This window comes from Hymenobacter terricola (assembly GCF_017921975.2).
GTDB lineage: Bacteria > Bacteroidota > Bacteroidia > Cytophagales > Hymenobacteraceae > Hymenobacter > Hymenobacter terricola.
This window is the reverse complement of the sequence record NZ_JAGEMO020000027.1, coordinates 1-101,954: the sequence shown is the minus strand read 5'-3', so window position 1 is coordinate 101,954 and position 101,954 is coordinate 1. Positions and strand designations below refer to the sequence as shown.

The 101,954-nt window shown below is 60.7% G+C and carries 68 protein-coding genes and 1 tRNA gene; 20 read left to right on the top strand and 49 right to left on the bottom strand.

Annotated features, from left to right (window positions below):
- From J4G38_RS18090 to J4G38_RS18045, 10 genes are all read right to left on the bottom strand, one after another.
- The coding region (locus tag J4G38_RS18090) for an N-acetylneuraminate synthase family protein (protein ID WP_226163535.1) at window positions 1-307 on the bottom strand (307 nt) is incomplete at its 3' end.
- Between the two features lie 141 nt (window positions 308-448).
- On the bottom strand, window positions 449-1,255 hold the full coding sequence (locus J4G38_RS18085) for an SDR family oxidoreductase (protein ID WP_226163534.1): 807 nt from the start codon (window positions 1,253-1,255) through the stop codon (window positions 449-451).
- Between the two features lie 76 nt (window positions 1,256-1,331).
- Window positions 1,332-2,666, bottom strand: a complete 1,335-nt coding sequence (locus tag J4G38_RS18080; protein WP_210520351.1) for an aminotransferase class III-fold pyridoxal phosphate-dependent enzyme — start codon at window positions 2,664-2,666, stop codon at window positions 1,332-1,334.
- A gap of 30 nt (window positions 2,667-2,696) precedes the next feature.
- Window positions 2,697-3,077 (bottom strand): hypothetical protein, encoded by a 381-nt coding sequence (locus J4G38_RS18075; RefSeq protein WP_210520353.1) that lies wholly within the window; start codon window positions 3,075-3,077, stop codon window positions 2,697-2,699.
- Window positions 3,078-3,142: 65 nt separating this feature from the next.
- On the bottom strand, window positions 3,143-4,096 hold the full coding sequence (locus tag J4G38_RS18070; protein WP_210520356.1) for a transketolase family protein: 954 nt from the start codon (window positions 4,094-4,096) through the stop codon (window positions 3,143-3,145).
- A 74-nt stretch (window positions 4,097-4,170) separates the two neighbouring features.
- Entirely contained in the window at window positions 4,171-5,028 is an 858-nt protein-coding gene (locus J4G38_RS18065; protein WP_210520358.1) for a transketolase, read from the bottom strand.
- 92 nt (window positions 5,029-5,120) lie between these two features.
- On the bottom strand, window positions 5,121-5,927 hold the full coding sequence (locus J4G38_RS18060; RefSeq protein ID WP_210520360.1) for a cytidylyltransferase domain-containing protein: 807 nt from the start codon (window positions 5,925-5,927) through the stop codon (window positions 5,121-5,123).
- 129 nt (window positions 5,928-6,056) lie between these two features.
- On the bottom strand, window positions 6,057-7,133 hold the full coding sequence (locus J4G38_RS18055) for a glycosyltransferase family protein (protein WP_210520361.1): 1,077 nt from the start codon (window positions 7,131-7,133) through the stop codon (window positions 6,057-6,059).
- A 291-nt stretch (window positions 7,134-7,424) separates the two neighbouring features.
- Window positions 7,425-7,736, bottom strand: a complete 312-nt coding sequence (locus tag J4G38_RS18050; RefSeq protein WP_210520363.1) for a hypothetical protein — start codon at window positions 7,734-7,736, stop codon at window positions 7,425-7,427.
- A gap of 208 nt (window positions 7,737-7,944) precedes the next feature.
- On the bottom strand, window positions 7,945-9,426 hold the full coding sequence (locus tag J4G38_RS18045; RefSeq protein ID WP_210520365.1) for an OmpA family protein: 1,482 nt from the start codon (window positions 9,424-9,426) through the stop codon (window positions 7,945-7,947).
- 445 nt (window positions 9,427-9,871) lie between these two features.
- Between J4G38_RS18045 and J4G38_RS18040 the strand changes: the two genes are divergently transcribed.
- Both J4G38_RS18040 and J4G38_RS18035 read left to right on the top strand, forming a co-directional pair.
- Window positions 9,872-11,446 carry a hypothetical protein gene (locus tag J4G38_RS18040; protein ID WP_210520367.1) on the top strand — a complete coding sequence of 525 codons (1,575 nt, stop codon included), beginning with the start codon at window positions 9,872-9,874 and terminating at the stop codon, window positions 11,444-11,446.
- Window positions 11,447-12,012: 566 nt separating this feature from the next.
- On the top strand, window positions 12,013-15,606 hold the full coding sequence (locus tag J4G38_RS18035; protein ID WP_210520369.1) for a PA14 domain-containing protein: 3,594 nt from the start codon (window positions 12,013-12,015) through the stop codon (window positions 15,604-15,606).
- A gap of 430 nt (window positions 15,607-16,036) precedes the next feature.
- On the opposite strand, the gene J4G38_RS18030 is transcribed toward J4G38_RS18035, so the two are convergent.
- The 12 genes from J4G38_RS18030 to J4G38_RS17975 form a co-directional block, all read right to left on the bottom strand.
- Complete coding sequence (locus J4G38_RS18030) at window positions 16,037-17,389, bottom strand: lipopolysaccharide biosynthesis protein (protein WP_210520370.1); 1,353 nt, start codon at window positions 17,387-17,389, stop codon at window positions 16,037-16,039.
- Complete coding sequence (locus J4G38_RS18025) at window positions 17,386-18,669, bottom strand: glycosyltransferase (RefSeq protein WP_210520371.1); 1,284 nt, start codon at window positions 18,667-18,669, stop codon at window positions 17,386-17,388. Before J4G38_RS18025 ends, J4G38_RS18030 begins: the two co-directional genes overlap by 4 nt.
- Before the next feature lie 2 nt (window positions 18,670-18,671).
- Window positions 18,672-19,547, bottom strand: a complete 876-nt coding sequence (locus tag J4G38_RS18020) for a beta-1,6-N-acetylglucosaminyltransferase (RefSeq protein WP_226163537.1) — start codon at window positions 19,545-19,547, stop codon at window positions 18,672-18,674.
- Between the two features lie 36 nt (window positions 19,548-19,583).
- A complete protein-coding gene (locus J4G38_RS18015; RefSeq protein WP_317198213.1) occupies window positions 19,584-20,765 on the bottom strand; it encodes a glycosyltransferase family 2 protein in 1,182 nt (393 codons plus the stop codon).
- Between the two features lie 167 nt (window positions 20,766-20,932).
- Window positions 20,933-22,255: a glycosyltransferase gene (locus tag J4G38_RS18010; RefSeq protein ID WP_210520373.1), complete on the bottom strand. Its 1,323-nt coding sequence runs from the start codon at window positions 22,253-22,255 to the stop codon at window positions 20,933-20,935.
- Window positions 22,189-23,079 carry a glycosyltransferase family 2 protein gene (locus J4G38_RS18005; protein ID WP_210520374.1) on the bottom strand — a complete coding sequence of 297 codons (891 nt, stop codon included), beginning with the start codon at window positions 23,077-23,079 and terminating at the stop codon, window positions 22,189-22,191. Before J4G38_RS18005 ends, J4G38_RS18010 begins: the two co-directional genes overlap by 67 nt.
- A 12-nt stretch (window positions 23,080-23,091) precedes the next feature.
- Window positions 23,092-24,522 carry an O-antigen ligase family protein gene (locus J4G38_RS18000; RefSeq protein ID WP_210520375.1) on the bottom strand — a complete coding sequence of 477 codons (1,431 nt, stop codon included), beginning with the start codon at window positions 24,520-24,522 and terminating at the stop codon, window positions 23,092-23,094.
- Between the two features lie 51 nt (window positions 24,523-24,573).
- A complete protein-coding gene (locus tag J4G38_RS17995) occupies window positions 24,574-26,814 on the bottom strand; it encodes a GumC family protein (protein ID WP_210520376.1) in 2,241 nt (746 codons plus the stop codon).
- A complete protein-coding gene (locus J4G38_RS17990; RefSeq protein WP_210520378.1) occupies window positions 26,811-27,572 on the bottom strand; it encodes a TolC family protein in 762 nt (253 codons plus the stop codon). Before J4G38_RS17990 ends, J4G38_RS17995 begins: the two co-directional genes overlap by 4 nt.
- Complete coding sequence (locus tag J4G38_RS17985; RefSeq protein ID WP_210520380.1) at window positions 27,572-28,444, bottom strand: sugar transferase; 873 nt, start codon at window positions 28,442-28,444, stop codon at window positions 27,572-27,574. Before J4G38_RS17985 ends, J4G38_RS17990 begins: the two co-directional genes overlap by 1 nt.
- 45 nt (window positions 28,445-28,489) lie before the next feature.
- Window positions 28,490-28,867 carry a response regulator transcription factor gene (locus J4G38_RS17980; RefSeq protein ID WP_210520382.1) on the bottom strand — a complete coding sequence of 126 codons (378 nt, stop codon included), beginning with the start codon at window positions 28,865-28,867 and terminating at the stop codon, window positions 28,490-28,492.
- 572 nt (window positions 28,868-29,439) lie between these two features.
- Window positions 29,440-32,247 (bottom strand): ATP-binding protein, encoded by a 2,808-nt coding sequence (locus J4G38_RS17975; RefSeq protein ID WP_210520383.1) that lies wholly within the window; start codon window positions 32,245-32,247, stop codon window positions 29,440-29,442.
- A gap of 945 nt (window positions 32,248-33,192) precedes the next feature.
- On the opposite strand from J4G38_RS17975, the gene J4G38_RS17970 reads away from it, so the two are divergent.
- Entirely contained in the window at window positions 33,193-33,807 is a 615-nt protein-coding gene (locus J4G38_RS17970; RefSeq protein WP_210520385.1) for a sce7726 family protein, read from the top strand.
- A 150-nt stretch (window positions 33,808-33,957) separates the two neighbouring features.
- On the opposite strand, the gene J4G38_RS17965 is transcribed toward J4G38_RS17970, so the two are convergent.
- The 11 genes from J4G38_RS17965 to J4G38_RS17915 form a co-directional block, all read right to left on the bottom strand.
- Complete coding sequence (locus J4G38_RS17965; protein ID WP_210520387.1) at window positions 33,958-34,719, bottom strand: GDSL-type esterase/lipase family protein; 762 nt, start codon at window positions 34,717-34,719, stop codon at window positions 33,958-33,960.
- 89 nt (window positions 34,720-34,808) lie between these two features.
- Complete coding sequence (locus J4G38_RS17960) at window positions 34,809-36,278, bottom strand: glycoside hydrolase family 30 protein (RefSeq protein WP_210520390.1); 1,470 nt, start codon at window positions 36,276-36,278, stop codon at window positions 34,809-34,811.
- A gap of 56 nt (window positions 36,279-36,334) precedes the next feature.
- Window positions 36,335-38,440 carry an RICIN domain-containing protein gene (locus J4G38_RS17955; RefSeq protein WP_210520391.1) on the bottom strand — a complete coding sequence of 702 codons (2,106 nt, stop codon included), beginning with the start codon at window positions 38,438-38,440 and terminating at the stop codon, window positions 36,335-36,337.
- 95 nt (window positions 38,441-38,535) lie between these two features.
- Window positions 38,536-40,656, bottom strand: coding sequence for an RICIN domain-containing protein (locus tag J4G38_RS17950; protein WP_210520393.1), 2,121 nt, complete (start codon window positions 40,654-40,656; stop codon window positions 38,536-38,538).
- A gap of 366 nt (window positions 40,657-41,022) precedes the next feature.
- Entirely contained in the window at window positions 41,023-42,483 is a 1,461-nt protein-coding gene (locus J4G38_RS17945) for a glycoside hydrolase family 30 protein (protein WP_226163533.1), read from the bottom strand.
- 118 nt (window positions 42,484-42,601) lie between these two features.
- Complete coding sequence (locus J4G38_RS17940) at window positions 42,602-44,038, bottom strand: glycoside hydrolase family 30 protein (protein WP_226163532.1); 1,437 nt, start codon at window positions 44,036-44,038, stop codon at window positions 42,602-42,604.
- A gap of 165 nt (window positions 44,039-44,203) precedes the next feature.
- Complete coding sequence (locus J4G38_RS17935; RefSeq protein WP_210520395.1) at window positions 44,204-45,652, bottom strand: RagB/SusD family nutrient uptake outer membrane protein; 1,449 nt, start codon at window positions 45,650-45,652, stop codon at window positions 44,204-44,206.
- Between the two features lie 22 nt (window positions 45,653-45,674).
- On the bottom strand, window positions 45,675-49,151 hold the full coding sequence (locus tag J4G38_RS17930) for a SusC/RagA family TonB-linked outer membrane protein (protein ID WP_210520397.1): 3,477 nt from the start codon (window positions 49,149-49,151) through the stop codon (window positions 45,675-45,677).
- Window positions 49,144-50,193, bottom strand: coding sequence for a FecR family protein (locus J4G38_RS17925; protein ID WP_210520399.1), 1,050 nt, complete (start codon window positions 50,191-50,193; stop codon window positions 49,144-49,146). Before J4G38_RS17925 ends, J4G38_RS17930 begins: the two co-directional genes overlap by 8 nt.
- A 171-nt stretch (window positions 50,194-50,364) precedes the next feature.
- Window positions 50,365-50,955, bottom strand: a complete 591-nt coding sequence (locus J4G38_RS17920) for an RNA polymerase sigma-70 factor (RefSeq protein WP_210520401.1) — start codon at window positions 50,953-50,955, stop codon at window positions 50,365-50,367.
- Window positions 50,956-51,190: 235 nt separating this feature from the next.
- A tRNA-Asp gene (locus J4G38_RS17915) sits at window positions 51,191-51,266 on the bottom strand.
- A 502-nt stretch (window positions 51,267-51,768) separates the two neighbouring features.
- Here J4G38_RS17915 and dinB point away from each other — a divergent pair.
- The 3 genes from dinB to J4G38_RS17900 all read left to right on the top strand — a co-directional run bounded on the left by dinB (window position 51,769) and on the right by J4G38_RS17900 (window position 58,383).
- Window positions 51,769-52,809 (top strand): DNA polymerase IV, encoded by a 1,041-nt coding sequence (gene dinB, locus J4G38_RS17910; RefSeq protein ID WP_394371051.1) that lies wholly within the window; start codon window positions 51,769-51,771, stop codon window positions 52,807-52,809.
- A 162-nt stretch (window positions 52,810-52,971) separates the two neighbouring features.
- Window positions 52,972-55,101, top strand: coding sequence for a carboxy terminal-processing peptidase (locus J4G38_RS17905; RefSeq protein ID WP_210520405.1), 2,130 nt, complete (start codon window positions 52,972-52,974; stop codon window positions 55,099-55,101).
- A 228-nt stretch (window positions 55,102-55,329) separates the two neighbouring features.
- Complete coding sequence (locus J4G38_RS17900) at window positions 55,330-58,383, top strand: PAS domain-containing sensor histidine kinase (RefSeq protein WP_210520407.1); 3,054 nt, start codon at window positions 55,330-55,332, stop codon at window positions 58,381-58,383.
- Window positions 58,384-58,483: 100 nt separating this feature from the next.
- Here J4G38_RS17900 and J4G38_RS17895 read toward each other — a convergent pair whose 3' ends face one another.
- Window positions 58,484-58,669 (bottom strand): hypothetical protein, encoded by a 186-nt coding sequence (locus tag J4G38_RS17895; protein WP_210520410.1) that lies wholly within the window; start codon window positions 58,667-58,669, stop codon window positions 58,484-58,486.
- Between the two features lie 175 nt (window positions 58,670-58,844).
- On the opposite strand from J4G38_RS17895, the gene J4G38_RS17890 reads away from it, so the two are divergent.
- Complete coding sequence (locus tag J4G38_RS17890; protein ID WP_210520412.1) at window positions 58,845-59,495, top strand: HAD family hydrolase; 651 nt, start codon at window positions 58,845-58,847, stop codon at window positions 59,493-59,495.
- A gap of 21 nt (window positions 59,496-59,516) precedes the next feature.
- On the opposite strand, the gene J4G38_RS17885 is transcribed toward J4G38_RS17890, so the two are convergent.
- From J4G38_RS17885 to J4G38_RS17850, 8 genes are all read right to left on the bottom strand, one after another.
- Window positions 59,517-60,137: a hypothetical protein gene (locus J4G38_RS17885; protein WP_226163531.1), complete on the bottom strand. Its 621-nt coding sequence runs from the start codon at window positions 60,135-60,137 to the stop codon at window positions 59,517-59,519.
- Window positions 60,138-60,173: 36 nt separating this feature from the next.
- Window positions 60,174-62,102, bottom strand: coding sequence for a CocE/NonD family hydrolase (locus J4G38_RS17880; RefSeq protein WP_210520415.1), 1,929 nt, complete (start codon window positions 62,100-62,102; stop codon window positions 60,174-60,176).
- A gap of 116 nt (window positions 62,103-62,218) precedes the next feature.
- The gene (locus tag J4G38_RS17875) at window positions 62,219-65,521 is read right to left on the bottom strand and encodes an AsmA-like C-terminal region-containing protein (RefSeq protein WP_210520416.1); all 3,303 of its coding nucleotides are present in this window, start codon (window positions 65,519-65,521) and stop codon (window positions 62,219-62,221) included.
- 127 nt (window positions 65,522-65,648) lie between these two features.
- Window positions 65,649-66,359, bottom strand: coding sequence for a hypothetical protein (locus tag J4G38_RS17870; protein WP_210520417.1), 711 nt, complete (start codon window positions 66,357-66,359; stop codon window positions 65,649-65,651).
- A 169-nt stretch (window positions 66,360-66,528) separates the two neighbouring features.
- A complete protein-coding gene (locus J4G38_RS17865) occupies window positions 66,529-67,977 on the bottom strand; it encodes a sensor histidine kinase (protein ID WP_210520418.1) in 1,449 nt (482 codons plus the stop codon).
- 329 nt (window positions 67,978-68,306) lie between these two features.
- Window positions 68,307-69,668, bottom strand: coding sequence for a sigma-54-dependent transcriptional regulator (locus tag J4G38_RS17860; protein ID WP_210520419.1), 1,362 nt, complete (start codon window positions 69,666-69,668; stop codon window positions 68,307-68,309).
- A gap of 22 nt (window positions 69,669-69,690) precedes the next feature.
- Complete coding sequence (locus J4G38_RS17855) at window positions 69,691-71,082, bottom strand: AlbA family DNA-binding domain-containing protein (RefSeq protein WP_210520421.1); 1,392 nt, start codon at window positions 71,080-71,082, stop codon at window positions 69,691-69,693.
- A gap of 60 nt (window positions 71,083-71,142) precedes the next feature.
- Window positions 71,143-71,973 carry an ATP-binding cassette domain-containing protein gene (locus tag J4G38_RS17850; protein ID WP_210520422.1) on the bottom strand — a complete coding sequence of 277 codons (831 nt, stop codon included), beginning with the start codon at window positions 71,971-71,973 and terminating at the stop codon, window positions 71,143-71,145.
- A gap of 104 nt (window positions 71,974-72,077) precedes the next feature.
- On the opposite strand from J4G38_RS17850, the gene J4G38_RS17845 reads away from it, so the two are divergent.
- Window positions 72,078-72,689 carry an REP-associated tyrosine transposase gene (locus J4G38_RS17845; RefSeq protein WP_210520424.1) on the top strand — a complete coding sequence of 204 codons (612 nt, stop codon included), beginning with the start codon at window positions 72,078-72,080 and terminating at the stop codon, window positions 72,687-72,689.
- 43 nt (window positions 72,690-72,732) lie between these two features.
- Here J4G38_RS17845 and J4G38_RS17840 read toward each other — a convergent pair whose 3' ends face one another.
- From J4G38_RS17840 to J4G38_RS17815, 6 genes are all read right to left on the bottom strand, one after another.
- Complete coding sequence (locus J4G38_RS17840) at window positions 72,733-73,509, bottom strand: ABC transporter permease (protein ID WP_226163530.1); 777 nt, start codon at window positions 73,507-73,509, stop codon at window positions 72,733-72,735.
- Between the two features lie 147 nt (window positions 73,510-73,656).
- Window positions 73,657-75,435 (bottom strand): OmpA family protein, encoded by a 1,779-nt coding sequence (locus J4G38_RS17835; protein ID WP_210521803.1) that lies wholly within the window; start codon window positions 75,433-75,435, stop codon window positions 73,657-73,659.
- A gap of 98 nt (window positions 75,436-75,533) precedes the next feature.
- Window positions 75,534-75,719, bottom strand: a complete 186-nt coding sequence (locus J4G38_RS17830) for a hypothetical protein (RefSeq protein ID WP_210521804.1) — start codon at window positions 75,717-75,719, stop codon at window positions 75,534-75,536.
- The gene (locus tag J4G38_RS17825) at window positions 75,712-76,701 is read right to left on the bottom strand and encodes a hypothetical protein (protein WP_210521805.1); all 990 of its coding nucleotides are present in this window, start codon (window positions 76,699-76,701) and stop codon (window positions 75,712-75,714) included. Before J4G38_RS17825 ends, J4G38_RS17830 begins: the two co-directional genes overlap by 8 nt.
- 21 nt (window positions 76,702-76,722) lie before the next feature.
- On the bottom strand, window positions 76,723-77,406 hold the full coding sequence (locus J4G38_RS17820) for a hypothetical protein (protein ID WP_210521806.1): 684 nt from the start codon (window positions 77,404-77,406) through the stop codon (window positions 76,723-76,725).
- Between the two features lie 534 nt (window positions 77,407-77,940).
- Window positions 77,941-79,119, bottom strand: coding sequence for a LacI family DNA-binding transcriptional regulator (locus J4G38_RS17815; protein WP_210521807.1), 1,179 nt, complete (start codon window positions 79,117-79,119; stop codon window positions 77,941-77,943).
- A 324-nt stretch (window positions 79,120-79,443) separates the two neighbouring features.
- On the opposite strand from J4G38_RS17815, the gene uxuA reads away from it, so the two are divergent.
- From uxuA to J4G38_RS17755, 12 genes are all read left to right on the top strand, one after another.
- A complete protein-coding gene (gene uxuA / locus J4G38_RS17810; RefSeq protein WP_226163529.1) occupies window positions 79,444-80,688 on the top strand; it encodes a mannonate dehydratase in 1,245 nt (414 codons plus the stop codon).
- Between the two features lie 35 nt (window positions 80,689-80,723).
- The gene (locus tag J4G38_RS17805) at window positions 80,724-82,844 is read left to right on the top strand and encodes an alpha-glucuronidase family glycosyl hydrolase (protein WP_210521808.1); all 2,121 of its coding nucleotides are present in this window, start codon (window positions 80,724-80,726) and stop codon (window positions 82,842-82,844) included.
- A 23-nt stretch (window positions 82,845-82,867) separates the two neighbouring features.
- On the top strand, window positions 82,868-83,713 hold the full coding sequence (locus tag J4G38_RS17800; RefSeq protein ID WP_210521809.1) for an SDR family NAD(P)-dependent oxidoreductase: 846 nt from the start codon (window positions 82,868-82,870) through the stop codon (window positions 83,711-83,713).
- 59 nt (window positions 83,714-83,772) lie between these two features.
- Window positions 83,773-86,919: a SusC/RagA family TonB-linked outer membrane protein gene (locus J4G38_RS17795; RefSeq protein WP_210521810.1), complete on the top strand. Its 3,147-nt coding sequence runs from the start codon at window positions 83,773-83,775 to the stop codon at window positions 86,917-86,919.
- A 125-nt stretch (window positions 86,920-87,044) separates the two neighbouring features.
- Window positions 87,045-88,814 carry a RagB/SusD family nutrient uptake outer membrane protein gene (locus J4G38_RS17790; protein WP_210521811.1) on the top strand — a complete coding sequence of 590 codons (1,770 nt, stop codon included), beginning with the start codon at window positions 87,045-87,047 and terminating at the stop codon, window positions 88,812-88,814.
- A gap of 164 nt (window positions 88,815-88,978) precedes the next feature.
- Window positions 88,979-90,598 carry a GH35 family beta-galactosidase gene (locus J4G38_RS17785; RefSeq protein ID WP_226163527.1) on the top strand — a complete coding sequence of 540 codons (1,620 nt, stop codon included), beginning with the start codon at window positions 88,979-88,981 and terminating at the stop codon, window positions 90,596-90,598.
- 82 nt (window positions 90,599-90,680) lie between these two features.
- A complete protein-coding gene (locus J4G38_RS17780; RefSeq protein WP_210521812.1) occupies window positions 90,681-92,651 on the top strand; it encodes a sialate O-acetylesterase in 1,971 nt (656 codons plus the stop codon).
- A 118-nt stretch (window positions 92,652-92,769) separates the two neighbouring features.
- Complete coding sequence (locus tag J4G38_RS17775; RefSeq protein WP_226163525.1) at window positions 92,770-94,947, top strand: glycoside hydrolase family 3 N-terminal domain-containing protein; 2,178 nt, start codon at window positions 92,770-92,772, stop codon at window positions 94,945-94,947.
- 189 nt (window positions 94,948-95,136) lie between these two features.
- Complete coding sequence (locus J4G38_RS17770) at window positions 95,137-96,636, top strand: xylulokinase (RefSeq protein WP_210521814.1); 1,500 nt, start codon at window positions 95,137-95,139, stop codon at window positions 96,634-96,636.
- A 96-nt stretch (window positions 96,637-96,732) separates the two neighbouring features.
- A complete protein-coding gene (xylA, locus tag J4G38_RS17765; RefSeq protein WP_210521815.1) occupies window positions 96,733-98,064 on the top strand; it encodes a xylose isomerase in 1,332 nt (443 codons plus the stop codon).
- Between the two features lie 178 nt (window positions 98,065-98,242).
- A complete protein-coding gene (tkt, locus tag J4G38_RS17760; protein ID WP_210521816.1) occupies window positions 98,243-100,312 on the top strand; it encodes a transketolase in 2,070 nt (689 codons plus the stop codon).
- Window positions 100,313-100,624: 312 nt separating this feature from the next.
- The gene (locus tag J4G38_RS17755; protein WP_226163523.1) at window positions 100,625-101,764 is read left to right on the top strand and encodes an endo-1,4-beta-xylanase; all 1,140 of its coding nucleotides are present in this window, start codon (window positions 100,625-100,627) and stop codon (window positions 101,762-101,764) included.
- A 13-nt stretch (window positions 101,765-101,777) separates the two neighbouring features.
- Here J4G38_RS17755 and J4G38_RS17750 read toward each other — a convergent pair whose 3' ends face one another.
- Window positions 101,778-101,936, bottom strand: a complete 159-nt coding sequence (locus J4G38_RS17750; protein ID WP_226163232.1) for a transposase — start codon at window positions 101,934-101,936, stop codon at window positions 101,778-101,780.
- Window positions 101,937-101,954 lie beyond the last annotated feature (18 nt).

Here is a 101,954-nt window from a genome sequence, read left to right as displayed (position 1 = left end):
GGGCGCGGCAATAATCGTCGATGGCCGTGTATTCAGCCTGGCCGAACTCAGTTTTGCGCTTGTAGTCGATGTAGCTCATGCGGCCCCAGGGAGTGTCGCGCTGCTTTTCCCACTGGTCTTTGGGCACGCACAGCTCGGGGGTGCGCTTCTGGAATTTTACGGCATCGCAGCCGGCCCGGGCCGCTTCCGAAATAAGCTGTTTGGCCAGGTCCAGCGAGCCGTTGTGGTTGATGCCGATTTCGGCGATGATGTAGGCGGGGTGACCCGCGCCGATGGACCGGTTTTTACTGATTTCAACAGCATTCATAAAGCGAAAAATTAGCTGGTTGGGAATGAGTGAGAAGTCTGGGGAAATAAGGCTGCCGAAAATCGGTTGTGCCTACTGTTGTGTTGCTTATGATGCCACTCGCCAGGTACGAAATTGGCCGGGTAACCAGTTGTTAAAAAATCAAATAGCCGTCCAGCCGCCATCCACGACAAGGTTGGCCCCGGTCATGTAAGCAGAAGCATCCGAAGCCAGAAATACCACGGCCCCCTGGTAATCGGTAGCCGTCGCCATGCGGCCCAGCGGCGTTTTGGCGCTGTATTGCTTCACGAAAAATTCGTCCTGGCTATTCTCCACGCCACCGGGCGAGAGGGTGTTGACGCGCACGCCGGCCTGGCCCCAGTAGGCAGCCAGGTAGCGCGTGAAATTCACCACCGCGCCTTTGGTCATGGGGTAGGAAGGTGATTTGTAGAAGGTTTGCTCGCCGGCTTCGTTGCGGTAGATGCTCTGGTCGGGCCCCACAATGCCGTAGGTGCTGGCCACGTTGATGATGCTGCCGCTGCCCTGCTGCGCCATCGGCGTGCCGAATACCTGCGCCGCCAGGAATACGCCCGTCACGTTCACCTCCAGCACCTGCTGGAAAGTGGCGAGCGGGAAGTTTTCGAATTTGCTCAAGTCGGCCGCCAGCGCGGGGTTCTCGAACATGTCGTTGATGGCGGCATTGTTCACCAGCACATCGATGTGGCCGAAGCGGGCCAGAATCTGGTCACGCGCGGCAGCCAGCGATTCCGGGCTGGTCACGTTCACTGAAACCGGCAGGTGCGGGCCGCCGGGCAGCTCGGCCACCACAGCTGCACAGGCTTCCGCGTTGAGGTCGGCCACTACCACATTGGCCCCGGCTGCGGCCAGCGCCGCGCAGTGCTGCCGGCCGATAAGCCCGCAGGCGCCGGTGACGATGGCCGTTTTGTTGGCGAGAGAGAACAGGTCCAAGTAGAGTAAGAAGTTGGGTGAATTATTGAACGTCATGCTTCGGTTGCGCGGACGCCAGATAAGCATGACGTTCTTTTTATTTGGCTTTCACCGGCGCAGCATTCGTCACCTTGCGGAACACGGCTTCCACCGGCTCGCCCAGCAGGCGCGAGGCCACGTCTTTTGCTTCAATGGCTTCTTTCAGCAGCGGCAGCACCTCGCGGTAGGCCGAGAGCGTGTAGGCCACGTCTTCATCCGAGTGCGAGAAGCACATGTTGTGGAAGCCGCCCCACATGATGCCGCGCTTGAATAGCTCCTGCTGCATAAAGGCCTTGATTTCCATCGGATTACCGGCCGAGGCGTCGAAAGTTACTATCGTGCGGCAGTCGTAGCCATAGCATTTCGTGAAGGCGGTCAGGCCCAGCTCGGCGGCAATGTCGTTGTAGCCGTCCTTGAGCTTTTTGCCTTGCTCGGCGAGGCGGGCGGGCACGTTCTGCTCGCGCATTTCGGCGATGGTGGCCATGGCCGCGGCCATGCTCAGCGCCTCGCCGCCGAAGGTGGTGAAGAAGAAAACGTCCTGCTCGAACAGCTCCATCACATCGCGGCGGCCGGTGAGCAGGGCAATGGGCATCCCGTTGGCAAAGGCCTTGGAATACACCGCCAAATCGGGCGTGATGCCGAAATATTCCTGCGCGCCGCCCACGGCCACGCGGAAGCCGGTCCACATCTCATCGAAAATCAGCAGCGTGCCGTTTTCCTTGCACAGCCGGGCCACTTCGTGCAGGAAGTTGTCCTTGGGCGCGTCGAAAATAAAGGGCTCCAGAATCACGCAGGCCACATTCTCATCGAGCAAAGCTTTCAGCGAATCGATGTTGTTGTACTCAAAAGCGGCGGTCAACTCCTTGGTGGCCGTAGGAATGCCTTTGTCGCGGCTGGTGGTGCCGATGTACCAGTCGTGCCAGCCGTGGTAACCGCAGCACAGCACCTTGTCGCGCCCGGTGAAGGCGCGCGAAACCCGCACCGCCGCCGAGCACACGTCCGCGCCGGTTTTGCTGATGCGGATGCTCTCCGCGTTGGGAATAATCTCGTGAATCAGCTCCGAAAGCTCCACTTCCAGCTCATGCATCATCGAAAACGTGATGCCGTCTTCCAACTGGGCGCGAATGGCATCGTCTACCCGCGGGTAAGCATAGCCCAGCGAAATGGGGCCAATACCCATCTGGAAATCAAGGTATTCGTTGCCGTCCGCGTCCCAGATGTGGGAGCCTTTGGCGCGCTTCACGTACTTGGGGCTCACGCCTTTGGTGTACTGGCCGGGGCCTTTGGCGAGGGTCTGGGTCACGGGCGTCATGATTTTCTGAGCGCGGGCGTAAAGCTCATCCGACTTCGTGATGTCGGGGTAATTCTCGTTGGAGGAAACGGTGTTGGGCATGGGGGAAATTGGCAAAGCAAGCGTGAAAACTTAAACGCGACTCATGTCATATTTCTTTTCGAAATAAGCAAAAAGAAAAGCGGCAATTGCTGAAGAAATGACCATTCCAACAGCAAGGTAGAGGTCATTATAAAACAGGTTCCAGGCAAAAATTCCGCCTGCTATTAAGGATACGAAAATGAATAGACCAACTTGCGTTGCTACAAAGTGAGCAATGGGCTTATTGGGAAGCGATAAAAAACGATAAGCAATCCAATAAGGAAGTAAATGAAATACTGCTTTGATTGAAGCATATACAAGCAAGCTTCCCCATAGGAGTTCTAGGAAAAAAGTTGAATTGTATTTAGAGAAATAGCCCCATGTTGCACCAGCAATAGAATTGAAGAAGGTTTCAATAGTCCAAATAATCAATACCCTTCTAGTGAACTTTAGGAACGTTCTTTCGGACGCTGTTACAATCATGCTAATAGCCGCAGTTATTCCGCAAACTGGTTCTCCAGCACGGCCGGACCCGGTGTAATAGCCGCTCCCGACTCGCCCAAGTGCTCAGCGATGCGGCGGGCAATGTGGCGGCCGGTGAAGCCTTCGTACTCCAGCACCGCGCTGAGGCGGCCGGGGCGGTACCACCGCTCCTCCAGCGCTAGTGGCAACACGCGGGCCGTGAGCTGGTTGCGCAGCAGCACCTCGGCCAGAATGGAAAAGAGGCCGCCGGTGACGAAATGGTCTTCCACCGTCACGATGAGCGAACCACGCCGCACCACGTCGAGCAGGGCCGCTTCGTCAATTGGCTTGAGGCTGCGCAGGTTGACGAGGCCGACGGATTTGCCCTGGGCTTGCAGCAGCTCGCGGGCCACCATTGTTTGCTCGAAGAGCATGCCGTAGGTGAGGATGGTGATGTCGGTTCCCTCAGCCACTATTTCAGCCTTGCCTATCTCAAACGGAGCGTGCTCGTAAGTAGCCGGGCGGGTGTTGACACGCACATAAGCCGGTGATGGCGAGGCCCAGATGGCCGGCAGCATGGCGAGCATATCGGCCTCATCAGCGGGCGCGAAAACGGTCATGCCGGGGATGCCGCGCATCAGGCTCACGTCCTCGATGGCCTGGTGGGTGGGGCCGTTGCCGTCGGAGAGGAAGCCGGGCACAAAGCCGCTCAGCTTCACCGGCAGCTGGCCGATGCCCACGTCGGTGCGGATGAATTCGAAGGCCCGCAGCGTGAGAAAAGTGGCCAGCGCGTGCAGAATCGGCACGCGCCCGCGCAGGGCCAGGCCGGCCGCCGCGCCGATGAGCGTTTGCTCCGTGATGCCGGTATCGATGAAGCGCGGGCCGAGCACGGCCGGCAGGTTGCGGATGAGGGCGCGGTTTTCGGCCGTCATCACCACGATGCGCTCATCGGCGAGGGCGGTTTCTTTGATTAGTTCTTCGTAGGTCATGGGATGTAGCGCGGACTTTGTAGTCCGCGGATGAATCGTTTACTCGCGGACTACAAAGTCCGCGCTACTTAATTCTACCGTACCGTCAGCGTTTCGCTGGTGAGTTTGGTGGCTTCCTGGCTATGTAGCTCCTTCAGCAGCTCGGTTACTTCATCAGCCGAGAAGTTGCAGAACCAGCGGTCGGCCCGCGCTTCGATGCTGGGCAGGCCGCGCCCGCGCACCGTGTCGCAGATGATGACCGACGGCTTCGTATCGGAGAAGGGCAGGGCCGAAAAGGCTTCTTCCAGCTGCGCGAAGTCGTGCCCATCAATCCGGCGCACTTCGCAGCCGAAGGCCTCAAACTTGGGGGCCAGCGGCTCCAGCGGAATCAGGTCTTCGGTGGCCACGTTGGCCTGGAAATGGTTGCGGTCGACTACCAGCGTGAGGTTGTTGACCTGGTGGGCGCTGGCTACCAACAGGCTTTCCCAGACGGTGCCCTCGTTCAACTCGCCGTCGCCGGTGATGACGATGACCTTGTTGTCCTGGCCGCGCATCCGGCAATCCATCGCCACGCCGAGGGCCACGCCGGGCAGGTGGCCGAGCGAGCCGGAGTGGAATTCCACGCCCGGCACGTTGCGGTTGGGGTGCCAGTAAATGTGGTCGTCGGTGCTCAGGTGGTGGTCGAGGCGGGCTTTATCAATAAAGCCCAGCTCCACGAACGTGCCGTAGAGGGCCGGCACGTCGTGGCCTTTGGAAAGGAACAAGTAATCCCGCGTCGGGTCCGTGAGATTATCCGGCCGCACATTGAGGAAGTCGGAATAGAGGTACACCAGCAGGTCGGCGCAGCTCAGGGAGGCACCGGTGAAGCAGCCGCCGTTGGTGCTGAGGCGCACGATGTGCTCGCGCACCTTCAGGGCCCGGTCGGACAGCTCTTGGCGTTTGGTATTGGTCATAGGGTATATAGTTGTCAGTTGTTTGTTGTCAGTTGTCAGTTTTTAGGTCGTTCGCCAGTCGCATCAAAAAACTGACAACGAACAACTGACAACTAGATTTTGCGGGTTTGCGACGGGTCCACGGTTTTGAGCTCGTCGAGGTGGTTACGGTACCAGTTCACGCCCGTCAGGTGGGCGTTGAGCTGGGCAATGTCGGGGCGCCGGTTCAGCAATTGCAGAATGTCATCGAGGCCAAAATCCGGCCTGGTTGGATGCAAAGCAGCGTAAACGGCGCTGATGAATGCATAGTCTTCCGGGTAGTCGATGGTCCAGCGGTGGCTCATTGAAAAGTCCTTCCCCGAGTCCCAGGTCACATTAGCCAAGCGAAACCGGCCGGGGTTTTCCCAGAAAAAAGGGGTGGTATGCTCGCGTTCCAGTGGCCGCTTGGCTTCGCGCCAGGCCGTTTCCAGGGCTTCGATGGGCATTACTTCCACGTCGTTGCCATCGGGAAAGGTGGCGGGGTGCAGGTTGCTCACGAAGTCGTAGCGGTCGGCGAAGTGCAGGTAAAAACCCACCACTTCATCAATGATGGCCGGGTCGATGAGCGGGCAGTCAGACGGAATTTTCAGCACCACGTCGGCCCCGTAGTAGCGGGCGGCCTGGTAGTGGCGGTCGAGCAAGTCCAGGGCATCGCCCCGGAAGCATTCCAGGCCGTGGGCGGCGCAGCAGGCGGCCACGGCATCATCGGCGGCCTCGGTGGTGGTGGCCACTACCACGGCGCCGGCCAGGTGGGCGCCCTGCACCCGCTCCACCATACGCACCAGCAGGGGCTGGCCGGCCAGCGGCAGCAATACCTTGCCCGGCAGGCGCGACGAGCCCATGCGGGCCTGCACAACGGTTAAGATTCGGGGGATGGGCATGAATAAGCAGTCGGTACGGGGTAGTCGGAAATCAAACTGAAATACGCTAAAAAAATGCCCGAAAACTCGATTATTATGAATAATTCCCTGTTTCCTAATTGATTAAAATGCGGCCCGAAACCAGCGGCCCTAATGCACTGCCAAGGTCTCATCGGCCCGCTCCGACGCGGCAAAGTCCTCGGGTTGGTACTGGCGCAGGAAGGCCGGCCCGCTGCCCTCGAAGCGGCTGAAGGCCCGGCAAATGGCCGCAATGCGCCGCGACGACGTGCCGCCGTTCTGCCACGGGAGTTTGCGTTTCAGGTCGTCTACATCGAAATAGGAATGGACCGGCTTGCCCAACGCCAGGCCCACGTATACCACCGTCGAATATTGGGTGATGAGCTCCACGCAGTTGGCAATCATGTGGTCGGTGTTGCCTTCCGTATAAATAAGGGTGCCGGGCGGGGCGTGCTGCCTGATTTCGTCCACGGCGCGGGGCAGCGTCTCGTTGGGGTGCAGCTTGAAAATGAGGGGCCGGCCGGCCGCAATGCGGGCGCACTCCCGGATGAATTTGGGCCGGTTTTCGGGGGTGTAGGTTTCGCGCAGGTCGGAGGTGGCCACCAGCACGTAGCCGTGATGCGGAAAGTCATTGTGCCGCACCTGCTCGATGTTATCGAAGTTCGGGATGCCCGTCACGATGAGCTTGTTGCGGTCGACGCCCACGTAGTTGAAGTGCTTCCTGTAGCCTTCCGAGGCCACGCAGTAGATGTCGCAGCAGTTGGCCAGGCCGTTCAGGGCCGTGCCGATGGCCAGAATGGGCATCCAGTTGAGCTTGCGGATGAGGCGGCCCCACAGGTTGAGGGGGTCGGTCATGCCTTCCTGCACAAACACCGTTTTGGTGGCGCGCACCAGCGGCCAGGGCACAATCACGTCGGAGCAACACACGATGAGGTCGTAGGTGTTGCCAAACTGCCGGCCCTCAAAGTCGTTGTTCAGGCCATGCTCGGCCAGGTACTTATCGGCCTTGGCCTTGATTTTGCCGGTGACGATGGTGGGGTTCAGGCCACCCGTCCGGAGCAGGAATTTGTAGAAGCCGCGCATCCAGCCGTCGTAGTAAAGCTGGCTGAAATAGGGCTCGAATTCGTCTTCCAGCAGCTGCGCAATCTGGTGCATCTGCGTGGTCTGATTGGGTGAACCGATGAGAAACAGAACCTTTTTTCGGGACATGCAAGAAGAAAAGATGAAGTAACCGGGCCACAATTTTGCCGCCTTAGCGCCCCCACAACCCGCCAAGGCCGCCGCTGGTTTTGCAGCGGCCTTGGCGGGTTGTGGGGGCAGCAGGGCTCGCGGCCAAGTTACTTAACAGCCGACGAAGTAACGAGGCCAGGATGATGATGAGGATAAGCCCAGGTTAGCTAATTGCGAAGGCACTCACGTCATTACCCGGCCATATAAAAAGTGACCAAAAATCGTGGAATGGTCTTGTTGCGCCCGTTACCGCCGCCGGCCGATAGTTGGCTACAGGTCCTCATCGGGCAGCGCCAGCCAATAGGCCAGCACCGTGGGCGCCAGCCGGGACGCCATAAAATCAACCAGTCGGTGGCCCCGGGCTTCCAGCAAAAACCGTTTAAAGTCCGGCACCAGCCGGGCCGCCGCCGGGCCCCGGGCTTCGGCGCGGGCGCGGGCGGCGGCCGGCAACGACGCCAGCCAGGCCGAAAAATCGGCGGCGGTGGCGGCCACGTTGCGGGCTTGCCGATAGTACAGGTAAGTCACAAACGCGACGTCGCCGAGGGACCCGGCAGGCAGGGAAAACGTTGAATTTGAGTTCATGCTGGAACAAGAAAACGGTGGCTAAGCCGGGACTCTCAGCCCGGCGGCATTGCGCCCATGCAGAGGTATTGTAAAGTTCTGTCGCGTTTTTACGCGGTTTATCCTGATAAATACGGGTTGTTAATGAGGAACTTACTGAAAATGGGTTCCGCATAAATCGCGCGGCATCTTCCCCGGCCGGCTCAGACCATGCCGCTGCATCCGGCCGCTACTTTTTCAGCACGCGAATGCTGACCCGGCGATTGAGCGACCGGGTAGCCGGCGTCGTATTCGGCGATACGAAGTATTTGGCACCGTAGCCCTTGGCTTGCAGTCGGTCGAGGTCGATGCCCATATTGGCCAGGGCCAGCATGGCCGCGCGGGCCCGCGCTTCGCTCAGCTCCAGGTTGCTCAGCGCCACGCCGGTGCTGTCGGTGTAGCCCCCGATTTTCACCACCGATTTCGGGAAGGTTTTGAGAATGCTGGCGATGTTGCGCAGCTGCGGCATCGATTCGGACGTGAGGGTGGCCGAACCGGGCTCGAAATACACACGGTCAAAATTTATCCAGCCCTTGGTGCGGTTCACGGAATCGACCTGCACGGCGGCCGTCGCCAAAAAGGTGTACAAGCGGTTTTCTGAAGAGTTGGCCCCTACTTTCTGGTGGCTGCCGTCGGCCAGAGTCAGCAGGATGGGCCGGCCGGTGTCGTAGATGTAGGTATCGCGGTTGATGTCGTAGCGGCCCCCGGCTGGCTCGGGCCGGGGCGTGGGAGCGGGGCGGCTGGCGGCGGGGCGGGCCACCGCTACCGGGGCCGTTGTGGCAGTGGCCGCCGGGGCTGGAGCTGGGGCCGCCGCCGTAGCCACTGGTGGCGTTTCGTTGGCAGCAGGAGGCGCGGTCGTAATCGGGTCAGCAGGTTCGGAGGCAATAACTTCTGCATCAGGGGTAGCGGTAGTGGCCGTGCGTTCCAGTGGCCGGTTGGCCCGCCCGAAGTAGTCGCTCCCGAAGAAATAACCCAGCCCCACGGCCAGCAGCAGCAGCACCACGCCCCACTGCCAGCTCAGCAGCTTGCCGATGCCCTGAGGCCCGGCCGCAGGGGCGTACGCGGGCTCTTCGCGGGCCATGCGCACGGGGGCCGTCATGCGGGGCGGCACCGCCGCGGGTTGCCGCAGCGCGGCGGCCTGGCTGGGCTGTGTAACCAGCGCGCTGCTCCCAAAAGCCGGCAGCATGGCTGCGCTGATGGCATCTTTCTGCGATTGCAGCCATAGAATAAACTCCGAGGGCGTGAGGTCATTTTCGGCGGCAAATTTGCCCAGCACGCCCAGCACGGCCGTGGCTGCCACCTGCAGCAGCGTCCCGCTCGCCGTGGGCCGGATGCTGGCGTCAACGGCAATCTGGTTTACGGTGCTGCGGTACGTATCGCTCAGCAGGTCAAGTAGTAAGTTGGTGCCGCGCTCGTGCCAGTCCGCGCGGGCTTCCGATAGCTGCGTCAGCACTTCGGCGGCGTCGGCTTCCCGCACCATGTTGAGCAGGGCCGCGGGGGCCACGCCGCGCTCTACCTGGCTCAGCATCCCGTTGAGAACCAGCGGCACCGATTTACTCAGGGCCCGCTCAACTCCCGGCTCGGTTTCGTCGACCAACATGCTGAGCTGGCTGATAACCTTGCTAGTGAAGCAAAACTTTACTTTTTCTACCAAGTCGCTTTTCATTTCCATAATGATTGGTTGGTTGATAACTAATTGGTTTTCAATTGAAAAATCCTTATCAGCCCCCTTGGGTGATACAAGTGGAAGCGGCGGGCCTGAACGATATCCCGACGTGCTACTGGCTCAGGAAATGCTTCCTTCCATAGAGCACTGTGAATCTCATATACCGCTGCTTGGTGCAAATAATTCACTTTATAAGAATAAATATTGGTAAAGATGCATGATTTTGCTTGAATTATACCTTTTAAGTACGACCTTTTGGCGAAAATTATTTGACCAGCCAAATGCTCCAGTTCCGGCATGAGCTGGGTATCCCCGCGCTGAAGCATCCTTATACCGCAATGCATTGATTAAAATGGGCAAGCTCAGCCGCGCCGGAACGTGCGCATTGTTTTCCGGGCCCCGGCTGCGCTGTCCCGGGAAATACCGGGCCGTACCGGCCCTGCTAACGGGTTTGCTAGCCGGTGGCGCCGGCTTCGTGGCCTGCACCGAAGGCCCGCCACACGCGGCTCCCCCGGCGCCCCACTCGGCCCAGAGCTACGTGCGGCCCTACCCGGCGCCGTTTGGCTACGGGAGCAACCTGGGCTACTACGGCACCGCCTGGGCCGATGAGCAGCTGGCCGCCGCCGTGCGCGCGGCCGGCGGCACCACCATCCGCGTGTCCCTGCCCGAGGCGTTTCTGGAAAAGTGGGGCCCCAATGCCCGGCGCAAAGCCTTCGCCTACTACGCCGATTCGCTGGGCCTGCGCGACCTGGTGTGCTTTGTGGGTGAGCCCGCGCCCGCTCACCGCGACCCCGCGGCGTACCCCGGCTGCCCCGAGCCCTCCCGCCTGTTTGCCAACCTCTACGAGCCCATCTGGAACCCCGACAGCACCGTCAATCCCAACAATTACTACGCCCGCTACATCTACCAGCTCACCCAGCAGTACGGGGCCAATATCCGGGTATGGGAGGTGGTGAACGAGCCCGACTACATCACCGGCACCCAGAATAAGGAGTGGCTGAAGCGCGCCCCTGAGCCCGCCGAAACGCCCAACACCCTGGCGCCCATCTACTGCTACATCCGCACGCTGCGCATCACCTGGGAAGTGGTGAAGAAGTACCGGCCCGCGGCCTACGTCACGCCCGGCGGCCTGGGCTACCCGCAGTACCTCGACGCCCTGCTGCGCTACACTGACAACCCGCACGAAGGCACCGCCACCGCCGAATTTCCGGCTACCGGCGGGGCCTATTTTGATGTGCTCGACTACCACGTGTACCCGTCGTACTACCTGCGGCGGCGCGATTGGCGGCGGGCCGGCCGCTTCGCCTACACCCGCAATTCGGATTATGCCGCTGCGCAGGTTATCGAGCACCGCAATGGCATGGCCGCCGTGCTGCGCCGCCACGGCTACGACGGCCGCACGTACCCAGGCAAGCATTTCATCGTTACCGAAACCAACATCAGCCGCCGCCCGGCCGACTGGCGCGCCGGCTCCGACGAGATGCAGCGCAACTTCGGCATCAAGGCCCTGGTGCTGGCTCAGAAATACGGCCTCCGGCAGCTGCATTTCTACAGCCTGGCCGAAGCCACCGATGCCCCGCCGCCCGCCACGCCGGTTTCGGGCCCCGACGAATTCAAGCTGATGGGCCTCTACGAGAACCTGAACCGCGACGCTCCCGGCCACGAGAAAATGACCCAGCTCGGGCAGGCCTTCCGTGCCACGGCCCGGCTGCTGCAGGGCCTGCGCTACAGCGATGCCTCCACCGTTGCGCTGCACCTGCCCGTCGGCGTCGAAGGCGTGGCGTTTGCCGGTGCCGGCCGCACCGTATTTGTGCTGTGGGCCAAAACCCAGACCGACCAAAGCGAGGTTGCGGCGGCCACCTATGGTTTCCCTACTGCCTTGCACCTGGCCCACTTGGTCCAATACCCGTGGAACTATGCTGCCGCTGGCACCGTCGCCGTGCCAGACCCGCAGCGGGTGGCCCTGTCCGGCACGCCGGCTTTTTTTGTTGCGGAGCCGCCCGCTACCGTCGTGCTCACCAAATAGGCCGGTCTGGAACAATCAGCGCAATTAGTGTAATTCGTAATTCCTGCCACTGATGCAATCACCAGTAGCTGCTTTATTATTTATTTCTGTTGCTTGCCTGTCCGTCAGGCCACGCCAACTATTTACCCCGCGCCGCAACTCATATCATTAGCTCCGGCCTATTTTAAAGTAGTTTGCTGACTATAATATATTTATTATAAATTGTAAATAATAGCGTTGTTGGAATAGAAATTGGGCAAACGATACTAATGCTGAAATTGGATACCAAGGAGTTGATGTTCAATTTTTCGTCATTTCCGGATTTCGTTCGGAATTGTACTGCCGGGTTTGTAACTTGAGTAAATATTCCCACCTCGCGCAAGTATACCGTTACGTAAAAGGCAGTTTTTTTAAATTTATCGTGGGTTGCCTTTTACCCAAAGTCTATTCTGCCGACAAATGCAAAGCCGCGGCGCCTGTTGGCTGTCCCTTTGCACTCATCCTACTTAGTGGGCCATTCAAAAAATCAGCGTGCTGATGACGGGAAACCCACGTCCAATTCCTACTCACCTCAATTTTACTTGTGTATGATTAAGTACCTGACAAACAAAATCTTACTGACATTTATTCTGGGTTGTTCTCTAGCCTCTTCGGCTATTGGTCAGGTTACACCCGGTGCAGGCGAGCAAGCAGTTGCAATTAGCACCATTACGCCCAGCATTAATACCGGCCAGGATTATTCGCCCTGGCTCGATGACGACCTCAACAACCTGGTGCAGAATAACTGGAACCCCCTCAACTTCCAGTACATCGACGTGACGCTCCAGCTGCAGAGTCCCACGGTGCTCAGCCGGCTGTCGCTGTACGATTACCAAGGCGTATTTACGGCGCTACCGGCCACCATTTACGCCCAGAATGGCAGCCAGCGCACCCTGATTGGCACCTTTACCGGTGACCAATTCAACCAGTATGTAAGCTTGGTTGTGGCCGGTTCCGTGACGGCCGATGCCATTGTTATTCACAAATACTGCAACAACATTCCGGTTAAGGTCAAGGTATTCGGGCGAACCGGTACCACGCCTGCTACACCTACCACGCCCAACACGCCCCAGCCCGTGGCGGCCGTGCTCACCTTTGCGGCCCTGCCACCGCGCACGGCGGGCGACTCGCCATTTGCCCTGACGGCCAGCAGCACCAACACCGCTACGCCCATCACCTTCGCCTCATCGAACCCGGGCGTGGTGAGTGTTTCTGCGGTTTCGGGGCAGTGGCAGGCCACGGTAGTGGGAGCGGGCAGCGCCGTTATCACGGCCAGCCAGGCCGCCAGCTCCACCTGGCTGGCGGCAACCGCCAGCCAGGCGCAACTGGTGCAGGCGGCTCCGGTCACACCGCCGGGGGGCACCCCAACGGCGGGCCGAATCCCGTTGGATGCCTCGCGCTGGTACAGCCTGAATAATGCTTCAAACAACATTCAGGGCCTGTTTGATGGTTCGACCAGTACGGGAGTGGCGATGGGCTGGGGCAAGATACTTGACACCTACGACGCCTATTACACGCTGCTGCCGGGCGAGGCCATCAGCCTGGAAAGCATCCGGCTGTATGATTCGGGCAGTGGCAATCCCAGCCAACCCATGACGCTGTCGGTACTCACCAATTCCTGGCAGCGCGTGGCGGTGGCCACCTTCACCGGCGGCCACAACGGCCAATGGGTGGGCCCCGACCCCAGCCAGCCGGGCAATTTCCGCCTGAGCTCGCCCTTCAGCAACATCCGCGCGCTGGTCCTGACGGCCTCGTGGGCTTACCCCAACGAAATCGAGCTGTACGGCTCTTACGTGACCGGCACCCCCTTGCCCACCGCCGACCCCATGGCCCTGGCCGTGCAGAGACAAATAAAGCTGCGCCAGGAAATGGGCATCAACGCCTTCGAATGGGACCTGGAAGACCCCAACGTGCCCTATCAGATTGACGAGGCCCGGCTGGCGGCCGTCAAGAACTTCACCGGCATTCGGCACTACATGGACTGGGAAAAGCTGGAATCCAGCCAGGGCAATTACACTTTCAACCCCGTGCATAGCGGCGGCTGGAACTACGACGCCCTCTACCAGCGCTGCAAAGCCGAGGGCATTGAGGTGCTGGCCTGCCTGAAAACCCTGCCCAACTGGCTGCTCAACTCGTACCCCGGCGGCGAGCGCGACATGGAAAACGTGCCCGTGCGCTACGGGGCCGATTTCACCGACCCCAATTCCTACGGCGAGCAGGCCAAAGTGGCCTTCCAGTACATTGCCCGCTACGGCTACAACACCGGCGTGAACCCCAGCCTGGTGCACGTGGACGCCAGCACCCGCTGGCCCGGCGATGGCGTGAACCAGGTGCGCATTGGCCTGGGCTACATCAAATACATTGAGTGCGACAACGAGCGCGACAAGTGGTGGAAAGGCCGCAAAGCCTACCAAACCGGCCGCGAGTACGCCGCGAATCTGTCGGCTTTTTACGATGGCAACAAGAACACCATGGGGCCGGGCGTGGGCGTGAAAAATGCCGACCCCAGCGTGCAGGTGGTGATGGCGGGCCTGGCGTCGCCCAACACCGACTACGTGCGCGGCATGATAGACTGGTGCCGCCAGTACCGCGGCACCCGGGCCGATGGCTCGGTGGATTTGTGCTGGGACGTCATCAACTACCATTTGTATTCGAACGATGCCCGCACGTCGCAGGGTGGCAACGCTACCAGGGGCGCGGCCCCCGAGGTGTCGGAAGCCGGGCAGGTAGCCCAGGATTTTGTGCGTCTGGCCCACCAATACGCCCGCGACATGCCCGTGTGGGTGACCGAAACCGGCTATGATACCAACCAGGGCAGCCCGTTCAAAGCCATTGCCATCGGCAACAAGTCGGTGCTGCAAACGCAGGCCGACTGGATATTGCGTACCGCGCTGCTCTACGCCCGCTGGGGCGTGGAACGCATGTTCTTCTACCAGCTGGCCGACGAAGACCCGAATAACCCCACGCAGTTCAGCTCCATGGGCCTCATCAATACCGACCACACCCCCAAGCCCGCCGCTGATTTCCTGCGCCAGGCCACCCAGCTGCTGGGTAATTTTACCTACAAAGGCACCATCAATCGCGACCCGCTCGTGGACCGCTACGAGGCCAGCGGCCGCACCGCTTTTGCCCTGGTGGTGCCCGATGAGCGCGCCCGCACGGCCACTTACACCCTCGACCTGAGCGGCGCCGACTCGGCCTACGTCTACCATCCCGTCAGCGGCCAGCGCAACATGAGCCTGACCCGCGTGCGCACCCAAAACGGCCAGCTGCCCCTCACCGTGACCGAAACGCCCACCTTTGTAGTGGCCGGCGCCACCACCACCACGCCGCCCACCACTGGTTGTGCCGGCACCGGCTCTATTCAGTGGGAGCAGTGGACCAACATCGGCGGTACCGCGATACCCGCTATACCCACCAATACGCCCCCCAACAACACGCTCACTCTGACGCAGTTTGAGAGCGGCCAGAACGTCGGGGACAACTACGGCTCCCGTATTCGGGGCTACCTCTGTCCGCCGCAGGACGGCAACTACCAGTTCCGTATTTCGGGCGACGACGACTGTGAGTTGTGGCTAAGTACCGACGACAACCCGGCCAATAAAGTCCAGATTGCGGGCTTTTCGGGCTGGACCAATTACCACGAATGGGCCAAGTACAGCGGCCAGCAGTCGGCGGCCATTGCGCTGCTGGCGGGCCACCGCTACTACGTGGAGACGCTGCAAAAGGAGGGCGGCGGCGGCGACAACGTTTCCGTGGCCTGGACGCTCCCCAGCGGGCAGCAGGAAACGCCCATTCCGGGCCTGCGGCTGATACCTTTTGCCGCGCCGGCCGCCCGCACCGCCAAGGTGCTGGCCACTACCTCCGGCCAGCCGGGCCAGGCGCCCGAGCTGACGGTATACCCCAACCCGTTCACGAGCCAAACCACCATCGAGTTCAGCCTGCCCAGCGCCGGAACAGCCACCCTGGCCGTTTTCGATGCCCAAAACCGACTGGTGCAGCGCCTGTTCAGCGGGGCGGCCGAAGCCGGGGGGCGGCGGCATTTCACGCTTTCGGGCCTGGGGCTGGCGCAGGGTATCTACATCGTGCAGCTCATCACGCCAACTAAAGTGGTTACGCAAAAGCTGGTGCGCGCCGACTGATACAGTAATTAGCCGAGTGCTGCCACAATCAACAAGCCGGTCGTCTGGAAATCAGGCGACCGGCTTGTTGATTGTGACATTTCTCAACGACCGACCGAAAATTATCTGACAATTAAGCACCGCGGATGCACCGGCGTCAATCACTCAAACAGGTGTTACTTGTCAAAGTGCGGAGTGATAAACTTAGACAAAGCCTTGTCCAACAGTATTTTTTGCTGGTTTCCCCAGTGATGGAATACGGATTTATTACTTGGTAGCATCCGGCTTTGGGTTTGCATTCTTGCCAGTGGACCAAACCCAGAAACGCAAGATGGCAAATAGGACTCTTGGGTATTCAGTTTCCCGGCCGTAGGCGAGAATAAGGAGGCTTGTCATCCTCGCGCAACCTGAATAGTTGGAAATTACAGGTTCGATAAAATTGAATTTGGCTTTATTGATTATGGAATTGCTGGTTTCGTAATAATTTGGCTTTATGAGAAAGGAAGGCAGCACTTTCTCTCAGCTCAAAAACGGCCAAATCAATTGTTCCACGAAAGGTGATTGGGAGATACCTGTGTAGCGTAACGTAGCCATATATCGTGCTGGCCATTAAGGTAAATACAGAGGCTACCGCCGCCCCGTAGATATTGCCCATAACTTTGATACAAATAATATCAGCCAATACGTTTACCGTCAGGGCCAGAATGACTTTTATCAAATTCAGCTGCGGTTTATTAATGATATCGAGCGTAACACCCAAAAATCTTTCCAAAGGATAGAGCAGGGAGCACAGTAGGGCAATGCGGTAAATATTAGCTGCTTCAGTACTTACATATTTTCCCCCGCCAACCAGGCCCACAATTACGTCGGCAAAAACAAACATGGTGATGATAATGGGCACGAAGAGCAACGTGAGTAACACCGTGTATTTCTTCAGAATGTAGACGACTTCGGCCTCCCTGCGTTGGTTTACGGCGGTCGACATGCTCGGCATTGCCGTGGCTAAGCCGCTCCGCAAGGGTATTTCGATGATTTCCAGCAAGCGTTGCGGCAAATTATAAACCGCCAACGCCGCCGGCCCAATCATGAATTTGACGATAAACGCGTCGGAGCTACGCAGCAGGTTGGCGCATAGAAACGTGCCGAAACTGAACTTGCCGAAATGAAATATTTCCCGAACCGTCGCCTGAGTTCGGTGCCGGATGCTCGTGAGGCGGGCCCATCCGCCGGCTACTGCAACAAAACTGGTTAAAAAGGCACCAAAAATGAATGAATAAATAACTCCTTGCAAGTCGACAGCATGAAACAAATACAGGCTAAAAATCAGTATAATAAAAGAGCCCTGGTTAAGCAGGCGGATGTATAATATCCGGTCAAACCGCTGTTCAGCCTGCAAAATCCAGATGCTGACGTTGTAGGGAAGCGTAACGGCGAGGCTAATTCCAAACCATTTCATTACTACCAGAACCCCGGCGTCCGAAATCAACCCGATAAAAACGAATGCAATTATATTGATGACGATAAATATGCTGGTCACCATCAGGCCGATATACCAGGATGAGCCTGCTACGTCGCGTTTGCGGGTTTCGTCCGCGCCGGAATAAAATTTAATCAGGGCAGTTTGCAAAAGTCCCGTTCGAAAAGTATCCAACAGCAAGAATGCAAACTGAAAAAAAACCCAGTTGCCCATATCCGTTTCGGAAAGAAACCGGTAGAGGATAATATACGATAACATGCTGAAAACGGCCATTACGCCGTTGCCGGTCAACGACAAAAAGTGCCGATTTGTGAGGAGGGTTTTCATTCGGCCGCCGGTTGAGGGTGCTTGGCATTGCGCTTGGCGGCACTTGGGGCCTGATGAGGATGGGCAGGAGAGCCAAGGTGGTGAACTTCGTAATCGGCAATGGCGCGGTAGATTTTCGTCACGCTATTCTGCCAGGTGTGGGTGGCCGCAAAAGCGCGCCGTTTTTGCTGTTCAACCGGCCGGTCCTCTCGCAATGCCTGAGCAATTAGGGTGATGTAATCATCCTTTTTATCAGCTAGATAGGTGTGATTTTCGAATAACCCCATGGCCTCCGTGCGCGTAGCTACGACAGGCTTGCCTTGCGCCAGGTACTCGTCTACTTTGCGTGGGTAATTACCAATTGTCATCTCATTCACGAGCTGCGGATTTAAACACACATCAAAATGCTGGATGTAAGCCGGCAAAGCAGTTGGGGATTTCGCACCCAGAAAATAGACGTTTGGCAGGCCGTGCAAATCGCTGAATTTGAAAGTGTCATCCTCGGGACCAATGAGCACCAGGCTCCAAATCGGCTGCTGTTGACTGATATAGCGCAACGTTTCTATCGAAAGCCGCGAACTGACCAGGGCCCCGACGTAGCCAATAACAGGCCGGGGAATGGACTGCATATCCGCGGGTTGGGAAGCTTGCAGCTGCGAGCTTGGGTCAATATCACAGCCCTGCCCAATATCGAACGAAGCTGGATTATACTGTTTGCAATAGGCTGCAAGGTAGCTGGAATTGGCCACGCAGATGTCGCTTTTGGCAATAAGCTGGGGCTCCAGGCGCAGGCCGTGAGTCTTCCAGTAATCAACGGAAACCATGAAGTCACGCGAGTAATAAATACTAATCGCCGGACTCAGTAATTCTTTTAAGTAATAGCTGCGGAAAATATCGTTGTCGTTGAAAAGAATGAAATCCTTAAACGAGAGCTCGTCAATAGTCCTGAGAATTGACCTGGCAAAGCGACGATTATTTAGTTTATTGAAGAAGGTGTGAATGGCTCCCCCAGGCAGCCAATTTATGGATTCAAGCACCTCATTTGGGTATAATACCCACAGATTTTCAGCCACTAATTCCAGACCATTTTCCTTACCCCGTATCACGCGCAGCCTTTTCTGTATGGCAGGGGCTTTGCGGTCCTTAATGAGCGTGTTGCGGTCCAGAGGCGAATTGACGTATAATACGCGGTTATGCTTGCTGAATTCCAGGGCAATGTCCTTGCAGTTGCTGCCAATCTGCGTGTCCCAGGGCTGTTGGCCCACCACGATAATGTCCCGGTTATGAGTAATATTTGCCATGTTCAAGCGGAAACCCTGGTTCGGGAAGAGAGAAGTGAGTCGTCAATCACATTCAGGATTTCATCGTCATAATCTGTATCGAACTTTCGTGCAAATAGCTTCTGCGTTTGCCTAAGTTTGGGAGCATCGGTAATCGTTAGGGTTTTGGGATTTGCGCCGCCTTCCGACCAATCGATGTACCGGTAATTGTTATTTACGATGCGGTCTTTCAGGGGAGAATTCATGAGAATTGTGGCAATCAGGAATTCATCGGAGCCCCAGGTGAACTGGCTGAATCGATGCAGTTTGGTGTGCTTGTCGATAAAGTCAATTAAATAGGTCGCGCAGTCGGTTCCCATGGTCCACCACGACCCATTGGGCCCGCCATATAACGTGTAGGGCAGGGGGAATTTGCGCTTGGGCAAGAGGCCGTTGATGATGGCCTGTAGCTTGTATTGGCCCTTGAAATCGAAATAAGTAGTATGATATTTTTCGACCCGTTGGATGGCATGGCTCCACCAGTTTGACCCTTCGCGCTCAAAAGACAGAAAAGAAAAACCGACGTGCCGGGCAAAAAAATTATAGATGTCCCCAACCGGTTTAATGGGGTAATCTTGGCCGCTGAGCAGATTGATGAAGTCATACTCTCTTGGAGTCGTTAAAATTTCCCGAACGCCCTGCATAATTGCCTCGGTAAACCGGTAGGATGCCCACCGAACCCAAAACCTTTTTTTAATAAAATATACCCGAGGTAGTGCTGCCAGATGTACAAAATCACTCATTTCTGCCTTTGCATCAATATGCAGATAAAAATCAAAATCCTCGTGCGACAACGCTCTAATCATGCGTTCCACCTGGTCTGGGTTCTTATGAACCATTATAAGATGAGCTATTTTCATCACAGGATAGTGTTGAATAAATAATCAGACTAAATCTTAATCCAAAGCCAGCGCTTCGCGGTGCGTTCGGGTTGCTTTTTCCCATGCGGCTGGTTGAGCCTTTTTGATAAAACGCCAGAAACCAGCAAATACCGCCACGTTCATCATGCAGAAGTAGAGGGGCACCACCAGGGCTTTGCTGGCCGTGCTTTCGGTGCGCCAGCCCTGCCACGCGGCCAAATAAAATGCTGCCTGCAACGCAAAAAACAGCCAGTAAAAGCCGCCCTCCAGCCAAGCCAGCCCCGCGCTAAGCGGCAGGAGCAGGGCCAGCGCCACGGGCGCAACACTCCAGCGCAATACCCGGTGCGAGATGTACAGAAACGTGGCCAATGGCTGGTTAAAGGGGTTTAGCAAGCCTTTGAGGCGGCTCATGGCTTGCCAGCCGCCCGCGCAAATCCGCACCTTGCGCTCCATTTCTTCGGCCAGCGACGCCGAGGGCTCTTCGGTGGCAAAGGCCTCGGGCTCGTAGACGACCGTGTAGCCCTGCTCCACAATGCGCAACGACTGCACGAAATCGTCGAGAATAGTATCCGGCTCCAACGGCCGAAATAAATCCGAACGGAACGACACCAATTCGCCAGCGGCGCCCATTAGGCTGTGTACGGCGGAGTCGCACCTTTTGAGGAAGGATTCGTATTTCCAATACAGGCCTTCGCCGGCACCTGGTTTGGTCGTGTCCGCGCGCACTTTTTTCTCTCCCGATACTGCACCTACTTGCGGGTTCTGGTAATGCTTTACCAACTCGCGGATGGCCTGCGGATTAAGGTGGGTGTTGCAGTCAGTAAATACCACATAAGGCGTTGTAACAAACTCCATTGCCCGGTTTTCAGCCATGGATTTGCCACCCCTGATGGGTGAATGCAAATGCTGGATTGACGGGTAGCGCGCCAGAATCTGCCCGGAATTATCCTTGGAGCCGTCCGTAATAAACAGCATTTTGAATTTGTCGGCGGGGTAATCCAACGCCAGGCAATTTGTTATTTTAGCTTCTATAATTGCGGCCTCATTATAAGCCGGCACTATCAGGGTTACGGCTGGCGCGAAGGGTTGGAATGCGCTGCTTTTTTTGCGGAAATTAATCAGCCGGGCTAATGCCCAGACCACCAATCCATAACCAAGGTAGGTGTAAACTACTACGCCAAACGCAATGCAGAACAGAATGTAGAGAGTCGTCATCATACAGTAAAGGAGGTATTGGCAATTGCTCGTGTTTTTACCTATTGCCGGTTTTTGAGCACGTTATTCGGCTGCTTCAGCTTTTTGTGCGCTTTCATTCCGCTGATAACCCCGAGGATTAAGCATACAATCGCGGGCAGGGCAAATATTTCGAATGGCATAGCTTATTTCTATTTAAAATTGGTGCTATGAACCCGGGCTTTGTGTGGCGTTGCCAGGAAAGAAGTCTTTGTGCGGTTTATTCGGAATAAGGCCAGACACATGCAAAAAATAGCGTAGGGTAGCCGCACGATTGCACTGAACAACTGCCAGTTATACAAACGGCCGGGCAGGGCCAGCAACAGCGTTGCAGCCAGCAGCAGCAGCAGTCCCGCCCAAAAGCCTGGGGTGGGCCCGATGGGAATTATAAGCGCCTGAAGAAAAAAGATTCCAAGAATGCCAATCAGTAATGTCCTGGGTACCAAAAAAGTCTGAACTGACTTGTTGAAAAACTCAACATTTCGAAATTTGACCAGCTGAGTAATTCCCTCGCCAGCGTATTTCTTCAGAAATTCTAATTGGGAAGCCAGCCAACGGGTGCGCTGCCGGGTAAATACCTGCGCATCTTCAATTTTTTCGTCATAGACGTACGTATTGTCTAAATAGCAAACTTTGACCTGGTCACGGGCGATGCGAAAGTCCATTTCTTTATCCTCGCCCACTGTTTCGCCGATGCCGGCCAGCAGCTGTTTCAGGTAAGCGTAATCGAAGGCCATTCCGGAGCCAATCAGGGCGGAGGACAGACCAATTGAGAAGGGGCCTTTGCGGTAGATGTGGTTGTTGATTTCTTCGTTGCAGGAATCCAGAAGGGCGAAAGCGGTGTCGTTATTGAGGGCCGTTCGATGGGTTTGGACCACCCGGTAGCCTGCCGAAAACGCGCTATTTATGTGGTTCAGGCAATCTTTCCCCATAATGTTGTCGGCGTCGAGTACCAGGGCGATGTCGTAGGCGTGCGGCGGCAGCACGCTGAGGGCCTGCAGGAGGGACTTGCCCTTGGTGCTTCTTTCAAAAGCCACTTCAACCACTTGGGCGCCTTGCCATTGCAAAAGCTGCACCGTGCCGGGCCGCAGCCCGTCGGCAATCACCACTACCTGAAATACCCCTTCGTATTGGTGCCGCAGGGCCACTTTGGTGGTTTCCAGTATTACGTCATCGGCGCGGTAGGCGGGAATGAGCACGCCGATGCTGCGCAGGCGGGCGGGCGGGCCGGTAGGGCCGGGCGCCCGCCGCGGCTGCGGCCGACGGAGCCCCGCAACGGTGAAAAACAGCAAATAGAGACAATTGAGCAATAAAAATGCTCCCATCAGGTACAGGAAATAATTCAGAACGGATTCAAGAGTCAGCATCGGAAGTTGCTTCAGTTTGGGAGGGGAGATACGGGCCGGCGCTACAGGCCGCCGGGGTGCTGCAGGTGCCAGCTCAGGCCCCGGCCCAGGGCTTTCAGGTGGGTCCATTCGCGGTGTAGGGAGTGGGCAAAGGCCTTTTTGGGCAGCGCGGCCGCCAGGAAAACGAATGTGCTGGTCCAGCGGGCCCAGCCGTTAAAATTCCGGCGGATGAACAGCAGCCGGTTGCGGTTCATGTAGTAGGTTTTTAGCACCGAAGCCTTGCCGACGGAAGTGGATTCTTTGTGGTAAATGGCCGATTCGGCTACGTAGTGGCACGAATAGCCCGCCCGCTTGATGGATTCGCACCAATCCAGCTCTTCGTAATAGAGGAAATACACTTCCGGCATGGGGCCGACGGCTTCGATTACCCGGCGGGGCACCATCATGGCGGCGCCATCGGCGAGCTGGGTGGGGCGGGAGCGGTTGTGCTGGCCCCGGTCGGGCTCCAGCTGGCCGATGGTGATGCTGCGGCCGGTCCAGGTGTTAATGCCTTGTGAGCCAGCATATTGAATCAGGTTGTCGGTGCCGTAGTAGAGGATTTTGGGCGAGGCAATGCCCGCCGTGGGGTTGCGCTCAAACAGCTGCACCAACGGCTCGATAAAGCCGGGGTCAACTTCGGTGTCATTGTTCAGAAACAGTATATACTCGCCTTTGGCAACCGCCAGGCCAAGGTTATTGCCCCCGGCAAATCCTAAATTCTGGCCCGATTGAATGAATTTAACCTGCGGAAATTGCCGCGTAATTAGCTGCGATTCGTCGTTGGGCGAGGCATTGTCCACCACAATTATTTCGATGTTCGGGTAGGTCACTCGCAATAACGACGCGACCATTGCGCAGGTGACCTGGGCCTGGTTGTAGTTGATGGAAATGACGGAAACCAGGGGAGTGACCACGGGCTGAAGAAGTTAGGATTTGGAGAGAGCGGCATCGAACCGGGGACTCAGAAACACAAAGGCCCAGGAGATGTACACGACGAGGGCCGAGGGCATGAAATTGATGACCTCGTTGCCGTAGCTGCACAGCAGGCTGCCAGCCACCCCGGCCGTGAGCGCAATGAGCTTGGTTTTGAGGCGCTGGTCCCGCGTGCTCCAGGCTATGCCGCAGCATTTGCCCAGAATGTAGAGCTGGATGCTCAGCCAGATAACGAACCCGACGATGCCGTACATGGCCCACACCTTCACCCAGTAGCTATCGGGCGGAATGGTAGACAACATCTTGTCGGAGTTGTACTTAATGCCCGAATTGCCAATGACGCCCACGCCGCCGCCCAGCGGATGGCCGGCGAGGTAGGTGCGCAGGCGGAGCTGATTTTTGAGCCGGACGTTGAACGAGGCGTCGTTCGGGTCCAGCGCCGTGCGCATGCGGTAGATGTTGTAGTTGCTGTCGCCAATTTTGGTGTATTTGACCACGTAAAAGCACCCAAGCGCAATGGCCGACCCCAGCACAAAGGCCTTGATGTTCTTGCTGATAAGCAGCGCCACCCCGATGCCGCTGCCCAAGGCAAACATGGCCCCGCGCGTGCCCGAAATGAGCATGCCCACCACCAGAACCAGCGCGGCCGCCGCCAGCAGCGCCCTTTTCCACTTTGCGAACGGCCCGAAGGCCAGGATGAGGGCCACCAAAGCGATGTGGGCTTGCGAGGCGCCGAACTGGCCCGCGTCGCTGTAGAAGGAAAAAACCCGCAGCTTGCCCCAAAGCAGGTGAGTTTTGGCGTTTTCATTGAGGTAAATCTGCTCGCCCGGCGACAGGCCGATGTAAAGCTGCTTCAACCCATTGAGCGCGCCCAGCACGGACAGCGAAATAATCAGAATCAGAAACAGGTCCAAATCCTTCCGCGTGTTGAAAATGAGCATGCTCAACGGCACGCACAAAAACCAGTAGAGCGAGGCGCTTCTAAATTCCAGGAACCAGCCCGCCACGCTTACCCCGGCGGGGTTGCCCAATTCCAGGATATTCAGCACGAACCAGAACAAGCTCAGCTTGCACAGGTCGTTGTTGATGTTGGACCACTGAAATTGGGTGTGGTTGAACGCCACCGCCACCCAGGTCACCACCAGCAGGCCATCCACGGCCATGCCGTAGGGAACGGTGCCGCCCACTTCACGGGCAATGATGAAGAACAGGAAACAGTAGCCAATGAGCGCGATAATTCCCCGCCTGGGGTTGTAAAACAGCGCGATAAGAAAAGGCACCACCACGGCCACCGTTATCAGCAGGCCCGGCACCAGCAGCCCCATCCGCGCCGTGAGCCACCCGATGACGATGGCCAGCACGATGCCCACGGGCACGTACAGCGCTTTCAGGCGGGGGAGGACGGACGGGGAGAGGGGGTACACGGAGGACGGTTTTGGGGAACGGAAAGCGGTTTTGGCAGCCCGCCGGGGCCGTTAGTTGAGCAGGGCCTGCGGCGGATAGGGAGGCAGCGCCGGGGCGTAGGCCGGGCTGGTGCCGCGGGTGCGCGCCCCAATGAATTCGATGACGTATTCCGGCAGCACGCCATTGAGAATGATTTCGATGGGGGCCTTGGTGACGGTGCGGATGCTCTGGAAAACGGCCTTATCGGCCTGGGTCCAGGTGCGTTCGGCGCGCACGGCCACCAGTATCAGGTCGAGGCCCTGCAGCAGCGAGGCCGGGTAGGTGGTTTCGAGCAGCGCCGGAAATTCGATGATGATAACCGAGTCGCTGTGCACGGCTTTGCCCGCGATGTCGGCCACGGTTACGCCTTTCGCCAGGCCCTGCAGAGGGGAGTAAAACTGGGTGTCGTCGTTCGGAATAACTTGCAGCGCGTGGTCGTTCGGAAACAAACTCAGCGTCTTGATGCCCATGTCGTTCAGGTTGGCGGCCAGGCTGCAGCATATTTCGGTTTTGCCCTCGGTGAACTGGGTGCTCAACACCCCGATGATGTAGGGCTTTTCGATGTTGACTTTGCGCTGAAATTTGAGCAGCAGGTGCCGGGCCAGGTGGTCCTCGGCGCGCTTGGCGTGGTCGTTCGGCGTGGGCTTGGGGCCGGTGGGCTTGGGGATGATGCCGGCCACCGGAAAGGTGGTGACGGCCGCCGCGTGGGCCGGGTTTTGCAGCGAGTTATCCAGCATACCAACCGTCACCACGCCGGCCCCCGTCAACAGAAAAGCCCCAAGGAAGCCACCAATCAGCAGCATCATCAGCTTGGAGCCGGTGCTGGTGAGGGGCAGGTACGGCGGGTCAACCACCCGCAGCTGCGAGGCCAGCACGCCATTTTGCTGCGACAGCTTGCTTTGCTTCAGGCCTTCCATTTGGGAGAGGTACTCCTTCTCGGCCACCTCCACTTCGCGGCGAATCTTGCGGATTTCGGCCCCCAGCGGCACCAGAGCGTTGTATTGGCCAGCCGAGGCCTGCTTTTGCTGGCGCATCAGGTTCAGCTGACTTTTCAGGTCTTCCACCTGCAGGGTGTTCTTGCTGTAGTCGCTCAGCAGCTCTTTCACGTTCACGCCGCGCACCGAGTGGGTGTCGGCATATTCGCCGTTCACGGCGTCGCTCATCCGGGTGGTGAGCTGGTCGGCCTGTTGCTTGAGGCGGGCCAGGCGGGCCGGGGCGCCCGGCACGGCGTTGCCCACCAGCTCCAGCTCCGAAATCTGTTTGTTGAGCCCCGAAAGCTGGCTGCGCAGCCGAATGATTTCCTGGCTTTTCAGGTTGGACCCCCCCCGGTGGCCCAGGGTATTCTCCACCGATTTGAGTGTGGAGAACGCGCCGGCGTACTGCATTTCCAACAGGTTGTACTTGTCAGCGGCCAGCTGCCGCTCATCCGTCGAAGCAGAAATCTGCTTTTCATAGTCCACGATGTTGTGCTTCTGGTGGAAAGCCAGCAGCCGCTGCTCGGCTTCCTGCAGCCGCTTGTAAGCCTTCTGCGCCGATTGGTCGAAATAGTTGACCACCGTCTCGTTCTGCCCCGTAAACAGCTCCTTGTGCTTGCGAATGGACACATCGATGAGAATTTCCAGGGTTTTCTGGCAGATTATCGGGTCCGTGGTGGTGTACTCAATCTGCACCAGGTCGCTGTCTTTTACCCGCGCCGCCGTGATGGCCCACAGCGCCTCTTCCGAATAAAACGCCACCTTGGAATTGACCAGCCGGTACACCGGGTTGCGCGGCCCCGCCTGAAAGGCCGTCCGTACCCGGGCCGTGGTTTCTTCCAGGGTGGCCCCCAGCAGGCGGGCACGCACGGGCGCCGGCAGCAGCTGGTCGGGGGCGCTTTTGGTGCCGAACAGCCGGTGCAGCAAGCCGCCCGGCGCCCGGCTCGCCGTGGCCCCGGCGGCGGGCGCTCCGGGCTGGGGCATGTAGCCGGTGGGGTCGGTCATGAGGTGCCAGGCCAGCAGGCGCAGGCACACTTCGTCCCGCGTGTCCCGCGAATTGATGAGCGAGAGCAGGTTGTCGAATCCGGTGCTGGTGGCGCTCCAGCCGCCGCCGCCGTCGTTGTTGCCGCCCTCAATTTTGTAGCCTGACGCAATGCCGGTGTAAATGACCGTATCCGACTTGTATTTCTTTTCCTGAAACCGCGAGAAGAAAAAAATGGAAACAGCCGTGGTCACGGGCACCAGCACCAGCAGCAGCCAGTGCCGCCGCATGAGTCGTAAGAATTCTCTTGCTGTCATTGTCCTTGCATTAAGGTGTTGATGGACATGCCAATCAGGTCTTCCATCAAAAGCACCGCAGTTTGATATTTGCTCTTCGCCTCTGCATCCGCCAGCACTGCCCGGTTGTAGAAATCAATGGCCGTAATCTGCTCATCGACCTGAATTTCGCCTTCCTTGAATTTCTTGTCGGCTATTTTCTTATTGATGCCCGCCGACTGCAGCGCGTCCTGATAATGCTGCATTTCGACGCGGGCCAGCACCAGGCCCTGGTATTGGGTGATGACGTACTGCCGGATTTTGCTTTCCATACCGCTGCGCTCCGCCTCGGCCTCGTTGAGTATCAGCTCCTGGCGGCGCACCGTGCTGCGGCGGCCGCTCAGCACATCCAGTGGCACCACCGCGTTCACGCCCACCGAATACACCGCCCGCAGGCCCTGCGAAAAGGGGTTGACGATGTACGCGGGGCGCGTGCTGGCATCGGCCGTGGCGAAGTAGGGCAGCGAACCGTAGTTGTAGCTCGAAGCCAGCGAAAACATATTCAGCATCTTTTTCCGCGCCAGCACCACGTCTTCGCTGGCTACTCCTTTGGCCGCATCCAGGCGCGCTATTTCGGCCGAGTGCTTGATGGCCGCGTCGTACAGGCGGGGCAGCGCCAGCCCGGGCGAGCTGAAGAAAGCCACCGCGCCCGCCGGGCTCGCCTCGCTTTTGGCCGGGACGGTCTGGGCCCGCCCAGTGCCCACGAAACCCAATAACAGAAGAACAAGCAGATTTTTCATTACACGTTTTCTTGCTGAAACAGAGCGGGAAAAGTGCGGAGCAGGATGAACAAATCGCCCTTGAGGGAATGATTGCGGGCGTATTCCAGGTCCAGGGCTTTGCGCTCCTCTTCCGACATGCCGTCCTTGCCGCGCTTGCTCACCTGCCACAGCCCCGTGATGCCCGCCGGGGCCATGAAACGAGCCGCAAACTGGTCAGTCGTCAGCTTTTCGGCCTCGTAGACGGGCAGGGGCCGGTTGCCGATAATCGACATATCGCCCCGCAACACGTTGAACAGCTGCGGCAGCTCATCAATGCTGGTATTGCGCAGAAGGGTGCCCACGCGGGTAATGCGCGGGTCATCCACGATTTTGATGAAGGCCGGCACGCTGCTGTTTTTCTGCTGGGCGCGGTACTGCTTTTCGCACACCACCCGGCCTTGTTTGTCGATGAGCTGGGCCTGGCATACATCGCCGCAGGCGCAGGCACCCTGCGCCGCCGGGGCGTTGGTAGCTTCCAGGCTGGCAGCGCCCTGGTACTGGTTCAGCCCTTTCATCGAGCTCAGCAGCTGGTCCGCATCCTGGCGCATGGAGCGGAATTTCCAGAACCGAAAAATCCGGTAGCCGGTCCCCACGCGGTACGAGTAGTAAAATATTGGCCCGCGCGATTCGAGCTTGATAAGTAGCGCCACCACCGCAAACAGCGGCAGCAGGCACAGCAGGCAGATAAGGGCAAAGGCCACGTCGAACACCCGCTTGCTCGTGGAAGTAGCCACCGTGAACGGCACCGCCGGCTTGGGAGCGGGGCGGGGCTGCGTCCGAATGCGCCAGTTGGGGAGTAGGCGCGCCGCCGGGGGCTTGGCCGAATAGTCGTTTTTTAGAAGTGCTTCCATAAAAATTCAGGAATTCAGGAGGGTACTCACCACGGGCCAGCCGCGCTAAGCGCTGACCCGGCTCGTGACTTTTTTGATTCGGATTTCCAGCTCTTCCGGGTTGAACGGCTTGACCAGGTAGTCGTCGGCGCCGGCTTTCAGGCACAGGATTTTCTTGCTGGTTTCGTCCGTGCCCGAGAGCATGAGCAGGGGCGTGTTTTCGTAGGCGGCCGAGGCTCGCAGCTCGCGAATGAAGTCCAGGCCGTTCATGATGGGCATTTCGTAGTCGGCCACAATCACGTCGGCCGGCCTTCCCTGGCGCAGCCAGGCCATGGCGTCCCGCCCGTTGGCCGTGAGCACCACATCGTACTCACTCGAGAAGAAGTGCTCCAGAATTAGTTGGATGGCGGGCTCGTCGTCGATAACTAGTAGGGTCTTTTTCATATGCGGAAGCTTGGTGGTGTGGTGAGGCCCGAAGACCAGCGTGGATGATTGGAGAGGTTCCGTTGTTAGTCTATTAATAGAATGATTAGAATCATTTTTTTTAAGCAAACTGTTGTTCGCCAGCAAGTCGCAACGCCCTGCAGCAGGAGTTGCCGAATTCACTTTGTGGCACGAATTCGCCGTCGTAAATGGATAATTTATCTTTGATTAAGGATAAATTATCCATCCCTTGGACATGCCGATGCCATTAGCGAAAATGGGGAGGACCGTGCTGGGAATTCTGGAGGGAGGATAGGACGTACTGATGGAGGGCGGGCCACAGCTACTGCTTCAAGCTGCGCTCAAAGCATTCATTCAGAAAATAATACGGACGCTTTGCGCTTACTGGTTTTACGCCTCTGCAACCCGCAACGGGTAAAGTTGAGCTTTTGGTACTATCAGCTTTGTTATAATAGTTGGGCTAATAGTGCCACTGGCTGCGGAGAGCAGAAGCGTGGCGGAAGCAGTAGTGTGACAGAAATTTTTTAGTTAATCCTCTTATTTTCAATTGGTAGAAGCGCAAATTGGGTTGCTTAATAGCAGAGCTGGATATTGAAAACGTCGGTTATTTGGGTGGTTACCCGGCTGATTGTACGGAGCAGGTTTAGCAGCATTGCAGCCTCGGGATTTTTCTTCAGAATTTCTTCAAATTTCTTCATGTAGCGTTGGGCTTCGTCAATTTGGAGGTTGCCATAAGTCGATTTCAGGGCGTGCACGAGGAGCGTGGCCGCCGGCCAGTCGTGGAGTAGCACGGCCTCCCGCAATTGCACCAGCTGCCTCGGCACGGTGTCGACGAACAGCTGTTGCATTTTGCGCACGAAGCTGGCGTCGTGGGCCAGCCGCCCCAGCCCCTCGAAGCCGTAAGAAGGGACCGATTGCGTGGGGGAACCAGGTTCCGGCATGGGCAGCGGCGCGGGCACTACATCGCGGCCGGTGTTGCGGGCAATGGTGAGGTAAAGGCTGTTTTCGTGGTAGGGCTTCACGAGGCAATCCGTAAAGCCGGCCTGGGTGTAGGAGTCCAGGTCGCTCTTCATGGCATTGGCAGTCAGGGCAATGATGGGGGTTTGCTGGTTGGGGTTGGGCAGGCGGCGCAGCTGTTCGGTCGCTTCCAGGCCGTTCATACGCGGCATCTGAATGTCCATGAGAATCAGGTCGTAGGGCGAAGCATCGGCAATGGCCAGGGCCTGTTCGCCGTCGCTGGCCACGTCGGCCTCCACTTCCCACGACTGAAGCAGCGCCCGCGCCAGAAACGTGTTCACGGGGTTATCTTCCACCAGCAGCACCCGCAGCCCTTGCAGCAGGCCGGCGGCCAGCGGCAGCGGGGCTTCGCGCACCAGCGGCGCCTGGGTGCTCACCGGGAAGGGCAGGTTGAAATAGAACCGGCTGCCCTGGCCCGGCAGGCTGTCGAGCCAGATGCGACCGCCCTGCAGCTCAATCAGGTTCTTGCAGATGGCCAGCCCGAGGCCGGTGCCGCCGTACAGGCGGGAGGTGCTGCTGTTGGCCTGCCCGAAGCTTTTGAACACCCGGTCAAACTTGTCGGCGCTGATGCCAATGCCGGTGTCTTCCACGCAAAACTGCAGGTGCACGAGGTCGGCTTCGTGGTGGCTCACGTCCACGGTCACCGTGACTTCGCCCGCGCTGGTGAACTTGATGGCGTTGTTTATCAGGTTCACCAGCACCTGGTTGAGGCGTACGGGGTCGCCTTCCACTATCGGCAGGGGGTCGTCGTGCACTTCGGCCTGTAGCAGCAAGCCTTTGGCCTCGGCCAGGAAAGCCAGCGACTTGGTGGTGCCGTGCACGATGGCCGCCACGTCGAACGGAATGGTTTCCAGCTCCACCTTGCCCGATTCAATCTTGGCAAAGTCGAGAATGTCGTTGATGACCACCAGCAGGCTCTCCGCGTTCGAGAGGATGAGGTCGAGGTATTCGCCCTGCTCGGGCGTGGTGGCCTGTTTTTTCATGAGCCGCGACAGCCCCACGATGCCGTTCATGGGCGTGCGGATTTCGTGGCTCATGTTGGCCAAAAATATTTCCTTGGCCCGCACCGAGTCTTCGGCCGCAACGCGGGCCCGGTTCAGGTCCGTGATGTCGGCGGCGATGGTGAGCAGGCAGCGGGTGCCGTCGGGCCGGGTAAAGGGCTTTTTGGTGGTGTGGTACCAGGCCTCCTGGCCGTCGCGCCGGCTGTGCTGCACCTCAAAGCTGATGCTGGCCCCGCTGTCGAGCAGGGCCAAATCGTGTTCCAGGGAAATGGCCGGGGCTTTGCGGCCCAGCAGCTCGGCCATGGTGAGGTGGTGCAGCTCGGCGTAGGCGTCGTTGGCCAGAATGAAATGGCCGGCTTCGTCCTGCACGCAAATCGGGTTGGGATTGGCCTCGATTACCTGGCGCACAAATTCCTGCTGGTCGGCCAGCTGCTGCTCAATTTGCTTGCGCTGCGTAATATCCACGCCGTATCCGATGAGGTACGTTACCTGTTCGCGCTCGTTCACCACTGGGTAAAACTTGCGCAGACTGTGCGTGGGGGCATGGTTGGCGGTGGCCTGGGCTTCTTCCCAGGTCACTTCCTGCCGGGTGGCCAGCGCCTGCCGGAACTGCTGCTGGTGCCGCGTGGCAGTGGCTTCGTCCCATTGCAGCGCCTGGCAATAAGCCGCGTAGCTGTCGCCAACAATCGACTGGCTTTCTGCTGCCCGGGCGGCCTCCCGCTGGTTCACAAACAGGCAGGTCTGCTCCACGTCGAACACCGAAATGCGCGCCGGAATGTTGTTGAGAATGTTCTCATAAAATTCCTTCTGCCCAATCAGCTTTTCGGTAAAGTCCTTTTCGTCGTTGATGTCCTGAATAGTGCCCAGTAGCTGTTCCGGGCTGCCGTGGGCGTCGCGCGTGAACACGGTGTCCTGCACCCGAAACCATTTCCATTGCCCGTTTTGCACCCGCAGGCGCAGCTCCATTTGCACGGGACTGCCGGCGGGGGCATTGCGCAGCTTTTCGTGGTGCATGGGCAGCCGCCGCTTATCGTACGGGTGCATCAGGGCTTCCAGCAGGCAAGGTTTCAACTGGCCTATTTCGTCCGAAGGGTATTGCAGTACCTGGTACAGCCGGTCGTTCAGGAAAACCTCTGTTTTAGTAGCTAAGCTGTAGATATACAGCGCGGCGGGCACTGCTTTGGCCAGCTGACTGATAAACGTTTGGCGTTGCGCCAGTTGCTCGCGCAGTTCCCCGCGCAAGCTGCCTTCTTCGCGCAGCCGGGCTTCCAGCTGAGCCACGCGACCACGCAAGGCCCGGTTTTCTGCCCTGGTGGCCCGTGGTCGCAATTCCTTGGCTTCTGTAGTCGGGTTTATTTCCATGCTTGCAATGGCTATTGCGCCTGGGCAGCCAAAAAAGCTACACCAAGCCAGGTAGAACACCCTCCGATTGCCACGCAGTGGTCCGGCAGGACTCGCACGCGGCGAGGCATCAAGGGCAACGGCGAGTCAGGACCCGCCGGGCAGCAATTATTGGGGAGGGCCTCCTGGCAAGGAGGGAGCCATATCTCCCGCAGCCACGCTGCGGGAAGTGTACGGTCTGGGAATTCAGGGAAACCGCCTATTCAGAGCGGCCAGCACAGGACGGATGAGGTACTTTTGGGTAGAACAGCGTAGATGCTGAGGTGGACTAAACAGTAATAAATTTAGTCTGAAAAGGATTGAATATTTAATGAATCTAGATTTTCCGGGGTTGTGTACCACAAATTACGGCAATACTTGCTTCAAGTAATGCCGAATAAATACGGATTAAACTACGTATTTATGCTTAAATAACTGCTGGCGATGGCAATTGGATTGCCGCTTTTGAACGTAAAGTATCGGCCGAATTCCCTACTTTCTATACCATTAGGAGTTCCGCGGTTACCTGGCCGCCAAGCAGCAGCATATTGGTAGTAACCGATTGAAAAGCAAAGTATAGTCGGAACACGGCAGAGCTTTTGGCTCGCGGTAGGTGCCGCCGCGTTGCGGCTCCGACCTACTGCTTAACTTATGTATTGCCAACATACTGCCGCTTTGCGGAGAGGTAACGGCGGAACTTCTAATCATAATTAAGGACCAGACCTATAGATGGGTGATTAGATGCTGCGGCTCACCCCGGCGCGGAATGAACGGAGGTTTAAAAGTCGATAGCGAATAAGGTAGCGTTATCAGCTAGCCTTTCTTATGGCCCCCAAACCGGTGAGCGGCGGCAGATGATGTCCTGACAGCAGAAGCATTCGGCGCGCTACTTTTGGGGCTGCTATGAACGACCCGGAAATTCGCGCTATGTTGTACCCCTTGCTCATCGGTGGGGTGAACATCGACGAGCTGCCCACCGGCACCACCCGCGCCGACGTGGTGCACATCACCCCCGCCTTCATGCACGGCTACGAAGTGAAAGGCGACGGCGACACCTTGCAGCGCGTGGCCAACCAGCTGCGCTGCTACGGCGAAGTGTATGATTTCGTCACCTTCGTGGTCACCGAAAAGCACCTGCCCAAGCTGCTGCCTCTGCTGCCCGAATGGGTGGGCGTGCTGGTGGCTTCGGCCGCAGGCCTGCGCGCCCACCGCGCCGCCCGCTACAACGCCACCGTGGCCATGGCGCCCATTGCCCGCCTGCTGCTCCTGACCGAGGTAAAGCAGTTCCTGCTCGCCCGGGGCCTCACCGGCGTGAGCACGCTGCGGAGCCGGGAAATCAGCCAGTTTCTGCGTACTACGGGCCTGGTCACGCTTTCCAGCCTGGCCCAGTATGTGCGCGAGCGCCTGATGGCCCGCCTGCCCGAGCGCCTGCTGCTGCGGGCCGAGCGCAAGGCCGAGCGGGAGCGGCTGCCGCCCCGCAAAGCCCGCCCCAAAGCCAGGCGCAGGAAGCCCGCGCCGCGCAAAAAAGCCCGCGCTGTATAGCAGCGCAGGCTTTTTCGTTGTCGATGGGCTGGCTCAATTGGTCGTTCAACTGTAACCGGGGTGTAAGTTGCTCGTTGCTCGTTGCTCGTTGTCAGCCACGATGTTGATTACGTGCTAACAACTAACAACTAACAACTAAACAGGCCAACGTTATTTCTTCTTGAGGGCGGCAGCTACGGCTTGGTTTAGCAGCGGCTCCATCACGCGGTAGCCGGCGAGATTGGGGTGGACACCGTCTTCACCGTAGGCTTTTTTCAGGCCGTTCTGCTCGTCTTTCAGGGCGGTGTGCATGTCGTAGTACACGAGCTTGTGCCGGGCGGCGTAGGCATTGATTTGCTGGTTGAGGGCAATGATTTTGGGGGCCGGGTTCAGGCCCTTGCGCCACCAGAAATCAACCGAAGGGGCTACCGCGCCCAGCACCACGCGAATGCCGTGGGCCTGCGCCAGCTCGGCCATCGTCATGATGTTGTTCATCGTGGTTTGAGGGTTGTAAGGGCCGTTGTTTTCGGCCACATCATTGGTGCCCACCAGGATAACGACGACCGCCGGATGCAGGTCGATAACATCGGGCCGGAAGCGCACCACGGTCTGCCCGGTGGCCTGCCCGCTGATGCCGCGGCCCACATACTCATAGGTGTTGCCTTTGAAGAAGGCCGAGTCTTCCTTCACCCAGCCCTCGGTGATGGAGTTGCCGATGATGACCACGCGGGGCACGCCGGGTGTGGGCGCGGGCAGGCGCCGGTTGGCAGCGGCGTAGCGCTCCAAGTTGGGCCAGTCGTTGTGCAGCAGGTATTCCTGCCGCTGATGGTAAGCATCATCAGCCGCTTTTTTGGCATCGGCGGCCGGCTGCTGGGCGCAGGCCACTCCCGGTGCCAGCAACAGGGCCAGCAGCCCGGTGGATGGAATTTTCATAACGGCGGCAAAATAAGCATTCCCTCTCCCTCAAAAGCACCTACAGCAGTTCTCAGCTTTTCACTTGGTGTAAAGCCTCTTAAACTACTCTAATTGACCATCATGGTCATGATGGAGTGCGCGGCGGCCGTGGTTTTAGCTCCTTGCCCCACCATCCAGAGCTGGAAATCCTGGGGTTTGTCGGTCTGGTTCATCACCACCACGGCCACGCTGCCGTCGGGGTTGCGGAAGGCGGTGGTTTGGAGGGCATCGCGGTTGGCGGTGGCGGCAATGCGCCGGGCGCCGGGCCGGATGAACTTCGAGAAGTGCCCGATGTAATAGTAGGCGTTGGTGTAGAGGAGCTTGCCGGTTTTGGTGTCGGCGATGACGGGGGCGAAGCAGAAGTTGCCGACGTGGTTGGGGCCGCCGGTTTCGTCGAGCAGCACGTTCCAATCGGTCCAGCCCACGGTGCCGGCGTTGAAGTCGCCAATCATCGAGTTGCCGTATTTCTCGCCCAGCGCCCAGTCATCCACTTTGGTCAGGTCGAATTTCTCCTTGCAGCCTTCGGTGAAAATCAGGTTTTTGTCGGGGTAGGTTTCGTGCACGCGGCGCTCGTTGTCGAACAGCATGGCGCTGCCGGTCCAGGTCTCGTACCAGTGGTAGCCGATGCCCCACACGTACTTGGCGGCGGCGGGGTCGTCAAGCACGGTGCTGGCGCGTTGGAACAGCAGGTCGCGGTTGTGGTCCCAGGCAATGAGCTTTTTCGAGCCCAGTCCGCCTTTGGCCAGCGTAGGGCCGAGGTAGCCCTTGATGAAGTCGCGCTCGTCTTCGCCGGTGAACACGCAGGACTCCCACTTCTGGGTGGCCATGGGCTCGTTCTGCACCGTGAGGCCCCAGATGGGAATGCCCAGCTGCTCGTAGGTCTTGATGAACTTGACGTAGTAGTCGGCCCAGGCCTGGCGGTACTGGGGCAGCAGCTTGCCGCCGTGCAGCATGTCGCCGTTGGTTTTCATCCAGCCGGGCGGGCTCCAGGGGCTCACAAACAGCGTCAATTTGCCACCGGCCGCCGCCATCACCTGCTTGATGAAGGGGATGCGAAACTGCTCGTCGTGCTTCACGCTGAAGGTTTTCAGCGCCTCGTCCTTGTCATCCACGTAGGTGTAGCTGCCACTCGAAAAGTCGGAGCTGTGGATGCTGGTGCGGCCCAGCGTGTAGCCGATGCCGGCCGACGGGCTGTAGTACGCTTTCAGGAATTCCTGCTGCTGGGGCTTGGGCAGCTTGGCAAAGGTTTCGGCCGAGGCATCGGTGAGCGCCCCGCCAATGCCGAGCATGGTCTGGAAGGAATGGCCGGGGTCGACGAACACGCAAACCTGGGTTTCGAGCGGCTGCCCCACGGGCTGAAACGTCAGCTCCTCGCCCGCGGCCAGGCGCTTGTCGGTGCCGGCCACGGTGGCAAACACACGGGCCTTTTTACCAGCGGCAGAATACGCGGCAGCAGGACTTTTGGTGGAATTTTGGGCGGCTGCACTGCCGAGGCCGAGCGTCGACAATAGCAGCGCGGAAAGGAATTTTTGGGTCATTGCGGGTGGGGAATGTAAGGAGCACAAAGCTAAAGTTCGTGCTGTAGAAAAGTAAATTATTGCTTGCTGATTTTGAATTCGGTGTTGAAACCAGCGCTGCTGATGCGTACCAGGTACAGGCCGCTTTTCAGGCCGGATAGGTCGATGCTGTTCTGCGCGCCCGTGGTTTCGTACGCTTTGCTGAGCACCTGGCGGCCGGCCGTGTCGCGCACCGTGAGGCGGTGGGCTTTGAGGCCGGCGGGCAGCCGGTAGGTCAGGAAATTGGTCACCGGGTTGGGGTAGAAGCCGGCCGGCGCACTGCGGGCGGGGCTGGTGGCCAGCGCCGCGCCCTGGTCGGCAAACAGCCACTTCTGGTTGCTGCCGCTGGCCCAGTCCCGCTGCTCAATGCTGGCCCCATCGGCCGTGGAGGCGTTGAGCACGCCCATCGCCTTGCCGCTGTCCTTGTTGAAGATGCGGTAGGAGCCGTCGCCGTTGGCGGAAATTTGCCAAAGCTGGCTGTTGGTCGTGAGCCAGTCGGCTTGCTCAATCAGGGTGCCGTTCACGTTCGAAGCACCGTCGAGGTCCAACGTCTTGCTGCTGTTCAGGTTCACGATGCGCACGTAGCCGCCGCCGCCGTCCACGAGCTGCCATTTCTGGTTAGTGCCCGCGTTCCAGGTGCCTTGCTGAAGGGGGGCGCCGTTGGCCAGCGAGCTGCCGGCGATTTCGAGCGCCTTGCCGCCATTGCGCGAGCTGATTTCGTAGAGGCGCCCCAGCGGCGGCCCGGCGTAGTTGCTCACGATGGGCGTGCCGTTGTAATTGCCACCGCCGGGGTAATTGATGAGGCCGAGCACGCCGGGCGAAATCGCATTCACGGTCGTGTTCGGCACGCAGTTGGCAAACAGAATATTAGTCAGCACCTGGCTCAGGCCGCTGGTGCCGTCCACGATGAAGGGCGGGTTGATGTGCAGCAGCGCCGCGTTGTTGCCGGCTTCGAAGCGCTTGTAGGTCCAGTGGCACCAGCCAATGCCGACGGAGTTCAGGCTCACGGCCGCGTCGTGCATCCAGGCATCGGTGTTTTCGCCGGTTTCGCCCACCCAGATGGGCACGCTGTTGTCGGTGCGGAAGCGCGTGAGGTTGCCGATGGTGCGCAGGTTGTTGGGGCTGCCGGGGTCGGTCGAGCTCACGTTGTTATCGAGCAGATAGCCGGTGCCGCTGTAGCGGTGCGAATTGTAGACCAGGTTGGCCTGGTTGGTGAAGGTGCGCTTCTCCATGAGGTTGAAGTCGTTGCCAAAACCATTGCCTTCCAGCAGTAGCAAGTGGTTGTCGCCCTGGGCCCGCACCGTGTTGATGAGCCGCTCCAGCAGGTTATGAATCGGCTGGTTGCTGGGGAGGTTGTTGGGCTCGTTCAGCAGGTCGTACATGGCCACGCGGGCGTCGTTCTTGTAGCGCGCCGAAATCGTTTCCCACAGCCGGTTGGTGATGTCCTGATAAATGGCCTGATTCCACAAGTCCAGGGGCTGGATGGCGTCGGCGATATTCACGTCGGTGCCCTGCGAGCCGGGGGCGGCGTGCAAATCCAGGATGACGTACATGTTGTTGGCCGCGCACCAGGCCAGGGTGTTGTCAATCAGGCGCAGGGCCTCCATGTTGGCCGGGTCCACAAACAGCTGGTTGGCGTTGTACCAGTTGGTGAGCGAGCTGACGTAGGCCGCGTAGGTGGTGGTGCCGCGCAGCACACTGTTGCGCACGGCCCGCTGGGTGGGCGTCAGAAACAGGTCGTAGTGCAGCGGCAGGCGCACGCAGTTGAAGCCTTTGGAGGCGATGTAGTCGATGTCGGGCCGGGTGATGAAGTTGTTGCGGTAGCTCTGGTAGAAGGCTTCCACGTCCGCGTCGCTCATCCCGAAGTTGTAGAGCGTCTTTTTGACCGTGCCCTGGGTCTGGCGGCCGTTGATGCCCGGCCAGCCCGGCTTGATGATGTAGCCTTCCTGCAGCGCCCAGCCGCCCAGGTTCACGCCGTTCAGCAGCACTTCCTGGTTGCCGGCGTTCAGAATCTGGCCCCCGGTGGCGTGCAAAAAGCTCTGCGCAAATGCCCCATTGGCAAATCCGCCAAGTACCAGCACCATAACCAGCAAGCGTTTCAGGCGGCGAAGACCGGGGACGGGAAATGTGAAAGCAGGACGCACGGTGGTGGGATTTTGGTGGGCAGATAAGGCTCGGAAATAGCTTGGTGCCAGGCATTCGGGCCGCCAGCGGGTAGCCGACGGCCCGGGCCGAGGGCCTATTGTTTGCTGATTTTAAAAGACGTGTTATACGTTGAGCTGGCCAGGCGAACCAGGTAAAGCCCGCCTGGCAATGTCGAAACGTCAACGGTGTTTTGCTCGCCGGTGCCTTCGTACGCTTTGGTCATTACCAGGCGGCCGGCCAGGTCGAGCACTGTGAGCTGGTGCGATTTCACGGTGGCCGGCACTTGGTAGGTCAGGCTGTTGGCCACCGGGTTGGGATAAAAGCCAACGGCTGCATTCTGGGCGGTGCCGCTGGCCAGCGCCGTGCGGGCCGCGCCCTGGTCGCTGAAATACCAGCGCTGGTTGTTGCCGCCGCCGTACGTCCACTGCTGCATGCCGGTGCCATCGGCCGTAGAGCTGTTGGGCACATCAAGAGCCTTGCCGCTGAACTTGTTGATGAGGCGGTAGGTGCCGTCGCCGTTGCTGAGAATCTGCCAGTACTGGCTGTCCTGGTTCAGCCAGTCCCACTGGTGCAGCAGGGCCCCGTCGGCGGTGGAAGGCCCGACTACGTCCAGCGACTTGTTGCTGTTCAGGTTCACCACGCGCACGTAGCCGCTGCCCACGTCGAACAGCTTCCATTTCTGGTTGGCGGCGCTGGCCCAGCCCCATTGCTGCACCTTGCCCCCGTTGGCCTGCGAGCCGGCGGAAACCTCCAGCGCCTTGCCGCCATTCTTGCAGCTGATTTCGTAGATGCGCCCCAGCGCCGGGCCGGTGTAGCCGGTGCCCGTGGTGCCGTTGTAGTTGCCGCCGCCGGGGTAGTTCACAATGCCGTTCTGGTTGGGGGCAATGGCGGCCACGGTGCTGTTGGGCACGCAGTTGGCAAACAGGATGTTTGTTAGCACCTGGTTTAGGCCCGCGGTGCCATCCACAATAAAGGGCGAGTTGATGTGCATGAGCGCCGGGTTGTTGCCGTTCTCGAAGCGCTTATAGGTCCAGTGGCACCAGCCGATGCCCACCGAGTTGAGGGCCGTGGCTGCGTCGTGCATCCAGGTGTCGGTGTTTTCGCCGGTTTCGCCCACCCAGATGGGCACGTCGTTGTCGATGCGGAACTGCTTCATGGTCCCGATGAAGCGCAGGGTATTGGGCCCGCCCCCGGTGGAGTTCACCCCGTTGTCCAGCTCGTAGCCGGTGCCGCTGTAGCGGTGCGAGTTGTACACCAGGTTGGCCTGGTTGGTGAAGGTGCGCTTCTCCATGTAGTTGAAGTCGTTGCCGAAGCCGTTGCCTTCCAGCAAGAGCATATGGTTGTCGCCCTGCGCCCGGATGGTATTGATGAGCCGTTGCAGCAAGTCGTGGATGGCCGGATTGCTGGGCACGTTGTTGGGCTCGTTTATCAGGTCGTACATGGCCACGCGGGCGTCGTTCTTGTAGCGTCCCGAGATGGTGTTCCACAGCCGGTTGGTGATGTCCTGGTTGATGGTCTGGTTCCACAAATCCAGGGGCTGGATGGCGTCGGCGATGTTCACGTCGGTACCCTGCGAGCCGGGCGCGGCGTGCAGGTCCAGGATGACGTACATGTTGTTGGCCGCGCACCAGCTCAGCACGTTATCAATCATGCGGTACGCCTCCATGTTGGCCGGGTCCGTGAACAGCTGGTTGGCGTTGTACCAGCTCGTGAGCGAGCCCAGGTAGGAGGCGTACGTGGTGGTGCCGCGCAGCACGCTGTTGCGCACGGCGCGTTGGGCGGGCGTCAGAAACAGGTCGTAGTGCAGCGGCAGGCGCACGCAGTTGAAGCCCTTGCTGGCGATGTAGTCGATATCGGCCTTGGTAATGAAGTTGTTGCGGTAGCTCTGGTAGAAATTATCGACGGCCGCGTCGGTCATGCCGAAGTTGTAGAGCGTCTGTTTCACGGTGCCCTGGGTCTGGCGGCCGTTGATGCCCGGCCAGCCCGGCTTGATGATGTAGCCTTCCTGCACGGCCCAGCCGCCCAGGTTCACGCCGTTCAGCAGCACTTCCTGGTTGCTGGCGTTCAGGATTTTGGGGCCTGCGGTATGCAGAAAGCTTTGCGCCGAAGCGGCCGGAATCAGGCCCGCGAAGGCCAGCAGCAGGGCCAGCAACCGGAGCAGGGCGCGGGCCTGAGGCCGGGGCGCGGGTTCGCGAAAAGTAGTAGTGCTTCTCATAGACGGGTGGGATTTTGGGAAATGGAAGTGTAGGAAAAAGTGCTGCGCAGGCCGCAGCGGCAACTCAGAAGCCTTGGGCACGAAGCCGCAGGAAGCCGGCAAAATGCTCCTGCAAACGCCCGTAAATACTGCTTAATACCGTATGCCAGCGCAGGCAAATGTAGCCGCCGCTTTCGCAATAAAATCAAACAAAAGGGCCTGTTTTACGCCCTGCAATGCCCTTTTTACGTGCGCGCATACACCTACTGCACACGCCCAAAACCCAAAGACTGGCCTGGCCCCGCCAGAAACCCTACCTGGCGGGTGGCAGCCTCATCCGTTAAAAAACAACTGAAAAGCTGCCCAGCCGGCAAAATATTCCGGCCGTTACCAAACATAGGTGCCCACCGAGCCGCCGTAGAGCGAGGTAGTCGCCGTTTTGCCTTTGTAGAGGATGTCGAACGTCTGGAGTGTGTTGCTGGTGTTGAGCACCAGTAGCACCTTTTTGCCAGCGGGCGTTTTGTAGGCCACGTTGGGCAGGTTGGTGAGCGTGGTGGAGCCGATGCGCACCGAGCCGGGCCGCACGAATTTGCTGGCGTGGGCCACCGTGTAATAGGCTGGGTTGCGGGTCACGGCGTTGCCGGCCACAGTGATGGCGCCCAGGCACTGGTTGCAGCCGCCGCTGGTGTGGGGGCCGTAGTACTGGTCGTTGGCCAGGTTCCACTCCAGCACGTTGCGGCTCCAGTTGCGCGGGGCCCCGATAATCAGGTTGTTGACGTGCCAGGCCACATCGCCGGCAAACGAGCCGGGTGCCTGCGTCCACTGCTCGGTGAAGTACACGTTCTTGGTCGGGTAGGCATTATGCACCTGCGTCAGGGCATCAATGGAGCCGCCGTAGAGGTGGAAGGCCGAGCCGTCGACGAAAGGCCGGGCGCCCGCGTCGTTGAGCACCGCGATGGGGTAGTCGGGGCGGTCGGCATTGTGGTCGTAGGCAATGATTTTGGTGCTGATGCCCGCCGCCGCGAAGGCCGGGCCCACATTGGTCCTGATGAATTCGGCCTGTTCGGCGGCCTGCATCACCATGCTGGGGTTGTTGTTAGGGTTCAGCGGCTCGTTCTGGAGCGTCACGGCATCGATGCGAATGCCCTCGGCGGCCATCTGCTGGATGTATTTGACGAAGTACCGGGCGTAGGCGTCGTAGTACTGGGGCAGCAGGCTGCCGTTTATCGGGCTGCGGTTGGTCTTCATCCACGACGGCGCCGTCCAGGGCGAGCCCAGGATTTTGATGTTGGGGTTGATGGCCAGGATTTCGCGCAGCAGCGGAAGCAGGTGCGTCTGGTCGGGGCCGAGGCTGAAACTAGCCAGCGGCACGTCGGTCTGGCTGGTGGGCACGTCGTCGTAGGTAAATACCTGGTCGCTCAGGTCCGAAGCCCCGATGCTGATGCGCAGGTAGCTCACGCCCAGCCAGGTACTGTCGGTGGCAAACAACTCGCGCAGCAGGGCCGCCCGCTCGGTATTGCCCATCTGGTGAATGACGGAGGCGCTGCCGCCGGTCAGGCAATAGCCGAAGCCGTCCATGGTCTGGTAGGTCTGGGCGGTATCCACGGCAATGGCCACGTTCTGACTGGCGGCCGCGCTGAAATTGATGACCACCCGCTGCCTGGCGAAGAGCGCCGACTTATCGGCGTTGGTAACCCAGGCCGCCACTTGCGACGGGCCCAGCGGCGGCGTCACCACCACCACCGGCGGCGTTGGGGTAGGGGAGTCGCCGCCTTTTTTCTGGCAGCCCATGCTGGTCAGCACCAGGCTCATACCAATTGCCAGCAGCTCGGTTCGGATACGTTTCATAGACGGGAATTCTGAGAGAGGAAGAAGCGTATAAGTGCCCGAACTGCCGGTAGGGCCGCCCTAGGCGGTCGGACCGGAGCATACGGTTTTTGCTGTGCAACTACTTAATCGGGGTCAACTACCACACGTAAGTGCCCACGGCCCCCGCCGGCAGTGTGCTGCTGATGAGCCGGCCCTGGGCGCGAATGTTGAAAGACTGCGGCGCGGGCCCGTCGTTCTCCACGATGACGACGCGGCGGCCGTCCGGGGCGCGGAAAGCCACGTTGGGCAGCGTGGCCGGCGTGGTGGAGGCAATGCGTACCGAGCCCGGCCGGGCAAACTTGGCGGCGTGGGCAATGATGTAGTACGCGGGGTTGCGCGTCACCTCGTTGCCGGCCAGCGTGATGGCACCCAGGCACTGGTTGCAGCCGCCGGGCGTGTGCGGGTTTTGCTGCGGGTCGGCGGCCAGGTTCCATTCCAGCACGGTGCGGGCCCAGTTGCGGGTGGCCCCGATGATGAGGTTTTTGACGTGCCAGCCCAAGTTATCTTCAAACTTGCTGCGCGAACCCACCCATTGCTCGGTGAAATACAGGTTCTTGTTCGGAAAGGTGTCGTGGACCCGCGAGAGGGCCTCAACCTTGCCCGCGTACAGGTGAAAGGCCGCGCCGTCGACGTACTGCGCGGCATCTGCGTCGGCCAACACTGTGAGCGGGTACTCCGGCTTGTCGGCGTTGTGGTCGTACACGATGATTTTTGTGTTCAGCTTAGCGGTGCGGAACGCCGGGCCGAGGCTCTTCTTGATGAAATCGGCTTGCTCGATGGCGGGCATCAGCAAGCTGGGATTGTTGCCGGGGTGCAGGGGTTCGTTCTGCACCGTAACGGCGTCGAGGCCAATGCCAGCGGCTTTCATGCCTTGCAGGTATTTCACGAAATACTGCGCGTAAGCGTCGTAAAACTCGGGCTTCAGACTGCCGCCCTTGGAGTTTTCGTTGGTCTTCATCCACGGCGGCGGCGACCAGGGCGAGCCCAGGATTTTAAGGGTCGGGTTGATGGCCAGAATCTCCTTCAGCACCGGAATCAGGTGGGCCTGGTCGGGGGCGAGGCTGAACTGGGCCAGGGCGGGGTCGGTCTGGCCCGCCGGCAGGTCGTCGTAGCTGAAAACCCGGTCGTCGAGGTCCGACGCGCCGATGCTGATGCGCAGGTAGCTCACGCCAATGCTGGTGCCGGCGGTGCCGAACAATTCGTGCAGCAGCTTGGCCCGCTCGGGCGCGCCCATTTGGTGCAGCAACTGGGCGCTGCCGCCCGTGAGGCAGTACCCAAAGCCGTCGATGGACTGGAAACGCTGCTGGTCATCCACTTCAATGGTCGGGTTGTTGTTGGCCGCCGCGCCAAATGTCAGGCGGCCGGGCTGCTGCCGAAACAACACCGACTTATCGGGCGTGGTCAGCCAGAAGGCGACGTTGGCTTTCTTGGCGGGGTGGGCGGCGGGCGTGGGCCGTGGCGCCTCGTGGGCACTGGCCCCGAAGGCCAGCAGGACGAAGGCCATGGGCAGCCAGCGGTGGGACTTTGTGGACATAGAAGGGTGGGGCGGTGAGCTTGAAATCGATTGCGGCCAGTAGTTGAACCAAATGGTCAACCAGATGCCGCTTGGCTTTGCTATAATCCGTTGGAAAAATGCCGTTCCAGGGCAGGTACTCTAATTGTTCCCACCATGTTTCCCTGCCCCGAAACGGCGACTTCCTTAGTACCCCGGATTTTGCTGGAGCTGGGCGTTGTTGTTGATTTCGGCCTGCGGAATGGGGAAGAGCAGGTAATTCACGTCGCGTGCGCCGTTGGGGCGGGTCGCAATCAGGTCGAGGGCCGTGATGGCGTGGGCGCCGGGCGTCACCTGGTTGTGGCGGGCGTAGCGCAGCAGGTCAAACCACCGCTCGCCTTCGAAGGCCAGCTCCAGGCGGCGCTGGGTATCGATTTCGTTGCGCAGCGTTTGCGTGCTGGCGGCTTCGGGCGAGGCCAGGGTGAGGGCGGCCAGGCCGGCGCGCACGCGCACGCGGTTCAGCTTGTCGAGGCAGTCCTGGGTGGGGCCGCTTTGCTCATTGGCGGCTTCGGCGTACATCAGCAGCACGTCGGCCAAGCGCAGCACATAGGTGTTGTCGGGACTGTTGAAGCCGTTGGGGTTGCTCGGCCACTTGTACACGAAGGGCCCGCTGTCGTTGCCCGAGCCGCTGCCCTGGATGTAGCTGGCGTGGTCCACGCCACCCAGCACCGTGCCGATGGTGGCCCAGCGGCGGTCGGCCGGAGTTGGCAGCGCAATCAGGTTAGCAGTGGGGATGTTGAACTTCGCAAACGAGTAGGTAGCCGGCGGGTTGGGCAGCAGCAAGTCGGGCAGGATGTTGCCGCCGTCGGCGGTGCCAGCAAACTGCACTTCGAAGATGGACTCCGGCTTGTTATCGGCCGGGTACAGGGATTTGAAAGGAGCGTTCAGCGAGTACGAACTGTTGCTCAGTACTTTGTTGGCGGCGGCAACAACGGCCGGCCACTGGCGCAGGGTGAGTTGCACCCGGGCCAGCAGGGCGTTGGCTGCGCTTTTGGTGACGCGGGTGGGGTTCTGGCTGGGGGCGAGGGCATCGGCTTGGGCTAAGTCTTCGATGATGCGGGCGTACACCTGGTCGGCGGGGGTGCGGGGCAGGGCAATCACGGCCGGGTCGCCGGTTTCGGTGGGCTCCAGGCGCAGGGGCACCGCGCCGTACAGCTTCACCAGGTTGAAGTAGTGCAGGGCGCGCAGGAAGCGCGCCTCGCCCAGAATCTCGTTGCGGCGGGCCACGGGCATCGACACCGTGGGCACGTATTTCAGCACCGCATTGGCGCGGTTGATGCCGATGTACGAATCGCGAAACACATTGTAAACCTGGCTGCTGCTGGGCGTCCACTGAATTTTGTCGAGCCCCAGCACGTCGCCGTTGGTGGTGGTGCAGTCGTCGGAGGGCATTTCGCCCACCACGTTCAGGTCCTGGCCATAGGTGCCGGTGAATTGCAGCGCGTCGTAAGCGCCCGTGATGGCGGCTTCGGCGTCGTCGGCACTCTTGAAGAAGTTGTTAGGCGACACGCTGGGCAGCGGCTCTTTATCGAGCACGTTGCAGGCGGCACCGCCCAGAAGCAGGGCGCAAAAGCCGGGGATGAGAAATTTTTTCATGATAAAACGGGGTGGGAACGAATTAGAAGGAAGCATTCAGGCCAACGGTGTAGGTGCGGGCCTGCGGGTACACCCCGAAGTCGCGGCCAAAGCCCGTGCTGGAGAAGGGGTCGGCGCTCACCTCGGGGTCGTAGCCGGAGTAGTGCGTCCAGGTCACCAGGTTTTGGGCCGTCACGTACAGGCGCAGGCTGCCAAAGCGGGCCTTTTGCACCACGGCGGTGGGCAGGCTGTAGCCCAGGGTCAGGTTTTTGAGGCGCACGTAGGAGCCGTCCTCAATGAAGCGCGACGAAATGCGGTTGTTGCCGTTCGGGTCGCCGATGATGGCGCGCGGAATGTCGGTGCTCGTGTTGGTGGGCGTCCAGTGGTTGAGGGTGGCGGTGGTTTGGTTCACGGCCCCGTCCTGGCCCTCAATGGTGCGGCGGTTGGCGTTGTAAATGTCGTTGCCGAAGCTGCTTTGGAAAAACACGCTCAACTCCAGTCCCTTAAAACCGAAGGTGTTGGTGACGCCGGCAATGGATTTGGGGTTGGGGTTGCCAATTACCGTCATGTCCTTGGCGTCTACCACGCCGTCGCCGTTCACGTCGGCAAAGCGAATGTCGCCGGGCGAAGCGTTGGGCTGATACAGCGCGTTGGGGTTGCCGCTGATGCGCTTGGCGTTGGCGTTGGCCGAAGCAATTTCATCGGCCGAATTGAAGATGCCCTGCGTCTGGTAGCCGTAGAAAGTGCCCAGTGCCAGCCCCTGGCGCAGGATGTTGTACTCACTCACGACTTCGCGGTTCACCGTTTGGTTCTGCTCGTTCACCAGCGTGCCCAGGTCCGTCAGCTTGTTGCGGTTGATGGTGAAGTTGAAGTTGGTCGACCAGGCGAAGCCGCCGTTATCGCTCTGCACGTTGGTCGTGTTCAGGCCCAGCTCAACGCCCCGGTTCTCGATTTTGCCCAGGTTCTGGACGATTGTCAAGCTCTGCGCGCCCGTGCTCAGGGCCAACGGTACCTGGTAGAGCAAGTCCTGCGTTTTCTTGAGGTAAGCGTCCAGGGTCAGCAGAATGCGGTTGTCCTTCAAGCCCAAATCGATGCCGGCGTTGTACTGATAAGTGGTTTCCCACTTCACGGCCAGGTTACCAATGCGCTGCGGCGCGATGCCGCCCACAATACCGGCCGTGCCCTGCTGGTAGTTCGACCCGACGCCGTAGGTGCTGAACCGGTCATACGGCGGGATTTCCTGGTTGCCGTTGGCCCCCACGCTGCCGCGCAGCTTCAACTCCGAAATGACTTTGCTCTGCGGGAAAAACGCTTCCTTGGAGATGCGCCAGCCCAGGCCCACGGCCGGGAAGTAGCCGAATTTCTTTTCGAAGCGGCTGGTGCCGTCGGCCCGCAAGCTCACGGTGGCCAGGTAGCGGCCGTCGTAGTCGTAGGTGGCGCGGCCGAAGTAGCTCATCAGGCCCCACTGTTCGTCGTAGCTGCTGGTGCCGGTGCGCGTGGTGCCGGCCAGCAGGTACGGCACGGCGTTCGACGCGTAGCCCTGCACCGAAGCGTTGGAGGTGAAGCGGTCCGACTCCTGCACCGACTGGCCGGCCAGCAGGGTCAGGTGGCTTTTATCGCCCAGGTTGGGGTTGTAGGTTAGCGTGTTTTCCCAGAGCCAGATAACCTGCTGGGTAGTGCCGGTGCGGCCGCTGCCGCGCGTCGACGAAAGCGCGTTGGAAGTGCCGGGGTAGTCGCGGGTCAGGAACTCGTTTTCCAGCTGGGTGCGGAAATCGATGCCCGCTGACGAGCGGAAGCGCAGGTTTTTCAGAATATCGTACTCGCCGTACACATTGCCGATGGCCTGGTACGTAACGGCGTTGTTGTTCGTCTCGAGCAGGTTGCCGACCGGGTTATCGCTCAGCGTAAAGGGGTTGAGCGCGTAGCGGCCGTCGGGGTTGCGCACCGGCACGGTCGGAATCTGGGCCAGGGCGCCGAGCACGGTGCCGGAGCTGCCTAGGGCGATTTCGCTGCGCACGCTGCCGTTGTTGTGGGTGCGGCTAAAGTTGAGGTTGGTGCCGAAGCGAAACTTGTCGGTGGCCTGCTGGTCAAGGTTTAGCTTGAAGCTGTAGCGGTCAAACCCCGAGTTGAGGATGATGCCGTCCTGCTTGAAATAGCCCCCCGATACATAGTAGTGCGTCTTGTCGGTGCCGCCGCTCACGTTCAGCTGGTAGTTCTGAATGGCCGCCTTGCGGTAGGTTTCGTCCTGCCAGTCGGTGGTGCGGCTTAGCGTATCGAGGCGGGTGTAGGCCGGCGTCTGGCCGGCGTTGAGGCGCGCCTCGTTGTAGTAGGTGGCAAACTGCTGCGAGTTGAGCAGGCTGATTTTCTTGCGCAACTCCTGCCGGCCGTAATACACGTTGAAGCCCACCTGGGCCTTGCCGGCCTTGCCGCGCTTGGTTGTAATCACCACCACGCCGTTGGAAGCCCGCACGCCGTAGATGGCCGCCGCCGCACCATCCTTCAGCACGTCGATGCTTTCGATGTCGTTGGGGTTGATGGTATTCAGCGGGTTGGGCTTCTGGTTGCCCACGCTCAGTTCTCGGTCGTAGGTTGGCAGCACCGGCACGCCGTCGATGACGTACAGCGGCGAGTTGTTGAGGTTAATCGAAGCGTTGCCGCGAATGCGGATGTTAATGCCCGAGCCGGGCGCGCCGGTCGGCGAGGTCACCTGCACGCCGGGAGCCTGCCCCTGCAACGCCTGGTCGAAACCAGCCACCGGCTGCCGCTCAATGGCCTTGGCATTCACCGAAGTTACCGCGGTGGTCAGTTCCTGGCGGTTCTGGGTGCCGTAGCCCACCACCACAATTTCATTCAGCGCCTGCGTGTCCTCGGTCATCCGAATGGCCAGGTTGCTGGTAGCGCCGGTCACCGGTATTTCCTGCCGAACGAAGCCTACCGAGCTAATAACCAAAACGCTGTTTTCGGGCACGCTCAGCGAAAAGCTGCCATCGACACCCGTCGAAGTGCCGATGTTGGTGCCTTTCACCAGCACCGTCACGCCGGGCAGGCCTTCGCCGCTGGCCTGCGTCACGCGGCCCGATACGGTCACGTCTTGTACCATGCGGGTACCAGTGGCCGCAGCGGCCGTTTCGGCCTGCACGCGAGGGCTGCTGGTCACGATGAAGTAGTCCTCGCGCAGCTTCTTAAAGCTTAGGTCGGCCGGGGGCAGCACGGCACTAAGGCGGGTTTCCAGCGTAGCCACGCCGGTTTGCACCGGCACGCGCTTGTCGCCCACCAGGTTGCTCTCGTAAAAGATGGTGACGTGGTAGTCGCTTTCCCACTGCTTAAGCAGCGATTTTAGCGACACCGTTTGGACCACCAGCGAAGGGGCCACCGCTGCACTGGGGCTTTGCTGCACCCGGGCCGAAGCCAGCAGCTGCGCCGAGGCCGAAGAATGCGCGGCGCTCAACAGCAGCACACCGGTAACGAGGCCCGCCGGACGAACGTAGCGCCAGCCCCCGTGGGTAAAGGGTTTATTCATGGGAATTTTTTGAAGAGTGGTTAGTGGGATGAGAAATCGGTTTGTCGGTGAGCGTGATGCGGTTGCCCTCGCGGGTGGCCTTCAGGTGGAAGGCTTCTTCCAGGGCCAGCAGCAGCACGTCCAGGTCGCGCACCGGGATGGTCCCGGTCACTTTGCGCGCACTCAACTCGGGGCTGGCCGCCACCTCGATGCCGTAAGTATCTTCCAGGCGGGTGGCCAGCTCGGCAATCGGGGTTTCGTCGAGCACCAGGCGGTCGTCTTTCCAGGCCGTGTAGGCGGCGGGGCGCACGGCCTTATGCACCACGGCAGCGGGCTGGGCGTCGTGGGTTTCCACCAATTCGCCGGGCTTCATGATGACATCGGTGCGTTGCGGGTCGTCAAAATCAATCCGTACCTTACCCGAAAGCAGCACCACGCGGGCCTGGTCGCGCCGCCGGTTCACCGTGAACTTGGTGCCCAGCACCTCCACGCTGAACCCCGCCCGGGTGTGCACCACAAAGCGCTGGTTGTTGGGCATGTGTTGCACCGCAAAATAGCCTTCGCCGTCCAGCCACACTTCGCGGGGCCGGTTTTTGGCCCATTTGGCGGGGTAGCGCAGCTTCGAGTGGCCATTCAGGGTCACCTGCGAGCCGTCGGGTAATTGCAGGAGCTGCGTCTGGCCGTAGCTGGTGGCCATTTCGACGGGAGCCACGGGGCGCTGGGAGTACAGCAGCCAGCCGCCGCCGGCCAGGGTGCCGGCCACCGCGGCCGCGGCGGCCCAGCGCCGCCACATGGGCGCCGCTTCCGGCATCACGTACCGGTGCTTGCCGAAGTCAAGGCGCTGATGCAGCGTTCCTAGCAGTGCTTCGTAGTCGGGTTCATCGAAGCCGGAAAGCGGGGTGGGAGCCGCGGCCAGCGCGTCAAAATGCTGGCGCATCCACTGTTGCGCCTGGTCGTGGTTGGCGGGCAGCACCAGCCAGTCCCGCACGGCCGCCGTTTCGGCGGGCGTGGCAGCGCCCCGAGAGTAGCGGGCAAAAAGGGCTTCGGTAACGATTGTCTGCATAGAATTTCGGGGTCGGAAAGGACTTGGGACGGCTGCGGCAGCTGAGATTTTCGGCGAGATTGTCCACCAATCGGCGCACCCGTTCCCAAACGATTGGAGCACGCGGCCCCAATCGTTTGCAGTACTACACTGCAAGTGCGTTTCCCCCTTACTCGCCCTCGAAAAATAATTTTAGCTGGCGCTCATCGCCATGGCCAGCAGCACGCCCAGAATCTCGCTGCCATGCGCCCGGAAATAGGCCCGCAGGAACTTAAGGGCCTGCATTATCTGCGCCTCAACGGTCTTCACCGACAGGTTCAGCTGGGCCGCGATTTCAGGGTAAGTAAGCCCCTGCTGGCGGCTCAAAATAAAAATTTGCCGGCGCTTGGGCGGCAGCTTGTCCAACGCGGCTTGGTACAGGGCCTCCATCTCCGAGTATTCGGCGTCGTTGGTGGCTACGCGGGGGCTCAGGGCCGCAATGTGCGTTTGGAAGCGCACGTGGTGCTGGCTGCGCCGCAGCTGGTTCAGGATGGCGTGGTGGGCCGTGGTGAAGAGGTAACCTTTCAGGGGCACGTCGTCGCGCAGGTCCTGGCGCTTCTCCCAAATCTTCAGGAAGCAGTCCTGCACAATCTCCTCGGCATCGGCCCGCGACTTCAGGTAACTGTAGGAAAACCGGTACACCAGGGCGCTGTAGTGGCGGAACAGCGCATCAAACGCCCGCTCGTCGTTCAGCTTAAGCCGACGAAGACACTCTGGCTCAGAAAAGTCGCGCGCTATTTCCAAAGGATACCCTGCTAAAGCTGTCTAAAAGTAACGGAAAGTTGACGTTTGGAGTCATCAAGCCGGAATTTCCGGCCCGGCCCGTGCCGCCGCCTAGTGGGCGGAACAGGAGCCTGCCCACGGACGGACTACGCCGGAAACTATGCGGGCTGCCGTGCCCTCGCACAGAGGCATTAAACTGCTGGCAAAGGGCTTTAAACGCAAAAAGTCCCAGCCGCGAAAGCGACCGGGACTTGTGCTGTAGAGAGAGGACTCGAACCTCTAATTTTACTAGCGAGATAGGCTAGCGCGTCTGCCAGTTCCGCCACCCCACAGTGTTTGGTTATGCAAAAATAGATACAGGATTTGTTAATTAAAAACTACTGAATAAGATTATTTTTGTGTTAACTTTTTGTTTTCGAACGTAATGAGTGCGAAAAACTAAATTTATAAAAACGATAAACAGGCCTTAATTACCGGAAAGGCCCATTATTTATGCTGCGCCTTCCAATATCTATTTGTTGGAATAAATAGCAAAAATAGTGATTTTAAGGGCTAATTGCAAAAATGCCTATTTAAGTGCGGCTTAAACTTTTTGCTTTTGCGGCATAATTCCCTTTCTATAACCACGGAAACAAGGGCGGTGGAACCCCCTGGCCCTGGCCTGCCGAAGCCTCAAACGAACCGAAACCAAGCTGGTCGGAATAGCAGCCGGGACGCAGGTAGTGGCGCGGTAAAAGAAGCCGCCTCCTGCAGCGGGGCGGTACCTTTGGGGCCCACAAGCTAAGCAGGAAAGCAGTGAACGATGGGGCCGCCCGGAAGATTATTCACCTCGACATGGATGCCTTTTATGCATCGGTGGAGCAGCGCGACCATCCGGAGCTGCGCGGCAAGCCCGTGGCCGTGGGCGGCGCCCGCGAGCGCGGCGTGGTGGCGGCCGCCAGCTACGAGGCGCGGCGGTTTGGGGTGCGCTCGGCCATGCCGTCGGTCACGGCCCTGCGCAAGTGCCCGGAGCTGCTGTTCGTGCCGCCCCGCTTCGCGGTGTACAAGGAAATATCGCGGCAGATTCGGGCCATTTTTGCCGAGTACACGCCCCTGATTGAGCCGGTGTCGCTGGACGAGGCCTACCTCGACGTGACCCACAACCTGAAGCAGCTGGCCTCGGCCACCCAGATTGCGCGGGAAATCCGGGCCAAAATCCTCGCCGAAACCCAGCTGACGGCTTCGGCGGGCATTTCCTACAATAAGTTTCTGGCCAAGCTGGCCTCGGACTACCGCAAGCCCAACGGGCAATTTGTGGTGCGGCCCGAGCAGGGGCTGGCCTTCGTGGAGGGGCTGGCGGTGGGGCAGTTTCACGGCGTGGGGCCGGTGACGGCGGCCCGGATGAACCAGCTGGGCATCTTCACCGGAGCCGATTTGCGGGAGCAGCCCGTGGAGTTCCTGCAGCAGCAGTTTGGCAAGGCCGGGCGCTACTACTTCGCCATTGCCCGCGCCGAGGACCACCGCCCCGTGGTGGCCGACCGCCTGCGCAAGTCGATGGGCTCCGAAACCACTTTTGCCCAGGATTTGTGGGAGTTTACGGACTTGCTGGACGGGGTGCGGCCGCTGATGGAGGAGGTGTGGGAATACTGCCAGCGCTCCGGCATCCGGGGCCGCACCCTCACGCTGAAAGTGAAGTTTGCCGACTTCCAGCAAATCACGCGCAGCCGCAGCAGCGTGGGACTTATTTCGAGCCAGGCCGTGCTGGAGCGCATTGGCCGGGAGCTGGTGGAGGGCCTGTTTCCGCTGGCAAAAGGCGTGCGGCTGCTGGGCATCACGCTCTCGAACCTGAACACGAGCCCGCAGGCCGCCGGCCACCAGCTCACGCTGAGCCTGTAGCCCGGCATTCCCGCAACCCCGGCGGTTTCTTTTCGACTTTGGGAGCAATTACTGGTGCGATTCTGGTTACGGAGGCATCATCTTTACCGACTGGCTGCGCCCCGCTGCTGCGTGGCAGTCCGCCGGCCCTACCTCATTCGTCTTCTAACTAGCCACCTGCGCATGCAATTTCCCCGATTTAAGCTAGGATTATATTCCACTTCCGTGCTGGCCCTGCTGGGACTGGCCTCGTACTCGGTGTACCAGGGCACGCCTCCGCGTGACCAGGTGGTGCTCGGCACCATGCTGCAGGGGCTGAGCATGGCCCACTACCAGCCCGAAAAGCTGGACGACCAATTCTCGCAGCGCGTGTACGACCTCTACCTCAAGCGGGTGGACGTGAACAAGCAGCTGCTGCTGGCGCCCGAAGTGGCCGGCCTCCAACAGTTCCAGACCAGGATTGACGACGAGCTGAAGGGCGGCAGCCACGAGTTTCTGGACGCCACCAGCCAGATTCTGGCCAAGCGCATGGTGGAAATTCAGGCCGTGTACCGGCAGATTCTGGCCAAGCCGTTTGACTTTTCGGTGCAGGAAACCTGGGAAACCGACCCCGCTAAGGCCACTTATGCCCCCGATGCCGCCGTGCAGCGTGAGCAGTGGCGCAAGATGCTGAAGTACCAGACCCTCGCCCGCCTCTCGGAGCTGATGGACGAGGAGACGCACAAAAAGGACAAGCCGCTGGCCGCTGCCAAGGTGGGGGCCTCGGCCGTCACCACCTCCGAACACGTGCGCACGCCGGTTGAGATGGAGGCCGAGGCCCGCAAGCGCGTGCTGAAATACTACGACGATGCCTTCGCCGACCAGCTCCAGACCGACGCCAACGACCGGCTGGCGGCCTTTGCCGACGTCATCGCCAATACGTACGACCCCCACACCGAATACTTTGCGCCAATTGCCCGCGACAATTTCGATATTGCCATGTCGGGCCGTCTGGAAGGCACCGGCGCGCAGCTGCTGGAGGACGAGGGCCACCTTAAAGTCACTGACATTGTGGCCGGGTCGGCCTCGGCGCGGCAGGGCGAGCTGAAAGTGGGCGACATTATTTTGCGCGTGGCTCAGGGCGCGGCCGAGCCGGTGAGCGTGGAAGGCATGCGCTTCGAGAAAGCCGTGAAGCTGATTCGTGGCCCCAAAGGCACGGAGGTGCGCCTCACGGTACGCAAGCCTGACGGCGCCACGATGGTCATTCCCATTATCCGCGACGTGGTGGTGATTGAGGAAACCTACGCGCAGTCGGCCCTTATCAAGCGCGACGGCCGCACCTACGGCTACATTCACCTGCCCGGCTTCTATGCCGACTTTGGCGGCAAGGGCGGCCGCAGCAGCGCCGCCGACGTGAAAACTGAGCTGGCCAAGCTGGCCAAGGAAAACGTGGCCGGCGTGGTGCTCGACCTCCGCTACAACGGCGGCGGCTCGCTGCGCGACGCCGTGGACATGGGCGGCTTATTTGTGCCCAGCGGCCCCATGGTGCAGGTGAAAAGCGGCCGGGGCGCCGCCCAGGCCATTTCCGACAACGACCCGCAGACGCAGTACGCCGGCCCGCTGGTGGTGCTCGTGAACAAGTACAGCGCTTCGGCTTCCGAGATTCTGGCCGCTGCTATGCAGGACTACCACCGCGCCATTATCATGGGCAGCACCACATACGGCAAGGGCACGGTGCAGCAGGTATTCGACCTGGATAATGCCGTGACGGCCGAAGCCAATGCCCTCAAGCCGCTGGGCTCGCTCAAGCTCACCATCCAGAAATTTTACCGGGTCAACGGCGGCTCGACGCAGTTTAAGGGCGTGACGCCGGACATCACCCTGCCCGATGCGCTGTCTTCGTACGCCAAGGGCGAGCAGGAGTCCGAGTACCCGCTGCAGTGGGATGAAATTGCGCCCGCCGCCTTCCAGCCCACCAATACCCTGGCGGCCCTCGACAAGCTGCGGGCCGCCAGTGCCGCGCGGGTGGCCGCCAGCCCCGGTTTCCACCTCATCACCGATGCGGCCCAGCGTGCCACCGAAAGCCGCAAGCAAACCGTGCTTTCGCTGAACCTGGCCGCCTACCGCACCCTCCAGCAGCAAGCCCGCGACACCAACAAGCAGCAAACGGCCGCCCAAAACGCGCTGGCCATGCTCGATGTAGCCGCGCTGGCGGCCGATGCCCGCCCCGCCACCGATTCGACGGCCGCCAAGCGCACGGCCCGTTTCCTCAAGCCCCTGCGCAAAGATGCTGCCCTGGCCGAAGCCGTGTCGGTTATCAAAGACGAGCTATAGGTGGCCCATCGGCACCACATTTATCCGCCCCCGTCGCTCCCCAGCGGCGGGGGCTTGTGGTTTGAGTCGGCAATATTTCTAGAGATGGAATTACGGCAATGGTCAATAAAGTAAAAAACAGATAATCAACGAGGCAATATTCGGTGCGGCTGAGCTCATCCGGCCGGGGCTGGGAGTAGGGGCCGGGGCCGGCCAAAACAACTTCTCCGGTGTGCCTATTTTCGCCGCATGCTCGAATCCGCTCCCGCGCCTTTTCCCGTTGACCTTCACGATATTTTCCCTTCCGATGACCTGGTGCGGGGCTTGCTGGAGGCGTCGCTGAACGGGGTAGCGCTGTACACGCCCATCCGGGACGAAAGGGGCGAAATTGTGGACTTCGTGATTGAGCTGCTGAACTCCGAGGCCCAGCGCATGCTGGGCCAGCCTGCGCGGCCCGGCGGCACCTACCTACAACACTTTCCCACCTCCCTGGCAACGGGCGTGTTTGCCTTTCACTGCGAGGCATTTGAGTCGGGCCAACCCATGCGCCGGGACGTCAACTATCAGGGCGCCGGCCTCGACAACTATTTCCAGCTCTCGGCGCGGCGGGTGGGGCAGGGGCTGCTGGTGAGCTTCGGCGATACCAAAGGCCACGCCCGCACCCCCGTGGAGCAGGCCCTGTACGAAAGCCAGGCCCGGGAGCGGGCCGCCCGGGCCGAAGCCGAAACCCAGCGTGTCCTGCTGCACGACACCTTCATGCAGGCGCCGGCCATGATATGCATCTTCGCCGGCCCCGAGCACGTGTTTGAGCTGGTGAACCCGGCCTACCAACGGCTGGTGGGGACCCGCCCGCTGCTGGGCCGGCCCATCCGCCGGGCCATGCCGGAGTTGGAAGGACAGCCCATTTTCGACCTGCTCGACGAGGTGTACCGCACCGGCAATACCTTTCGGGCCAATGAAATGCTGGTGCAGCTCGACCACGAAAATTCCGGGGTGAGCGACCTGCAAAAACGCTACTACAACTTCGTGTACCAGCCCCGGCGCGATGCCCAGGGCGTTATCGACGGCATCCTCGCGTTTGCCTACGAGGTGACCGAGCAGGTGCTGGCCCAGCAGCAGGTGGGCCTCAGCGAGCGGTTGACGGCCTTTGCCAACGAGGAACTGGCCGCTGCCAACGAAGAGTTGCACGCCGCCAACGAAGAAAGCCGGGCCACCAACGACAGCCTGTTCAGCACCCAGCTCTCGTTGCAGGAGCTGAACCAGGGACTGGAGGCCCGCGTGGCCGAGCGCACCGTGCAGGCCCTGGCCGCCCGGGCCGAAGCCGAGCGCCAACGCGCCCGCCTGGAGCGGCTTTTTATGCAGGCCCCGGCCGCCATCTGCATCCTCGACGGCCCCGATTTGGTGTTCGAGCTGGTGAACCCCGGCTACCAGGCCCTCTTTCCGGGGCGGCAGCTGCTGGGCCAAAAGCTGCTGGCCGCGTTGCCGGAAATAGTGAAGCCCGGCGTGTATCAAACCATCCGCCAGGTGTACGAAATGGGCCTTACGCGCGAGGAAGATGCCATTCTGATTCCCGTTGCCCGCCCCTATGATGGCGTGCTGGAGGACCGGTACTTCAACTACGTCCAGCAGGCCCGCTTCAACGAAAATGGGCAGATTGACGGCGTGCTCGTGCTGGCCTTTGAGGTGACCGGGCAGGTGCTGGCCCGCCAGCAGGCCGATGCCTTGCAGGCCGAAGTGCTGGCCGCCGCCCAGCGCCAGGCCGACGAGCGCGAAACCTTTTACCAGATATTTGAGCAAACCCCGGCCCTGGTGGCGTTGCTGCACGGCCCTGAGCACCGGCTGACGTACCACAACCAAGCCTACCAGCGGCTGTTTCCCGGCCGCCGGATGCGGGGGCGCACCATTGCCGAGATTCAGCCGGAAGCCGTGACGCAAGGCTTTTTGGCCCTCCTGGACCGCGTGTACCAGACCGGGATTACCTTCTTTGGCAACGAGCTGCCGCTGGCCCTTGAGCAACCCGACGGCACCCCGCCCAGAACCGCCTATTTCAACTTTACCTACCAGGCTTATCAGGAAAACAGCCAAACCGTGGGCATCTCCGTCTTCGCCTACGACGTGACCGAGCAGGTGCGCGCCCGCCAGCAGCGCGCGGCCCAGCAGCAGCAGTTGCGGGACCTGTTTGAGCAGGCGCCCGTGGCCGTGGCCGTGCTGCGCGGCCCGGAATACATTGTGGAGCTGGCCAATTCGGGCATGTGCGAGCTGTGGGGCCGCCGCCGGGAAGAAGTGCTGGACCGCCCCTTGTTTGTGACCATGCCCGAGTTCCTGGTGCAGGGCTTTGTGCCGCTGCTGGCGGGCGTAGTTACCAGCGGCGAGGCCTACGCCGCGCAGGAGTGCCCCATTCAGCTGCCGCGCCAGGGCCGCACCGAAACCGTGTACGTAAACTTCGTGTACCAGCCCCTGCGCGACGACAAGGACCTGATTACGGGCGTGGCCGTGGTGGCCATTGATGTGAGCGAGCAGGTGGCCGCCCGCCAGCTCCTGGCCCGGGCCAACGAGGAGCTGAGCGGCGCCAACTCCGCCGTGAGCACCCGCAATGCGGAGCTGGCCGCCGCCAACAAACGTCTCACCCGCACCAACCAGGACCTCGACAACTTCGTGTACGCCGCCAGCCACGACCTCAAGCAGCCCGTGAACAACCTGGCCGGCCTGTTTGGCGAGTTGCGCATCTCCACCACCTTCACCGACCCGGCCGAGGAAACCCTGCTCGTGCCCATGATTGACGAGGCCCTGCGCCAGCTGGTCACCACCATCGACGACCTGGCCGCCGTGGGCCAGGCCCAGCAGCTGCCCGACCAGCCCCCCGAAACCGTGGCCCTCGACGAGATAACCCAGGAAGTGCTCCAGACCCTGCAGCCGCAGGTGCTGGCCGCCCGCGCCCGCGTCACCGCCGATTTTGCCGCCCGCCCCGCCATCTCCTACGCCCGCGCCAACCTGCGGACTATCCTGCTCAACCTGCTCAGCAACGCCCTCAAATATGCCGACCCCGCCCGGCCCGGCCGCGTGCACCTGTCGCTGTGGCTGGAAAACGACCGCCCCGTGCTGCTGGTGGAGGATAACGGCCTGGGCTTCGACCTGCGCCGGCACCGCGGTGAGCTGTTCCACCTTTTCCGCCGCTTCCACGACCACACCGAGGGCACCGGCGTGGGCCTCTACCTCGTCAACCGCATCGTGCAAAGCCACGGCGGCCACATCGAAGTGGAGAGCGAGGTGGGCGTGGGGACAACGTTCCGGCTGTTTTTGTGAGTGAAAAAAGAAGAAAATCTTGTGGCTTTCGTTTTTTCGACTGGAATCAACTACTGCCAGTTAGCAGGCCCAGGTAAAAGGCCGAAAATTCCCTCCGCAACTAATAAATATCCCGCAGCTCAAAATAGCGGGGGCTGGCGCTGCTCACCGGGTTGCCCAAAATCACGCCGATATCGGCCGGTTTGTGCTGGTCGGTGAGGCCGTCGAGCGTGATAACCGCCAGATGGAGCAGCACCCAGAGCAGGAGTCCGGCACCAAGGTATTTGAGGGGTGTTTTGCGGTTCATGAGAAGCCGGCAGAAGCAACTGGAGCGGGCGGGGTGCAAAGGTGGACAGATTAAAGCAGCAGGGCGGGCTGTCGGGGGCCTTGGCTGACCGCAGCAGCCCGGAAAACCCCCGCCTGCGGACGCAGTTGTGCCCGGCAGGCAATAAGTTTGCGCCTGTTTACCTCTGACGTATTTTATGAAAGCCTTTATTTTCGACCTCAACGGGACCATGATTCACGACATGGAATACCACACCCGCGCCTGGCAATACCTGTTCAACCACGACCTGGGCGGCGATTTTACCTGGGAGCAGGTGAAGCCCCAGATGTACGGCAAAAACCGGGAAGTGCTGGTGCGCATGTTCGGCCCCGACCGCTTTACGGGCGAGGAGATGGACCGGCTCTCGCTGGAAAAAGAGAAGCGCTACCAAATCGAGTTTCTGCCGCACCTGGCCCTGCTGCCCGGCCTGATGGAGTTTCTGGAGCGGGCCCACCAGGCCGGCATTCCCATGGCCATTGGGTCGGCGGCCATCCCGTTCAACATCGATTTCGTGCTCGATAACCTCAACCTCCGGCACTATTTCACCGCCATCGTGAGCGCCGACGACGTGGTGCTGAGCAAGCCCCACCCCGAAACCTTCCTCAAAGCCGCCACCCGGCTGGGCGTAGCCCCCGCCGACTGCATCGTATTCGAGGACGTACCAAAAGGGGCCGAAGCCGCTCAAAACGCCGGAATGAAGGCCGTGGTCCTCACCACCACGCACCAAGCCGCCGAGTTCCTGCACCTGCCCAACGTGCTGCACTTCGCGGCCGATTTTACGGATGAGTTCGTAAAAAGCCTGGTGTAGGAAACGGGCCGGCGCAGGCGCCTAATACGTCGAATCGGCGTCATATTTCACAAACGGCACCTTGCCGAAATCGCGGGGCGTGTGGCTGCTGCTGAACGTGGTACTGTCCGGGGCAAAGGCGGAAAACCCCTCGCTGCCCTCGCGGCTGAGGTACCAGGAGTGGTCAGCGGGGGCATATTTGAAGGTGATAACGCGCGTCCATCGGTGGCTGCTGCCACCGTAGTGCTCCACCGAAAAGAAGCCTTTCTTGATGACCACCTGCTGGTAGGGGTCGCCCATCATGCCGCCTTCGCCCCGGCGCAGCACCACGCGGTCGTTGCGGGCGGCCAGGGCGTAGCGGTGGTCGGGCTGGCCGAGCAGCAGGAGCAGGGGCCGGTCCAAATCCTCGACGGTGGTGGTGTCTTCGCCGTTTTTGCGCAGCACCAGCACTTTGTCCGGCCAGGCATCGCGGTTGAGGTCGCCGGAAGCCGAATCGAGAATACCGAAGCCCGCCGGCACGAAGGCCGCGAGTGACGCGGCAGCCGGGGCGCCCGCCAATGGGGCCGCCGGGGCTTTCGCCGCAGCGGAGGCGGCTGCCTGGGAGACTTGTTCGGCGGTTTTGGGCTCGGCGTGGCAGGCGGCCAGCAGCAAAAGGCTGCTCAAATACCAAGGAAATGACATTGGGAGCTGTTTTGTCAATTACGGAGCCACCACCTGCACCCGCACGGCGGAGGCATGGCCGGCATCATGGTAGAGCTTGATGGTGGCTTTCTGAAAGTCCCTGGCCTCGGCCGTGGCGATGGGCACGAAAGTCTGCGGGTTGCGGTCCACCAGCGGGAACCAGGTGCTTTGCACCTGCACCAGCAGCCGGTGGCCTTTCCGGAAAGTGTGCAGTACGTCGGGCAGCTCGTATTTCACCTCGGTGGGCTGGTTGGGCACAAAGGCCGCGGGCTTGGAGAAGCTGTTGCGGAAGCGGCCGCGCATCACCTCGGCCCGCACCAAGCGCTGGACGCCATCGGGCTGCTCGTCGATGACTTTCACGATGAAGTCGGCGTCCGTACCGGAGGTGCTCACGAACAGGTCAGCGGTGAGCGGGCCGGCCAGGGTCAGGTCTTCCGCAAGGGTTTCGGTATGAAAGGTGAGCACGTCCGCGCGCTTGGTGGCGAAGCGCTGGTCCTCAATCATGTATTCGTTGTTGCGGCTGCCGTGCACGCCGTCAGTGTAGGGCACCGGGTTGGCCGGGTCGCTGAGGTATTGAGATGGGAGAATAAATTTATCAACGCCGGGCAATCTTGTAATGTGAAGGTTTGCTTGGTTCTCGAGTGCCTTGGCTACTTCAGTTTCGACCTTGGGGCCTGCCACGGCCAGGTGGCCTCCTTCCTGCAAGTACAGCGTGCGGCTTTCCGTGGCGGCCGGCGGCCAGGTCGGGTAGGTTTTCCACTCATTCGTACCGGTGTTGAATACCGTGGCTTCTGCTGGATTGAAGGTGCCTTTGTCTTTCAGGTAGAAGTTGAAAAACGGCGTTTCCAGCGTTTCGCGGTAGGTTTGGGCGGTGTTCGCGCCGAAGCTAAGGGAGCCGAAGGTGCTCCAGTCGGGGCGGGACCAGGCGCCGTGGGTCCAGGGGCCCATCACGAGGCGGTTGGTAGTGCCGGGGTTCTGCTTTTCGATGGCCTGGTAGGTGTTCAGGGCGCCGTACAGGTCCTCGGCATCGAACCAGCCGCCCACGACCAGCACGGCCGGTTTCACGCCCGTGAGAGCCGGGCGGATGTTGCGCTGCTGCCAGTAGGCGTCGTAGGTTTCGTGCGCCATGTACTCGTTCCAGATGCGGGCGCGGTTGTTGAAATATTTGGGTCCGTTGGCGTTTTTGATGGGGCCGAGGGCGAGGAAGAACTTGTACGCATCCTTCGGCTCAAACTTGAACAGCTCCGGGTACTCGGCCACCGGCTTGGGGCGCGGAATGTCGAAGTAGTTGGTGAATTCGAAGTTATCAAGCAGGTAAAACGCGCCCTTGTGCCGGGCATCGTCGCCGATAAACTCATCCGTAACCGGGGCCTGCGGCGATACTGCTTTCAGGGCCGGGTGGGCATTGGGCAGCGCGGCCGAGGCGTAGAAGCCGGGGTAGCTGATGCCCATCATTCCCACGCGGCCGTTGTTGCCGGGCACGTTCTTCAGCAGCCATTCGATGGTATCGAACGTGTCGGTGCTTTCGTCGTGCGGCGGGGGATTGTTGCCGAGGGCAAATGCCCCTTTGGGCAGGGCGGGCGTCATTTCCTCAAACTTGCCCTCGCTCAGATACCGCCCGCGCACGTCCTGGTACACGAAAATGTATTTCTCCCGCGACAGCTCCTGGCTGGGGCCCGGCCCGCGCGGGCGGTACTTGTCCTCGCCATACGGCCCGGCCGAGTAGGGCGTCCGCGTCATCAGAAAGGGGTAGGGCGTGGCCGGGGAGGCATCTATGGGCACGTAGATGGTGGTGTAAAGATTCACGCCATCACGCATCGTTATCTGGCGGTCGAGCTTGGTGTAGCTCTGCCGCACGAACACGGAATCCTGGGCGCGGGACTGGGCCCGAGCGGCGGGCGCGGCAAGGAGCAAAGCGGCCAGTAGAGGCAGCGAAGAACGGGTCATTGGAGGATTCAATAGGTGTGACGGATTGACAAACCAAAGAACGTCATGCTGAGTCAAGAACGTCGTGCTTCGGCTGCGCTCAGCATGACGTTCAAAAGACGAAGGCGCCTTAGCCCTCAGCGCAACAGGCGCACGGTGGTATCGAGGCGCTGGGTGAGGAGCAGGTCGCGGTATTGCTGGCGCAGGCTGGCCTGTTCCTGGCGCTGCTCGTCCTTCTGAAACAGGCGTACCTTGTATTTCTCGCCGGCGCCGGCGCGGCGCAGGTTCACGTAGGTGAGCTTGCCGGTGGAGCGGCTCACGGGCTCGCCGTTCTGGATGCGCTCCACGCGCTTGTCGTTGTTGCCGAACAGGGCCTGCAGGGGTTTCAGGCCAATAAAGAGGTTGGTGCGGCCGTCGAGCCCGTAGGTGCCGCTGATTTCCAGGTTGCTCAGGTTGCTGTTCAGGCTGAGGCCGGGAATGAGCAGCTGGCCCTGCGAGAGCGCAAATTCACTGCTAACCGGCTCGAAATACAGGTGGCTGGTGCGCGCTGATTTCATGAATTTCAGCGCCTCCACCAGGGCTTCCACGTCCAGCAGCTCCAGGTTGCGCAGGTCCGTTTTCAGGTAGCCCGTCGTCTGCTTCAGCGCGGGCAGGAAGCTGGCGTCGAGGTCTGTGCGCAGGTCCATCACCCCGCGCAGGGTGCCCCGGATGTTGTCGCCGCTCAGCACCTTCAGCCCCAGCGCGGTGGCCATGGTGAAGAACGCCGGCAGGGCCACGTCGTCGAGGCGCAGCTGCGCCTGGGTGGGATGGTGGCGGCGGTTGGCCGTGCTAATCATGTGGCCGCTCAAGCCAATATGGCCGCCCAGCGCGTCCATCGATAAGTTGTCGAGCCGGGCTTCGCCATCGAGCAGGTGCGATACCAGCCGGAACCGGCTGCCCCGAATGACGCCGTAGTGCACCTGGTCGGCTTCTACGTGCAGCACCGCGCTCAGCACTCCGTTGGATATCATGGAGCGACTGACCGTGGACTGCCGGCGCTCGGCACGGCGGGTGGCCCGGCGCTCGGTGCGGGCCAGCGTGCGGGCCGTGGGCACCGAATCGGTGGGCGTGGTCAGGCTGGCAATCATGGCCAGCAGGCGCTGCACGTCGAGGGTGGCGTAGCGCAGGGTCACATCGGCGTCGGCGGCCAGCAGGTGCATGTTTTCTACCTGGGCCGTGGCCGATGCTTCGCCCTGCCCGCCCTCCGGCGTGCGGAAGTGCAGGTAAGGCATGTGCATGACCGGCCCGGTTTTTTCCAGTTGCAGGCTGACCTGGTCCAGGCTTTCAGTTTCCGGAAGCTGCACGTGGTCGATGTCGATGGTGACCTGGCCGTTGGCCGTCAGCAGCAAATCGCGCAGGGCCGGAATGGCCACACCCGCGCCTTTGGTTCGGGCTCGGGCCGGGCGGGCAGCCTGCGGCTCAGGCCGGGCCAGCCGGGCCATGAATTCCCGGTAGTTGATGGTGGCGAAGTGCACGCCCAGCTGGTACTGCACGGGGGCCACGCGGTTGTCCGGGTCGGTGGGCCATTGCACGGTGCCGTGCACGGTGCCGCCCCACACGCCACCGGCCAGGTTCAGCAGCTGCACCTGGTGGCCATCGTGGCGCACGGTCACGGCCAGGTTGCTGAGCGTGTCGGTGGCCAGCAGCAGGCGCTGGCAGCGCAGGTTCACATCCAGCATCAGGCCGGGCGGAATCAGGTCGCTGCCCAGGGTGGCGGCCAGCTGGGCCTTGTCGCGCGGGGCCCTCGACGGCTTGGGCAGGCTACCGGGCGAAAAGCCCGGCCCGGCCGTGCGCGGCACCGGCCGCATGAGGCTGCGCAGGCGGGCCACGCGCAGCTCATCCACCGCAAAATCGCCGCTGATGCTGGCCGTGCTGTGCAGGCCGGTCAGATAATCGAGCAGATACGTGGTGGTGGCCGAGGCCCGGAACCGCATGTCGTTCAGCACCCCCGAGGCATTGGAGAGCTGGCACAGGCTGTCCCGCAGGCCAATCTGCACATTCAAATCCGAAATATCGGCCCCGCGCACGGGCAGCACAAACGAGGCGTGGCGCAATGTCACGTTGCCGCGCATCGACAGGCTTTTTTGCGGCTGGTTGGGGTCACCTCGGCCGGGCAGGGGCGGCAGCAGGCCGCGCAGCTGCACGTCGAGGTCGGCGATGCCGTGGCGGGCGCGCCACCGGCCCGGCGACACCACCGCGGCCAGCTCGGGCAGCTCGGTGCGGCCCCGGAAGCGCCCGTTCAGGTAGGGCCGGGTGAAGTCGCGCAGCGTGAGGGCCACGTCGAGCTGGCCCGCCGAGGAATAAATGCGGCAGCGGCGCAGCGTAAGCACCGTCGATTTGGTGTTGTGGGCGGGGCCGTTGTCGTAGGTGCCCTGCAAGTCCCAGCGGTTGATGCGGCGGGCCGAGTCCGGCCACGCCAGGCTGGCGCCGCGCAGCCCGAAGGTGAGCACGTTGCGGGGGCTTACGGTGGGCCCGCTCAGCCCCGTGATGGTGTAGTGAATGTGGGCCTTGCTGGGGCTGGTGGCCCCGGCAAGGTAGGGGTCGAGGCGCGGCGGCAGGGCGGCGCGCAGCACTTCGGTGAGCGGCTGGTTGCCCACAAATTTCAGGTTCATCATGGTGCCCACCGGCTGCGCGGGGTCCACGTGGTGGGTGCCGCTCACCCGGATGGTGTCGCCGTTGAGGGTGGCGCGGGTACTCCAGATAAGCCCCTGGCGGTCTTTAAACGTGTATTTATAGTGCACCCAGGCCCGCACCGGGGCCTGCTCAAACAGGGTGCCGGCCTTGGTGCGCAGGTAGCTCAGCTCGCCGTCGAGGGTGCCGGCTACCTGCAGCACGCCGCCCCGCAGCCGGGCACTGAGCCGGGCCTCGTGCACTTCGGCCCCAAACGCGCTGCGCGAGTAGTGGTTGCGCGAACTCATGCGGAAGTTGTGGACCAGCACCTCGTCCAGCTCCAGCTGGAGAGCGGGCACCGGGCCGGTGCCCTTGCGGCGCTTGCCGCGCAGCCCCCAGGTGTGGCCCAGCGAATCGACCCGCTCCCGGAAGTCCACGTCGGTCACCTCCAGGCGCGTCACTCGCACCTGTCCGCGCAGCAGGCTCAGCAGCTCCAGGCGCAGGTCGGCGCGCACGATGCGCAGCACCGGCACGCGCTGCTGGTAAGCGGTATCGGTGAGGGCCAGGTGCTGAATGGAGGCCGTGAGGTACGGGAAATCGCTCCACGGCGACATCACTACCTTAAAAGGCTCCAGCACCAGCTCGGAGTTGTGCGTGAGGGCGAATCGCACTTTTTGGGCCACCAGGCGCCGCCCATAATCACTGCCCAGGGCCCAGATTCCTACCCCCACTCCCAGCACGGCCAGCAGCAGCACCGATGCCAATACTCGTCGCAGGGGAAAGGATTTCATACAGGAATGCCGCTATTGCCGAGGTAGCAGCCGGAAGCCGCCACGTATGAGTTAGTTGAGCCAAAACAGCTCCGCATACGGGAAAAATTCGGGCGCGTATGGCGGGGTGCGGGCGGCGGCGACGGATTTATTCCTCTTCGACGGCTACTTCGTCGGCATGGGTCGTCGCCTCGTACACATCGGCATATTTGAAATCTTCCAGCCAGTTTGCGGAGCTTACCACGTCAAAAGTAACCGAATTCCCGGCGGTTTTATCGGCTTTCAGCTGCCAGATAATTGATTTTGCTTCCTCAAAGGTTGGCCCGGCCAATTGCGTTGAGAATAACCGGTTCAGCAGGGCGTTATCGGGCAGGCCCTGGGCCAGCAGGCGCAGCAGCGGGGCTGCGGGCGCATCGGCGAAGATGGCCGCGCCGTCCGGGGTTTCGGCCGTGCATTTCACCTGGAACTGCACCGCCTTGGTGCTGGGGAACGTGCCGTTGTAGGCGTCGTGCAGCAGCTGGGTGGCCTGGTAAAAGCCTTTGTGCAGGGGCAGCTCGGGGTTTTCCTCCCACAGCTTTTCGGTGAGCATCTGGTGCGACAGGTTTTCAATCTGCCCCGCGTTCAGCTGCTCCGGAAATAAATAGCCCAGCACAACCTCGGCCGCCTCGCGGGGCTCCAAATCGGTGAACGACATGAGGCACATATCCTTCAATTCGGCTTCGCTGATGGCATCCGGATTGTCGTAATTCATTTTAATTAATAGGGCCTTATAATCGGAATTCTGCCAGGAATCCGGCAGCTCGGTTAAAGTAGAGAAGGTCAGGCGCTCAACGGTGAATTTGGGGGCGGGGGTCAGCATAAGGTTTGAAAAATTGGGGCGGCGCGGGGCCGTGAGTACGGTTGGGTTTACGCACGGTGGCGGCAAATGACCGGAAAGAGAGTGAAGGAACATTGGAAAAAGCACGCCGTAAACAGCCAGTCGTAAGCAGCCCGACGGGCTTTTGCCTTTTCCAACTCCGTCCCCGCCACTACGCCACGGGCAGCGTGAACAGGAACCGGCTGCCGGCTGCCGGCTGGCTCTCCACCCACAATTTTCCACCCTGCGCGTCGATAAACTCGCGCGAAATGCTCAGGCCCAGTCCCGAGCTGCCCGAGTGCCCCGCCTGGTCCGGCACGCCCGCGAAGCGCTGGAAAATGCGCTTGTGGTACTCGGCCGGAATACCGGGGCCGCAGTCCTCCACGCTCACGCGCACCATTTCGCCCCACTGCACCGCCCGAATGACGAGTGGGCACCCCGTGGGCGAGTAGCGGATGGCGTTGGAAAGCAGGTTGATGAGCACCCAGGTGGTTTTTTCCACGTCGCCGTGCACCTCGGGCAGGGCGTCGGGCAGGTGCAGGTCGAGCCGGAGCTGCTTGTCGCGCAGCTGCGGATGCACGGTTTGGGTGGCGTAGCGAATGACTTCGGCCAGGTGCATGGGCTGGGCGTTGAGCTTGATGCCGGCGCCCGCGTCGAGCCGGGCCACGTCGATGAGCTGGCCCACCATCTGGAGCAGGCGCTGGGTTTCCTCGCCAATGCCGGCGGCCAGGGTCTGGCGCTCGGCGTCGGTGGTGCGCTCGTTTTGCAGCAGCATCAGGCTGAGCTTGATGCTGGCCAGCGGCGTTTTGAGCTCGTGCGAAATCGTGGCCAGAAAGGTCGATTTCACCTCGTCCAGCTTCTTAAAGTCGGACACGTTGCGCAGGCAGAAGATGTAGCCGCCGGGGGTGGGCTTATTCGCCTGGTCGAACGCTTCGATGGGGCTGATGCTGAGCTGGTAGTGCGGCGCGTCGCCCTTGTGCGGGAATATGAACACGGGGTCGGGCACGTCGTCGCCGGCCAGGTTGTGGGCGGCCAGGGGCACCAGCAGCTCGCGCAGCAGTTGGTTGGTGGCCGCCACGGTTTCGGCCGCCTGCCCCAGCAGGGCGGGGGCGGGGAGGCCCAGCAGGTCGCAGGCCACGGGATTGGCCAGCACGATGGTGCCGTGCTCGTCCAGGAGCAGCAGGCCCTCGTCGAGGCTGCGAACCAGGCTTTCCATGCGGTTGCGCTCCGTGAACAGCTCGGCCAGGGTGATGCGGCGGTCTTCCTGGGCCTGGCTCAGCACCAGGTTCACGGCGGCGGCGATGGTGCCCACTTCGTCGCGCCGGCCCACGGCCACACGGGTGGCAGGGCCGGGGCCGGCCACCCGCTCCACGTCGGCGGTAAGGCGGTGCAGGGGTCGCACCACAATGCGCGGCAGCCGCACCATCATGATGACGCCCACGGCCGTGCCGGCGGCCAGAAACCCCACTACCGCCAGCCGCGCCATGTTGAAATCAGCCTGCTCGATGCCGTGTGCCCCTTTCTCCAGAAAATTGATGGTGAGCAGGGCATACCCCCCCGACCCCAGCAGCAGCAGGAGCAGCAGGAAGATGCTGAGGCGAATCTTAAGTTTGAGAGACATGGAATGAGGGTAGCAGCGGCTGATTCAAGCCAGTTGCACATGCGAATGGACTGTTTGTATGTACGAATGGTCTGTTTGGAGGAGCAAACGGCTTGAATGGATGAGCAAACAAGCTGTTTGTAGGTGCAAACAGGCCGTTTGCACCTACAAACAGCTTGAATGGACGAGCAAACAGTCTATCTGCATGTGCAAACGGTTTGAATGGATGTGCAAACGGCTTGATTGTAGGAGCAAACAGGCCGTTGGGGTGTAGAGACGCATACTTGCGTCTCGTCGTTGAACTATGCACTGGCGCGGTCCAAACAACGACGAGACGAAAGTATGCGTCTCTACACCAAGCCGTACTCTTCTAGTTTCCTGTAAAGCGTGGTCAGGCCGATGCCCAGGCGCTTGGCCACGTCCGGCTTGTTGCCCTCCAATTCCCCCATTAGCTTGCCGATGTGCCGGGCTTCCAGCGCCCGCAGGCTTTCGTCGGCCGCATCGGCACCGGGCTTCACGGGCCTACCCAGGGCGTGGAACTCATCGGGCAAATAATCCGCCGACAGCAATTCGCCATTCGGGGCGAGGATGGCCGCCCGTTCGAGCACGTTTTTCAGCTCGCGCACATTGCCGGGCCAGGGGTAGCGCTGGAGCAGCTGAAGGCACTCAGGTTCCAGGCCGGGGAGGCGCTTGCTGAGGCGGGCGGCGAAGTACTGGAGGAAGTGCTGGGCGAGCGGGGGCACGTCGGCGGGCCGGTCCTTGAGGGACGGGATGAGGATGGTGAAGACTGAGAGGCGGTAGTAGAGGTCGGGGCGGAAGCGGCCTTCGGCGGCTTCGAGCTTGAGGTTGCGGTTGGTGGCAGCTACCAGGCGCACGTTCACCTGGGTGGGCTTGGTGTCGCCGAGCTTGGTGAACTGCTGCATCTCCAGCACCCGCAGGAACTTGGCCTGCACGTTGAGCTCCAGCTCGCCGATTTCGTCCAGAAACAGGGTGCCGCCGTTGGCTTCTTCCAGCAGGCCCTTCTTATCGGTGAGCGCCCCGGTGAAGGCCCCTTTCTTGTACCCGAACAGCTCCGATTCAAGCAAATCTTTCGGAAAGGCGCTGCAATTGACGGCCACGAAGGCCTTGCCCTTGCGCCCGCTGGCCTGATGGATGGCCTGGGCAAACAGCTCCTTGCCGCTGCCGGTGGGCCCTTCGAGCAGCACGGTGGAGTCCGTCGGGGCCACCTGCCGGGCCAGCTGTTGCACCCGCTTCAGCTCCGATGATTCGCCAATCATCGACTCGAAGCGGTACTGCTGGCCCACGCGGCGCTCCAGCTCGGTGACGCGCTGGCGGAGGCGGGCTTTTTCGGCGGCGCGGTCGACCACCACCACCAGCTGCTGCTCAAAATCGCCCTTGGTGAGGTAGTCGAACGCGCCGAGCTTCATGGCTTTTACGCCGTCGGGGATGGTGCCGTAGGCGGTGAGCAGCACCACTTCGGCATCGGGGGCGGCGGCTTTGAAGCGGGGCAGGAGGTCGACGCCATTGGCATCGGGCAGCTTCACGTCGGAGAGCACGAGCAGGATGTCGGCGGCGTGTTGCTGGAGCAGCTCCAGGCCGCGGTGGGCATCGGGGGCTTGCAGCACGGTATAGCCTTCCAGCTCCAGCACCTGGGCCAGCAGCTGGCGCAGGCGCGCTTCGTCGTCGATGATGAGCAGGGTACCGGTGGGCATTTTGTAGATATAAAGGCTTCTTTTATGGCTTGACTAAACCTAGGTACAAAACTCGGTCAATATTGTAAATTGATTTTCTTATCAGCGTTGATTCAGCTGGCTTCATAACAGAAATTAGGGTATATATTTTTTTGATTTGTTCTAAAACATATTCCTTTTCGGTCGTGATAAACTCAGCGCTAAAATTGCTGCTAGCTTCAATTATGCGTTTCAGATGTTCTTCGTAAACTTCGTCTGGCAGAGTTATTTTCGCCATTAAGGTATTGTATGCAAGTGTTCTAATAACCTTTGTCTTGGTGGATGAATTTAATTCCGCATGTTCTTCAAATACAAGTTGGATTGTCTCATCAAGCGTTTTACCAGGCTCGATTACAGTTTTAATAGAATCGATTAAAACGCCTTCATGGTAAAGAGTAGTTGCATCATCATTCTTGATGCGTTTGAGGACTTCATTCTTAGTTTTAATTACCACGTCTGCACCCTCTACATCCGTTATAAGTTTAGTCGCTTCTGCTTTACTCATATCTGCCTTATAAATAAGGAAAAAGAGAGGATTGTATTGACTTGATGAAAGCGCTAATTGCTCCAGCATAACGTGAGGATGCTCACATGCTTGGCTGAAAAAGCTTTCATATATGTCGGCCTCCTTAGACAAAATTGGCTTTCCCTGTCCTTCTACCTCAATCTCGCCTTTTATCATGTACGCCGGTGCGCCATCTACATCTACTAGTTTACCCTGTTTTATGAGGTTTAAATTCTTTAAAGTCTCTTCATTCAATACGAGTTTTCTCCCGTCCTGATTCCCTAAGTCTATTTCGCCGTTTTGAGTGTTTATCAGAGCAACGTTTTGCACACCCATTTCCTGGATTTTTTGCATTGACTCTATCAGTTTGTTTACGCGACTCTGTACTTCTTCTTCCAATACCATCCTTAAATCAGCTGCTTCTATTTTAGTCGTTTGAGCTGGATATCTGAAATATATTTCTCCTCTTTTAACAGGCCCTGAATCCACTTTAACAACAACAGGCCTGCTAGCGGCTTTCTTTACGCTTAAAAAGCCTATTAGTACACCAATATATCTATGTGTATAGAAAACGTACTCTATATTTCCGTCAAGTCCATTGCGTACGGTTGTGCTAACGTACATATTATCTAAATTCTCATATTTATCTTTTATTCCGACTAGCTCATGTGTTATTGGTTCTATTCCAAATATCAAAGTTCCACCTTGGTTATTCGCAAATCCAGATATCGATGATAAATAATCTTTATTAATAGTTTCCCCATGCGTGTGGAGTGATAGTTTAAACTCTATTGTAGAGCTTTCTTCCAAATTTGTTGTCAATTTGGGGTTGTCAACATCAACACTTTTTTTAAAGAGTGTGAGCATTGATTCTTTCATTATTTCAGTCATGTTTTAAATTATAAACAGGTTTATTGTTGGAAACGGCAGTGAATGTAAGTGAGTTAATCCCTAACTTCCCCGAATCTCATTCTTGATGTGCTCCACGAACTGGGCGAATTCGGGTTCGGCTTCGACGTTTTCGTGCCAGGCGAGGCCCATTTCGGCCAGGTTGTATTGGTGCTGGGGGCTGATGGTGGCGCCCGGCACGAGGGCCCCGGCTGCGTCGTGCTCGTAGCCGAGCAGCCAAAGGCGGTCGGCCAGGGCGGTGGTGGTCACGATGTCGTGCGAGACGATGATGACGGTGTTCAGCTCGTCCATGGTCGTGACTTCGACGATGATGCGCTTCACTTCGTCAATCATGGCCACGTCGAGGCCGGAGAAGGGCTCATCGAGCAGGATGAGGTGGTCGGAGCAGAGCAGCTGCTGGGCGATGGCCGCTCGCTGCCGCTGCCCGCCCGAGAGGTGGGCCGGGTACTTTTTGCGGTGCGGCGCGAGGCAGAACCGCTCCAGGTAGGTTTCGACGTGCTGGCGGGCGGCTTCGGGGGCGTGCTTGCGCTCGGCGGCCACCAGCAGATTGTCGAACAGCGTGCGGTGGCCGAACAGCGGGTAGCGCTGCTGCACGAATCCCACCATGCCGGCACGCACAGGCTGCTGGGCCGCGCCTACTTCCACGCGGCCGCTGCTGGGCGCCATCAGCCCCGCCATGATGCGGCACAGCACCGACTTGCCGATGCCCGAGCGGCCGTAGAAGCCCAGAATCTGGCCCTGGGTCATGTTGGGGCGGATAACGTCGAGGATTTGGGCATTGATGTCGCGCAGGATGGGCTCGCCGTGGAAGGACATGGAGATGTTGTCCAGGGTGAGGATGGGGTCGGCGTAGGAGTGGGCGAGGGAGGTCATGGGATGTAGCGCGGACTTTGTAGTCCGCGAGTGAAGGATTTGTGGAAAGGAGTGTGGTATTTTGGACTCGCGGACTACAAAGTCCGCGCTACATCGGGTACATCGTGGCGGACTTGATTTTCTATGAGCGACACCTGCCGCACTGGCTGCCGCCGGGCGCGGATATCTTCCTCACGTTCCGCCTTGCTGATTCGCTGCCACAGGAGGTGCTGAAGCAGTTCCAAGCCGAAGCGCAGGTATTGCAGCTGAATCAAACCCTTGACCCGGCTCAGCTTTATGCGGAGCGCAAGCGGTATTTCGGACGTTTTGATGACTTGCTGGCGAATGCCGGCCACGGCCCAACCTGGCTGCGGCAGCCGGAAATTGCCGCGCTGGTCACGCAATCCATTCATCATTTCGACGGAAAGAATTATGAGCTGCTGGCCTATTGCGTGATGCCGAACCATGTGCACCTGGTGGTACGCCTGCCGGAAGATGCGCCGCCGCTAATGCGTACCATGCAGCGGGTGAAAGGCTACTCGGCGCTGCAAGCCAATAAACTGCTGGGGCGCACGGGCAGCTTTTGGCAAGCCGAGAGCTACGACCATGTGGTGCGCAATGGAGAGCTGGCGCGCATTATTGCCTATGTGATGGAAAATCCGGTGAAAGCAGGTTTAGTGGACGATTGGGAGCATTGGCCGTTCACCTACGTAGCCGCAGTAGCGCGGACTTTGTAGTCCGCGAGTAGCACCGTTTGACTCGCGGACTACAAAGTCCGCGCTACTGCGCAGTCGCCAGCGCCGAGAAAGGGAAAAACACCCGCCGCAGCAGTACAAACCCATAATCCTGCGCCGCCCCAGTGGCCAGAATCACCAGCTGAATGGCCAGCACGCCATCCAGATGCAAATACCGGTTCTGCTTATACAGCAGCAACCCGATACCGCCCTCGCTCTGATAAAGGGTTTCCACCAGCGTAATCATGGTCCAGATGATGGCGAAATTCTGGCGCACCACTTCGAGCATCTCATCCAACTTGCCCAGCACCACCACTTCGTAGAAGCTGCGCCACTCGCTCATGCCCAGGGTGCGGGCGTGGTCCATTTCCTCCTGCGTGGTGGTCAGAATCACGCTCGTCATGCCCGTGACCAGATACACCGTGGCCCCGAAAATGAGCACCGAAAGCTTGACCTGGTGGCCGGAGCTCACCATCAGGGCCATGAAGAAGGTGAGGCCCGTCAGCGTCAAATAGCGCATCTTGGAGGCCGCGTAGGCGATGGGCCGGAAGAAGGGCAGCGCCGTGAGGTAGGAGATGCCCAGCGCCAGCACCGTGGCCACGGCCAGGGCTTCGATGGCCGTGGTCATGCTGGCCCACAGCTCCTGAATGAGCCCCTGCGTGGTGATGAGGTCGCCGAGCGAGCGGACGACTTCACCCAGGCTGGGGAAGAGCTGCATGGGGTAAAACAGCCACAGCAGTAGCAACAGGGCCACCTGAGCCACCACCATCGAGGTGAACACGAGGCGGGCAGGCTGGGCGTTGGGGGCGAATAGCGTTTTCATGGCATATAGCGTGGACTCTGCGAGTCCGCGTCACGAGCGGCAGCGAGTATCGTCGCCTGCGCTCGTGCTCGGAGAAATAATGTGTAGAAATCAAGGCGACGATACTCGCTCGTTCGTTACGCGGACTCGCAGAGTCCACGCTACTGGTTAATTGCCCAGCACCACTTCCACGCGGCGGTTTTTGGCTTTTCCGTCGGGGGTGGCATTGCTGGCTACCGGCTCGGTGGCGCCGTGCGCGTATACCTGCACGCGGCCGTCGGGGAAAGCGCTGTGGCTCTTGGTTTCGAGCCAGTGCTCCACGGCCATGGCGCGGTCTTCGCTCAGCTGCTGGTTGGCCTGCGGGTCGCCGGTGTTGTCGGTGTGGCCGTGCACGGCCACTTTCAGGCGGCCGGCCACCACGAGGTCGTTGAACAGCTGGTTCAGGTCGTGCTCGGCGGCGGGAGTGAAGGTGCTCTGGCCGCTGTTGAACTCGATGTTCCAGGCGCGCTTGCTCACATTCTGGCGGATTTCGTCGCCGGCGGCAAACTGCTGGGCGTCGGCCGGGGCTACCGCTTTGCCTTTGTATTGGGCCTGGAGCTTCTTTAGGGGCGCGAGGTCCAGCATCTGGTCGAGCGGTACGTAGCTGGGCAGCTCTTTTGGGTAGAGCTTCTTCTGCACGTCGCCGAAGGTTTTGTACACGGCGGCGTAGATGTTGGTGCCGCCTTCATCGAGGCCGAACAGGTTCAGGTTATCGCTGAAGTTGAAGGCTTTGCTGCCGCCCAGCTCCACCACGTCGCCGTTGCGGTCGGCCTCGCTCACGCCCTTGTAGTACTTCAGCCAGTAAGCGCCGGGCTTGTCCTGGTCGCCGTACACGTCGGCCGAAATATCCGCGGCGCGGGTCAGTGCTTCGGGGTGCGATTTCACCTGGTCGCCGGCTATGGCGAAGCCGGTCATCAGGCCCATTACTTCTTTCGGGTGGGCGTCATACCAGCGCTTGGTGGTGACCATGATGTTGGGCATCTGGTTTGAATAGTCTTTGGTGCTCACGATGTTGACGAGGCCGCCGCGCTGCTTGGCGATGTTCACGTCGCCGGGCGTCCAGGTGGCCACGGCATCGGCCACCACGTCTACTTTCACACCGGTATTCTTGCCGTTCACTATTTTGGTGCGGCTTTCCGGCTTGCCGAGGATGTATTTTTCGGCGGCCACCAGGAAGTCAGAGGCGGCCATGAAGTTCACGGCTTCGGGGTCGTAGGTGGTTTCGTCGGGGTTCACTTTCAGGCCGTTGTCGGCGCACCATTTCAGGGCGATGTTCTGGTCGCCGTCGCGCAGGTAGCAGGCCACGGTTTTGCCCAGGGCCGTTTTGGGGTTGTCAAGCCATTCTTTTGGGCCCATCAGCTTGTCTTCGCCGAAGGATTTACCCACCGAGTAGGGAATCACCTGGAGCTGGGTGCCGGCCTTCTGCAATTCGGCCTGCACGGCCGAGAAAGCCGGCAAACCGTCGCCCATAATGCTCACAATCAGGCCCGGGGTTTCCGGCTTGTTTTGCAGGTCGAGGGCATTTTTCACCAAGTCAGCCTGCATCTTGCTCACGTCGTCCTGGCGCACAATCTGCATGTCCACGCCGTTGGCGGCCATGGATGAACCCATGGTGCTGCGGGGCCCGCCGTTGGCCAGCATGCCGGCCATCTGGCTGTTCCAGGCCATTACTTCCCAGGTAATGGGCGTGCCCTTGTCGGCCGGGGCGGTGCCGGGCAGCTGCGCCAGCGGCACCACGATGTTGGCCCGGTTGCCACCCGTAGCAGCCGGCAGCTCGATGGAATTCAAAAGCACCGACTGCGTGTCGGCCTTCTTAAAGACGGCCCCGCTGGAAACCAGCTTGTTGATGCCGAAGTACAGAGCGGCCACCAGGAGGAGGCCGATTAAAAATTTACCGCGTGTGGTCATTGTGAGGAGGAAATTATAGCGCGGACTTTAGCTATACTGACCTTTCGGTTGCAGCCCGCGCCCGCACCGAGAAGCGCGAATGATTTGAAAAAGAAGGGTTAGAAAGTGCCGCGTTGGCTGCCTGGCTGCGAGTGAGCCGGGAGCAGGGCGGCCGGTTTGGCGGGGGCCTGGTGCCGGGCGACCGGCTGGGCGAGGTGCCGCTTCGTTGTGGCCTGGGCCGCCGATTCGCGGACCAGCAAGTCGGCGCTGCTGAGGCAGGCCCAGGCCAGCAAAAAGCTAGTCAAGCAGGCTAGAATAGGCATCATCGGAGGCTTTTTTGGTGGCTAGAATTCCCTGGGTAACCTGAGGCTTTTCGTTGAGCACAGCGTTGAAATCGCCTTTCTGGTACTTGTCGAGCAGGCGCTGGCCCTTCTCGCTCATCACGCCGTTCTGGATGTCCATCTCCTTTACGAAGTCCTGCGAGTAGCGCATGGCTTGCTTGATTTGGCCCAATTGCTGGGCCATGTCCTGGGCCACGCGGTCGGTGGCCAGGTCGAAGAAGTACTTCTTGTCGGGGTCGCCGCGCAGGATGTTCATGGCCGCGCGCATGCCGGAGCTGGTGCGTTTCACCAGCTGGTACTCGTCTTTCAGGAGGTTGACTTTGAACTTGCTGCCGTCAATCTGGCGCAGCGCGGCTTTCAGAATCTGGCGCATTACCACCGTCACGTTGGCCGTGGTGGTGGCCATGGGCTGCAGGCGCTGGTTGTAGTCCTGGATTTGGGCGGCGCGCGAGGCATACGTTTCGGCGGCGTCCTTTTCGCCCTGGCGGGTGGCCGAGTCGGCCAGCGCCAGGTACTCCTTCATTTGCGCGTCGTTGGCGGCCAGCTTGCGTTTCACCAGCTCGTGGGCTCCTTCGATATTGGTCACCTCGGCGTCCATTTTCCGGGCCTCTTTTTCAGTGTTCCGGATGTAGTCTTCCATGATGCCGATGGGGTCGGTGTTCACGAAAATCCCGGCCATCGTGCGCAGAATGCGCTGCCCGGCATACCACAGCCCGGCCTTAATGCGCTTATTCGTGGCCAGCAAAAACAGCACAAACAGCGCCCCCAGGCCAATGCCCAGCTTCACGGTGTCGAACACCATGTCGACGAGGAAGGGCAAAATCGCGCCCCAGAAGTACACCGCCGTGCCCACTAGTCCGATGAGGACCACGCGGCCGGCAATTTTTTCCGGCTGCTGCCACTTGGGGAGGCCGGATTCAGAATCGAAAGAGGGAAGTGCGTTCATGGTCGTAAGAAGTTGAAAGGATTAGCGAGAGGAGGTTTGGGTCAGAAATGATTGGGTGGCCTGGCGGTGGGCTTGCAGCTCGGCCGTGGCGGCGGCGCTGGCGGCTTCGTAGGAAGCCAGCGCGGATTGCGCTTTCTGGCGCTCGGCTTGCAGCTGCTCCTGCGTGGCCTGGAGCTGCTGGCTTTTCTCGGCCAGCTGCTTGGTGAGGTCGGCCACGGCGGTTTGCAGGCGGGTTTCCTGCAGCGTGAGCAGGGCCACCGCGCCGGTTGGCCCTTGCGGGTTCGGGCTTTCGCCGACCTTGTCGCGGTGGCGGGCCTGCACCTTGGCGCGGTCGTCGGCCAGCTTCTGCTCCAGGCTTTGGGCGGAGGATAGCAGCGTCGGCAGGTCGGTGCCGGTGAGGGCGGCGAAGGCGTTGAAAGCCGTTTGGTAGAGCAGCTGGCCCGTCAAGCCACTGCCGGCCATGCTCTTAACCATCCGGGTGTAGGTGCCGAAATCCTTGCCGTCGCCGGCCAGCAGGCTGGCAATGTGGTCGAGGTGGCGCTGCTCGGGCGGGGTACCGAGCGGGGCCGGGCCGGCCGGCAGCGGGGCTGCTGGTGTCGGTGGCACCGGCTGCGGCGAAGCAGTAGCCGCGCCGGCCGGGGCCGCCGCTACTTCTTCGACGAAGAAGCCCTTGGCGGCTTTGGTAAGGTTATCGAGAATGGCCATGACAGCGTCTGGTTGGTGACTTCCACACTATCCCAATACCAATGCCGATTCGGATGACAAAACTTGTTATCCTGCCTGGTAATTGATAATCAACAGTTTAATAAAAAAATCCCCGCTCGGCATAAAGCCCAGTGGGGAGAAATTTTTCCAAAATGGCAAGGCTGAATTTTCAAATCAGCAAGAATTTGTTCGGGGTCAGGCTTTAGCAGTCAGGAATGTTAGGCTGTCGTACTCAGCTGGCGTCCACGCAGCCGAAGCATCTCTGCCGCGCGACTAATCCAATCGACTGATTTAGTGTTGCGGTAGTGTTACTTCGCTGCGCCCTGCATGACGTTCATATTCGAGACGATACCCCCAGCTGCGGAGTAGCCGCAGCGCGGCGGCAGGTTTGTAGTAAACAGGTTGTGCCAGACAAAAGCCGCGTAGCGGTGACAGAAACGCGGGGCTAATCTGTCACCGCTACGCGGCTCTGTCGTCCAGATAGCAACCTTGCTACAAACCTTTCACCGCTACGCGGCTACTTCGCAACTTGGGCTAAATACTCAGGCGGAACAGGTCGCCTTCGCCTTTTAGCGACGATTGCCGGATGATTAAATCGCCGGCGATGACGAAGGTGCGGGGCTGGAAATGCTCTTTCTGCTGCACCTGCTCGAGAAAGAGCCGGGCCGCCTGCTGGCCGACGCGGTAGGGGTGAAGGTCAACAGTAGTGAGGCCGGGCTCAATCATGGAGGCCATAAACTCGTCGCCGAAGCCCACCACGGCCATATCGCGGGGCACGCGCAGGCCACGCTTTTTCAGGGCCACCAGCAGGTCGAAGGCATTGGTGTAATTGATGGCAAAAATGGCGTCGGGCGGCTCGGGCAGAGCCAGCCAATTGTCGAGCGCGACCACCGCTTCCGCGGTCTGAAATTCGATATGGACCTCGTATTCCGGACGCAACGGCATCTGGTAGCGTTTCAGCGCGTGCTGGTAGCCCGCGAGGCGGTTGCGGCTGATGAGCAGCGACTCGGGTCCGGCCAGGATGGCAATGCGCCGGGCGCCCTGCTGAATGAGGTGCTCCGTGACGTTGAAAGCCCCATTCCAGTCATCAAGAATCACCTTGGCGCTGTCCACTTCGTTGCTCACGCGGTCGAAATGGACCACGGGAATGCCCCGGCAGGCGCTGGGCTTTACGTGGTCGAAGTTTTCGGTTTCGCGGGAGTGGCAAATCAGCAGACCGTCGACCTGGCTGGCCACCAGGGCCTGCACGTTGCTCACTTCGGTGCGGTACGATTCCTTGGATTGGCAAATCATCACCCGGTAGCCAGCCTCCGTAGCCACCGACTGAATGCCGCTGACCACGGTGGCAAAAAATGGCCGCTCGATGTCCGGAATCAGCACGCCGAGGGTGTGTGTTTCGCGGCTTTTTAGGCTCTGGGCCAGCAGGTTGGGATGGTAGTCGAGCAGCCGGGCAGCGTCGAGAATGGCCTGACGGGTGACGGGACTGATATCGGTATGCCCGTTCAGGGCCCGCGATACCGTGGACGAGGCCACGCCCACCGCCTTGGCCACGTCGCCAATGGTGGTTTGGGCGCGTCGGCGCTCCGGAGACTGGCCGGTTTTTTCTTCCGTGAAATGGTAGTCGCACGCCTTGCAGAGGTAGCGTTGACGGCCCCGCACAAAGCCGGCCTTCAGCACCGAATCAGAAAGCTTGCACTTGACGCACGTTGCCATTTTAAATAGGATTTAGTTTAGAATTTGGTCCTCCAGCCCCTCCTCAAGAGAGGCTGATGTGAGGACTCACTCAAATATAACGTGGAAATTTTTTTTTCGGCTGGGTAAACACAAAGTTAACTATCGGAAACGTTTCCGGAAACGTTTCCGATAGTTATATGGGTAATGCATTGAAATTGAGCATATTTTTTCTAATGGAGATTACCAAATCATGTTCTACATTCGATAACAAGTCAACTGGATGACCTATCCGCAGTGTTTGCGGCTGTGTGGTTAATAATTGATTCTTAGTTAAACACAAATTGCATTTTAGCTGATAAACCCATGTTGCACGCCATGCGTTGGTTTGGTCCCCACGACCCCGTTTCACTCTTCGATATCCGGCAGGCCGGGTGCGCGGGCGTGGTGACGGCGCTGCACCAGTTGCCGGTGGGGGCCCCGTGGCCGGCGAGCGAAATCCAGGCCCGCCAGCGGCTGATTGAGGCCGACAATGCCACGCACACGGCGCTGCACTGGGCGGTGGTGGAAAGCCTGCCGGTGCACGAGGACATCAAGAAGGGCCGGCCGGGCCGGGAGCAATACATTGCCAACTACATGGAGTCGCTGCGCAACCTGGCGGCCTGCGGCCTGCGCACGGTGTGCTACAACTTCATGCCGGTGCTGGACTGGTCGCGCACCAACACCGGCTACGAAATGCCGGATGGCTCGCGGGCGCTGCGCTTTGTGTGGCAGGACTTTGCGGTGTTCGACCTCTGCATTCTGAAGCGGCCCGGTGCGGCGGCCGACTACGCAACGGCCGTGGCTGAGGCCGCCCGGCAGCAGTTCGCCGTCATGAGCGCCGAGGAAATTGCCACCCTGACCAACACCGTGCTGCTGGGCCTGCCCGGCTCCGAGGAGGCGTTTGAGCTGGGCGGCTTCCAGCGTTTGCTGGATGAGTACGCCGCCATCGATGCAGAGGCACTGCGCGAGAACCTATATTACTTTATCCGGGAAGTGGCTCCGGTGGCCCAGGAAGTGGGAATTAATCTCTGCATTCACCCCGACGACCCGCCGTATCCGCTGCTGGGCCTGCCGCGGGTAGTGAGCACGGCGGCCGACATCGCGCAGCTGTTTGCCGCGTGCGACGTGCCGGCCAACGGCCTCACTTTCTGCACCGGCTCCCTGGGCGTGCGGGCCGATAACGACCTGGCGGCAATTGCCCGCCAGTTTGGCCCCCGCATTCATTTTATTCATCTGCGGGCCACGAAGCGCGAGGAAAATCCGCGCAACTTCCACGAAGCCGACCACCTGGCCGGCGACGTGGATATGTACGCCGTGGTGCGCGAGCTGGTGCTGGAGGAGCAGCGCCGCGCCGAACAAGGAGCCGCCGACAGCGCCATCCCGATGCGCCCCGACCACGGCCACCAAATGCTCGACGACCTCCGGAAAACGACCTATCCGGGCTATTCGGCCATTGGCCGCCTGCGCGGGCTGGCCGAGCTGCGCGGCCTGGAACACGGCATTCGGCGCGGGTTGGCGGCGGCGCCTGAGCCGGTGGCCCGCCTGCCTGAAGCCCGGCAGCGCGCCTAGCCCCACACTCTTCCTCCCAAATCCCACCCACCCCGATGTTGCTCCGCTCAGCCCTGCTTTTGCTGGTATTTATCGTCGCCGCGCCCTGCTGCCGGGCCGATGATGGCTACCGGCTGTGGCTGAAATACGATTTGATTGCGGACAGTCCGCAACGGGCTCAGTACCGCGCCGCCGCGCAGTTTATTGCCGCCAATGGCCCGGATGCCGTGCTGAAAACGGCGGCGGCGGAGTTGCAGCGCGGCTTGCAGGGCCTGCTGGGGCAGCCGGTACCGGTGGTTGAGCAGGCAGCGAATGGCAGCTCGAAGCGCGGCATTCTGTTGGTGGTGAGCGCGGCAGCAAACGTTCCGGATGCCGCGCGCAGCACCGAGGGCTACCGCATTTTTGCCCAGGGCAGAAACCTGGTGGTGACGGGTAGGAGCGGGGCGGGCGTGCTCTACGGCGTGTTTGCCCTGCTGCGGCAGCTGCAAACCCGGCAGCCCCTGGCCAACCTGGCCGGCAGCCCGCGCATTCGGTACCGGCTGCTCAATCATTGGGACAACCCAAATGGCACCGTGGAGCGCGGCTACGCGGGCTCCAGCATCTGGAAATGGGCGGAGCTGCCCGAGCGGCTCGACCCGCGCTATAAAGACTACGCCCGCGCCAATGCCTCCATCGGCCTCAATGGCGTGGTGGTGAACAACGTGAATGCCAGTGCGCGCTACCTCACGCCGGAGTATTTGCAGAAGGTGAAAGCACTGGCGGGCGTGTTCCGGCCCTACGGCATTCGGGTGTATTTGTCGGTGCTGTGGGCCGCGCCCAAGGTGATTGGCGGCCTGAAGACCTCCGACCCGCTCGACCCGCAGGTGAACCAGTGGTGGGCGGCCCGCAGCGAAGCAATCTATCAGGCCATTCCCGATTTCGGCGGCTTTCTGGTGAAGGCCAACTCGGAAGGCGAGCCCGGCCCGCAGGACTACGGCCGCAGCCACGCCGACGGAGCCAACATGCTGGCCGCCGCGCTGGGCCAGCACGACGGCATTGTGATGTGGCGCGCCTTTGTGTACAAGGCCAACTCGAACGGTGACCGGTTCAAGGAAGCTTACGAGGAATTTAAGTCGCTCGATGGACAGTTTTCGCCCAGGGTGCTGGTGCAGGTGAAGAACGGACCGATTGATTTTCAGGCCCGTGAGCCCTTCCACCCGCTGTTTGGGGCCATGCCCAAAACGCCGCTGGTGCTGGAGGTGCAAATTACCCAGGAGTACCTGGGCATGGCTACGCATCTGGTGTACCTGGCGCCGCTCTTCAAGGAGTGTCTGGATGCCGACACGCGGGTGAAAGGGCCGGGCTCGACGGTGGCGAAGGTGGTGGATGGCAGCCTCGACCAGCACGCCATCAGCGGGATTGCGGGCGTGGCCAACATTGGGGCCGACCGCAACTGGACCGGGCACCCCATGGGCCAGGCCAATTGGTACGCCTTCGGCCGGCTGGCCTGGGACTATACCCTGACTTCGGCCGCCATTGCCACCGAATGGACCAGCATGACGCTGACCACCGAGCCCAAAGCCGTGGCTGCGATTGTGAACATGATGGGGAAGTCGCGCGACATCTACGTGCGCTACACCACGCCGCTGGGCCTGCACCACATCATGGGCCAGAACATTCACTACGGCCCCGAGCCCTGGCTGGCCCAGGCCGGCCGCCCCGACTGGACCGCCGTGTACTACCACAAGGCCGATTCCGCGGGCCTCGGCTTCAACCGCACCGCTACCGGCTCCAACGCCCTCGCGCTGTATGCGCCGGCCGTGCAAAAGCAGTGGGGCGATGCCAAAACCTGCCCGCTGAACTACCTGCTCTGGTTCCACCACGTGGGCTGGAAGCAGCCGCTGAGCACCGGCCGCACGCTCTGGAACGAGCTGTGCACGCGCTACTACACCGGCGCCGATTCCGTGACCTGGATGCAGCAGCAGTGGGCCGCCGTGAAGCCCGCCGTGGACGCGGCCGTGTTCGCCGACGTGGCGGCGCGGCTCGAAATCCAGCGGCACGAGGCCCTGTGGTGGCGCGATGCCTGCGTGCTCTACTTCCAGACTTATTCCAAACTGCCCATTCCGGCCCCGTTCAGCCCGCCTGCGCGCACTTTGGCCGAAGTCAAAAGCCTGGTAGACCTCTATCAGCTCAAATAATTTATCTCTGCAAAAATACCGATATGAAGAATCTTGCGCACGATAATGGATTGGCCAGCAATGCGCTTGCTGGCCATGCAACGGCCCTGGTCACGCAGGGGCACCAGCGGCACGCCAACGTGTTTTCGCTGGACGGCAAGCTGGCGCTGGTGACCGGCGGCGGCAGCGGCATCGGGCTGGAAATAGCCCGCTGCATGACCGAGGCCGGCGCCACGGTGGTCATCACGGGGCGGCGCGAGGCGGTGCTGCGCGAAGCAGTGGCGGCCCTCGGCGAGTCGGCCGAATACCTCGTCAACGACATTGCCGACCTATCCTCAATCGAAGGCCTGGTGGCGCAGATTGAGGCCACCTACGGCCCGCTCGATATCCTGGTGAACAACGCCGGCATCAACCTCAAAAAGCCGGCCCTGGAGGTTACGGATGAGGAATTCAGCCGGATTCTGCACACCAACCTGCACTCCGTGTTTGCCCTCACGCGGGCCTGCGCCAGCCGCATGGTGGCCCGCCGCAAGGGCGTTATCCTGATGATTTCCTCGATGGCCGCCTACTACGGCATCGACCGCGTGGTGGCCTACGCGGCCTCCAAGTCGGCGGTGGAGGGCATGGTGAAGGTGCTGGCCTCGGAGTTTTCGGTGCACGGCGTGCGGGTGAATGCCATCGCGCCGGGCTTCATCGAAACCGAGATGAGCCGCACCGCCATGAACTCCGACCCCGACCGGCGCGACCGCGCCATGCGCCGCACGCCCATGGGCAGCTTCGGCCGGCCCGAGGACATCGGCCACGCGGCCGTTTTCCTGGCCTCGGAAGCGGCCCGCTACATCACCGGCGCGTCGCTGCCCGTGGACGGCGGCAATTCCATCGGGTTCTGATTCCCACCCACGCTCGCGCAACTCACTTTACATACCCACCACCAAACCCACTCAATGCCATGCAAGTACCTTTATTTCCAAATGCCCCCCGCCGGGTTCGGCGCTGGGTGCAACTCATCGGGGCAGTCCTGCTGCTCGTGGGTGGGCTGCTGCCCTCAGCAGCGTGGGCCCAGGCCAGCCGCACGGTGTCCGGCACCGTTACTTCGGAAGCCGGTGAGCCCCTGCCGGGCGTGACCGTTATTGTGAAGGGCACGACTGTAGGCGCCACCACCAACGTAGTCGGCGAATACAGCCTGAATGTGCCCGAAGGAGTCACCACATTGGTAGTCAGCTCAATTGGCTACGAGAAAAAGGAATTCCCCGTGGGCACGTCGGGCCGCGTCGATGCCAAACTGGCCAGCGAAGCCCAGTCCCTGAACGAGGTGCAGGTGGTGGGCTACGGTACCCAGAAAAAGAGCCAGGTAACGGGCGCCATCTCGTCGGTAGATGAGAAGGCGCTGCACGACGTGCCGGTGGCCAACGTGGCCCAGGCCCTGCAAGGCCGCGCGGCGGGCATCACGATTTCGAGCAACGGCACCTCGCCGGGCCAGGCGCCCACCATCCGCATCCGGGGCAACCGCTCGCTTTCGGGCTCGAACGACCCGCTGCTGGTAGTGGACGGCGTGCCCTACGACGGCAGCCTCAACGACCTGAACCCCGATGACCTGACTTCGGTAGAAGTGCTCAAGGATGCCTCCTCGACGGCCATTTACGGGGCACGCGGCGCCAACGGCGTTATCCTCATCACCACCCGCCGGGGCAAGAGCGGCGCGCCCAAAGCCACCTACAGCGGCTACTACGGCACGAAGCAGGCCTACGGTAAATTCGACATCCAAAACGGGCAGCAGTACTACAACTATAAGCTCGAAGCCTACCGGGCCGCCTCGGCCACCGGTACCTACGACCCCGCTTCCCCCACGTTCCTGACCACGGATGAGCGGGCCAACTACAGCGCCGGCAAGACGACCGACTACCAAAGCACGCTGCTGCAGAAGGGCCACATCCAGAACCACTCGCTGGGCGTGAGCGGTGGCACCGACAACACGCAGTACTCGGCTTCGCTGGGCTATTACGACGAGACAGGGATTGTGCCCGTGCAGCGCTTCCAGCGCTATTCGCTCCGCGGCACCCTCGACCAGAAAATCGGGGGCCGGGTAAAAATCGGGGTGAACACGCTGAACTCGTTCACCCAGGAGCAGGACCCGAACGTCAACGTCCTGAACCAGATTATCACCACCAGCCCCCTGGCTTCGGCCTATGGCCCCGACGGCCAGCTCGTGCTCTACCCGAACGGCGACAACGCGGGCTCGAACCCCCTCACGCTGTACACGCCGAACGCGCACCTGGACCGCCGCCGCCGGCTGCGCACCTTCAACAGCCTGTATGGGCAGGTGAACATCCTGAAAGGCCTGGATTATCGCCTCAACGTGGGCCTCGATGGCCGCACCGAAGCCAACGACGCCTTCTACGCCTCCATTACTCCGCAAAACGGCGGTGGCGTGAACACGGCCTCCAGCTCGTCGGCGGTGGCCTACAACCTGCTGGCTGAGAACATTCTTACCTACAACCGCACCTTTGCCGAGAAGCACGACCTGAACGTGACGGCTCTCTACAGCCGGCAAACCTTCCATACCGATGGTTTCGGGGCCACGGTGCAGAATACCCTGGCCGACTACCAGCTGAACACCAACCTGGGCGCGGGCACTCCCCGGGGCACCAACAACCCCACGCAGCCCGTTGATTGGGCGCTGGAGTCCTACATGGCCCGCATCAACTACTCGTTCGATAACCGCTACTCGGTCACGCTGACCTCGCGCATCGACGGTTCGTCGCGCCTGGCCGTTGGCAACAAATACAAGCAATTCCCCTCGGCCGCCGTGGCCTGGAACATTGCCAACGAGTCGTTTCTGAAAGGCCAGGAATGGCTGAGCGTGCTGAAGCTGCGGGCCAGCCTGGGCCGCGTGGGCAGCACCGCCATCAACCCCTACCAGACGCAGGGCTCGCTGCTGACCGGCATTGGCCAGGGGGCTTATAACTACGGCGCCACCGGCGCGGTGGGCGTGGTGCCGGGCACCATTCCGAACCCCAACCTGGGCTGGGAATACACCACCACCGCCAACGTGGGCCTCGACTTTGGGTTCCTGAACAACCGCATCACGGGCAGCGTGGAAGTGTACCAGCAGCGCACCAGCGACCTGCTGCTGCCCGACGCCCTGCCCACGGCCAGCGGCTACGGCTCGTTCGTGCGCAACGCGGGCCAGACCCAGAACCGGGGTTTTGAGCTGTCGCTCACCACGGCCAACGTGCGCTCCGCCAACCCCGGCGGCTTTGAGTGGAGCACCGATTGGAACTTCACCGTCAACCGCGAGCGGGTCCTCGACCTGAACCTGTACAACACCGACGGCAGCGTGCGCGATGACATCGGTAACCAGCGCTTCATTGGCCAGCCGCTTTATGTGATTTACGACTACAACAAGCTGGGCATCTGGCAAACCTCGGAAGCCGACCTGGCTCGGAAGTACGGCTCGAAGCCCGGCCAGATTAAAGTGCAGGACGTGAACAACGACGGGAAAATTGACGGCAGCGACCGCCAGGTAGTCGGCTCGCGCCAGCCCAAGTTTGAGGCCGGCCTCACCAACCGCTTCCGCTTCATGGGCTTCGACATGACCATCGTGGCCCTGACCCGCGTGGGCGCTACCGTGGTGGACCCGTATTCCTTCGGCCCCAGCTACTACGCCACCAACACCGGCCGCCGCAACCAACTGAACTTCGACTACTGGACGCCGACCAACCCCAGCAACGAGTACCCCGAGCCCGACAACTCGACCCGTCCCAACGAGTGGCCGACCTACGGCTCGACGCTGGGCTACCACAGCGGCACCTTCATCAAGGTGCGCAGCATCGACCTGGGCTACACCCTGCCGGGCGCCTGGGCCAAGTCGGCCTTCATGAGCTCGGCCCGCATCTACATCCAGGTGCAAAACCCCTACATCTGGGCCAAGGATGCCTACTTCCAGCGCAACAAAGCCATCGACCCCGATGCGCTGTCGTACTCGTCGCGCTTCGACTCGTCGCAGGGCGTTACGTCGGCTAACATCTCGTTCCAGGGTGGCAACAACTACCCGGTCACGCGGTCCTTCATCGCCGGTATCAACCTGGGCTTTTAAGTTAGTTGTCAGTTGTTAGTCAGCTATTTGATTTTGATTGATAACCGGCAACTAACAACCGGCAGCTGATAACTAAAGACATCCTACCCACCACTCAATTTTTCAGCGCACGGCGCTCCTTCGATATGAAAAAAATAGTAATAGCTACGCTGGGTACGGCTCTCCTGCTGTCGGCCACGAGCTGCAATAAAAACTTTCTGGACGAAACCCCGCAGTCGGTCCTCACGCCGGCCTTCCTGCAAACCCCGCAAGGGGTGGAGGCGGGGGTAACCGGGGTGTACTCGGGCCTGCGCCAGATTTACGGCAACGACTCGGGCACCTTCACCACCGAAGCCGGTACCGACGAATGGACGACCGGCATTTCGGCCAGCAGCGGGCTGAGCGACTACGACAACAATGCCCTCACGCCGGTCAACGACGGGTCGCACTCCTTTATCTGGACCGTGTGCTACCAGGAGATTAACAATGCCAACGGCGTGCTGCAGTACGGCCCGGCGGCTACCGGCATCGCGCCGGCTCGCCTCACGCAGCTGCTTGCCGAAACCAAGCTGCTGCGGGCGCAGTACTACTTCGTCCTCGTGCAGGACTTCGGCGACGTGCCGCTGATGCTGAACTTCGTGGATGCGCCCACCAAGGACATTGTGCGGGCTCCCATGGCCGATGTGTACACCACCATCATCAAAGACCTGACGGAATCACTGGCCACGATTGCCGACCGGCCCGCCCAGCCCGGCCGCGTGACGCGCGCCACGGCCCTGCACCTGCTGGCTAAAGTGTACCTGACCCGCGCTACGGCCATTCCGGCGGGCGCTAACGCGGACTATACGCTGGCCGCGCAGTACGCCAAAGAGCTAATCGACAACCAGGCCCGCTACGCCGTGGGGCTGGAAACCGACCCGGCTACCGTGTTTGCCGAAGGCAATGAGAACGGCAAAGAAGTGCTTTTCACTGCCCAGTTCAGTGGTGACGCGACGTTTAACCGCATCGACGGCTTCACCTTTGGGGGCGAAAACGTGCTGGGCTTCCAATACCGCAGCCGGTATGACAAACTGCCGAACATGGCGCGCGACATCAACAACGGCCGGCCCTTTGCCCGCCACGTACCCACGTACTTCCTCGAAAACTCGTTCATCCTGACCGATGCCAGCGGCAACCCGCTGGAATCCGGCGCCACGCTGCGCACCACCGACACCCGCTACAACAAGTGGTTCACGACGGTGTACCGGGTGAACTCGCCCGGCGCCAACGCCGGGGTCAGCCGGGCCGTGGTGGGCGACACGGCGGCCTGGTACCCCGGCCGTCAGCTCTCGGCGGCCCGCCTGGCCCAGATTGCCGCCCGTACGCCTGCTCCTTACGTGGTGATTCAGCCCAACCAGTACACCACGGAATATTTCCCGACGCTCAACAAGTTTGACAGCCGCAACCGCACGTCGGTGAACGGTTTCTCGACCCGGCCCAACATCATCTACCGTTTGGCCGAAACCTATCTGGTGGCCGCCGAGGCCTATTTCTACCTGGGCAATGTGGCCCAGGCCCGCGACTACATCAACGTGGTTCGTCGGCGGGCTGCGGCTGCTGGCAAGACCACGCAAATGGAAATTACCAGTGCTCAGGTAAATCTCAACTTCATTCTGGATGAGCGGATGCGGGAGCTTTGCGGCGAGTTTGCCCGCTGGTACGACCTGAAGCGCACCGGCCAGCTGCTCGTGCGGGTGCAGAATCCCGCTATCTCGCCGCCGCTGGTGACCCGCGCGGCCGGTACCGGCTTCACGGCTGGTGGTAACTACGGCTCTAATGCGGCTACCAACATCAAGCCTTTCCACGTCCTGCGGCCGATTCCGCAGACCGAGATTGACCGCACCAGCGGCAAAATCACCCAGAACACCGGCTACTAGTAGCTAAGTAGAAGAACGTCATGCTGAGCGAAGTCGAAGCATCTCGCGTGTGGTAGTAACTCAACCGTGAAAACGGTTTTGATTAGTGGTAGCACTCGAGATGCTTGGCCTGCGCTCAGCATGACGTTTTATCTTATTTCCGATACTCTTGACCATTAGCTTCCTTGCTACACAAATTCCTCCTGCTTTCGTGTCTGTTTTTCCTGGGTTTCCGGGGAGCGCAGGCGCAGAACAACCTGCCGCGCCTGGTGAAAACCGGTGCGAGCACGCAGCTATTGGTCGACGGAAAGCCCTACTTCGTGCTGGGCGGCGAGCTGGGTAACTCCACCGCCTCCAGCACGGCGTACATGCAGCCCGTGTGGCCCCGGCTGCGCGCCCAGCACCTCAATACCGTCATCGCGCCGGTGTATTGGGAATTGCTGGAGCCGCAGGAAGGCCGGTTCGATTTCACGCTGATTGACGACCTGCTGCGCGACGCCCGCAAAAACCAGATGAAGCTGGTGCTGCTGTGGTTCGGCGCCTGGAAAAACAGCGTGTCGTGCTACGCCCCGGCCTGGGTGAAAACCGACCGGAAATGCTTCCTCCGCGTGCAGGACGACCAGGGCGTGCCGCAGGAAATCATGACGCCCTTCGACCCCCGCAACCTGGATGCCGACCGCAAAGCCTTCGTGCAGCTCATGCAGCACCTCAAGGCCACCGACGGGCAGGAGCACACCGTGATAACCGTGCAGGCGGAAAATGAAATCGGCATGCTGCCCACCGCCCGCAGCTACGACGAGAAGGCCAATGCCGCTTTCAAGCAGCAAGTCCCTGCGGCGCTTTTGACCTATTTGCAGCGTGAAAAGAAGAACCTGAAACCAGAATTTGCCGCCATCTGGCAGCGCCAGGGCGCCAAAACCAAGGGCACCTGGGAAGAGGTTTTCGGCAAGAGTCTGGCCACTGATGAAATTTTCATGGCCTGGTTTTTCGCCACTTACACCAACGCCATCACCGCCGCCGGCAAAGCCGTGTACCCCCTCCCGATGTACGTGAACGCCGCCCTGAACCGCCCCAACGTAGCACCCGGCAAGTACCCCAGCGCCGGCCCGCTCCCGCACGTTATGGACGTGTGGCTGGCCGGCGCGCCGGATATCGACCTGCTGGCCCCCGACTTCTACAACCCCAACTTCGAGCACTGGTGCGACCTGTACACGCGGGGCAACAACCCGCTCTTCATCCCCGAAATCCGCTTCGAGGACGGCGTCGATGCCAAGGCATTTTTCGCCTTCGGCCACTACAACTGCCTCTCGTTTTCGCCCTTCGCCATCGAGGGCAGCGACACCCTGAAATCGCCGCCCATCGGCAAAGCCTATGAGCTGCTGAGCCAGGTGACTTTCCTGCTGGGCAAGTACCAGCCGGCCGGCCAGGTGCGTGGTTTCCTGCTGCAAAAAGACTCGGCCGCCCGCGTCTTCACGCTGGGCGACTACCGCTTCACCGCCAGGCACGAATTCGCGCTGGGCTGGTCGATGGGCTCCAAAAAAGCCGAATGGAGCCCCGGCGGCGGCCTCATCATCGCCGTGGCGCCCGACGAGTTCTACGTGGTCGGTACCGGTCTCGTCCTCACCGCCGAACCTAACGCCAAAGGCAAGCGCGCCGGCTACCTGAGCGTGGACGAAGGCCATTTCGAAAACGAAAAGTGGCTGCCCGGCCGCCGCATGAACGGCGACCAGGACCACCAGGGCCGCCACGTTCGCGTGGCCGGCGGCGAATACAGTATCCAGCACGTCAAGCTTTATGCCTACTAATCAGAACGTCATGCCGAGCGCAGCCGAGGCATGACGTTCTGATTTTACAGTTCCTCCAGATTCTCAGTTTCCTCTCCATCCGATGCTTCGCACATTTCTTCACCCGTTTCGTTTAGCCGCTGGCCCACTGGCCGCTGGTGGCCTGCTACTTGCCCCGGTAGCCCAGGCTCAGGTGCGCCTGCCGCACCTGGTGAGCGACGGCATGGTGCTGCAGCGCGACGCCGACGTGCGCGTGTGGGGCTGGGCCCGGCCCGGCGAAGCCGTGGCGGTGAGCTTCCTGGGCACAACCTACCCGGCCACCACCGGCCCCGATGGCAAGTGGACCGTGAAGCTCGCGCACCTGAAGGCCGGCGGGCCTTTCGAGATGAACATCAAGGCCAGCAACCAGCTGGCGGTGAAGAACATCCTGGTGGGCGACGTGTGGCTGTGCTCGGGCCAGTCGAATATGGAAACGCCCATGAGCCGCCTGCGCGACAAGTACCCCGACGTCATCGCCCAGGCCGCCAACCCGCGCATCCGCCAATACGAAGTGCCTATGAGCTACGCCTTCACCCAGCCCAAAGCCGACGTGACCGGCGGCAAGTGGGTGGCCGCCGACCCGCAGAGCGTGCTCCGGTTTTCGGCCGTGGCCTACTTTTTTGCCAGGGAAATCAACGCCAAATACCAGGTGCCGGTGGGCATCGTTAAAGACGCCGTGGGCGGCTCGCCCGCCGAAGCGTGGCTGAGTGCTGATGCGCTGAAGCAGTTTCCGAAATACGAGCAGCAGGTGGCACCCTACCGCGACAGCGCCGCCGTGGCCGGCATCAGGCAAAAGGAGCAGGCCGCCATTGGCAGCTGGTACCGCCAGCTGCACCAGGCCGACAAGGGCGAATCGCCCGGTCAAACACCATGGTATGCAATCACATACGCCCAGACCGACTGGAAAACCATGCCGGTTCCCGGCTATTGGGCCGATGGCGAGCTGGGCCCGGTGAATGGCGTGGTGTGGTTTCGCAAAGAAATAGAGGTGCCGGCCGGCATGGCGGGCAAGCCCGCCCGCCTGGAGCTGGGCACCCTCGTCGATGCTGACTCCACCTATATCAATGGCCGACTAGTGGGCACGACCGGATACCAGTACCCGCCCCGCAAGTACGATTTTGGGCCGGATGTACTGAAGCCGGGCCGAAACGTGGTGACGGTGCGCATCATCAGCAACGGTGGACGCGGCGGTTTCACGATGGAAAAAAAGTATCAGCTCACGGCCGGCGGCCAGACGCTGGATTTGCGTGGGCCCTGGCAGTACCAGCTGGGCACCGCGGCCGCGCCTACCCCGGGCTCAACTACGTTCCAATACCAGCCCGGCGGTTTGTTTAATGGCATGATTGCGCCGGTGCTGCCCTACGCCATCAAGGGCGTGCTGTGGTACCAGGGCGAATCGAATGCGGGGCGGACGGGCGATTACCAGGCCCTTTTCAACGGCATGATTACCGACTGGCGCAAGAGCTTCCAGCGGCCCGATTTACCCTTCATCTACGCGCAGCTGCCGAATTTCATGCTAGCGAAAATGGAGCCGTCGGAAAGCGGCTGGGCCCAGGCGCGCGACATTCAGCGGCGCGGGCTGGCCCTGCCCTACACCGGTATGGCCGTGCTGCTGGACGTGGGCGAGTGGAATGATATTCACCCGCTCGACAAGCAAACGCCCGGCCACCGCCTGGCCCTGGCCGCCGAAAAAGTGGCCTACGGCGAAAGCAAGCTGGTTTCCTCCGGCCCGCTCTACCAGTCCATGCAAGTGGCTGGCAATAAGGCGACACTCAGCTTCAGGAGCATCGGCAGCGGCTTAGTGGCAAAAGGTAGCGGGCCGCTGACTGGCTTCGCCGTGGCGGGACCGGACAAGAAGTTCGTGTGGGCCCAGGCGAAGATTGAGGGCAACAAAGTGGTAGTCTGGAGCGAGCAGGTGCCCAACCCCACCATGGTGCGCTACGCCTGGGCCGACAACCCCGAAGGCGCGAATCTATACAACAAGGAGGGCCTGCCCACTTCCACTTTTACGACTGCTGCCGATGCGCTTCTGTAGATTATTTTATCGTGCGGCCGGGTCGCCTCACCCCCTGACCCCTTCTCCGAAAAGGAGAGGGGATACCGGTTATGCGCAGGTTGAAAATCGGTCGGCCCCCCTCTCTTCTGGAGAGGGGGTGAGGCGCTACGTCTGGCTGTTCACCTTGCTTTTTATAGCCCACGCCGCCACCGCCCAAACCGCCCTGTTTCTCGACCCCGCCCAACCCATCAACGCCCGCGTCAACGACCTCATCTCCAAACTGTCCATTGAGGAGAAGGCCGACCAGATGATGTACAGCAGCAAGGCCATCGAGCGCCTGAATATCCCTGCCTACAACTGGTGGAACGAAGCCCTGCACGGCGTGGGCCGGGCCGGCGCGGCCACGGTGTTCCCGCAGGCCATCGGGCTGGGCGCGACGTTCGACGACGACCTGGCTAGGCGCGTGGCCACCGCCATTTCCGATGAGGCCCGCGCTTCCTACAACGCGGCCGTAGCCAAGGGCTACCGCCAGCAGTACAGCGGCCTCACGTTCTGGACGCCCAACATCAACATCTTCCGCGACCCGCGCTGGGGCCGGGGCCAGGAAACCTACGGCGAAGACCCCACCCTCACCGGCCGCATGGGCGTGGCCTTCGTGCAGGGCCTGCAGGGCGACGACCCGCGCCACCTGAAGGTAGCGGCCTGCGCCAAGCACTTCGCCGTGCACAGCGGCCCCGAGCGCCTGCGTCACGTCTTCAACGCCGAGCCCACGCCCCAGGATTTGTGGGAAACCTACCTGCCGGCTTTTCACCAATTGGTCGATGCCAAAGTGGAAGCCGTGATGTGCGCCTACAACCGCACCAACGGCGAGCCCTGCTGCGGCAACCAATACCTGCTGCACGACGTGCTGCGCCAGCAGTGGGGCTTCAGAGGCCACATTGTGAGCGACTGCTGGGCATTGGTCGATTTCTACGAGGGCCATAAAGTTGTGAAAACGCCCGCCGAAGCCGCCGCCCTAGCCCTGGACCGCGGCGTGAACCTGAACTGCGGCAGCGTATACCCCAGCCTGCCCGAAGCCGTCAAAAAAGGCCTCACCACCGAGGCCAGGATGGACAGCTCGTTGGCCATCCTGCTCCGCACCAAGTTCAAGCTCGGCCTGCTCGACCCTCAGGGCGGCAGTCCGTACGACAAGCTCGGTCCCGAAGTCATCAACAGCGCCGCTAACCGCGCCCTGGCCCGCGAAGCCGCCCAAAAGTCCATCGTGCTGCTGAAGAACAACGGCGTGCTGCCGCTGCGCAACGACCTATCCAAATACTTTGTGTGCGGCCCCAATGCCGCCAACCTCGACGCCCTGCTCGGCAATTACTACGGCGTGAACCCCGAGATGAAAACCATCCTCGAAGGCATTGTGGGCGGCGTGCAGCCCGGCAGCCAGGTGCAGTACCGCCAGGGGGCCATGCTCGACCGGCCCAATGCCAACACCATCGACTGGGTGAGCAGCAGTTCCCGCGTTTCCGATGCTACGTTTGTGGTGCTGGGCATTACCGGACTGTTGGAAGGGGAGGAGGGCGAGTCCATCGCCTCGCCTACCTTCGGCGACCGGCTCGACTACAACCTGCCCAAAAACCAGATTGACTTCCTCAGGAAATTGCGCGAAAACAATACCAAACCCATTATTGCCATCATCACCGGCGGCAGCCCGATGAACCTGGCCGAAGTGCACGAGCTCTGCGATGCCGTGGTGCTGGCCTGGTACCCCGGCGAGGAAGGCGGCAACGCCGTGGCCGACGTGGTGTTTGGCAAAGTCTCGCCCTCCGGCAAGCTGCCCATCACCTTCCCGAAAAGCCTCGACCAGCTGCCCGCCTACGAGGACTACCACATGGCCGGCCGCACCTACCGCTACATGAGCGCCGCGCCGCTCTACCCCTTCGGCTACGGCCTGAGCTACGCCAAATTCACCTACCCCGCGGTGAAACTGGCTGGTTCGAAAATCGCCAAAAACAAGCCCGTCGAAGTCACCGCCACCGTCACCAATTCCGGCAAGGTGGAAGGCGAGGAAGTTGTGCAGCTCTACCTCACGCACCCGCCCGTGAAGGGCGCTCAAACGCCGCTCTTTGCCCTGAAAAATTTCAAGCGCGTAAAGCTCGCGCCGGGGGCCAGCACCACGGTCAAGTTCACGCTCACGCCGGAAATGCTGGCGTTAGTGAGTGCCCAGGGCAAGTTGGTGGCTGCCACCGGGCCGGTCACGGTGTGGGTGGGCGGCTCGCTGCCCGGTGCCCGCAGCGTGGCGCTGGGGGCCAGTCCGGCCGCCTCGGCTTTGCTCACGATTAAGTAAATAATAAAACCAGAACGTCCTGCTCATCTGGCGTCCGCGCCGCCGAAGCATCTCTACCGCTTCATCCGGCTCCCCTCTTCGCGGAAGAGGGGCCGGGGGTGAGGTTCCGGCGTCAGGCGGCGCGAGCGAGATGCTTTGACAAGCTCAGCACGACGTTCAATTTCTCAAAATGAATCTGCCTATCCAACTATGAAATACCTCCTCGGCTACGACATCGGTAGCTCTTCTATCAAAGCTTCGCTGCTTGACATTGCCACCGGCAAGGCCGTGGCCACGGCCATTTCCCCCAGGCAGGAAATGGAAATCAGCGTGCCCCAGGCCGGCTGGGCCGAGCAGCGCCCCGAGCGCTGGTGGCAGGAATGCGTGAACGCCACCGCTCAGCTCAAAGCCGATTACGGCTTCGACCCCGACCTCGTGGCCGGCATCGGCATCACCTACCAGATGCACGGCCTCGTGCTGGTGGACAAGGACGGCAAGGTGCTGCGCCCCGCCATCATCTGGTGCGACAGCCGCGCTGTGGACCTCGGCAACCAGGCTTTCGCCGAGCTGGGCGAGGAATATTGCCTGGAGAATTTCCTGAATTCGCCCGGCAATTTTACCGCGTCCAAACTGAAGTGGGTGCGCGAAAACGAGCCCGGGATTTACGCCCGGATTCACAAGATTCAGCTGCCCGGCGACTACATCGCCTTCAAGCTGAGCGGCCGGCTGCAAACCACCGTGTCGGGCCTGTCGGAAGGCGTGTTCTGGAATTTTAAGAAGCAGGCCGTCGCCCAGGAGCTGCTCGACTACTACGGCATCAGCGCCGACCTGCTGCCCGAGGTGGTGGACACCTTCTCGGTGCAGGGCCATTTGAATGCCGAAGCCGCGCAGGAGCTGGGCCTCACGGCCGGCACCCCCATCAGCTACCGGGCCGGCGACCAGCCCAACAACGCCTTCTCCCTCAACGTGCTGAACCCCGGCGAAATCGCGGCCACGGCCGGCACGTCGGGCGTGGTGTACGGCATCACGGATGCGCCGGCTTCCGACCCGGCCTCGCGCGTGAATGCCTTCGTGCACGTCAACCACACGGCCGCGCAGCCCCGCAACGGCGTGCTGATGTGCATGAACGGCACCGGCATTCTCAACAGCTGGCTGCGCAAAATAGTGGGCGAAATGCCCTACGACGAGATGAACCGCCGCGCCGCGCAAGCCCCCGTGGGCGCCGAGGGCCTGGTTTTCCTGCCTTTTGGCAACGGGGCCGAGCGCATCCTCGAAAACCGCCCCACCGATGCTGAGCTGCACGGCCTGAACTTCAACATTCACAGCCAGGCGCACTTGCTGCGCGCCGCCCAGGAGGGCATCGTGTTCGCCCTGATTTACGGCATGAACATCATGCGCCAGATGGGCGTGCAGGTGCGCACCGTGCGCGCCGGCAACGCCAACATGTTCCTCAGCCCCGTATTCCGCGAAGCTTTCGTGAACGCCGGCAACGTGACACTGGAACTCTACAACACCGACGCGGCCCAGGGCGCGGCGCGCGGCGCGGGCATCGGCGCCGGCGTATACGCCGGTCCGGCCGAAGCCTTCGGTGGCCTCGAACGCATACTGACCGTGGAGCCCACCGAGGCGCTCCGCGAACAGTATCAGACGGCCTACACCCGCTGGCAAGACGCTTTACCTAAAGAGTTGTCGGTTGTTAGTTTTCAGTGAAATAATTCCCCGATACTGGCAACCAATAACAAATGACGAACAACTCACCACCAAGAACTGACAACAAATACTTTCCCCAACCAACCACCTTATCTCATGTCTAGCAACACGCTTTCGAAAACAGAATTTTTTACGGGCATCGACACCATTCGCTACGAAGGCCGCGAATCGGATAACCCGCTGGCGTTTAAATGGTACGACGAAAACCGCGTGGTGGCCGGCAAGACCATGAAGGAGTACCTGCGCTTCGCCACGGCCTACTGGCACACGTTTGTGGGCACCGGCGGCGACCCGTTCGGCCCCGGCACCAAGAAATTTGCCTGGGATTCGCACCACGAAATTGTCGGCCGCGCCAAGGACAAGGCGGACGCGGCGTTTGAGTTCTTCACCAAGCTCGGCACGCCCTATTATTGCTTCCATGACATTGACCTCGTGGAAGAAGGCTCGTCGTTGAGCGAGTACGAGCGCAACCTCGCCACCGTGGTGGACTACGTGAAGCAGCACCAGCAGGAAAGCGGCGTGAAGCTGCTCTGGGGCACGGCCAACGTATTTTCGAACCCGCGCTACATGAACGGGGCCAGCACCAACCCCGACTTTCAGGTGGTGGCCCACGCGGCCACGCAGGTGAAAAATGCCATCGATGCCACCATCGCGCTGGGCGGCGAAAACTACGTGTTCTGGGGCGGCCGCGAGGGCTACATGACCCTCTTGAACACCGACATGAAGCGCGAGCAGGCCCACATGGCCCGCTTCCTGACCATGGCCCGCGACTACGCCCGCCAGCAGGGCTTCACCGGCAAGTTCTTCATCGAGCCCAAGCCGGCCGAGCCCACCAAGCACCAGTACGATTTCGATGCCGCTACCGTCATCGGCTTCCTGAAAGAGCACGGCCTGGAGAACGATTTCCAGCTGAACCTCGAAGTGAACCACGCCACGCTGGCCGGCCACACCTTCCAGCACGAGCTGCAGGTGGCCGCCGACGCCGGCATGCTCGGCAGCATGGATGCCAACCGCGGCGACTACCAGAACGGCTGGGATACCGACCAATTCCCCAACAACCTGAACGAGATAACCGAGTCGATGCTCATCATCCTCGAAGCCGGGGGCATCACCCAGGGCGGCATCAACTTCGACGCCAAAACGCGCCGCAACTCGACCGATTTGGAGGATATTTTCATCGCCCACATCGCCGGTATGGACACCTTCGCCCGCGCCTTGGTCACGGCCGATGCCATCCTGGAAAAATCGGCCTACAGGAAATTCCGCACCGAGCGCTACGCCTCGTTTGATTCGGGCGAAGGCGCAGCCTTCGAAAAAGGCCAATTGACGCTGGAAGACCTGCGCACTATTGCCCACAAATCGGGCGAGCCCACGCCGCGCAGCGGCAAGCAGGAGTGGCTGGAAAGCATCATCAACCAGTACATCTAGCCCCCTATTGAGAACAAGTAGCGACTGGTTGGAGTAAGTTGGAGTGGAATACTGCCCACCCGGTACTCTAAGCACAGGCCTCCTTCTCATTACTAATCGAAAACGGAACCGGCCGGCTGCGGAATGGTGGGAACAGTGACGCAGCTGGCCGGAGAAGTTTTCTAACGAACAGAGCTTTATGAGCAACCCCCAAGTATCCATTGACGAACTGAGCGTCAATACCATCCGGCTGCTGTCAGTCGATATGGTGCAGAAAGCCAATTCCGGTCACCCCGGCCTGCCGTTGGGCGCCGCGCCCATGGCCTACGTGCTGTGGTCGCGCTTCCTGCGCTTCAACCCGCAAGACCCGAAGTGGCCCAACCGGGACCGGTTTGTGCTATCGGCCGGGCACGGCTCGGCGCTGCTGTACAGCCTGTTGCACCTGTACGGCTACGACTTGTCGCTCGATGACCTGAAGCAGTTCCGGCAGCTCGATTCCAAGACGCCGGGCCATCCGGAGTCGCACATCACAGCCGGCGTGGAAGTAACCACCGGTCCGCTGGGCCAGGGCTTTGCCAACGGCCTCGGCATGGCCATGGCGGAGGCGCACCTCGGCGCGCTCTACAACAAAGAGGGCCACGCGCCGGTGCAGGACCACTACACCTACGTGCTGGTGAGCGACGGCGACCTGATGGAAGGCATTGCCTCGGAGGCGGCTTCGCTGGCCGGCCACTTGCAGCTGAGCAAGATGATTTACCTGTACGACGACAACAAAATCTCGCTCGACGGCCCCACCAGTTTCGCCTACACCGAAAACCCCATGCAGCGCTTCGATGCCTACTACTGGCACACGCAGCACGTGCAGGACGGCAACAGCCTCGACGAAATTGAGAATGCCATTCGGGTGGCGCAGTCGGTGAAGGACCGGCCGTCGATTATCGCGGTGCGCACGATTATCGGCTTCGGCTCGCCGCTGGCGGGCAGCAGCAAATCGCACGGCAGCGCGCTGGGACCAGACAATGTGAAGGCCACCAAGAAGTTCTACGGCTTCGACCCCGAGCAGTCGTTCCAGGTGCCGGCCGAAGTATACGAGCACCTCAGGCAGCCCGGCCTGAAAGGGGCGGAGCTGCAAAAGCAGTGGGAAAAGGACTTTGCCGCCTACGCCAAGGAATTCAAGGCCGATGCTGAGATGTTCAAGCTCTCCTTCGATGGCAAGCTGCCCGCAGGCTGGGACAAAGACCTGCCCGTGTACACGCCCGCCGATGGCGAGCTGGCCACCCGCCAGGCCTCGGGCAAAGCGTTGGATGTCCTTAAGAAATCGGTGCCGTTCATGTTCGGCGGCTCGGCCGATTTGGCCACCAGCAACGAGATGGATAAGTCGGGCGACGACAGCTTCCAGCCGCTGCACCTGGAGCGCCGCAACGTATGGTTTGGGGTGCGTGAGCACGCCATGGGCGCGGCCATGAACGGCATTGCCCACCACGGCGGCCTGCGCACCTACGGCGGCACCTTCCTCACATTCAGTGACTACATGCGGGCAGCTATCCGCCTCACGGCGCTGTCCGAGAGCACGGCCACGTTCGTGTTCACCCACGACAGCATCGGGCTGGGCGAGGACGGCCCCACGCACCAGCCAATCGAGCAGGTGCTGGCCCTGCGCAGCATTCCCAACATCGTGGTGCTGCGCCCCGCCGATGCCAACGAAAGCACCGAAGCCTGGCGCATTGCCATGACCACGCCGAAATCGCCGGTCGTGCTCGTGTTTTCGCGCCAGAAACTGCCCATTCTCGACCAGACCAAGCTCGGCTCGGCCCGCGAGGGCGTGCCCAGAGGCGCCTACATTCTGAGCGAGGCCCAGGGCGGCCAGCCGGAGTTCATCTTCGTGGCCACCGGCTCGGAGGTGGCCCTGGCCATGGAAGCCCAAAAAGTGCTTGAAAAAGACGGTACCCCTACCCGCGTGGTGAGCATGCCGAGCTGGGAATTGTTTGAGCATCAGGACAAAGCTTACCGCGAAACGGTATTGCCGCCCAGCGTGCGCAAGCGGCTGGCCATTGAGGCGGGCTCGCCCATCGGCTGGCACAAATACACGACCGACGAGGGCGGCGTCGTGGCCATGAACCGCTTCGGCGCTTCGGCGCCGGCCGAATTGCTGTTCGAGAAATTCGGTTTCACCGTGGCGAATGTGGTGAAGCGGGCCAAGGCCGTGCTGGCCGGCCATCCCGAGGAAGAAAAAGTAGAGAAAAAGCAAGTAGTAGCCAAAGGCAACTAGGCGGGGCGTTGCGGGCGGCCGGGAGGCTACCGGGCGCTGCGCTACTGCATCCCTGCAAGTTATAAAAACTGACCACCCGCAACCAATCCCACCCGTGCGCAATTCCCTGATTTTTCGACGGCTAACCAGTCGCCGCCTTTGGCTGGCCTTTGCGCTGGCAGTGGCAAGCCGGCCATGATACGATGCCCATGAATGACCTTGTTGGTGACCCTTGAATGGGGCATCGGCGAGGCCATTCATGGGCTTTTTTTTGAGAATCAGGGGCGCTGTCCGGCGTTCTTTTATCGACATACCTACCCTCACTTCGCTGCTATGCTGCAAACCATTCTCTTTGCCACCCCACTCCGCCGCCTGGTGCTGGGCGGCCTGCTGATGGCCGGCCTCGGCGTGCTCAACAGCCGCTACGATGTTACGGCGCTGGCGCATGCCCAAGCGGTGCCAATTGCAACGGATAAGGGGCTGAAAGACTACTACAAGGCCTATTTTCCTATTGGTGTGGCCATCGGCCCTTCATCGTTGAAAGGCCCGGAAGCGTCGCTGATTATTCAGCAGTTCAACAGCCTGACGCCGGAGAATGCCATGAAGATGGGCCCCATTCACCCCGAGGAAAACCGTTATTTCTGGGATGATGCCGACCAGATTGTGAATTTCTCCCAGGTGCATGCGCTGCGGGTGCGCGGCCATAATCTGTGCTGGCACGAGCAAACGCCCAAGTGGCTTTTCAAGAATGCCGATGGCTCTGTTGTGAGCAAAGGGGTGCTGCTCAGGCGCCTGCACGACCACATCGATACCGTGGTGAAGCGTTACAAGGGCAAAATCTACGCCTGGGACGTGGTGAACGAAGCCATTGCCGACGACAGCACGCAGTTTCTGCGCAATTCGGACTGGTACAAAATCTGCGGCGAGGATTTCATCGCCAAAGCCTTCGAATACGCTCACGCGGCCGACCCCAAGGCCGTGCTGTTCTACAACGACTACAACACCGAGCGCCCCGAAAAACGCGAGCGGGTGTACCGCCTGCTCAAGAAGCTCAGGGACGCCAAAGTCCCGATTGACGCGGTGGGCTTGCAGGCGCATTGGTCGTTGCAGGAGCCCACGCAAAAGGAGCTGCGGGCCACCATCGAGCGGTTTGCCTCGCTGGGCCTGAAGGTGCAGATAACCGAGCTGGACGTGTCGATTTACCCCTGGGAGAAGAGCCGGCGCGAGAAGCGCCCCGGCGAAGCAGATGCCTACACGCCGACCATGGAGCAGCAGCAAGCCGAGAAATACCGCATGGTGTTCAACACGTTCCGCGACTACAAAAATGTGCTGACGGGCGTGACGTTCTGGAATATTTCGGACAGATATACCTGGCTGGATACCTACCCGGTGGCCGGCCGGAAGAACTACCCGCTGTTGTTTGACCAGCAGCTGAAGCCGAAAAAGGCCTTTTATGAGGTGGTGAAGTTCTAGGACGTGTAAACAATTAAAGCCACATCAGGATGGCTCCGAGGGTGACCATTGCCAGAAAGGTGCTGGCGTTCTTTTCGTAGCGTGAAGCGAGGCCCCGAAACCGCTTGAGGCGGTTGAAGCAGCGTTCGATTTGGTTACGATTTTTGTAGACTTCTTCGTTGTGCTCAATCACTTGCGTCCGATTTTTTTT

Excerpts from the sequence above, each read along its gene's own strand:
- J4G38_RS18080 (WP_210520351.1), bottom strand. The coding sequence starts at position 2,666 with ATGCCCAACACCGTTTCCTCCAACGAGAATTACCCCGACATCACGAAG.
- J4G38_RS18010 (WP_210520373.1), bottom strand. The coding sequence starts at position 22,255 with ATGGACCCACCTGAAAGCCCTGGGCCGGGGCCTGAGCTGGCACCTGCA.
- J4G38_RS18015 (WP_317198213.1), bottom strand. The coding sequence starts at position 20,765 with ATGATGACGACTCTCTACATTCTGTTCTGCATTGCGTTTGGCGTAGTA.
- J4G38_RS17850 (WP_210520422.1), bottom strand. The coding sequence starts at position 71,973 with ATGACCTCCCTCGCCCACTCCTACGCCGACCCCATCCTCACCCTGGAC.
- J4G38_RS17865 (WP_210520418.1), bottom strand. The coding sequence starts at position 67,977 with ATGTCTCTCAAACTTAAGATTCGCCTCAGCATCTTCCTGCTGCTCCTG.
- dinB (WP_394371051.1), top strand. The coding sequence starts at position 51,769 with ATGGATGCCTTTTATGCATCGGTGGAGCAGCGCGACCATCCGGAGCTG.
- J4G38_RS18030 (WP_210520370.1), bottom strand. The coding sequence starts at position 17,389 with ATGAAAACCCTCCTCACAAATCGGCACTTTTTGTCGTTGACCGGCAAC.
- xylA (WP_210521815.1), top strand. The coding sequence starts at position 96,733 with ATGTCTAGCAACACGCTTTCGAAAACAGAATTTTTTACGGGCATCGAC.
- J4G38_RS17780 (WP_210521812.1), top strand. The coding sequence starts at position 90,681 with ATGCTTCGCACATTTCTTCACCCGTTTCGTTTAGCCGCTGGCCCACTG.
- J4G38_RS17905 (WP_210520405.1), top strand. The coding sequence starts at position 52,972 with ATGCAATTTCCCCGATTTAAGCTAGGATTATATTCCACTTCCGTGCTG.
- tkt (WP_210521816.1), top strand. The coding sequence starts at position 98,243 with ATGAGCAACCCCCAAGTATCCATTGACGAACTGAGCGTCAATACCATC.
- J4G38_RS17755 (WP_226163523.1), top strand. The coding sequence starts at position 100,625 with ATGCTGCAAACCATTCTCTTTGCCACCCCACTCCGCCGCCTGGTGCTG.
- J4G38_RS17995 (WP_210520376.1), bottom strand. The coding sequence starts at position 26,814 with ATGACAGCAAGAGAATTCTTACGACTCATGCGGCGGCACTGGCTGCTG.
- J4G38_RS17930 (WP_210520397.1), bottom strand. The coding sequence starts at position 49,151 with ATGAATAAACCCTTTACCCACGGGGGCTGGCGCTACGTTCGTCCGGCG.
- J4G38_RS17835 (WP_210521803.1), bottom strand. The coding sequence starts at position 75,435 with ATGACCACACGCGGTAAATTTTTAATCGGCCTCCTCCTGGTGGCCGCT.
- J4G38_RS17925 (WP_210520399.1), bottom strand. The coding sequence starts at position 50,193 with ATGCAGACAATCGTTACCGAAGCCCTTTTTGCCCGCTACTCTCGGGGC.
- J4G38_RS17895 (WP_210520410.1), bottom strand. The coding sequence starts at position 58,669 with ATGAACCGCAAAACACCCCTCAAATACCTTGGTGCCGGACTCCTGCTC.
- J4G38_RS17875 (WP_210520416.1), bottom strand. The coding sequence starts at position 65,521 with ATGAAATCCTTTCCCCTGCGACGAGTATTGGCATCGGTGCTGCTGCTG.
- J4G38_RS17975 (WP_210520383.1), bottom strand. The coding sequence starts at position 32,247 with ATGGAAATAAACCCGACTACAGAAGCCAAGGAATTGCGACCACGGGCC.
- J4G38_RS18035 (WP_210520369.1), top strand. The coding sequence starts at position 12,013 with ATGATTAAGTACCTGACAAACAAAATCTTACTGACATTTATTCTGGGT.
- J4G38_RS18020 (WP_226163537.1), bottom strand. The coding sequence starts at position 19,547 with ATGAAAATAGCTCATCTTATAATGGTTCATAAGAACCCAGACCAGGTG.
- J4G38_RS17855 (WP_210520421.1), bottom strand. The coding sequence starts at position 71,082 with ATGACTGAAATAATGAAAGAATCAATGCTCACACTCTTTAAAAAAAGT.
- J4G38_RS17825 (WP_210521805.1), bottom strand. The coding sequence starts at position 76,701 with ATGAACGCACTTCCCTCTTTCGATTCTGAATCCGGCCTCCCCAAGTGG.
- J4G38_RS17950 (WP_210520393.1), bottom strand. The coding sequence starts at position 40,656 with ATGAGAAGCACTACTACTTTTCGCGAACCCGCGCCCCGGCCTCAGGCC.
- J4G38_RS17940 (WP_226163532.1), bottom strand. The coding sequence starts at position 44,038 with ATGTCCACAAAGTCCCACCGCTGGCTGCCCATGGCCTTCGTCCTGCTG.
- uxuA (WP_226163529.1), top strand. The coding sequence starts at position 79,444 with ATGTTGCACGCCATGCGTTGGTTTGGTCCCCACGACCCCGTTTCACTC.
- J4G38_RS17960 (WP_210520390.1), bottom strand. The coding sequence starts at position 36,278 with ATGACCCAAAAATTCCTTTCCGCGCTGCTATTGTCGACGCTCGGCCTC.
- J4G38_RS17860 (WP_210520419.1), bottom strand. The coding sequence starts at position 69,668 with ATGCCCACCGGTACCCTGCTCATCATCGACGACGAAGCGCGCCTGCGC.
- J4G38_RS17815 (WP_210521807.1), bottom strand. The coding sequence starts at position 79,119 with ATGGCAACGTGCGTCAAGTGCAAGCTTTCTGATTCGGTGCTGAAGGCC.
- J4G38_RS18045 (WP_210520365.1), bottom strand. The coding sequence starts at position 9,426 with ATGGAAATGAAAAGCGACTTGGTAGAAAAAGTAAAGTTTTGCTTCACT.
- J4G38_RS17935 (WP_210520395.1), bottom strand. The coding sequence starts at position 45,652 with ATGAAAAAATTTCTCATCCCCGGCTTTTGCGCCCTGCTTCTGGGCGGT.
- J4G38_RS18070 (WP_210520356.1), bottom strand. The coding sequence starts at position 4,096 with ATGACCTACGAAGAACTAATCAAAGAAACCGCCCTCGCCGATGAGCGC.
- J4G38_RS17980 (WP_210520382.1), bottom strand. The coding sequence starts at position 28,867 with ATGAAAAAGACCCTACTAGTTATCGACGACGAGCCCGCCATCCAACTA.
- J4G38_RS17800 (WP_210521809.1), top strand. The coding sequence starts at position 82,868 with ATGAAGAATCTTGCGCACGATAATGGATTGGCCAGCAATGCGCTTGCT.
- J4G38_RS17795 (WP_210521810.1), top strand. The coding sequence starts at position 83,773 with ATGCAAGTACCTTTATTTCCAAATGCCCCCCGCCGGGTTCGGCGCTGG.
- J4G38_RS18025 (WP_210520371.1), bottom strand. The coding sequence starts at position 18,669 with ATGGCAAATATTACTCATAACCGGGACATTATCGTGGTGGGCCAACAG.
- J4G38_RS17870 (WP_210520417.1), bottom strand. The coding sequence starts at position 66,359 with ATGCTGACCCCCGCCCCCAAATTCACCGTTGAGCGCCTGACCTTCTCT.
- J4G38_RS17820 (WP_210521806.1), bottom strand. The coding sequence starts at position 77,406 with ATGGCCATTCTCGATAACCTTACCAAAGCCGCCAAGGGCTTCTTCGTC.
- J4G38_RS17900 (WP_210520407.1), top strand. The coding sequence starts at position 55,330 with ATGCTCGAATCCGCTCCCGCGCCTTTTCCCGTTGACCTTCACGATATT.
- J4G38_RS18065 (WP_210520358.1), bottom strand. The coding sequence starts at position 5,028 with ATGACCAATACCAAACGCCAAGAGCTGTCCGACCGGGCCCTGAAGGTG.
- J4G38_RS17970 (WP_210520385.1), top strand. The coding sequence starts at position 33,193 with ATGTTGTACCCCTTGCTCATCGGTGGGGTGAACATCGACGAGCTGCCC.
- J4G38_RS18055 (WP_210520361.1), bottom strand. The coding sequence starts at position 7,133 with ATGTCCCGAAAAAAGGTTCTGTTTCTCATCGGTTCACCCAATCAGACC.
- J4G38_RS17770 (WP_210521814.1), top strand. The coding sequence starts at position 95,137 with ATGAAATACCTCCTCGGCTACGACATCGGTAGCTCTTCTATCAAAGCT.
- J4G38_RS17880 (WP_210520415.1), bottom strand. The coding sequence starts at position 62,102 with ATGACCCGTTCTTCGCTGCCTCTACTGGCCGCTTTGCTCCTTGCCGCG.
- J4G38_RS18050 (WP_210520363.1), bottom strand. The coding sequence starts at position 7,736 with ATGAACTCAAATTCAACGTTTTCCCTGCCTGCCGGGTCCCTCGGCGAC.
- J4G38_RS17890 (WP_210520412.1), top strand. The coding sequence starts at position 58,845 with ATGAAAGCCTTTATTTTCGACCTCAACGGGACCATGATTCACGACATG.
- J4G38_RS17840 (WP_226163530.1), bottom strand. The coding sequence starts at position 73,509 with ATGAAAACGCTATTCGCCCCCAACGCCCAGCCTGCCCGCCTCGTGTTC.
- J4G38_RS17945 (WP_226163533.1), bottom strand. The coding sequence starts at position 42,483 with ATGAAACGTATCCGAACCGAGCTGCTGGCAATTGGTATGAGCCTGGTG.
- J4G38_RS17985 (WP_210520380.1), bottom strand. The coding sequence starts at position 28,444 with ATGGAAGCACTTCTAAAAAACGACTATTCGGCCAAGCCCCCGGCGGCG.
- J4G38_RS17790 (WP_210521811.1), top strand. The coding sequence starts at position 87,045 with ATGAAAAAAATAGTAATAGCTACGCTGGGTACGGCTCTCCTGCTGTCG.
- J4G38_RS17990 (WP_210520378.1), bottom strand. The coding sequence starts at position 27,572 with ATGAAAAATCTGCTTGTTCTTCTGTTATTGGGTTTCGTGGGCACTGGG.
- J4G38_RS17965 (WP_210520387.1), bottom strand. The coding sequence starts at position 34,719 with ATGAAAATTCCATCCACCGGGCTGCTGGCCCTGTTGCTGGCACCGGGA.
- J4G38_RS17805 (WP_210521808.1), top strand. The coding sequence starts at position 80,724 with ATGTTGCTCCGCTCAGCCCTGCTTTTGCTGGTATTTATCGTCGCCGCG.
- J4G38_RS18060 (WP_210520360.1), bottom strand. The coding sequence starts at position 5,927 with ATGCCCATCCCCCGAATCTTAACCGTTGTGCAGGCCCGCATGGGCTCG.